General features: G+C 39.7%; 105 protein-coding genes and 1 tRNA gene (2 of these 106 running past the window's edge). 56 read left to right on the top strand and 50 right to left on the bottom strand.

Features of this window, described 5'->3' with window-relative positions; all coding sequences use genetic code 11:
- The 8 genes from JN11_RS18385 to JN11_RS18355 form a co-directional block, all read left to right on the top strand.
- Nucleotides 1–36 carry the end of a SusC/RagA family TonB-linked outer membrane protein gene (locus tag JN11_RS18385; RefSeq protein WP_144914890.1) on the top strand. Its footprint begins 3,096 nt before the window's first position, so 36 of the gene's 3,132 nt are visible here — the last part of the coding sequence; its start codon lies off the left edge, out of view; the stop codon is at nucleotides 34–36.
- A gap of 21 nt (nucleotides 37–57) precedes the next feature.
- On the top strand, nucleotides 58–1,545 hold the full coding sequence (locus JN11_RS18380; protein ID WP_144914889.1) for a RagB/SusD family nutrient uptake outer membrane protein: 1,488 nt from the start codon (nucleotides 58–60) through the stop codon (nucleotides 1,543–1,545).
- A gap of 28 nt (nucleotides 1,546–1,573) precedes the next feature.
- Entirely contained in the window at nucleotides 1,574–1,744 is a 171-nt protein-coding gene (locus JN11_RS24505) for a hypothetical protein (RefSeq protein ID WP_170227791.1), read from the top strand.
- Nucleotides 1,741–1,941, top strand: a complete 201-nt coding sequence (locus JN11_RS18375; RefSeq protein ID WP_144914887.1) for a hypothetical protein — start codon at nucleotides 1,741–1,743, stop codon at nucleotides 1,939–1,941. The genes JN11_RS24505 and JN11_RS18375 overlap by 4 nt, the downstream gene beginning before the upstream one ends.
- Nucleotides 1,925–2,875 carry a sterol desaturase family protein gene (locus tag JN11_RS18370; protein WP_144914885.1) on the top strand — a complete coding sequence of 317 codons (951 nt, stop codon included), beginning with the start codon at nucleotides 1,925–1,927 and terminating at the stop codon, nucleotides 2,873–2,875. Before JN11_RS18375 ends, JN11_RS18370 begins: the two co-directional genes overlap by 17 nt.
- A gap of 4 nt (nucleotides 2,876–2,879) precedes the next feature.
- On the top strand, nucleotides 2,880–4,739 hold the full coding sequence (locus tag JN11_RS18365; protein ID WP_144914920.1) for an arylsulfatase: 1,860 nt from the start codon (nucleotides 2,880–2,882) through the stop codon (nucleotides 4,737–4,739).
- A gap of 9 nt (nucleotides 4,740–4,748) precedes the next feature.
- Complete coding sequence (locus JN11_RS18360; protein WP_144914884.1) at nucleotides 4,749–5,891, top strand: formylglycine-generating enzyme family protein; 1,143 nt, start codon at nucleotides 4,749–4,751, stop codon at nucleotides 5,889–5,891.
- A 219-nt stretch (nucleotides 5,892–6,110) separates the two neighbouring features.
- The gene (locus tag JN11_RS18355; RefSeq protein ID WP_144914882.1) at nucleotides 6,111–7,028 is read left to right on the top strand and encodes a PD40 domain-containing protein; all 918 of its coding nucleotides are present in this window, start codon (nucleotides 6,111–6,113) and stop codon (nucleotides 7,026–7,028) included.
- A gap of 14 nt (nucleotides 7,029–7,042) precedes the next feature.
- Here JN11_RS18355 and JN11_RS18350 read toward each other — a convergent pair whose 3' ends face one another.
- Nucleotides 7,043–11,878 carry an Ig-like domain-containing protein gene (locus JN11_RS18350; RefSeq protein ID WP_144914881.1) on the bottom strand — a complete coding sequence of 1,612 codons (4,836 nt, stop codon included), beginning with the start codon at nucleotides 11,876–11,878 and terminating at the stop codon, nucleotides 7,043–7,045.
- Between the two features lie 488 nt (nucleotides 11,879–12,366).
- On the opposite strand from JN11_RS18350, the gene JN11_RS18345 reads away from it, so the two are divergent.
- Both JN11_RS18345 and JN11_RS18340 read left to right on the top strand, forming a co-directional pair.
- Nucleotides 12,367–12,975, top strand: a complete 609-nt coding sequence (locus JN11_RS18345; protein WP_144914879.1) for an START domain-containing protein — start codon at nucleotides 12,367–12,369, stop codon at nucleotides 12,973–12,975.
- A gap of 181 nt (nucleotides 12,976–13,156) precedes the next feature.
- Nucleotides 13,157–16,291 carry an AsmA family protein gene (locus tag JN11_RS18340; protein WP_144914877.1) on the top strand — a complete coding sequence of 1,045 codons (3,135 nt, stop codon included), beginning with the start codon at nucleotides 13,157–13,159 and terminating at the stop codon, nucleotides 16,289–16,291.
- 21 nt (nucleotides 16,292–16,312) lie between these two features.
- Here the strand turns inward: JN11_RS18340 and JN11_RS18335 are convergent, their stop codons facing one another.
- Nucleotides 16,313–17,236 carry a cobalamin-binding protein gene (locus tag JN11_RS18335; RefSeq protein ID WP_144914876.1) on the bottom strand — a complete coding sequence of 308 codons (924 nt, stop codon included), beginning with the start codon at nucleotides 17,234–17,236 and terminating at the stop codon, nucleotides 16,313–16,315.
- A 108-nt stretch (nucleotides 17,237–17,344) separates the two neighbouring features.
- Between JN11_RS18335 and JN11_RS18330 the strand changes: the two genes are divergently transcribed.
- Nucleotides 17,345–17,968: a LysE family translocator gene (locus tag JN11_RS18330; RefSeq protein ID WP_144914874.1), complete on the top strand. Its 624-nt coding sequence runs from the start codon at nucleotides 17,345–17,347 to the stop codon at nucleotides 17,966–17,968.
- 12 nt (nucleotides 17,969–17,980) lie between these two features.
- Here the strand turns inward: JN11_RS18330 and JN11_RS18325 are convergent, their stop codons facing one another.
- The 6 genes from JN11_RS18325 to mqnB form a co-directional block, all read right to left on the bottom strand.
- On the bottom strand, nucleotides 17,981–18,391 hold the full coding sequence (locus tag JN11_RS18325) for a hypothetical protein (RefSeq protein ID WP_144914873.1): 411 nt from the start codon (nucleotides 18,389–18,391) through the stop codon (nucleotides 17,981–17,983).
- A gap of 9 nt (nucleotides 18,392–18,400) precedes the next feature.
- Nucleotides 18,401–19,462 carry a DUF2157 domain-containing protein gene (locus JN11_RS18320; protein ID WP_144914871.1) on the bottom strand — a complete coding sequence of 354 codons (1,062 nt, stop codon included), beginning with the start codon at nucleotides 19,460–19,462 and terminating at the stop codon, nucleotides 18,401–18,403.
- 131 nt (nucleotides 19,463–19,593) lie between these two features.
- Entirely contained in the window at nucleotides 19,594–20,520 is a 927-nt protein-coding gene (locus JN11_RS18315) for a bifunctional riboflavin kinase/FAD synthetase (RefSeq protein WP_144914870.1), read from the bottom strand.
- Entirely contained in the window at nucleotides 20,517–21,248 is a 732-nt protein-coding gene (truB, locus tag JN11_RS18310) for a tRNA pseudouridine(55) synthase TruB (protein WP_144914868.1), read from the bottom strand. The genes JN11_RS18315 and truB overlap by 4 nt, the downstream gene beginning before the upstream one ends.
- Nucleotides 21,249–21,384: 136 nt before the next feature.
- Nucleotides 21,385–22,248: a menaquinone biosynthesis family protein gene (locus JN11_RS18305; protein WP_144914866.1), complete on the bottom strand. Its 864-nt coding sequence runs from the start codon at nucleotides 22,246–22,248 to the stop codon at nucleotides 21,385–21,387.
- An 83-nt stretch (nucleotides 22,249–22,331) separates the two neighbouring features.
- Nucleotides 22,332–23,051, bottom strand: coding sequence for a futalosine hydrolase (mqnB, locus tag JN11_RS18300; RefSeq protein WP_144914865.1), 720 nt, complete (start codon nucleotides 23,049–23,051; stop codon nucleotides 22,332–22,334).
- Nucleotides 23,052–23,214: 163 nt separating this feature from the next.
- On the opposite strand from mqnB, the gene JN11_RS18295 reads away from it, so the two are divergent.
- From JN11_RS18295 to JN11_RS18280, 4 genes are all read left to right on the top strand, one after another.
- Nucleotides 23,215–23,631 (top strand): 6-pyruvoyl trahydropterin synthase family protein, encoded by a 417-nt coding sequence (locus JN11_RS18295; RefSeq protein WP_144914918.1) that lies wholly within the window; start codon nucleotides 23,215–23,217, stop codon nucleotides 23,629–23,631.
- 9 nt (nucleotides 23,632–23,640) lie between these two features.
- Entirely contained in the window at nucleotides 23,641–24,282 is a 642-nt protein-coding gene (folE, locus tag JN11_RS18290) for a GTP cyclohydrolase I FolE (protein ID WP_144914863.1), read from the top strand.
- Between the two features lie 141 nt (nucleotides 24,283–24,423).
- Nucleotides 24,424–25,305, top strand: coding sequence for an ACP S-malonyltransferase (gene fabD / locus JN11_RS18285; RefSeq protein ID WP_144914862.1), 882 nt, complete (start codon nucleotides 24,424–24,426; stop codon nucleotides 25,303–25,305).
- Nucleotides 25,306–25,377: 72 nt separating this feature from the next.
- Nucleotides 25,378–29,109 carry an ATP-binding protein gene (locus JN11_RS18280; protein ID WP_144914860.1) on the top strand — a complete coding sequence of 1,244 codons (3,732 nt, stop codon included), beginning with the start codon at nucleotides 25,378–25,380 and terminating at the stop codon, nucleotides 29,107–29,109.
- Nucleotides 29,110–29,200: 91 nt separating this feature from the next.
- Here JN11_RS18280 and JN11_RS18275 read toward each other — a convergent pair whose 3' ends face one another.
- On the bottom strand, nucleotides 29,201–30,112 hold the full coding sequence (locus tag JN11_RS18275) for a hypothetical protein (protein WP_144914859.1): 912 nt from the start codon (nucleotides 30,110–30,112) through the stop codon (nucleotides 29,201–29,203).
- 299 nt (nucleotides 30,113–30,411) lie between these two features.
- Between JN11_RS18275 and JN11_RS18270 the strand changes: the two genes are divergently transcribed.
- Nucleotides 30,412–31,965 (top strand): glycoside hydrolase family 10 protein, encoded by a 1,554-nt coding sequence (locus JN11_RS18270; RefSeq protein WP_144914857.1) that lies wholly within the window; start codon nucleotides 30,412–30,414, stop codon nucleotides 31,963–31,965.
- Between the two features lie 2 nt (nucleotides 31,966–31,967).
- On the opposite strand, the gene JN11_RS18265 is transcribed toward JN11_RS18270, so the two are convergent.
- From JN11_RS18265 to JN11_RS18250, 4 genes are all read right to left on the bottom strand, one after another.
- The gene (locus JN11_RS18265) at nucleotides 31,968–32,717 is read right to left on the bottom strand and encodes an SDR family NAD(P)-dependent oxidoreductase (RefSeq protein WP_144914855.1); all 750 of its coding nucleotides are present in this window, start codon (nucleotides 32,715–32,717) and stop codon (nucleotides 31,968–31,970) included.
- Nucleotides 32,718–32,721: 4 nt separating this feature from the next.
- Complete coding sequence (locus JN11_RS18260; RefSeq protein ID WP_144914854.1) at nucleotides 32,722–33,510, bottom strand: DUF1835 domain-containing protein; 789 nt, start codon at nucleotides 33,508–33,510, stop codon at nucleotides 32,722–32,724.
- Between the two features lie 313 nt (nucleotides 33,511–33,823).
- Entirely contained in the window at nucleotides 33,824–35,968 is a 2,145-nt protein-coding gene (locus JN11_RS18255; protein ID WP_144914917.1) for a carboxy terminal-processing peptidase, read from the bottom strand.
- Between the two features lie 225 nt (nucleotides 35,969–36,193).
- Complete coding sequence (locus tag JN11_RS18250; RefSeq protein ID WP_144914852.1) at nucleotides 36,194–36,808, bottom strand: hypothetical protein; 615 nt, start codon at nucleotides 36,806–36,808, stop codon at nucleotides 36,194–36,196.
- A 194-nt stretch (nucleotides 36,809–37,002) separates the two neighbouring features.
- On the opposite strand from JN11_RS18250, the gene JN11_RS18245 reads away from it, so the two are divergent.
- Nucleotides 37,003–38,316 (top strand): amino acid permease, encoded by a 1,314-nt coding sequence (locus JN11_RS18245; protein WP_144914851.1) that lies wholly within the window; start codon nucleotides 37,003–37,005, stop codon nucleotides 38,314–38,316.
- Nucleotides 38,317–38,432: 116 nt separating this feature from the next.
- The gene (locus tag JN11_RS18240; RefSeq protein ID WP_144914849.1) at nucleotides 38,433–38,954 is read left to right on the top strand and encodes a hypothetical protein; all 522 of its coding nucleotides are present in this window, start codon (nucleotides 38,433–38,435) and stop codon (nucleotides 38,952–38,954) included.
- Nucleotides 38,955–38,963: 9 nt separating this feature from the next.
- Here JN11_RS18240 and JN11_RS18235 read toward each other — a convergent pair whose 3' ends face one another.
- Nucleotides 38,964–40,196: an aspartyl protease family protein gene (locus tag JN11_RS18235; protein ID WP_144914847.1), complete on the bottom strand. Its 1,233-nt coding sequence runs from the start codon at nucleotides 40,194–40,196 to the stop codon at nucleotides 38,964–38,966.
- 52 nt (nucleotides 40,197–40,248) lie between these two features.
- Between JN11_RS18235 and JN11_RS18230 the strand changes: the two genes are divergently transcribed.
- Entirely contained in the window at nucleotides 40,249–41,574 is a 1,326-nt protein-coding gene (locus tag JN11_RS18230; protein ID WP_144914846.1) for a D-alanyl-D-alanine carboxypeptidase/D-alanyl-D-alanine-endopeptidase, read from the top strand.
- Here JN11_RS18230 and JN11_RS18225 read toward each other — a convergent pair.
- The 5 genes from JN11_RS18225 to porX all read right to left on the bottom strand — a co-directional run bounded on the left by JN11_RS18225 (nucleotide 41,568) and on the right by porX (nucleotide 46,705).
- On the bottom strand, nucleotides 41,568–42,578 hold the full coding sequence (locus tag JN11_RS18225; RefSeq protein ID WP_144914844.1) for a YihY/virulence factor BrkB family protein: 1,011 nt from the start codon (nucleotides 42,576–42,578) through the stop codon (nucleotides 41,568–41,570). The genes JN11_RS18230 and JN11_RS18225 overlap by 7 nt on opposite strands.
- A gap of 99 nt (nucleotides 42,579–42,677) precedes the next feature.
- The gene (locus JN11_RS18220; RefSeq protein WP_144914843.1) at nucleotides 42,678–43,361 is read right to left on the bottom strand and encodes a M15 family metallopeptidase; all 684 of its coding nucleotides are present in this window, start codon (nucleotides 43,359–43,361) and stop codon (nucleotides 42,678–42,680) included.
- Nucleotide 43,362: 1 nt separating this feature from the next.
- Nucleotides 43,363–44,589 (bottom strand): alanine dehydrogenase, encoded by a 1,227-nt coding sequence (locus JN11_RS18215; protein WP_144914841.1) that lies wholly within the window; start codon nucleotides 44,587–44,589, stop codon nucleotides 43,363–43,365.
- Nucleotides 44,590–44,641: 52 nt separating this feature from the next.
- Nucleotides 44,642–45,058: a tRNA (adenosine(37)-N6)-threonylcarbamoyltransferase complex ATPase subunit type 1 TsaE gene (gene tsaE / locus JN11_RS18210; protein WP_144914839.1), complete on the bottom strand. Its 417-nt coding sequence runs from the start codon at nucleotides 45,056–45,058 to the stop codon at nucleotides 44,642–44,644.
- 93 nt (nucleotides 45,059–45,151) lie between these two features.
- Nucleotides 45,152–46,705, bottom strand: a complete 1,554-nt coding sequence (gene porX / locus JN11_RS18205) for a T9SS response regulator signal transducer PorX (protein ID WP_144914837.1) — start codon at nucleotides 46,703–46,705, stop codon at nucleotides 45,152–45,154.
- A gap of 239 nt (nucleotides 46,706–46,944) precedes the next feature.
- Between porX and JN11_RS18200 the strand changes: the two genes are divergently transcribed.
- The 5 genes from JN11_RS18200 to JN11_RS18180 all read left to right on the top strand — a co-directional run bounded on the left by JN11_RS18200 (nucleotide 46,945) and on the right by JN11_RS18180 (nucleotide 52,427).
- Nucleotides 46,945–48,174: an HD domain-containing protein gene (locus JN11_RS18200; protein WP_144914915.1), complete on the top strand. Its 1,230-nt coding sequence runs from the start codon at nucleotides 46,945–46,947 to the stop codon at nucleotides 48,172–48,174.
- A gap of 139 nt (nucleotides 48,175–48,313) precedes the next feature.
- Nucleotides 48,314–49,348 (top strand): UDP-3-O-(3-hydroxymyristoyl)glucosamine N-acyltransferase, encoded by a 1,035-nt coding sequence (gene lpxD, locus JN11_RS18195; protein WP_144914836.1) that lies wholly within the window; start codon nucleotides 48,314–48,316, stop codon nucleotides 49,346–49,348.
- Nucleotides 49,349–49,439: 91 nt separating this feature from the next.
- On the top strand, nucleotides 49,440–50,849 hold the full coding sequence (locus tag JN11_RS18190) for a bifunctional UDP-3-O-[3-hydroxymyristoyl] N-acetylglucosamine deacetylase/3-hydroxyacyl-ACP dehydratase (RefSeq protein ID WP_144914834.1): 1,410 nt from the start codon (nucleotides 49,440–49,442) through the stop codon (nucleotides 50,847–50,849).
- Nucleotides 50,846–51,631 (top strand): acyl-ACP--UDP-N-acetylglucosamine O-acyltransferase, encoded by a 786-nt coding sequence (lpxA, locus tag JN11_RS18185; protein ID WP_144914832.1) that lies wholly within the window; start codon nucleotides 50,846–50,848, stop codon nucleotides 51,629–51,631. The genes JN11_RS18190 and lpxA overlap by 4 nt, the downstream gene beginning before the upstream one ends.
- A 124-nt stretch (nucleotides 51,632–51,755) precedes the next feature.
- A complete protein-coding gene (locus JN11_RS18180) occupies nucleotides 51,756–52,427 on the top strand; it encodes an ABC transporter ATP-binding protein (RefSeq protein WP_394348831.1) in 672 nt (223 codons plus the stop codon).
- Between the two features lie 47 nt (nucleotides 52,428–52,474).
- Here JN11_RS18180 and JN11_RS18175 read toward each other — a convergent pair whose 3' ends face one another.
- From JN11_RS18175 to JN11_RS18155, 5 genes are all read right to left on the bottom strand, one after another.
- Complete coding sequence (locus tag JN11_RS18175; protein WP_144914830.1) at nucleotides 52,475–53,209, bottom strand: acyl-CoA desaturase; 735 nt, start codon at nucleotides 53,207–53,209, stop codon at nucleotides 52,475–52,477.
- A 141-nt stretch (nucleotides 53,210–53,350) separates the two neighbouring features.
- Nucleotides 53,351–54,379, bottom strand: a complete 1,029-nt coding sequence (locus JN11_RS18170; protein ID WP_144914828.1) for an LLM class flavin-dependent oxidoreductase — start codon at nucleotides 54,377–54,379, stop codon at nucleotides 53,351–53,353.
- Nucleotides 54,380–54,722: 343 nt separating this feature from the next.
- Nucleotides 54,723–54,950 (bottom strand): hypothetical protein, encoded by a 228-nt coding sequence (locus JN11_RS18165; protein ID WP_144914827.1) that lies wholly within the window; start codon nucleotides 54,948–54,950, stop codon nucleotides 54,723–54,725.
- A 61-nt stretch (nucleotides 54,951–55,011) separates the two neighbouring features.
- Nucleotides 55,012–55,473, bottom strand: a complete 462-nt coding sequence (locus JN11_RS18160) for a MaoC family dehydratase (RefSeq protein WP_144914825.1) — start codon at nucleotides 55,471–55,473, stop codon at nucleotides 55,012–55,014.
- Nucleotides 55,474–55,604: 131 nt separating this feature from the next.
- Entirely contained in the window at nucleotides 55,605–57,482 is a 1,878-nt protein-coding gene (locus JN11_RS18155) for a M1 family metallopeptidase (protein WP_144914824.1), read from the bottom strand.
- 109 nt (nucleotides 57,483–57,591) lie between these two features.
- Here JN11_RS18155 and JN11_RS18150 point away from each other — a divergent pair, with 109 nt between their 5' ends.
- The 14 genes from JN11_RS18150 (at nucleotide 57,592) to JN11_RS18085 (ending at nucleotide 72,039) form a co-directional block, all read left to right on the top strand.
- On the top strand, nucleotides 57,592–58,449 hold the full coding sequence (locus tag JN11_RS18150; RefSeq protein WP_144914822.1) for a class I SAM-dependent methyltransferase: 858 nt from the start codon (nucleotides 57,592–57,594) through the stop codon (nucleotides 58,447–58,449).
- Between the two features lie 84 nt (nucleotides 58,450–58,533).
- Nucleotides 58,534–59,085 (top strand): hypothetical protein, encoded by a 552-nt coding sequence (locus JN11_RS18145; RefSeq protein ID WP_144914821.1) that lies wholly within the window; start codon nucleotides 58,534–58,536, stop codon nucleotides 59,083–59,085.
- Between the two features lie 65 nt (nucleotides 59,086–59,150).
- Nucleotides 59,151–60,080 carry a DUF4421 family protein gene (locus tag JN11_RS18140; RefSeq protein ID WP_144914819.1) on the top strand — a complete coding sequence of 310 codons (930 nt, stop codon included), beginning with the start codon at nucleotides 59,151–59,153 and terminating at the stop codon, nucleotides 60,078–60,080.
- Nucleotides 60,081–60,179: 99 nt separating this feature from the next.
- The gene (locus JN11_RS18135) at nucleotides 60,180–61,430 is read left to right on the top strand and encodes an NHL repeat-containing protein (RefSeq protein ID WP_144914912.1); all 1,251 of its coding nucleotides are present in this window, start codon (nucleotides 60,180–60,182) and stop codon (nucleotides 61,428–61,430) included.
- Nucleotides 61,431–61,458: 28 nt separating this feature from the next.
- Nucleotides 61,459–62,613 (top strand): NHL repeat-containing protein, encoded by a 1,155-nt coding sequence (locus tag JN11_RS18130; RefSeq protein ID WP_144914817.1) that lies wholly within the window; start codon nucleotides 61,459–61,461, stop codon nucleotides 62,611–62,613.
- A 363-nt stretch (nucleotides 62,614–62,976) separates the two neighbouring features.
- A complete protein-coding gene (gene rplM, locus JN11_RS18125) occupies nucleotides 62,977–63,414 on the top strand; it encodes a 50S ribosomal protein L13 (RefSeq protein WP_144914816.1) in 438 nt (145 codons plus the stop codon).
- 25 nt (nucleotides 63,415–63,439) lie between these two features.
- Nucleotides 63,440–63,826 carry a 30S ribosomal protein S9 gene (rpsI, locus tag JN11_RS18120; protein ID WP_144914814.1) on the top strand — a complete coding sequence of 129 codons (387 nt, stop codon included), beginning with the start codon at nucleotides 63,440–63,442 and terminating at the stop codon, nucleotides 63,824–63,826.
- 18 nt (nucleotides 63,827–63,844) lie between these two features.
- A complete protein-coding gene (gene rpsB / locus JN11_RS18115; protein WP_144914812.1) occupies nucleotides 63,845–64,708 on the top strand; it encodes a 30S ribosomal protein S2 in 864 nt (287 codons plus the stop codon).
- 165 nt (nucleotides 64,709–64,873) lie between these two features.
- Nucleotides 64,874–65,725 carry a translation elongation factor Ts gene (gene tsf, locus JN11_RS18110; RefSeq protein WP_144914811.1) on the top strand — a complete coding sequence of 284 codons (852 nt, stop codon included), beginning with the start codon at nucleotides 64,874–64,876 and terminating at the stop codon, nucleotides 65,723–65,725.
- A gap of 273 nt (nucleotides 65,726–65,998) precedes the next feature.
- Complete coding sequence (gene nagA / locus JN11_RS18105; protein ID WP_144914809.1) at nucleotides 65,999–67,120, top strand: N-acetylglucosamine-6-phosphate deacetylase; 1,122 nt, start codon at nucleotides 65,999–66,001, stop codon at nucleotides 67,118–67,120.
- Nucleotides 67,121–67,259: 139 nt separating this feature from the next.
- Nucleotides 67,260–67,964 carry a UMP kinase gene (pyrH, locus tag JN11_RS18100; RefSeq protein ID WP_144914808.1) on the top strand — a complete coding sequence of 235 codons (705 nt, stop codon included), beginning with the start codon at nucleotides 67,260–67,262 and terminating at the stop codon, nucleotides 67,962–67,964.
- A gap of 358 nt (nucleotides 67,965–68,322) precedes the next feature.
- Complete coding sequence (locus tag JN11_RS18095; protein WP_144914806.1) at nucleotides 68,323–68,835, top strand: lipocalin family protein; 513 nt, start codon at nucleotides 68,323–68,325, stop codon at nucleotides 68,833–68,835.
- Between the two features lie 152 nt (nucleotides 68,836–68,987).
- The gene (gene frr / locus JN11_RS18090) at nucleotides 68,988–69,551 is read left to right on the top strand and encodes a ribosome recycling factor (protein ID WP_144914805.1); all 564 of its coding nucleotides are present in this window, start codon (nucleotides 68,988–68,990) and stop codon (nucleotides 69,549–69,551) included.
- 733 nt (nucleotides 69,552–70,284) lie between these two features.
- Complete coding sequence (locus JN11_RS18085) at nucleotides 70,285–72,039, top strand: ABC transporter ATP-binding protein (protein WP_144914803.1); 1,755 nt, start codon at nucleotides 70,285–70,287, stop codon at nucleotides 72,037–72,039.
- A gap of 5 nt (nucleotides 72,040–72,044) precedes the next feature.
- Here JN11_RS18085 and JN11_RS18080 read toward each other — a convergent pair whose 3' ends face one another.
- The 4 genes from JN11_RS18080 to JN11_RS18065 are packed head-to-tail and all read right to left on the bottom strand — an operon-like array spanning nucleotide 72,045 to nucleotide 74,650.
- Nucleotides 72,045–72,698 (bottom strand): response regulator transcription factor, encoded by a 654-nt coding sequence (locus tag JN11_RS18080; RefSeq protein ID WP_144914802.1) that lies wholly within the window; start codon nucleotides 72,696–72,698, stop codon nucleotides 72,045–72,047.
- A gap of 43 nt (nucleotides 72,699–72,741) precedes the next feature.
- Nucleotides 72,742–73,500 carry a sensor histidine kinase gene (locus tag JN11_RS18075; protein WP_144914800.1) on the bottom strand — a complete coding sequence of 253 codons (759 nt, stop codon included), beginning with the start codon at nucleotides 73,498–73,500 and terminating at the stop codon, nucleotides 72,742–72,744.
- A complete protein-coding gene (locus JN11_RS18070) occupies nucleotides 73,500–74,120 on the bottom strand; it encodes a hypothetical protein (RefSeq protein WP_144914798.1) in 621 nt (206 codons plus the stop codon). The genes JN11_RS18075 and JN11_RS18070 overlap by 1 nt, the downstream gene beginning before the upstream one ends.
- A gap of 50 nt (nucleotides 74,121–74,170) precedes the next feature.
- Nucleotides 74,171–74,650 (bottom strand): hypothetical protein, encoded by a 480-nt coding sequence (locus JN11_RS18065; protein ID WP_144914796.1) that lies wholly within the window; start codon nucleotides 74,648–74,650, stop codon nucleotides 74,171–74,173.
- A gap of 353 nt (nucleotides 74,651–75,003) precedes the next feature.
- On the opposite strand from JN11_RS18065, the gene JN11_RS18060 reads away from it, so the two are divergent.
- Complete coding sequence (locus JN11_RS18060; protein WP_246139050.1) at nucleotides 75,004–77,562, top strand: family 20 glycosylhydrolase; 2,559 nt, start codon at nucleotides 75,004–75,006, stop codon at nucleotides 77,560–77,562.
- 50 nt (nucleotides 77,563–77,612) lie between these two features.
- Here JN11_RS18060 and JN11_RS18055 read toward each other — a convergent pair whose 3' ends face one another.
- Nucleotides 77,613–79,697: a TonB-dependent receptor gene (locus tag JN11_RS18055; protein ID WP_144914795.1), complete on the bottom strand. Its 2,085-nt coding sequence runs from the start codon at nucleotides 79,695–79,697 to the stop codon at nucleotides 77,613–77,615.
- Nucleotides 79,698–79,842: 145 nt separating this feature from the next.
- Between JN11_RS18055 and JN11_RS18050 the strand changes: the two genes are divergently transcribed.
- The gene (locus JN11_RS18050) at nucleotides 79,843–81,858 is read left to right on the top strand and encodes a gliding motility-associated C-terminal domain-containing protein (protein WP_144914793.1); all 2,016 of its coding nucleotides are present in this window, start codon (nucleotides 79,843–79,845) and stop codon (nucleotides 81,856–81,858) included.
- A gap of 8 nt (nucleotides 81,859–81,866) precedes the next feature.
- On the opposite strand, the gene JN11_RS18045 is transcribed toward JN11_RS18050, so the two are convergent.
- Together JN11_RS18045 and JN11_RS18040 are read right to left on the bottom strand one after the other, a co-directional pair.
- On the bottom strand, nucleotides 81,867–83,135 hold the full coding sequence (locus JN11_RS18045) for an outer membrane beta-barrel protein (protein WP_144914792.1): 1,269 nt from the start codon (nucleotides 83,133–83,135) through the stop codon (nucleotides 81,867–81,869).
- Between the two features lie 75 nt (nucleotides 83,136–83,210).
- On the bottom strand, nucleotides 83,211–84,491 hold the full coding sequence (locus JN11_RS18040) for a porin family protein (RefSeq protein WP_144914790.1): 1,281 nt from the start codon (nucleotides 84,489–84,491) through the stop codon (nucleotides 83,211–83,213).
- Between the two features lie 186 nt (nucleotides 84,492–84,677).
- Here JN11_RS18040 and JN11_RS18035 point away from each other — a divergent pair, with 186 nt between their 5' ends.
- Entirely contained in the window at nucleotides 84,678–85,367 is a 690-nt protein-coding gene (locus JN11_RS18035; protein WP_144914789.1) for a VIT1/CCC1 transporter family protein, read from the top strand.
- A 54-nt stretch (nucleotides 85,368–85,421) separates the two neighbouring features.
- On the opposite strand, the gene JN11_RS18030 is transcribed toward JN11_RS18035, so the two are convergent.
- A complete protein-coding gene (locus tag JN11_RS18030; RefSeq protein WP_144914787.1) occupies nucleotides 85,422–85,943 on the bottom strand; it encodes an NADPH-dependent FMN reductase in 522 nt (173 codons plus the stop codon).
- Between the two features lie 284 nt (nucleotides 85,944–86,227).
- Between JN11_RS18030 and JN11_RS18025 the strand changes: the two genes are divergently transcribed.
- The 5 genes from JN11_RS18025 to lepB all read left to right on the top strand — a co-directional run bounded on the left by JN11_RS18025 (nucleotide 86,228) and on the right by lepB (nucleotide 90,676).
- Nucleotides 86,228–87,031, top strand: a complete 804-nt coding sequence (locus JN11_RS18025) for a ParA family protein (RefSeq protein ID WP_144914786.1) — start codon at nucleotides 86,228–86,230, stop codon at nucleotides 87,029–87,031.
- 8 nt (nucleotides 87,032–87,039) lie between these two features.
- The gene (locus JN11_RS18020) at nucleotides 87,040–87,951 is read left to right on the top strand and encodes a ParB/RepB/Spo0J family partition protein (protein WP_144914784.1); all 912 of its coding nucleotides are present in this window, start codon (nucleotides 87,040–87,042) and stop codon (nucleotides 87,949–87,951) included.
- Between the two features lie 38 nt (nucleotides 87,952–87,989).
- Nucleotides 87,990–88,676, top strand: a complete 687-nt coding sequence (locus JN11_RS18015; RefSeq protein ID WP_144914782.1) for a DUF5683 domain-containing protein — start codon at nucleotides 87,990–87,992, stop codon at nucleotides 88,674–88,676.
- A gap of 71 nt (nucleotides 88,677–88,747) precedes the next feature.
- Nucleotides 88,748–89,506, top strand: coding sequence for a 4-hydroxy-tetrahydrodipicolinate reductase (dapB, locus tag JN11_RS18010; RefSeq protein ID WP_144914781.1), 759 nt, complete (start codon nucleotides 88,748–88,750; stop codon nucleotides 89,504–89,506).
- Nucleotides 89,507–89,533: 27 nt separating this feature from the next.
- Nucleotides 89,534–90,676, top strand: a complete 1,143-nt coding sequence (lepB, locus tag JN11_RS18005) for a signal peptidase I (RefSeq protein WP_144914779.1) — start codon at nucleotides 89,534–89,536, stop codon at nucleotides 90,674–90,676.
- Between the two features lie 15 nt (nucleotides 90,677–90,691).
- Here lepB and JN11_RS18000 read toward each other — a convergent pair whose 3' ends face one another.
- The 8 genes from JN11_RS18000 to rpmB form a co-directional block, all read right to left on the bottom strand.
- The gene (locus tag JN11_RS18000; RefSeq protein WP_144914778.1) at nucleotides 90,692–91,765 is read right to left on the bottom strand and encodes an Ldh family oxidoreductase; all 1,074 of its coding nucleotides are present in this window, start codon (nucleotides 91,763–91,765) and stop codon (nucleotides 90,692–90,694) included.
- Between the two features lie 67 nt (nucleotides 91,766–91,832).
- Nucleotides 91,833–92,366: an RBBP9/YdeN family alpha/beta hydrolase gene (locus JN11_RS17995; RefSeq protein ID WP_144914776.1), complete on the bottom strand. Its 534-nt coding sequence runs from the start codon at nucleotides 92,364–92,366 to the stop codon at nucleotides 91,833–91,835.
- A gap of 21 nt (nucleotides 92,367–92,387) precedes the next feature.
- Nucleotides 92,388–94,004 (bottom strand): bacillithiol biosynthesis cysteine-adding enzyme BshC, encoded by a 1,617-nt coding sequence (gene bshC, locus JN11_RS17990; protein WP_144914774.1) that lies wholly within the window; start codon nucleotides 94,002–94,004, stop codon nucleotides 92,388–92,390.
- Nucleotides 94,005–94,143: 139 nt separating this feature from the next.
- Nucleotides 94,144–95,478 carry a 30S ribosomal protein S12 methylthiotransferase RimO gene (gene rimO / locus JN11_RS17985; RefSeq protein WP_144914773.1) on the bottom strand — a complete coding sequence of 445 codons (1,335 nt, stop codon included), beginning with the start codon at nucleotides 95,476–95,478 and terminating at the stop codon, nucleotides 94,144–94,146.
- 99 nt (nucleotides 95,479–95,577) lie between these two features.
- Nucleotides 95,578–96,543: a signal recognition particle-docking protein FtsY gene (gene ftsY, locus JN11_RS17980; RefSeq protein ID WP_144914771.1), complete on the bottom strand. Its 966-nt coding sequence runs from the start codon at nucleotides 96,541–96,543 to the stop codon at nucleotides 95,578–95,580.
- 206 nt (nucleotides 96,544–96,749) lie between these two features.
- Nucleotides 96,750–96,908, bottom strand: coding sequence for a DUF4295 domain-containing protein (locus JN11_RS17975; protein WP_144914769.1), 159 nt, complete (start codon nucleotides 96,906–96,908; stop codon nucleotides 96,750–96,752).
- Between the two features lie 38 nt (nucleotides 96,909–96,946).
- Nucleotides 96,947–97,129, bottom strand: coding sequence for a 50S ribosomal protein L33 (gene rpmG / locus JN11_RS17970; protein ID WP_022830075.1), 183 nt, complete (start codon nucleotides 97,127–97,129; stop codon nucleotides 96,947–96,949).
- 69 nt (nucleotides 97,130–97,198) lie between these two features.
- The gene (gene rpmB, locus JN11_RS17965) at nucleotides 97,199–97,432 is read right to left on the bottom strand and encodes a 50S ribosomal protein L28 (RefSeq protein ID WP_094572451.1); all 234 of its coding nucleotides are present in this window, start codon (nucleotides 97,430–97,432) and stop codon (nucleotides 97,199–97,201) included.
- A gap of 313 nt (nucleotides 97,433–97,745) precedes the next feature.
- Between rpmB and acs the strand changes: the two genes are divergently transcribed.
- Nucleotides 97,746–99,647: an acetate--CoA ligase gene (gene acs, locus JN11_RS17960; protein WP_144914767.1), complete on the top strand. Its 1,902-nt coding sequence runs from the start codon at nucleotides 97,746–97,748 to the stop codon at nucleotides 99,645–99,647.
- A gap of 161 nt (nucleotides 99,648–99,808) precedes the next feature.
- Entirely contained in the window at nucleotides 99,809–99,994 is a 186-nt protein-coding gene (locus JN11_RS17955) for a CsbD family protein (RefSeq protein ID WP_144914766.1), read from the top strand.
- A gap of 56 nt (nucleotides 99,995–100,050) precedes the next feature.
- On the opposite strand, the gene JN11_RS24500 is transcribed toward JN11_RS17955, so the two are convergent.
- Nucleotides 100,051–100,215 carry a hypothetical protein gene (locus JN11_RS24500; protein WP_170227790.1) on the bottom strand — a complete coding sequence of 55 codons (165 nt, stop codon included), beginning with the start codon at nucleotides 100,213–100,215 and terminating at the stop codon, nucleotides 100,051–100,053.
- 214 nt (nucleotides 100,216–100,429) lie between these two features.
- On the opposite strand from JN11_RS24500, the gene JN11_RS17950 reads away from it, so the two are divergent.
- The 4 genes from JN11_RS17950 (at nucleotide 100,430) to lpxB (ending at nucleotide 103,635) form a co-directional block, all read left to right on the top strand.
- Nucleotides 100,430–101,320 (top strand): hypothetical protein, encoded by an 891-nt coding sequence (locus JN11_RS17950; protein WP_144914764.1) that lies wholly within the window; start codon nucleotides 100,430–100,432, stop codon nucleotides 101,318–101,320.
- 158 nt (nucleotides 101,321–101,478) lie between these two features.
- Nucleotides 101,479–102,252, top strand: coding sequence for a 5'/3'-nucleotidase SurE (gene surE / locus JN11_RS17945; RefSeq protein ID WP_144914763.1), 774 nt, complete (start codon nucleotides 101,479–101,481; stop codon nucleotides 102,250–102,252).
- A gap of 7 nt (nucleotides 102,253–102,259) precedes the next feature.
- Nucleotides 102,260–102,523 (top strand): hypothetical protein, encoded by a 264-nt coding sequence (locus JN11_RS17940; protein WP_144914761.1) that lies wholly within the window; start codon nucleotides 102,260–102,262, stop codon nucleotides 102,521–102,523.
- Nucleotides 102,520–103,635: a lipid-A-disaccharide synthase gene (gene lpxB, locus JN11_RS17935; RefSeq protein ID WP_144914760.1), complete on the top strand. Its 1,116-nt coding sequence runs from the start codon at nucleotides 102,520–102,522 to the stop codon at nucleotides 103,633–103,635. The genes JN11_RS17940 and lpxB overlap by 4 nt, the downstream gene beginning before the upstream one ends.
- 76 nt (nucleotides 103,636–103,711) lie before the next feature.
- Here lpxB and JN11_RS24495 read toward each other — a convergent pair whose 3' ends face one another.
- The 3 genes from JN11_RS24495 to JN11_RS17925 form a co-directional block, all read right to left on the bottom strand.
- The gene (locus JN11_RS24495) at nucleotides 103,712–103,873 is read right to left on the bottom strand and encodes a hypothetical protein (protein WP_170227789.1); all 162 of its coding nucleotides are present in this window, start codon (nucleotides 103,871–103,873) and stop codon (nucleotides 103,712–103,714) included.
- Between the two features lie 21 nt (nucleotides 103,874–103,894).
- Nucleotides 103,895–104,131, bottom strand: a complete 237-nt coding sequence (locus JN11_RS17930; protein ID WP_144914758.1) for a hypothetical protein — start codon at nucleotides 104,129–104,131, stop codon at nucleotides 103,895–103,897.
- A gap of 135 nt (nucleotides 104,132–104,266) precedes the next feature.
- Nucleotides 104,267–105,475 (bottom strand): MFS transporter, encoded by a 1,209-nt coding sequence (locus JN11_RS17925; protein WP_211360825.1) that lies wholly within the window; start codon nucleotides 105,473–105,475, stop codon nucleotides 104,267–104,269.
- A 738-nt stretch (nucleotides 105,476–106,213) separates the two neighbouring features.
- On the opposite strand from JN11_RS17925, the gene JN11_RS17920 reads away from it, so the two are divergent.
- The 3 genes from JN11_RS17920 to JN11_RS17910 all read left to right on the top strand — a co-directional run bounded on the left by JN11_RS17920 (nucleotide 106,214) and on the right by JN11_RS17910 (nucleotide 107,851).
- The gene (locus tag JN11_RS17920) at nucleotides 106,214–106,618 is read left to right on the top strand and encodes a hypothetical protein (protein ID WP_211360824.1); all 405 of its coding nucleotides are present in this window, start codon (nucleotides 106,214–106,216) and stop codon (nucleotides 106,616–106,618) included.
- A gap of 159 nt (nucleotides 106,619–106,777) precedes the next feature.
- Nucleotides 106,778–106,851: transfer RNA gene (locus tag JN11_RS17915), tRNA-Ala, on the top strand.
- A gap of 388 nt (nucleotides 106,852–107,239) precedes the next feature.
- The gene (locus tag JN11_RS17910) at nucleotides 107,240–107,851 is read left to right on the top strand and encodes an MBOAT family O-acyltransferase (protein ID WP_211360823.1); all 612 of its coding nucleotides are present in this window, start codon (nucleotides 107,240–107,242) and stop codon (nucleotides 107,849–107,851) included.
- A gap of 382 nt (nucleotides 107,852–108,233) precedes the next feature.
- On the opposite strand, the gene JN11_RS17905 is transcribed toward JN11_RS17910, so the two are convergent.
- The 5 genes from JN11_RS17905 to JN11_RS17885 form a co-directional block, all read right to left on the bottom strand.
- On the bottom strand, nucleotides 108,234–108,932 hold the full coding sequence (locus JN11_RS17905) for a hypothetical protein (RefSeq protein ID WP_144914757.1): 699 nt from the start codon (nucleotides 108,930–108,932) through the stop codon (nucleotides 108,234–108,236).
- Nucleotides 108,933–109,245: 313 nt separating this feature from the next.
- Nucleotides 109,246–110,388 (bottom strand): acyltransferase family protein, encoded by a 1,143-nt coding sequence (locus tag JN11_RS17900; protein ID WP_144914755.1) that lies wholly within the window; start codon nucleotides 110,386–110,388, stop codon nucleotides 109,246–109,248.
- Between the two features lie 206 nt (nucleotides 110,389–110,594).
- Complete coding sequence (locus tag JN11_RS17895; RefSeq protein ID WP_144914754.1) at nucleotides 110,595–111,125, bottom strand: hypothetical protein; 531 nt, start codon at nucleotides 111,123–111,125, stop codon at nucleotides 110,595–110,597.
- 66 nt (nucleotides 111,126–111,191) lie between these two features.
- Entirely contained in the window at nucleotides 111,192–111,965 is a 774-nt protein-coding gene (locus JN11_RS17890) for a hypothetical protein (protein WP_144914752.1), read from the bottom strand.
- A 211-nt stretch (nucleotides 111,966–112,176) separates the two neighbouring features.
- Nucleotides 112,177–112,632, bottom strand: a complete 456-nt coding sequence (locus JN11_RS17885) for a hypothetical protein (RefSeq protein WP_144914751.1) — start codon at nucleotides 112,630–112,632, stop codon at nucleotides 112,177–112,179.
- A 654-nt stretch (nucleotides 112,633–113,286) separates the two neighbouring features.
- Between JN11_RS17885 and JN11_RS17880 the strand changes: the two genes are divergently transcribed.
- Nucleotides 113,287–115,077, top strand: coding sequence for a DUF4365 domain-containing protein (locus tag JN11_RS17880; protein WP_144914749.1), 1,791 nt, complete (start codon nucleotides 113,287–113,289; stop codon nucleotides 115,075–115,077).
- Nucleotides 115,078–115,290: 213 nt separating this feature from the next.
- Here the strand turns inward: JN11_RS17880 and JN11_RS17875 are convergent, their stop codons facing one another.
- A protein-coding gene (locus JN11_RS17875) for a hypothetical protein (protein ID WP_144914747.1) crosses the window boundary here: on the bottom strand, nucleotides 115,291–115,343 show its 3' end. The gene runs 766 nt beyond the window's last position; 53 of the gene's 819 nt are visible here — the last part of the coding sequence; its start codon lies beyond the right edge, outside the window; it ends in the stop codon at nucleotides 115,291–115,293.

Genomic DNA, 115,343 nt, shown 5'->3' with positions numbered 1-115,343 from the left:
AGAACTTTCCTTGCAGGGCTTAGTGTCACTTTTTAATAACCAATAGATTAAAGCACAATGAAAAAGATAACATCATATAAAATCATCCTATTAACCGGAGTATTGGCAATTGGCACGCTTATTTCCTGCAATAAGCTAACCGAAAACCCCAGCTCGGTAATTGTATCTTCTCAATTTTATAAAACAAGCTCTGATGCCGTTTCAGCAGTAAATGCGGTTTACAGCACATTAAACAGCGATCCGGCAAGTGATTTTCCACTATATGGCAGGCAATTAAATTTATTGGTTGAAAACGCAAGCGATAACCAGATTTACAGCCCCAGTAACACCAACCCGGATGTAAGGGCATTAGGAACAGAAACCTATATTTCATCAAACAGCAGGGTGCAAAAGGTTTGGCAGCAGCTTTACTATGGCATTAACCGGGCTAACATTGCTATTGATAATATTCCGGCAATATCAATGGATACTACATTGAGGGCCAGGTTAGTAAGGGAGTCGAAATTTGTAAGGGCCCTTTTATATTTTAACCTGGTGCGCTTATACGGTGCGGTGCCATTGATATTGCATAACCCCAGCAGTATTGATGTTAATAGCCTTTTGGTTCAGCGTACATCTGTTGATTCTGTTTATGCGCAAATCGTAACCGACCTTAAAAGTGCCACCAGTTTACCTAAGACCTATTCAGGGGTTGATATCGGCCGGGCAAGCGGAGGTGCAGCACATACTTTATTGGCTAAAGTTTATTTAACCCGTCAGGATTGGACCGATGCTATTACCGAACTTAATACGGTAATTAATGGTGGTTATGGTTATAGCCTTTTCCCCAATTACTACGATGCTTTTCAAAAGGCTACCAAAAATGGGGTTGAACATATATTCTCTGTGCAATTTGAAACAAACCTTGGGGCGGCAAACAGTGCACAATATTTAAGCGAATCGTTTACCTCATTCAATACCGGAACATTCCCTATTGATATACCTGCTGATAGCAGCGTTTATAAATTGTTCAGCGCTGCCGATAAACGGAGAGCGGTAACCTTTTATAGCTCTGTTTATAATGCCGCTACAGGCAAAACGGTAGTTTTTAATAATTCTTACGCGCCATACTTTAACAAGTTTGTTGATTACAGCCTTTCGCCATTGAGCATACAGATACAAAGCGGCATTAACTACCCGGTATTGCGCTATGCTGATGTTTTACTAATGTATGCCGAGGCACAAAATGAGCTTAGTGGCGCACCTACCAGTGATGCCTACAATGCCATCAACCAGGTTAGGCAAAGAGCAGGCATCCCCAACTTAACAGCGGGTTTAAGTCAGTCTGATTTCCGCGATTCTGTTTTTTTAGAGCGAAGGAAAGAGTTTATACAGGAGGGGCACCGCTGGTTCGATCTGGTGCGCCAGGGTGGTACCGTGTTGGTTGATGCCTTGCATAAACTACCTGCAAAATCAGCAGCAAGCAGCAAAAATAGTTTATTTCCTATCCCGCTGGTTGAAATCCAGATTGATCCGAAATTGACACAAAACCCTGGATATAATTAATTTTTAAACCATTAAAAATCAAGCATATATGACATTATCAGATGTAACCCTTTTAGGAAAAAAGATACTGGTGGGCATTGTTATCACCATAGTACCTTTTGTCATTATTACAGGAGGTCTTTGGCTTACGCAAAAGCTGTTGACTGACCATCCCACAAAACAACCGATTGTTAAACCTATTAAACCCGAAGCATCATGAAAGTTGAACCTGAAGTTAAAAAGCAGATCACCCGGAACGTGATTTTAAGCCTGTTCCTTTATCTGCTGCCTATTGCGCTTATGTTTCTTACCTTTTTAATCACCGGTGAAAGGCCATGGGAGAAAAAAGCGCCTAAAAAAGAAAATGTAAAATCAGTAAACAATAAAACCAGTTTAAACAATGGAAACAACGATTGAATTCATCAGAAAAATAGTGGATAACCTGAACGGTTTCGGTTTTCCCTTTTTAGTATTTTTTATTGGGGTGCTCGAATTTTCATTTGGGCTTTACAAAAGGAAATGGCCCAAAAACGAGCGCTATGTTGATATTGCCTGCTTTGTTCTGCCACGGCTTGTGGTGCAGCCGGCGGTTGCTTATTATAGTGTAACGCTTTTGCCCCACATATTTCCGGCATTTAAAAATGTATTTAGCTGGGTGCCCTTTATATGGGGATTTGCCATTATAGCTGTTGCAGATGATTTAACGCAGTACTGGTACCACCGCCTGCACCACCAAATTCCATGGTTGTGGCGTTTTCATCGTACACATCACTCGGCATCATACATGGGTATGGCAATGGCCAGCAGGCAGAATGTGATTTATACAATCTTTTTTTCGCAGATATATCTTACTGCGGCATTGGTTTATCTGGGTTTAGGTATCTCGGCTATAGCCGTAAGGGTAATTAAATCAACCATTACCACGCTGGCGCATTCAAGTATTCCATGGGACAAACCTTTTTATAAATATAAAGTACTACATCCTATAGCCTGGGTATTGGAAAGGCTTATTTCAACGCCTGCAACTCACCATGCACACCATGCAGCTACTACTGATGATGGCGTTGGCTATTACAAGGGCAACTTCGGTAACATGTTTTTTTTATGGGATATTATTTTCGGTACAGCGTTAATATCCAGGCAATATCCGAAAGCTTATGGAATATCTCATTATGAAGGCGACCAATGGTATGCACAATTATTGTGGCCCATATTTAAATCAAAAGTTGAAGGAAGTGAACTGGCGCCAAGTGGCCCTATGGTTCGTATTGATATAGATAAAGAACCGCTTTCTGGCGAACAGGCTGAACCCCAACTTGCCTCTTTGCAGCCATCTTATCCAAACAGTTAAAATGATGAAAAAAATTAAAATCAAACACTTATTGGCATTTACGGGTGTGCTGGCTTTCAGTTACGCCCATGCCCAAAACTATACCCAGCAGCAACAACCATTTACGGGTGTTATCGGTAAAACCACTGCTGATTCAAAAGAGGCTTGGACACCTAATATCAAGGCACCTAAAGGTGCACCAAATGTAATTTGGATATTATTGGATGATGTTGGCTTTGGGGCGTCATCAACATTTGGCGGGGTAATCAAAACGCCCAATTTTGATACATTGGCCAACCAGGGCTTAAGGTATACTAATTTTCATACGGCGGGTATTTGCGCGCCAACACGGGCAGCCTTATTAACCGGCCGAAACCATCACTATGTACATGAGGGTGGATTTTCACATACAATTTTATCAGCAGGCTTTCCGGGGTATGATGGCCGGATTCCGTCAGATAAAGGAACTATAGCCGAGATTTTGCGCGAAAGTGGCTATAACACTTTTGCCGTAGGTAAATATGGCTTAACACCCGATGAAGATGCAACCGATGCCGGCCCGTTTGACCGCTGGCCATCCGGAAAAGGCTTTGATCACTTTTTTGGCTTTTTGGGTTCACAAACTGATCAGTACCAACCCGACCTGGTTGAAGATAATGCCCACGTAACACCTGATGGACGTAACCTTAACGAACAAATTACCGATAAGGCTATTAGTTACCTGAGCCGTCAACAGCGGGTAGCACCTGATAAACCTTTCTTCCTTTATTATGCACCTGCGGCAACACATGCACCGCACCAGGTGAGTCATGAATGGAGCGATTTATATAAAGGTAAGTTTGATGAAGGATGGGATGTTTTCAGAAAAAGGGTTTTTGAAAATCAGAAAAAACAGGGCATAATACCTGCTAACGCCGTTTTACCTGATCGTAATCCGAACATTAAAGCCTGGGATGCGCTTTCGCCCGATGAAAAGAAACTGTATGCCCGTTTTATGGAAGTTTACGCTGGGTATTTAACTTATGCCGATGCACAGGTTGGCCGTTTAATTCAATACTTAAAAACCAGTAAACAGCTTGATAACACTTTAATATTTGTGGTTATTGGTGATAATGGCGCAAGTAAAGAAGGATCGCTGAATGGTGATATTGATCGTCAGATTTTTTCAAAAGCAGCTAACGAACAGGAAAATATACAACATAACCTGGACAAAATAGGAGAGATTGGAACCCCTGAAGGCAAGCAAACAAATTATCCTTTAGGTTGGGCACAAGCCGCAAATACGCCGTTTAAATATTGGAAACAGGATGCCAATGCCGAAGGTGGTACCCGTAATCCTTTAATTGTTTATTATCCGAAGGGCATAAAAGATGCCGGGAGCATCCGTACGCAATATGGCCATGTGAATGACCTGTTGCCTACCACGCTTGAATATTTGGGCATTGCTCCGCCAGAATATATCCGAGGTATAAAACAGGACACTTTGCAGGGAACCTCATTAGTGTATTCCTTTAATGATGCTAAGGCAGCTTCACGGCACCGGGTACAGTATTATTATATTTTTGGCTCCAGGTCTATTTATAAAGATGGCTGGAAAGCAGAAGTATACCATCACCCTGATTTTACAGACTATGGCAAATTTAAACCTGGCGTGGATACAGTTAATAACTTTAGCAAAGATGTTTGGGAATTGTATGACCTGAATACCGATTATACTGAACGCATTAACCTGGCGGCGAAATATCCTGAGAAATTAAATGAGTTAAAAGCGCTGTTTGAAGACCAGGCGCAAAAGAATCATCTATATCCGTTTATTGATTGGGAGGATGTACTTAAAGGCCGGATACATCATACAACAGGGCCGGTAAATAACCCAGGTAAATAATAAAGTATTATGATAAGGCAGCTTTCGTTTCTATTCCTATTGCTGATTATTTTTTGCAGCTGTACGCAAAATGCTCAAACAACTGCCGGTATTGTTAAGATACCGGCAGTTGTTTGCGGCGCAAAAAAAGCAATCTGCTGCGAATCCAATATCCCAAAAAGATTTGCAGTGCTTCATACAAACCCGGTCATTGTTCCTGATTTGAAGGTAAATGATGCGCACAAAGGAATGGTATGGATAAAGGCCGGTACATTTATGATGGGTGCAGATAACAAACAAGCATTGGATGACGAATATCCCAAGCATAAAGTTAATGTTAACGGTTTTTGGATGGATACTACGGCGGTTACCAATGCTCAGTTTGCCCGCTTTGTGCACGCCACCGGGTATATTACAACTGCCGAGCGTAAACCCGACTGGAACGAATTGAAAAAACAATTGCCCCCAGGCACTGCCAAGCCCGCCGATAGTTTACTGGTTGCCGCATCATTGGTGTTTGATCCACCCAAAGGCGCGGTTGACCTGAATGATTATACCCAATGGTGGGCCTGGAAAGCAGGCGCAAGCTGGAAACACCCGCATGGGCCGGATAGTAACATTAAAGGGAAAGATAATTACCCTGTGGTGCATATATCATGGTATGATGCAGTAGCTTATTGCAAATGGGCAGGTAAACGGTTGCCAACAGAAGCCGAATGGGAATGGGCAGCTAGGGGTGGTTTACAAAACAAAATTTATCCCTGGGGTAATGAACAGGTTGATGTGGGTAAGCCCAAAGCCAACACATGGCAGGGGCATTTCCCTGATAAAAATACCGTGAAGGACAAATTTTACGGTCTGGCCCCGGTAGCCTCATTTGCACCCAATGGTTATGGTTTGTATGACATGGCTGGCAATGTTTGGGAATGGTGTGCAGATTATTATAACAATACCTACTATCAATCCATAAATAAACCAGGCGGCGTCAGTAACCCAAAGGGCCCGGCAAACAGTTATGATCCGGATGAACCGTATGCCAAAAAAAGGGTCGTGCGTGGAGGTTCATTTTTATGTAATGAAAGTTATTGCACGGGCTACCGTGTAGCACGACGTATGAAAAGCACAGAAGACAGTGGAATGGAACACCTTGGATTCAGGTGTGTGCAGGATTAAGTTTGTAAAAAGCGCCTGGATTATTTGTCCGGGCGCTTTTATTATTTCATAAATCAAATAGCTCAGAAATAAAGATTCTTTAATATTTCTACCTGTCTGTTGTTATCACCGGCCCAGTGATATATATTTTGAACAAACTTGAACTGGATTTGAATTGGCGCGGTATATACAGTTACATTAAGTTTGATGGAGCATTGATTCCACTTAACTTAAAAAAGTATGAGCAGGCCTTTTTATTTATCAATCATTTTTGTGGCTGGTTTTAGTTTCAGTCTCCATGCACAATCTAAATTTTGGAGGAGCAAGGATGCCTATCTGGGCCAGAAGCCACCATCAGATACGCCCCAAATTTTTGCCCGTAATTTGCTAACGCAACGAGATACCTTCCCGCTTGACAGGGTGGCATTTTCTGATGATGGCAAAGAGTTTTATTATCCGAGCAATACCACCTGGTTCAGCAATAAAAATTCAAAAGTAAGATACTTTAAATACGTACATGGCAAATGGAATGGTCCATTTATTTTAAATGCATTTTACTATGCGCCTACTTTTTCAACTGATAATAAAACACTTTATTTTTTAGGCGGCAAGGGCGATGGCAAGCATGCTTTTGTTTGGCAATCAAAACGAACGCAAACAGGTTGGACGGAGCCGGTTGTTTATTTAGAGAAAGATTACGGTTTGTATGATTTTATGCCTACGCTAAGTGGAGTTTGTTATGTGGGAAGCAATGCGCACCAGGGCGATAGAAAAGATTTTAGCACTTATGATATTTGCACACTTACCATGTCGGCAAAAGATACTGTTATTCAGAGTCTTGGTCCGCCGATAAATACGCCCGGCTTTGATGGTGATTTTTACATCGCCAGTGATGAATCTTACATGATTATAAGTGCTAAAGAGACCAAAACATTTGAATGCGAACTGGACATCAGCTTCCGGAAGCCGGATAATACCTGGACGGAACCCGTTAGTCTTGGCCCTTTAATTAATGATGGTGTTGCTCATCGATGGGGTGAATATGTTACGCCTGATGGTAAATATCTTTTTTATTCGAAAGGTACAAGCCCGGCTGATTGCCATATTTACTGGGTCCGGTTTGATACATTGTTTCAGAAATTAAAACCATCTATGTAAATCAACCTGAAATATTACCGGATCAGCGTGATATAGCCTGATAGTATTTGCCCGTTAACTTTGGTGTCAATAACGTAATAGTATACCCCAACAGGTAACCGACCATTGTTGAAGGTTCCATCCCAGGGTTTGTCGTATCCTATGGAGTGATAAACTTTTTGTCCCCACCGGGTAAATATGTCAACCGTTGCATGTTCGTAGGCTTCAAGTCCTACAATGTCCCAGTAATCATTTATTCCGTCAGCATTTGGCGTAAATGTATTGGGGACAACTAATTTGGGCGATACAATGATAGAAACTACATCAGAAGTTACGCATCCTTTGCTATCGGTTACGGTTAAAGTATAGGTGCGGTCAATATCCCCGGTAATTACCGGGTTTTTTATACTGGTATTGCTGATGTCAACATCGGGTATCCACAAATAAGTTACATCGCTTTCGCTCACTACCGGATCTAGTGTAATGGTATACCCTTTTAAAACGTACCTGGTACCCCCGGCATTAACAGTTGGTGGTGGAGAGAAATCCACCTTTAAACTGTTCGTCGCAATAAAACAACTGGAGGCACCTGTTGCCCTTAATGTTAATTCTACCGAACCATTTTTGATATCCTGTGCCGATGGAATATAAATCGCATCAGGTTTAGTATCTGATGGGCTGAAAAACCCGGTTCCGGATGAGCTCCACTGTGCACCTCCGCCAATTAAAAGCTGTCCGGCCAATTGTACCGTATTTGTCTGGGAACAAACCGTTTGATTTGGACCCGCAATTGTGGCGGGTGATGGACCGAATTTTATAGTCATGCTTGACGCGGATGTATTACAATTACCAGTGGATGTTAAGGTAAGCGTAACCGAGCCTGCGGTGGTATCTGCAGGTGATGGAATATATTGCGCATTTAATGCCGTATTTGACGGACTGAAAGTTCCCGTTCCGGCGGTTGACCAAATCCCTGTGGTGTTACCACCTGTGATGACCCCGGCCAATTGCACCGACGGAGTAGTTGCGCATACTAATTGGTCGGGTCCCGCATTGGCAATGGGGGGTAGATCAATAACAACGTTAACGGTACCTGGCTGGCTGGGACAACCGTTTACAGATACCACCACGCTGTAAACTCCTGCATTTGCCTGGGTTATATTGTCGAATGATGGACTTTGTGCTGTTGAATTAAATCCATTAGGGCCCGTCCATTGGTAAGTCGCATCTTGTACAGCATCGGTACTTAAGTTAATGCTGCCATCAATACAAACCGGTGAATTGCTGGTAGCAACCGGAGTAGCCGGAGGTGGGTTTACAATAACGCCGTACTGAAATGGTGTGCCTTCGCAGCCAAAAGCTGTAGGAATAACATTATAAACTACCCTTATAGGCGCATTGGTGGTGTTTATTAGCGTTTCGCTTATAGTGCCTGACGTTTGGTTGGATACAGGTGCGTTACTGATACCGGCTGTAGCATCCCTGCTCCAGGTAAATGTTGCAGATGGGATATTTGACTGAATAGTATAGCTAAAGACAGATCCGCTACATGCGTTTTGCGATACATCACTGCTGATTGCCGCATTTGGATTTACGGTGACCACCAAATTAAATGTTACCCCCGTACAGGTACTGGTTTGTGAGGTAATAACATAAGTAACATCAATCGGAGCATTGGTAGTGTTATACAAGGCTTCTCTTATAGTAGGCGATGTTTGCCCGGATACTGCTGCATTGCTTATGCCATTAACGGCAGCACGGCTCCAGGCAAAGGTAGTCCCCGGCGTGTTGAAGGTAACGGTGTAATTAACCACGCTATAATCACAAATAGTATATGTTGGTGGACTGGTTACCACAGGTATTGGATAAACCGTAACTACATAGTTAAGGGATGGCCCCGGGCAACTGCCATTAAATGCAGTAATAACATAGGTTACATTTATTAAGTGACCGGTGGTATTGATAAGGGTTTCGGTAATAGTGCCCGATGTTTGGCTGGTAACCGCTGCATTACTTATTCCGGCAATAGCAGCGCGGCTCCATAAAAATGTAGCGTTTGGCATACTGGCGGTAATGGTATAGTTTAATGCGTTACCGCTGCAAATATTTTGCGTTGCACCGCTGGTAATATCAGGTACGGGTGTAACCGAAACATTAACCTGAGTGCGCGGGCTTATACAGCCATTGTTGTTTGCCTGTACATAATAAGTTGTGTTAACAGTTAATACCGGGGTTACGTAACTGCTACCGGTAAAAATAAGATTACCGCCGGTGGGGGCATCGTACCATTCATAAACGCCTGTAGATCCGCCTGCTGTTAATGTTGTTGTGCTACCCGAACATGCTATGCTATTTGTTACAACAGGTGCTGTTGGGATAGTATTTACAGTTACGGTAACTGCAGTTCTGTTACTGGCAATACCATTGCTTACTGCTTGTACATAATAAGTAGCAGTGATGTTGAGTGGCGGAGTGGTATAAATAGAACCGGTTGCTAATAACGTACCTCCGGTTGCTGCATTAAACCATTGCAATGTGCCTGTTGTTGCACTTGCTGTTAAAGTGGCACTGCTTCCCGGGCAAACATTTGTTCCTGTTGCTGTAGGTGCATTTAATGAATTATCAAAAGTAATAATCACCTGGCTTGATTTTGGCCCGCATGGACCCGTAGGATCAGCAGATGTTAAGGTGAGCGTAGCAGATGTTTCACCTGGGCCGGGGGTATAGGTGGAAGTCGGGGATGTTGGATTTGAGAAAGATCCGGTACCGCCAGTCCATTGTCCGCTGGTGGTGCCGCCCGTAATGCTGCCCGCTAACTGAACAACAGAACCCGTTAGTACGGTTTGCGCCGCACCTGCACTAACATTTACCCTTTGATAAATAATAACATTAGCTGTAGCAGTGCTTGATGGACAACCTCCGGTTGCCGCAATGGTATTGGTTACAGTATAATTGCCTTGGCTACTTGCAGCCAGATCAATTTGCCCGGTGCTTGTGCTTACAAAAACCAGGCCCGCAGGTGTTGCACTGAAATTGCCACCGCTTGCCCCGGTAACATAATTGGGCAGCGGATTAACATCATCCTGGCAATAGGGGCCGTTATATGAAAACTGGGATAATGCTGCTGCGGCAATAGCAACGGGAGCCGTTGAGACTGTTGAGCAGACATCATTACCGGTAAACTTTATAGTGTATTTTCCCGGTGTACTGGCTGTAATATCGATTTGTCCGGTTGTATTACTTACAAAAACTAACCCTGCAGGGGTTGCGGAAAAAGTTCCGCCTGCCGGATTATTAATAACAGGCGATGGGTTTGCCCCGGCAATACAAAAAGTGCCCGAAGGGTATTGAAACTGCGGCTGGCTTACAGAAGGAACGGTAACCGTTACAGCCGTTCGCGAACTGATGCATTGCCCATTTGTGCTTTGCACATAATAGGTAGTGGTTTTACTTAAAGCCGGTGTATTATAAGATCCTCCTGTTGCAAGTAAAGTCCCCCCTGTGGCGGCGTCATACCACTGAATAGTGCCGGTACCTGAAGCTGTTAAATTGGCTGATGTGCCAGGACAGGTAGAAGTGCCATTAGCTGTTGGCGCTGCAGGTATTGAATTTACGGTTACGCTTACAGCGGTTCTCGGGCTTGTACAGTCATTAGCGGTTGTTTCTACATAATAGGTGACGGTGGCCGTTAATGCCGGGGTTACGAAAACCTGTGATGAGGATAGTAAATTACCCCCGGTGGCTGCATCATACCAGGCATAGCTGCTGCCTGTACCAGTTGCTGTAAGTGTTGCCGGGCCCCCGGAACAAACACTGGTTCCGGAAGCGGTTGGAGCAGGAGTAGGGGCAAGCACTGTAACAGTTACAGCAACCCTTGGGCTGGTACAGCCTGCAAAAGTATTTTCTACATAGTAAGTGGTGGTTGCAGTTAATGGCGGGGTGGTAAAAGTGGCTGTTGTTGCTAAAGGATTCCCCCCGGATGCCGTGCTGTACCACTGGTAAGTACCGCCCTGGGAAACTGCCGTTAACGTAGTAACAGATCCTGAACATATAATGGCCCCAGAAACAGCCGGAGGGGATAGCTGAGGTGTTACATTAACATTTACTGGTGTTCGGGTACTGGTGCATTCGCCATTTGTTGCCTGAACATAATAAGTAGTGGAGTTTTTTAAAACAGGTGTGTTAAAAGTAGGGCCACTCGCTAAAAAATTCCCTCCTGACAGGGCATCAAACCATTGATAAGTGCCTGTTGAGCCGCTTGCTGTTAATGAAGCATTGGTTCCATAACAAATGGTAACATCCTGTGTAGCCGGAGCAGCAGGAATTGCGTTTACGGTTACACTAACCGCTGTCCGTGGACTTTCGCAGCCGTTTGAAGTGTTTTCTACATAATAGGTGGCGCTTGCTGTTAAAGGCGGGGTGGTATAATCAGGACTTGAAATTAATGAGGTACCACCTGTTGGTGTAGTATACCAGTTAAAAATGTCTGATGATCCGCTGGCATGTAAATTGGCGGTTGAACCATAACAAATGGAAACGGCATTAGCAGTTGGTGCTTGCGGAAAGGGTGTTACAATGGCAGTTACCGGCAAAGGGACACTTGTACAGCCACTTAATGATACCACTACATAATAGGTTGTGGTATTGTTTAGTACAGGTGTTGTAAAGGTTTGGCCCGTTCCTACTACGCTTCCTCCACTGGCGGCATTGTACCAGGTATAAGTATCACCGCCATTTGCTGATAAAGTGGCTACATTACCTGCACAAATACCAACCGAAGGCTGAGAAAGCACCACATTAAGCGTACACTGACCATACCCGTTGTATGCAAATATGAATAGAAGAAGGCAGATGAGTAACCGGATCCTCATAAATGTTACGTATATTTTTAGTGCACATTATCATTTATTGTCAAGCAGGAAAGTTTATTGATTTAATGATGTTCTCAAAATAAATCAACAACATTAATTCCGTGAATGCTAAAAGCATACCCAAGCTAAAGAAGGGGTAACACCAATCCGGTTAAATTGTTCGGTAGATAACAGCCGGTAGAAACTGTTTTTTGCGTTAATATCGGTAATTTTAACCAATATAATAAACCATATTAAATATTTTATGTCTGATTTAAGTGAGTATATGTCTGAAACAGCATTTTAATGCTTCAAATTTTATATAGAAACATAAAGGCAACATTAAGTTTAAATTAGTTTAGCATGTTTAACCTGTAAATTAAAAATGAGATAAATTATCATTAAGTAACGTTTGGGAATAATTTAATTTAAGGCCATGCGTTATATGACTTTTTAATGATAAAGAGAAAGGGCCAATTTTCATTTTATTCTGTTTATCATACTATTGCATGAAAAAATTAGTTCTTTTTAGTTTACTGGCATTTTGTCTTTTATCCGCCAGGGCGCAGGATAACTGGGAACTCAAAAGAAATGAAAATGGAATTGAGGTCTATATAAAAAAATCGCCGGTAGGCAACTTAAAAGAGCTAAGGGTTGTTTGCGAGTTGGATGCCACTAAGGAGCAATTGATCAATACCCTGCAAGACATTCCTAATTATAATGATTGGGTTTTTTCGAACAAGAAATCAACCATCTTAAAAACAATAAGTCCCGAAAGGATTATTTATTACACCGAATCGCGCTTACCCTGGCCAATAAAAGACCGCGATCTTATTGTAGAGCTTAATATTAATGATACACCGGATATTTTAAATGTACAAGCTAAAAGTCTTCCGGGTTACTTGCCTAAAAACAACAACTACATTAGAGTACCTTACTCATTGGCAACCTGGAAAGTAACACAATTACCCAACAATAAACTAAAGGTCGATTATACTTTCAGCGTTGACCCCGGAGGCAGTATCCCCGTTTGGCTGGTTAATGCTACTTTAGCTATTGGCCCGTACAATTCATTTGTGAAGCTAAAAGAGCTGCTGAGAATAAAGTATAAAAAATAGCCAGGTATTTAATACCTGCGTCCTGGGCTATTGGCTTGAAAATCAATGCAATTATTTTAAATTTCTGTTAAATTATAACATTTTGTATAAATGTTGTTACTGGTTTCCTTATTTTCGCTACGCCTAATTACTTCTTTTGATAAATTTTTAACAATCCCCTTTTGCCGTTCAATTTCCTCGTATGAGCTCATCAGTCACCCATAAATTATTAAAAGCAGTAAAAATCGCAGCCATTACTACAGCTAGTTTGTTGCTCCTGCTATTTGCTTTGCCCTACCTGTTTCCGCAAACGGTTAGTACTAAAATAAAACAGTGGGCCAATGGTAGCATCAACGGGCAATTACAGTTTTCAGGTACGGGCTTATCGTTCTTTAAACATTTCCCAAGCCTTACACTCACGCTTTACGATCTGTCCTTAAAAGGCAGTGCGCCATTTCAAAATGATACCCTGATAGCGGCCAAAGAGGTTTCATTCGGGATTGATCTCAGCTCAGTTTTTGAAAAGAAGATCACCATTAATAAAATATTTTTAAACCAGGCCTTTATTAATATACAGGCAGATACTGCGGGGCACGTAAATTATAACGTTTATAAACCAAAGTCAGCCTCAACAACGTCTCCTGCCGATACCAGCAGTGCATCGTTAGGTATTAACCAGATTTTAATTGAGAACAGCCGCCTGGTTTATAATGACCGTTCCCTGCCCATGCAATTTATTGCCCGGGGTATTAATTATACAGGCAAGGGCGATTTAAGTAAAGATGTTTTTGACCTGTACACCCATACCGAAATGGCATCGGTTGATTTTTACTATAATAACAATGCTTATGTGTTAGGTAAAAAGGTAAATGCCGATCTGATCACCAAAATCAATACCAAATCGCTGGCTTTTGTTTTTCAAAAAAACGACCTGCTTATTAACCAACTGCCTGTAAAGTTTATTGGCAAGTTTGCGTTTTTGAAAAACGGGTATGATATGGATTTTAAAATAAATTCGAACGAAAGCAGCCTGCATGATATGCTAACCGCTTTGCCCCCGAGTTATTTGAAATGGCTTGAAAAAACAGAGGTGAATGGTATTGGGAATCTGCAATTGGAGCTTGCCGGCAAATATATTGCTGCCGATAGTATTATGCCCGATTTGAATTTAAAGGTGAATGTGCGGAACGGTTATATCAATAACGAAAAATCGCCGGTACCTATCAGTAACCTGTATGTGAATTTTGAAACCAAACTCCCCGGTTTGGATCCTGATAGCTTACAGGTAAATCTCGACTCCTTATATTTTAATATGGGCAAAGATTATTTCAGTTCTATAATACGGGTAAAAGGTGTTAAAAAGCCGGATATCTATGCTAAGGTAAACACTGAAATCGATCTGGAAAAGTGGAATAATGCATTTGGTGTAAAACCGGTTAAGCTAAAAGGACGGTATTCATTACACTTATTGGCCAGTGGAAAATATGCTACCGGGATAAAACGGATTGGTATCAGAAAAGTAGATACCGTTATTACCAGCATCCCGAAATTTAGCCTGAAATCATCCTTTACCAATGGTTATTTTAAATATGCGTCATTACCCGAGGCTTTACAGGATATCAGCTTTAATGTAAATGCAGAATGCCCTGACAATAATTACGAGCATGCTACTTTTGAGATCCAAAACCTGAATGCCAAGGCACTTGATAATTATATTAAAGGAAATTTTAAAATTAGTGCTGCCCCAGGGGACCCTATGGATGCTGCGCTTGATGCCAGATTTAATTTAGCAGATATTAAAAAGTTTTACCCTCTTGATGCAGGATATACAATTTCGGGGATGCTGCTGGCCAATATGCAAATTAAGGGTAAATACGTGCCAGCAAAGCATGTTTTCCCGGTTACTACTGCTAATATCAATTTGAAGAATGGTTCAATTCAAACTAAATATTATCCTCATTCAATTCAAAATATTCAGGTTAATACTCAAATTACTAATAGCAACGGCTCATTAAAAGGATTGAAGGTGGTAATAAAACCAGCATCTTTTGTTTTTGAAGATAAACCGTTTTCAGTAAGTGCTTACCTTAATGATTTTAGTAACCTTCAATACAATATTCAATCACAGGGTACATTGGATGTAGGCAAAATATATCAGGTATTTGCTATAAAAGGATATGGTGTAAAAGGGCTTGTAACTACGCACTTATCCTTAAAAGGAAAGCAGAGTGATGCTATAGCCGGGCGATATGATAAACTAAGCAATTCAGGCTCTATGCAGGTGAACGATATTGCTTTATCATCAGAGCTTTTCCCAAAACCGTTTATTATAAAAAATGGCACATTCAGCTTTAACCAGGATAAAATGCAGTTTGATGCGTTTAAAGCCACTTATGGTAAGTCAACTATTATATTAAACGGTGCGCTGTCAAACGTTATTGGGTATGCTACAAAACCGGGCTCAGTTTTGAATGGCGATTTTAACTTTAGTAGTCCATCTATTATTGCGGACGATTTTATGGCCTTCGCCAATACTTCACCAACTGAAACAGGTAAGGCTGGTCCGGGGCCATCAGGCGTGATCATGGTACCAAAGAACCTTAATTTAAATTTTACAGCTGATGTTAAGAAGATAAAATACAATGGCCTGGAGCTTAAAGATGCTAAAGGACAAATGACCATTAACAACGGCAACATTATTTTAAAGCAAACAGGTTTTACTTTAATTGGAACCCCGGTAAGTATGGATGCCACTTATGCCAGCAGCAGCCCGACAAAGGCAACGTTTGACTATCATATTAACGCGCAAAATTTTGATGTTAAAAAAGCGTATCAGCAAATAAAACTTTTCAGGGATATGGCAACTTCTGCCAAAAATGCGGAAGGCTTAATCTCGTTGGATTATAAGCTTGCGGGAAGACTGAACAGCGATATGAAACCTGTTTATCCTTCATTAACAGGTGGCGGGGTATTATCTGTTGAAAAGGTGAAATTGAAAGGATTTAAATTGTTTAGCGCTGTTGGTAGTAAAACCGACCATAAAGGAATTGACAGCGGCGATGTTTCGAAGGTTAATATAGAAACTACTGTGGCCAATAATATTATCACCATTAAACAAACTAAAATGCGTATGGCTGGGTTTAGGTTAAAGTTTGATGGACAGGTTAGCTTTGATAATGCACTGAATCTTCACTTCAGATTAGGCTTGCCGCCATTAGGTATACTGGGTATCCCAATGACCATTACCGGAACAGAAACCAAACCTATCATCCATTTGGGCCGAGGCAAGCAAGGAGACGAACTGAAAGAAACGGAAGACAATGATCCCGGGCGCTAATTTTTTGATTTAAATATTAACCTACAAGGTGAATTTTATCCAGCCACCACCTTCATAACCAAAGCTAAATTGTTTTGGGTTGATGATTTCGGCCAGTATTTCAATAGAATCAACTATGCGTGGGCCGGGGCGATTAAAATACTGATTGCCATCGGCAATGTAAACGCGGTTGTTTTTTACGGCTTTCAGCTCGCCAAAGCCTGGTAATTGAAGCAGCAGGTCAATTTCTTTAAGGGTACGCTGGATAGGAAATCCACATGGCATCACCACCAAAATATCGGGGTCCTGCAAACGAATGTCAACCCATTCCACATAAGGCGAATGTTTGCCTGTTTCTGTTAACATGGAAATACCACCTGCAATGCTAACCAGATCAGGTACCCAGTTGCCCGAAAGCATTAGCGGTTCCAGCCATTCAATACAGGCAATGGTTGGTTTGTTTTCAATAAACTTTAATTTGTGACGGATAATGTCCACCCGTTCGTGCAAATCCTCCAGCAAAGCATTTCCGGCTTCGGTTACATTTAAGCCATCGGCAACGTTTTTTATATCGTTAAAAATATCATCCAGACTGTTGGGTTGCAGGGAAATAATCCGGGCATCTTTATCCAGGTAGTTTTCCAGTGCTTCTTCCACTTCTGTTAATGATACTGCACAAACTTCACACTGTGCCTGGGTTATCACTACATCAGGGGCCAGTTGTTTAATTACCTCGCGTTTTACCGAGTAAACCGAAAGCGCATCAGCTAGTATTTCTTTTACTTTTACATCAATGGCGGCACTGCTTAAGCCATCCGGAAAGTTGGCTTCAGAGCATACCGGCAATTGTTTTATCGTTTCGGGAAAGTCGCACTCGTGTGAGCGGCCAACAAGGTTTGCTTCAAGACCCAAAGCGTAAACTATCTCAGTTGCAGCCGGTAACAGGGAAATTATTTTAGTTTGCATATTTTTAGCTGTGCAAATGTAATTATTGTTAATAAAGGGTTATGCTATTTATTTTATGAAACAAAAAGAGTTTATGGTGATTAACAGTAAAACCTGTTACTTTGAGGCATGATATTGCTAACTTTTTTCATTGGGATCATTGCTAACTTCGTGGGGTATATTCCCCCGGGGAACATAAACCTTACCCTGGTACAGATCACCATAAACCGTGGCTTTAAGCAAGCCATGATGTTCATCATCTCCTTTTCGTGTGTTGAGTTCTTTTTTACCTATTTTATTATGCATGCCGCCAAATGGCTTTCGGGCGAGGTAAAGTTGGATACTATAATTGACTGGGTGATGGTAGTTTTATTTGGTGTACTGGGCGCTATTACATGGATACACCGTAAAAAAACGCCAGATACTAATTACTCAGACCAGGAAAGTATAAAATATGGCATATTACTTGGTTTTTTAAACCCCATGCAGGTGCCATTCTGGATGATTACCGGTACTTATTTAATTACCCACGAATGGATATTAGACGGCAAACTGGCGCTGGTTATTTTTAGTATTGGAGCGGCTGGTGGCGCATTTTTGGCCCTGTTTCTATATGCCAAATTTGCAAAATACATACAAAGTAAATTTGCATTAAGTAATAAGTTTATCAATACCGGTATAGCAGTGTTGTTTTTTGGATTTGCTGCCTATCATATAGTTAAGCAGATATACCTGGTGTTTTTTAAGCACTAACTGCTAGATAATTTACTTACTTAAAATATATTTGATGTTTCGCACAGTATCTGTCAATGACATTTCTTTTATGGGGATGTTATCGAAAAGGGTCAGTTTATAATTACCATCATTCATGATGTCATTAGTCTGACCGTTTTTATTCTGATGAATAACCAGGGCATCATTATCAATTTTCCATTTAAAATAAAATAATCCGGCGTCAGCGCTTTTGATAAACCCGGTGTAGTTTTTAGAGAATTCTACTTCCGGACAAACATTGCATTTTACTGCTGCTGAGTCATCATTATTTTGAAAATCCACGGTTTCATACATTCGCCATTTGCCGATTACCCTATCAGCAGTTTTTTCATTCGCCACCATATTTTGCTGGCAGGATGCAAAGAATATTAATGGAAGTATACAGATAATAAGGTTTTTCATGGTTAAGAATTATACATTTTGCTGCTGACTGGTGCGCGACTTGAAATTCCAGATCTTTTCGGCTTTGCTCCCTATCAACCAAAATGAGCCGGCCAGAATGGCGAAGAACAGGGTTTTGTTGGTATGCTCCCAAAAATATTCGAAGTATTTGGTATAGATAAAAATCAGGAGGAAGGTAATGCCAAATTCCCTGGCTATTACATCTTTGGTTTTTAAGCCATAAAAAAGGAACAAGGCTGCTACCGCTCCTGCAATTATCCCCCAATAAAATAAACTGATTTGCTTGATGTGCCACCAGGTATCAATACTGCCCAGGTTGCCAAATATGCTTAACAGCCACAAGGACATAAACAGGTAAAGTAAACCTACTACATAGGTAAGCTCCCAAAAGAAATTAAACCATTGTTGTTTTTTTGAAATGTGGCAACTGCTTACCAGCACCAGGCCAAATAGCACAAAACGTAATGGGTAATTCATCCCTAAAAAGTAATAGCTCCAGTGGGTTTGATAACCCGTTTCAGTACCAAACCAGCTACCTAGTGATACCAATGCAAAAAGCCATATAAGGCGCGATTCCATCCGGTAGGCCAAAAAGCCATACACAAAAACAGAGAGCAAAAATAATAGGGAAAAATGGCCCGAACCATTATCAAAAGTTTTACCCAGATAGGCAATGCAACAAGCGGTAAACAATACGCCGGTAAAAATAATGGCCTCATTACTGAAAACTTTTTCAGGGTGTTTCTTTTCCCATAGCCTGCCGAAATAAAACGCCAATGCAGCTACAACGGCCGAAACGGCGCTGATTACAATATCAGGGGTATAATACAGGCTTTCGAGCCATTTAATTACTTTGTTATCAATAATGAGCGATCCAACAGCAATCATCCCGCAAAACAAAGCTATCCAAAATGAATATTTGGCCAGCCGCATCCAGTCGAAACCTTTAACCTCGTATGATTTACGCAGACTTTCGGCAAGGCCGGCATCAATCAGATGGTCTTTTTCCCAATGCGAAATAGCTTTGTTTAAAAAATCACTTTCCTGCTTATCGAGGTTGAGTTTACTCATGAGGATAGCCTATAGTTCATGGTTGATTTTAATAGTTTAACAAAGCTAAACCAAAACTGTTAGTGCAAGATAGCGGATATTGAACAAATTAGCTAATCATTAACAACTTAGGATCTATAAACTATGAGCCATCAAGCCAACAAAGCCGTTATATCAATTTTGTCTTGTGCCAATTGGGCCTTTAACTCATCAAGAGAGGAAAATTTGATATCGCCACGCACAAAGTTCAAAAACTCCATGCTAATACGCTGGTTATAAATTTCACGGTTGAAATCAAAAATATTTACTTCAATGTTTCGGGTTAATCCGTTTACGGTTGGTCTGCTGCCAATATAGGCCATCCCTTTATGAATAATCCCATCAATAGTTACCTTAACTGCAAAAATACCATCGGCAGGAATAAGTTTATACCTTTCTTCAATAACAATATTGGCTGTAGGATAACCAATTTGCCTGCCAATTTGGTCGCCGCGTGTTACTGTGCCGGTAATAAAAAACGGATAACCTAAAAAGGTATTGGCCTGTTCAATATCATTTGCCAAAAGGGCCGTGCGGATCCTTGTTGAACTTACGGCAACTTCGTTAATGTCCTGTTCAGGTATTTCAATTACATCAAATCCGTAAACGGGGCCAAGGCGCAGGAAATCTTCCAGGCCGCCCTGGCGGTCTTTACCAAAACGATGATCGTAACCGATTACTATTTTTTTGGTGCCGATTTTATTTACCAGTATATCCTTGATGTATTCTTCGGCAGTTTGATTGGAAAAATCGCGCGAAAATGGTGTAATAATCAGGTGATCGACTCCTAATTTCTCCAACAGTTCGGCCTTTTCATTAATGGTGTTGATCAGTTTGATGCTTTCATCTTCAGGGTGTAAAATCATCCGTGGATGCGGGAAAAAAGTAAGCAAAACCGTTTCGCCGCCGGTGCTTTCTGCAAGGTCTTTAATATTGGCTATTATTTTACGGTGCCCCTGGTGTACCCCGTCAAAAGTACCAATGGTAACAACTGCATTGTCTAATCTTTCAAAATCATCAATGTGATGGTAGATTTTCATTTTTCAGTAATCGGTGAAATCTCTTTAATCGTTTTTAAATCTCTGATGATATTTACCAGCTCCATCACTTCCCAGGCATCATCAACTTTATAATCACCGCTACGGGTACGTCTTAATTTGGAAAGATAAGCGCCGTTATTCAGTGCTTTCCCAAAATCATTCACTAATGAACGGATATAAGTGCCTTTGCTGCATACTACCCTGAAATTAATTTCAGGAAGTGCTATATTGGTTATTTCGAACTCGGTTATGGTTACATTTCGTAAACGCAGTTCAACCTCTTCGCCGCGACGGGCCTTTTCGTACAGGCGCTCCCCATCAATTTTGATGGCCGAATGGGCTGGCGGATATTGCTGTATATCACCAATAAATTGTTTACAGGCTGCTTTTATATCGTGTTCCGTAATATGGCTGATATCGAATTTTTGATCGGCTTCGGTTTCCATATCGTAAGAGGGCGTGGTTTCGCCCAATACCATGGTGCCGGTGTATTCTTTTTCCTGTGCCTGAAAGGTATCGATCTGTTTAGTCATTTTACCGGTGCAGATAATGAGCAGACCGGAAGCCAGCGGATCAAGCGTGCCGGCATGACCTACCTTTAGTTTTAAAGGTTTAAAAGCATTGCGGATTTTGCCCACCACATCAAAGCTGGTCCAGTTATAAGGTTTGTTAACCAATAATAACTGTCCTTCGGTAAAGTCCTCTATTTTAGTAAATGGGTTATTCAATATGTTGTTTTTTTCAGAAACCTTGCAAATAAGGTGCAAAGGTAGCTGTCTGAATATGATTTTTAAGCTTTTAGGATTAAAAGATGTTTTTGAGTCTTTTTTAAAAGATTAAAGCACCAATTACTGCTGATATTATTTACACAGCCACATCACCTGTCAGAAAAATATCCTCTGTAATTTGTGGGATAATGCTTTTTTCGAGTGCGGTATCAAACATTAGCTTGATAGCTTTTTTACCTTCTGCACCTAAATCAACAGAGTATTTATTAACGTAAAGATCAATGTGCTTATACATTACCTCTTCGCTCATTTCCTGGGCATGGGCGCGAATAAAATCCAAACCTGATTTTGGATTTTCAAAAGCAAATTCAACTGAACGGCGCAGTACACGATTAATTTTATGCTGAACATCCAAAGGTAAATTACGATTAGCCACAATACCACCCAGCGGAATAGCGCAGCCGGTTTCCTTTTCCCAATAGTCGCCTAAATCAATAATCTTTTTTAAGCCTTTATCCTGGTAAGTAAAACGATTTTCGTGGATAATTAAACCGATATCAACGCGGCCCTCTAAAACGGCATTTTCAATATCTGAAAAAACAAGTTCAACTTTATTGTTTGCGTTTGGAAATGCCAGTCCCAGCAAAAAATTGGCTGTAGTGTATCTCCCTGGAATCCCAATTTTAGGGTTAGATACGGCCGATTTTAAAAAAGCGTGAAGTTTCTCCGGATCGTCCTTGCAGATTAGCATTGGGCCAACACCAAAGCCCAAGGCGCTGCCCGCGTCAAGCAAAACGTATTTATCGGCAACATAGGCAAAGGCATGATAGCTTAGTTTTGAAATATCCAGCTCGCCTCGCATTGCCTTTTGATTCAGCGTTTCTACATCGTCATAAAATACTTCAAACTCCAGGCCTTCCGTATCAATTTTATGATGGATAAGTGCATCAAAAATAAAGGTATCATTTGGGCAAGGCGAAAAACCGAGGGATAGTTTCATAGTTTCAGTTTGTTAAGTTGACTGAGTTAAATTGGGATGATGAAATCGAAAAGAGCATAATATCCCCAAATCAATTTACCCTATTAAGCGTACAGCTTTAAAAACTCAATGGCAAATGTATTCAGATTTTTTATGGCTAACCCTATCTTCCAGCTATCGCGATTGCGTTTTTCTACATAATTTGACACTGCCCTGATTTGCAGGCAGGGTACATTCATTTCCTGGCATACATAAAAAAAGGCAGCACCTTCCATACTTTCCAATTGTGGGTTTAACCTTGCAGCCACTTTTGCTATGGAAGCTTCATTGCCATGTACCGTATTTACTGTAATTGCCCGGGCTTTTTTCAAATTAAATGTATTAAAAAGATTATACAGGTTTGAAATTTCTGTAGTGGGATAAAAAGTGCCTTTGCCAAAACCCAATTCTTCGATGGGTAAAAATTGGTTGTCGTCTTCTGCCCCCAGTTCAGAAAAAGTATCTTCTGTAATCTCCAATACCTCACCCAAAGCAATCTCCCGGTCAAAACTACCGGCAATACCCAGGTTAATCACCAGGTCGTACGTATTTGCTGCCAGATGCTTTCCTAATGCAAATGCCGTAGCCACCATGCCTACACCCGTAGTGAGAACCGAAATTTCGGATATCGAATGTTCAATTTCGGATTTAATAGTTAGTACATCTTTTTCTGATAGGAGCTCTTTCAAATTAACATTGCCCCAAAAATCCGAAATCGAAATTCCGAATTCCGATATCAAAGGAGAAACTTCGGCCTCTGTAGCCGCTACCACCAATATTTTCATTAGCGTAAATTGTTTTTAAGGCAATTTAACTATCATGAGCCTGTCTATTTATTCCGGCTTGTAAGCGGCTGCTCATGATGGTTTTATATTGCAATTTTTTGACAGCTAAGATAAAACATGTTGCCTGTTTTTGTTTTGTATATTTGCACCATTATTTGTTATGATGATATACATTACGCGCAGAGAACATTTTAACGCAGCACACCGGATGTACCGTGAAGAGTGGAGCGAAGAGAAGAATGCTGAGGTTTTTGGCAAATGTGCCAATCCAAACTGGCATGGGCACAATTACAACCTTTTTGTAACAGTAAAAGGCGAAATAACACATGCAACCGGTTATTTGATTGATTTAAAAGATTTAAAAGTTATTATTAACGACTATGTTATTGAAAAACTTGACCATAAAAACATCAATAAAGATGTTCCTTTTATGGCAGGAAAAATGGCATCGACAGAATTGCTTTGTATTGAAATTTTTAACCAGCTGAAAGCACCTATTGAAGCACATGAAGGTGTGTTTTTACATTCAGTAAAATTACACGAAACCGAAAATAATTCGGCAGAGTATTTTGGCGATTAAACCTGAAAAATGATTAACGAAAACCATGTTACCGACCCGGATGATGATGACATTGAAGGGTATACGAAAATTGATCGATATAACGAGAGCCTTATAAGTAACTTATCGGCCCATTATAAAGATGTTTTGGGCCTTATAGGTGAAAATCCTGAACGTGAAGGTTTACTAAAAACACCCGAAAGAATATCAAAAGCATTATTGTATTTAACCCAGGGATATGAGCTTGATGCGAAGAGCATTTTAACTTCGGCCATGTTTAAGGAAGATTACAGCCAGATGGTGCTGGTTAAAGATATTGAGGTTTATTCCATGTGCGAGCACCATATGCTGCCATTTTTTGGCAAAGCACATGTAGCCTATATTCCTAACGGGCATGTGGTTGGTTTAAGCAAGATACCACGTGTGGTAGATGTTTTTGCGCGCCGCTTACAAGTACAGGAACGGCTTACCAATGAAATACGCGATTGTATACAAGATACGTTGAACCCTATGGGAGTTGGTGTTGTTATTGAATGCCGCCATCTGTGTATGAGTATGCGCGGGGTGCAGAAACAAAATTCAGTTACCACCACTTCGGCCTTTACTGGTGGGTTTTTATCAGAAAAAACACGTACGGAATTTTTAAACTTGATATCGGCCCGGCTGAGCTAAAATTGGTGAGTAGTTGATTGAGTGAATGGTTGATTAAGTTAAGAATAGTAAAAGTTAATTTTATAAATCAAGTTAATACATAAATTTGCGTCAACAACAACTCACTTAATTAACATTATAAACTAATTTAACTAATTCATATTGAAAGCATACATTTTTCCGGGACAAGGTGCCCAATTTGTAGGTATGGGTAAAGACTTGTACGATCAATCGGAACAGGCCCGTACTTTATTTGAGCAGGCTAATGACATACTTGGTTTCCGTATTACTGATATTATGTTTGAAGGTACTGTTGAAGACCTTAAACAAACCAATGTTACCCAGCCGGCTATTTTTTTACATTCAGTTATTTTAGCTGCTGTTTTAGGTGATGATTTTAAGCCAAAAATGGTTGCGGGTCACTCTCTTGGAGAGTTTTCTGCTTTAGTTGCCGCTAAGGCGCTATCTTTTGAGGACGGTTTGCGTTTAGTAGCGGCCCGCGCCAATGCCATGCAAAAGGCTTGTGAAATACAACCATCAACCATGGCGGCAATATTGGGGCTTGATGATTTTACAGTTGAAGATATTTGCCACAGAATAAGCGATATTGTAGTTGCTGCTAATTATAATTGCCCGGGCCAGTTGGTAATTTCAGGTACTATTGCCGGAGTTGACAAGGCTTGCGAAGAATTAACCGCAGCAGGTGCAAAAAGAGCATTAAAATTGAATGTTGGAGGTGCATTTCATTCGCCACTGATGGAAGTTGCAAGAGTTGAGCTGGCGCATGCCATTGAACATACCGAAATTAAAGCACCTGTTTGCCCTATTTATCAAAATATTGATGCCAAACCTTATACAGACCCGGCACACATCAAACATAATTTAATAGCCCAGCTTACTGGCCCTGTAAGGTGGACCCAAACCGTTAAACATATGTTGGAAGACGGAGCCACGTCATTTACAGAAGTAGGCCCCGGAAATGTGCTGCAAGGCCTGGTTAAAAAGGTTGACAGGCATATACCAACAGAAAGCGCCGTTATATAATAATTTTAAAAGCCATCTGTTTAATTAAGATGGCTTTTTTTTTGTTTAAATTGCACTTTCTTAAATAACCACTTGGCTGCATCCGGAAAAATACGTGTACTACTGGTTTTATTATGTGCCAGTTTGTTTGTTACAGCTGTAATTGTTCAAAAAACATATACACCTGTAAATAATCTTGAGCAAACAGCTAAAACGCTGGAAAACAACCTCCATAAAAAAGAGCATTATGTTGATGCTTTTTTAGATGATCCAATCAGGCTTAATGAATTGCGAGAGTTGCCAACCCACCCTCAACTGGCACTTAATTACATTAAATACTTTACTACTAATAACAGTATTTGGTTTATCACCTTAAAAAACAATCAGCTGAGTTTTTGGAGCGGAGTAAAAGTAATCCCCGACCACCCTGAATTTATAAAAAATGGATATTCATTTTTAAAACTGGCGAACGGATATTACGATGTTGTAAAAAAAACAAACAGAAATTTTTCTGTTATTTTTTTTATCCCGGTAAAGCCAAATTATGCCTTCCAAAATCAATATCTGCAAAACACATTTGCAAATGATCTGATAAAAGATAACAATATTGAAATTGCCGATTTTACAGATAAAAATATCTATGAAATACACAGCATAAACAACAGCTATCTGTTTTCTGTGAAAGCAAAACCCGATTTGGTAAATCACACGTTTTTTTACTACGAATTAACCATTTGGCTATTAGCTCTTTTGTGCGCATGCGTTTTAATGGGGAATGTTTGCAATTATATAGCCTCAAAGGGTTACCTGGCGTTTGCATTAATTTTTCTGGCTACGTTTATAATTGTATTAAGGTATATCAACCTGCATTATAACTTGCCCAATTTTACGTACAGGCTCGAAATTTTTAACCCGGCAATTTATGGTTCAAGTTATACCTATCCTTCTTTAGGCGATTTTTGCATTAACATTTTGTTTATTACCTGGTTTGTGGTTTTTCTGTACAAGCAGCGCCGCAGGTTTCTGAAAAAAATTCCGGGTAAGGTAGTTTCCTACTTCATATTAGTAGTTGGTATTGCAAGTCTTATTTTTATTTCTGCCTCTTTTTTAAACCTGTTTTATGGTTTGGTTATCAATTCGAAAATTAGTTTTGATGTAAGTAATGTGCTTAACCTTTCACTCTTTAGTTTGATTGGCGTACTTATGCTTTGCTTTAGTTTTCTGGTCTTTTATTTACTAAATGAAATCTTTTTAACCATTGCCATTAAACTACCCGTGCCTAACTCGCATAAAATTTTGTTGTTTGTATTAGGAATAATTATAGCCAGCTTAATTACTGTTTACCATCACGTTTCTTCGTTGTTTTATTTGCTTTTGGCTCTAATAGCATTTATACGGGCTTATGCTTACAGATATAGAGATGGTTATCTGAACTCCACAGCTTTTGGGCTTATTATTTTAATATGTGCATTTATATCTTCCATTAAGCTCAGCCATTTTGAAGATGTTAAGGAAAAAGAAATAAGAAAGGCCTATATACAAAAGCTTGAAGTTCCTGATGATGCCAATGCCGATGATATTTTTAAAAAAATTGAACAACAAGTAGTAACCGATACCTCAATAATTCATTATTTTAAAGATAGCCTTTATAATGCCGACTATGTAAAAACACGCTTACAGAAATTATATTTTAATGGCTATTTGTCCAAATATGAATTTAATGTACATGAGTTTAATAGTGAGGATAAGCCTCTCTCGGCTGATAAAAATTATGATCTGAACGACTTTAAAGATGAGGTGCTTTATAGTTCGTACAAAGTTTCAAACTACTTCTACCGTGAAAATCAATCCTTTGGATTCTTAAATTACTTTGCCATTATTCCCATATACCAAAACAAAAAAAACCTGGGTACCATAGTAGTGGAGTTAAAAACAAAGCCCCTACAGTCATTTGCTTCATTTCCCGGATTATTGATTGACGGGCAGGTAAATATTGAAAATGAATTTAAGGGTTATTCTTACGCATTTTACATTGATAATAAGTTATTAAGCCAAAGCGGAAGTTATGTTTATGATTTAACTAATCGTGATTTGCAGGGCAAGTTAAAGAAGTATGTTTTTGTAAATACAAGTAACGATAAGGAAGAGTGGTATCTGCGCTTCATTACCTATAGCCATTTAATTTATAAGCCCAGTGAACGTAATTTAATAGTTGTTAGTAAAGAAGAGAATGAATTGTTTTTTGGAATTACCTCTATCACTTTCTTTTTTGTGATATTCCTGGTATTTGGTGTTTTTATTTTAACTGCAAGATGGCTTTGGTTAAGGATAAAAATATTGAAAGTAAAAAATGATAGTATGATATGGAGCTTTAAACTTAATCTGGAACGTGTACTGTATAAAACCAGGATCCAGTTTTCAATGGTTTTTGCTGTTGTAGCAACATTGATAATAGTTGGTTTCATAACATTTTTCTCCATAAGTGCCCAATACCAGGATCAGCAGGATAAGACAATCAGGGAAAAGATTAGCCGGATTGTACGTGCATTTGAAGGGGGGCAGGTTAACAAGTACCTGACCAATAATAATGAAGAAAGCCAGGTTCAGTTTGATGAATTTGCAAATATCTACCTGGCCGACCTTACCTTATTTGATTTAAATGGTACCATGATGATAAGCACTCAGCCTAAAATTTATGAATTTGGGCTATTGGCCCGGCGCATGAATGGCAGGGCTTATATTGCTTTAAATAAGCTTCAAAAATCGGAATATGTAAATAATGAGATTATTGGAAAGCTGAATTATAAGGCAGCATATTTACCGGTACGGAATTCGAAAAATGAAACCATCGCATACCTGGAATTACCCTATTTTTCTAACGAGACGGATTATAAAGAACGCATTGGGGCCTTGCTTAACGTAATGATAAATGTTTATGCTTTGGTGTTTATAGCCATTGGCTTATTTGCTGTAGTTATAGCAAGGCAAATAACGGCCCCATTAAACTTCATACAACAAAGTTTAAGCAGAACTATTTACGGTAAAAAGAATGAACCGATTAAGTGGGATCGTAATGATGAGATTGGTGCATTGGTAAAAGAGTATAACCAAATGATAGCTGCGCTTGAAAACAGTGCCCAAAGGCTTGCCCAGTCAGAGCGGGAGAGTGCGTGGCGGGAAATGGCCAAGCAGGTTGCTCACGAAATTAAAAATCCGCTTACCCCACTAAAATTGGGTTTACAATTACTTGATAAATCATGGAAAGATAAAGATCCTAAATTTGATCAGAAGTTTGAGCGTTTTAGTAAATCATTTGTTGAGCAAATTGAAAGTCTTTCGTCTATTGCATCAGAGTTTTCGGCGTTTGCGAAAATGCCCGACACTCGGATAGAACCACTTAATGTTTTTGACGTGTTAACCCAGGCAGTGACCATTTTTAAACAAATGGATAATGTTAAAATTGTTTACTTGCCACCATCAACGCCTTTTATGATCAACGCTGACCGTGATCAATTATTAAGGTGTTTTAATAATCTGCTTAAAAATGCTATTGAGGCTTCTCCTGCAAGCAGGGTGGGTGTAATAGAAGTTAACTACCTCATAACAAGCAAAAATATTTTACTTACCATACATGACAATGGTAACGGGATACCGGAAGAGCTGCGGGAGAAAATTTTTGAACCCAATTTTACCACAAAAAGCTCAGGAACCGGCCTTGGATTAGCCTTTGTAAAAAACTCTATCGAAAATGCTGGCGGCAAGGTTTGGTTCGAAACGGTGGTTAATGAAGGCACCACATTCTATTTGAGCTTGCCTTTGGTGTAAGCATTTCCATTTATCTTGCTGTTAAGACATAAAAAAAGCGTCATTCTATTTTTTGATAGAATGACGCTTTAAAGGGCTATTACTAATATTTTTATTTTAACACAAAGGTGGTTTTGCCCATAGTATAACCATCAGCATAAAGCAATACGGTATATGAGCCTTTTTGAAAAGGAGCAGGGTTAACCCATTCAATGGTGTAACCACTGCCATCATTTTTAAAGTCGATAGATGTTTTATAAGTGTCTTGTAGATCTTGTCCGTCAGAGCTAAAGTTAGCTGAATCTGTGCCGGTAATCAGGTTGCCGGTTGGATCAATAATGCGCACATAAATATCATGCATTCCTTGTTGTGCAATATCATTACTTGCAACAGTGAAATTGATTTTTATCTTTTTAGCAGGGCCTGCACGTTTTACATCCACCTCTTTGCCACTGCTTTTTACTTTGTAAGCAACAACATCGGCAGTAGCTATTTTTATAGCCGACCCAACTTTAACCTTGGTTCCCAAATCCTCATTTTGTTTTTGGAGGGTGGTGGCTTTTTCATTTACGGTAGCGAGATTTGTTTTTAAGGTATCTCTTTCGGTGGTGAGATCAGCGTTTTGTTTTTTCAGTTCCTCAATATCTGCTGTGTATTTGGTTACAAAGTACCTCAACTGTTTTACATCTTCCTGAGCTTTGGACAGTTCGGCAACGGTAAGTTTACCTTTAGCCAGTTCGCCGCGTAACACTTTTATTTTAGCTTTTAACGAATCGTTTTTAGCCATTAACTCAGCCGACATTTTGGTTTTTCCAACATTTACCTGTTCAATTTGAGCTTCCAAACTGTCAAGTTCAGTTTGTAATCTGGTTTTTTCATCGTTCTGATAGACGATTCTTGTATCCGATTTGTTTTTTTGAAGGTACAAGTAAACATCAGTAGCAAGCAATGCCAATACAACCACTATCAGAAAGTAAATGACGTTAGAGTTTTTTTTGGGTGTTTGCCCTGTTTGGTTTTCCATAGTAATTAAGTTTTAGTTTATTATAGTTAGTGTGCCCCGATTATAACTAATAAATTTCACAATTGGTTTGTTTTTAAGTGCATAATTTTAATTATTTATCAGTTATAACGTTTAAATATATTAAAAAGTTAAAAATATCAAACAGATTTAATCAATGGAAGTCTAAACATTTAATCAGGAGAGATGTTAAAATAACAGCAATAACATATAAAACACAAAATAAGGGTAATTATTATATCAGATACTAAAACAGCTAACTTTTGAGTTTCATATCTTTGGGGCGATTAAATTTTTTATTGATGTACATCTACAGGCTATTAACTCTTCTAAGTATAATTTTCTTTATAACCACAAAAGCAATAGCCCAGCCTGCTAATACCCCGGTAACCGAAAAGCAAGATCCTAAACGTGAGTTTAGAGGGGTTTGGATAGCCACAGTTGAAAATATAGACTGGCCCAGTACTCAGCACTTAAGTTCCGACCAGCAAAAAGCCGAATTAATTAGTCAGTTAGATGCGCATGAGCAAACGGGCATTAATGCCATAATGTTCCAGATAAGGCCGGCGGCCGATGCTTTTTATGCCAAAAGCCGCGAGCCATGGTCAAAATGGCTTAACGGTAAACAGGGAAGGGGGCCAATGCCTGTATACGACCCACTTGAATTTGCTATAAAAGAAGCACATAAAAGAGGGATGGAGCTGCATGCCTGGTTTAATCCTTACCGTGCCACCAACGATGGTAATTTTGCAGCTTTAAGCCCTGAACATATTACCCGTATAAAGCCTGAATGGTTTTTTATTTATGGTGGCATCAAACTTTTTAATCCGGGTATACCAGAAGTACGTGATTATATTGTTAGGGTAATTTTGGATGTAGTTGATAATTACGATATAGATGGCGTACATATGGATGATTATTTTTATCCATATCAGATTGATGGGCAGCATATTGATGATGCACAAACCTTTAAAACCTACGGTGGGGATTACACAGATATAAGAGACTGGCGCCGCCATAATGTTGATACGCTTATAAAAATGCTTAGCGACAGCATTCACAAACATAAGCCGCGTGTTAAATTCGGGATAAGTCCATTTGGGATATGGGCCAATCAATACCAAAATCCAGAGGGTTCGGACACCCATGGTGGCTCATCTTATTATGAATTATTTGCCGATTCAAGAAAGTGGGTAAAAGAAGGCTGGGTTGATTATATTAACCCGCAACTATATTGGCCAATTGATAACAATTCGGCCGCGTTTAATAAATTACTGGATTGGTGGAGCGATAACACGTATAACAGGCATTTGTATATTGGCATGGCCGCATACCGCATTAATGAACATCACAAAAATAAATTTAAAGATCCGGGGCAAATGCCTGCACAAATCAGATATCTGCGTAATAACCCAAGAGTTGAAGGGAGTGTTTATTTTAGCTCCAAATCATTATTAAATAACCCTCTGGGCTTTACCGATTCCCTTACCAATAATTATTATAATAGCCTGGCCCTGCCACCGGTTATGTTATGGTTAGATTCTATACCGCCTAATGCGCCCCGTAATTTTGTGGCTGTGCAGGGAAAAACCGGGGTAGATTTAAAATGGGAAACCCCATTGCTGGCGCGTGATAAAGAACCTGTTTACGGGTATGTAATCTATCGTTTTGAGGGGAACCAAACGGTGGATCTTACAGATCCACAATTTATGCTCCATATTCAATATAACGATACATCTGCTTTTACCGATACTACAGCCGAAAAAGGTAAAACCTATTTATATGTAGTTACCGCTATTGACCGCTTAAAGAACGAAAGTGAACCATCGCCAACAATTGCAGCAACATTAAAGTAAAATTAGCTGTTCATTATTGCACCGCAGTTGATATCAAGCGTTTGCCCGGTTATGGAGCCCTGGCTTAAAAGATAAGCTACCAACCCGGCAATTTCTTCCGGTTGGCTCATGCGCCTTAGTGGCACGCTTTGCATGGCAATATCATAAAACTCATCCTTGGTAATGCCTATTCCATCAGCAATACCCTGCAATCCTTCCTGCGACATTTCGGTATCTACCCAACCCGGGCATATGGCATTCACCAATATTTTTTGTGAGGCATACTGTACCGCCCATGAACGCATTAGACCCAGTAAGCCTGCTTTTGAAGCACAATAAGCAGAGTAATTGGCAACGCCCAATCGTGCCAGTACAGAGGAGATGATAAGTATATGTTTTTCGCCCTCTACCTTTTGCAGGTGTGGTAGAAAGGTATTTACAAAATTATAGGTGCCAGTTAAATTGGTTTCTATAATATTATGCCAGCGGTCATTTTCGCTCCAGTAATTTTCGCCGCCAATGCCTGAGTTGGCTACCAGGCCATCAATAGCAACATCACGTAATTGGTAGGCAACAGCACTTAAGCTCAGCTTATCGGTAATGTCGGCAGTGAATACAGCATGGTCGCCGGGGGCAAGGCTATTTAACGTTTGTTTTAGTTTGGCAGCGTTGCGACCCAATAAAATACAGTTATGCCCGTTTTTGCTGAGCTGCTGAGCTATTGCCCGGCCTATACCGCTGCCCGCTCCGCTGATAAGATATGTTTTAGCCATGGCCTTACAGATTGATCAATGATTTACTTTTGAGCCTACTAAGATAAATATCAATTTCCATATCGCCCATGCCATAAATTTTTTCGCTTGCCCAAAAGGCCTGATAAATTTGTGGCCTGGTTTTATAGTCATAATTATAAATATCCAGTAACTTTTGTTCAATATAATTGAGGCCGTTTGAATTTATCTGCAGCCGTTGCAGTTGTGCTTCCAATGCTGGTTTTAACAGGTGCAAGCTTCCCCAAAAGCCTGTTTTAGCCAAATAGGTTTTCAATTTTTCAACATCGCGGCTAACGTATATGGCCCATGCTTCGGCAGCTAAAATGAAATCGAAACCGCTTAACTGAACCCTGATATTATCATACAAATACTCCAGTTCTTCACCGTTTAATTCGCCCATACCCCTAAAGTTTTCCTTGCCGGGATAATCTGCAGGGCAAATGAGGTAGATATTTGGTGATGACAGATCTGTACGTTGTTTAAGATAGGTCATTACCCCAAGTAAATTGGCCTGGCAATGCAGATCAAACTCAAACCAAAGATTGATTTCATCATAAGGCTCATCCAATAGGGCAAGCTGGCCCAATACTTTTTGTTGATAGTTTTCGGGTATATCCGTAAACGCACCCGCTATCCATTCTGACCGGTTTCGCCAGAAACTGGCGGACATTATGTTTTCTTCCAGTGGCCCTTCTGATAATACTTCGCGCCAAACCATTATATCGCCATCGAGGCCGGTATCTTCAAAACTGTTTGCGGTAGCGTCGCCGTTAAGGATGTGGAGGATATTCATAAAATTAAGTTATACAAAATAGTTAATGCCTTTTAAATAAAAACGTTTAATTTTTTATGATGATGTTATTTAACATGAATAATACAATTACTCTCCCAATAAAGCTTTCAGGCTTTCAATGGTATCTGCCTCTTCCTTAGGTTTAATCATGCCGCCAGCGCAATATGCGGGGAAAATGCAGGGCAATGCCTTTGTCAGTAAATTCAAGCAGTGGTTTTCTGGCCATGGTACATGAATAACTTATATAACACAAATAGGTTTTAAACAACAAATCCCGGCTTAACCGGGATTTGTTGTTTATACTGTTGAGCCATTAGTTAGCCGGCACTATTGTGCTGGTATACTTAGCATCCAAACTTATATAGTCGGTTAGTATCTGGCCCGCTTCTTTTTTAAGGAAGTCCAGATCTTCGTTTCTTGGTTTTGCTTCTCCTTTTTTCAAGGCAGGTAAACCCATTGCTACCCGGCGCTCGTTTTCATCTTCAAACGATCTTTTATCATCAGCATCACGTTGTTGTTTTAGCTTTTGCTCATTAAGAGTGATACTCTTTTCATCTTCGTGCTTTTTGAACTCAGCAATATCCTGCAATAAATATTTATAGCTGGCACTGTTTTCCATACGCTGATCATGCAGTTTCCTTAACTGAGGTACAACTTGTGTAAAGTCGCCCACTTTGGTATAGTTGCTTTTAGCAATTACATCAAAAGGCATGGCCGATGGTTCAGTATCTTCACCATATTTATCCAAAGGAATAATAGAGGGGAACTGAATATCAGGTGTTACGCCTTTATGCTGAGTTGAATTTCCTGTTATTCTGTAAAATTTGGCTATGGTTAAGTTTAACTGCCCGAAAACACTCTGGCTACCAGTGTTTACCGGTTTTGTAGTGGTTTTTTTAGTTAATGCTGAAATGCGTTCAATTACAGATGGACTGATCACCCTATCCAGATCGATAGCATTTTGAACAGATCCTTTACCATAGGTTTGTGTACCGATAATTAAGCCGCGGCCATAATCTTGTATCGCTCCTGAAAAAATTTCAGTAGCTGATGCGCTGAAACGGTCAACCAGAATGGCAAGCGGGCCGGTATAAGCTATTGAAGGATCTTCGTCTTTATCAACCTCAACCTGGTTATCAGAATTTCTCACTTGTACAACAGGACCGGTTTTAATGAACAGACCTGTAAGATCAACTGCTTCCAATAAAGAACCGCCACCATTTTGGCGCATATCCATCACTATACCATCAACACCTTTTTGTTTTAGCGAATCAATAATCAGCTTAACATCATGTGTGGTGCTTTTGTAATTTGGATTGCCTGATTTGTAATCGTTAAAATCGATATAGAAAGCAGGTACCGAGATGATTCCGATTTTTAAAGATTTGCCATTGCTTTCGTAAGTACGGATTTCGCTTTTTGCTGATTCATCTTTTAAAATAATCTTTTCGCGTACCATTTCAACTATTTTAGGCTTGCTGCTAACGCTGGTACCTTTAGGTAAAATTTCTAAACGTACAGTGGTTCCTTTTGCGCCGCGTATTAAGGCTATGGCATTTTCAATGCGCCAGCCCACAACGTTCTGGAATGCACCGTCTTTACCCTGGGCTACAGCAACAATGCGGTCATCAATATTTATCTGGTGACTTTTATCAGCAGGGCCGCCACTCATAACCGAACGGATGGTAATAAATTCATTTGAAGTAGATAAACCGGCACCAATACCTTCCAGCTGACGTGACATTTCGATATTGAAATTGGCCGCATTTGCCGGATTAAAATAATTGGTGTGTGGATCTATAGCTTCGGTAAACGCATCCATAAAGATTTGGAAAACATCCTGATTGTTCAGTTTATTAGCCTGGGTTAATAGGCTTTCGTAGCGTTTCTTTAATGTTTCCTTGTTTTTAGTCATATCTGGGTTGGCTAATTTCAAGTTTAACAAATCGTATTTTACACGCATTCTCCAAAGGTTATCCATTTCACTTTGTGAGGCTACCCATGGCTGGTTATCGCGGTCATATACAAAAGTTTCGTTCTTGCTATAATCAAAGTTATCATCAATATGCGCTATTGAATATTGAATATGTTCCAGGTATCTTTTCTGGTAAACGTTGAAAATATAAAATACGTCGGCAAGATTTCCTTCCTTCACATCATTATCCAATACAGTTTTGTATTTATCGAAATCCTGTACGTCAGAAGCTAACAAATAATTATGACTTTCATCCAGCGATTTGATATAACGGTTATAAACCACCTGCGAAATAGAATCATTCAGTTCAACTTTTTTGTAATTATAGTTGGAGATAAATTGGGCAACGGTTTTAGCAACAATACTCTGCTGCTCATCGGGCTGAATGTCATTTGATCCGGCCACTTTTATGTGTTTTGGCGGCGCTGCTTTGCACGCAAGTGCGGCACCTAGCACCAACACTAAATATAACTTTTTAAACATATCCTTTACAGTATTTAAGTCGGGGTTTTTAACCATCAATCCTTGTGCCTAATTTTTAATTTGCTAATGTAAATAAAAAGAGACAGTGATAAACCGTCTCTTTATTACGAATAACAATAATACAATTAATGTTTTATTTGTTTTATAAAACGCGACGCATTTTACGTTATTGTTACAAAGTTAATTATAACGACTTGTGTGCTAATACACAGGTGTTTAAATTTGTTAACCGGCCTTTGGTGTACCCTGTGGTTCTTCGGCGTAGCGTACATCTACTTTTGGCGTTTGCTTAAGATATAATATTTTTTTGTCAATAGCCGCTTCCTCCTCTTTAAAATCTCTTAAGCAAGCAAGGTCATGTGCTTCTGTTAAATCCTGTAGTGCCTGTACATAGTCGCCTAAACCGGCTTTTATGGTAGCCAGGTCAATCAGGTTGGCAATGGTGTGTTTATCGTCGTTTTGACTGCGGGAGATAAGATTGCTTTGTAAGAGGTACCATTTAGCTTCAGCATACCTGTTTTGTTTAATATATAACCGGGCCAGATCGCTAAAATTGTAGCTTGCATCAGCATACACTCTGAAACGCATATTATGTTGGGCCGTTTTCATTACTATGGATTCCTGTGCCAGGTAGCTGTATTCGGTACTTGCCAGTGCTTGTGTTATAATAGCCGGAGCGGGGTGTAAAGTTGCCACAGGCAACAGGGCCGCTGAATGGTTTGCCATTGGTTCAATAGCTTCCGGTCGCTCATGTTTTTTTAATAATTTATCAACGCGGTACCATTGGGCTGAAGCAGAAAAACAAAAGGTACTCAACAAAATAATCAGAAAAATTCTCATTAAATATTTTCGGGGGTTATTACAATATGCGAAAGTAGTAATATTTGATTCAAAAAATGCTATTGTAAAAAGGTTGTGTACTTAAAAGCAGGCAATTAACTAATAAAATCAAGTCGGCAGGTTATTGTTATTAATTTAAACGAAAATATTATGAAAAATCAATATCTTGTAACTGTAAAACCTCACAATTAAAAATGGCCGGAAAGGCGGGAAATAATAAAATCGGACTGTGGCCTGCCACCTCACTGGTTGTAGGAAATATGATTGGTGCCGGCATTTTTTTGGTGCCGGCAGCGATGGCCTCCTTTGGAAGTATTGGCTTATTGGGATGGGTATTTGCGGCTATTGGTACTTTTTTTATAGCAAGGGTATATGGCAACTTAAGTATGTTATTACCTCACAGTAATGGAGGCCCTTACGCTTATACACGCCATGGCTTTGGTGATTTTGCAGGATTTTTAGTGGCCTGGGGCTACTGGCTGTCAACGGTTTGTACTTTGGCCGCAATTGCTATATCTTTTGTAAGTGCGCTGAGCACCTTTTTCCCAATACTGGCCACTAATGCTGTTGCTGCTGTGATCACCGGGATGAGTGCCGTATGGCTGGTAACCTGGATTAATAACCGGGGTATTAAAACATCAGGCAGTGTACAATTGATTACTACTATTTCAAAGTTATTACCCTTGCTGGTAATTTCATTTGGTGGATTGTTTTTTATCAGGATGCAGAATTTTCATCCGTTTAACAGCACCGGCGGTTCGGTAGCTGATGCCATATCTTCATCGGCAGCTATTACCATGTTCTCTTTTTTGGGGATTGAGTGTGCTACTATCCCTGCCGATAGTGTTATTAATCCGGGTAAAACCATATCCAGGGCAACTATGTTGGGTTTGTTAGTTACAACGGTGATTTATATAATGGGCAGTGTGAGCATTATGGGTATTATCCCCGCAAAAATACTGCAACATTCTGTTACACCTTACGCTGATGCAGCCGTAATCATGTTTGGTAGTAATGCCAGATATTGGGCAAGTGCAGGAGTAGCTATTGCTGCCTTTGGCGCTTTAAACGGATGGACCCTGGTACAGGGCCAGATGCCCCTTGCCGTAGCGTATGACAAACTGTTCCCATCCATATTTGGCAGGCTAAACAAAAGAGGTGCTCCGTATTTTGCATTCATTATCAGCGCCGTTTTTGTTTCACTTTTTATGGTGATGAATTATACCCAAGGGCTGGTTGAGCAATTTAAATTCTTATTACTATTAACCACGTTAACTACGCTTGTACCTTACCTTTTTTCGGCAGGGGCATATATTATTATCCGGATACAGGAAAAACAAAAATATAACACCGGCTGGTTAACGGCAATTTTAGTTGGTACATTTGCTTTTGTATATTCGCTATGGGCCATTGGAGGTTCGGGGCGAGATACCGTTTACTGGGGCTTTTTGCTTTTAATGGCCGGAATACCCTTTTATGTTTGGGGCCTTTATAAAAAGGCGGTTTGATAAATTATTGAGAAGTATCCTTTTACTTATAAATAGGCTGAGAAGGTTGCCATTGTTACAAGCAGGTAACATGAGCCGGTTTATATTTAAGCATTGTTTAAAATTAAAAAATACATATGAATCCTAATCCTATGAAAAATGTTTTAGCCATCATCCTTTTATTATTATCATCATTACTGGTAAAAGCACAGGATAGAAAACCACAAGCCCAACCCGACAGCATGATTAAAATTATGCCCATAGAAGGCAGGCGACACGATGAGTATGTTTACACTATTGGCGGAAAAGTGCAAACAAGAGAGGACGTTATGATCAGGTTAATGGCCTATGCGCCATCGGCAATCGAAATAAATAAAACCAAAATCAATCATACCTGGACCTATATTACTGCTGGTGGAGTTGTTTTATCATCTATTGGAGCAGCAATTGAGTTTGGTAACAATAACAAATATGCCACCGAAACAATGGGTACGATTAACGGGATACCTACCCCTATTTACCAAAAGCACAGTTTGACCAGCGCTTACGTTTTTACCGGATTGGCAACCGGATTTTTAATAGCCAATATTATCAATTTTACCAGGGCAGCTAAACATAGCCGTAAAGCATTAAAAGTATACAATCAGCGATTTGAGTAATAATGCTTATTAGATTCTGCGTTTTAACGTGAGGATAACACCATCCAGCTTTTTGTCATGAAAAATTTGAAGCAATAAACTACGGTCGCTTTGTGATTTAAAGATGGTGTCGATTTGTTCGAGGGTCATTTGGCTTACCGGTTTAAAATTGATGGATATAATCTCATCATCTTTTTCCAGACCAACCGCATCTGCGGCTGAACCTGGTTCTACACGGCTTATAATAATATGATTCAGATCATCCCCAGTTGAGTAATATTCTAGCCCGCTCATGTCATGCTCAAAGGGGTCATTATAGCCAACTCCTGGTTTCAGGTAAATAACGCTATCCGGATAGTCTAGTATTACTTGAAACCTCTTTAGTATTCCCATACCCAGGTTGCCATCCCTTTTTATTTGCTGACCCTTTCCATCATCAGAAGGAAAAGAAGTAATCACATTTTTAATTTTAAACTTCCCGATATCAACCTCACTAATCCTGCTCAAAAAGCCATCAATAGGGCCGGTTAACCCGATACCCAAATTTGCAGCTATAAACTTTTCAGGAAGGCCATGATTTTTTATAACATTTTCGAGCGATATAGGATGACCTGCTCCCAGATCGAGCACCAGTTTATCATTCGTTTTTGTACCATTTGGAAAAATGACTTTTGCATTTACATAAGGCTTTCTATCTTCAATACTTATGGGTATTTTGACCCCTTTTCTAAAAACCTTAATATTTTTTGGATGCGAAACCGTTAATGTACTATCGGCAAAATTAATTTTAACAGCCAGATTACTAAAAAACTCATAACCCAATAAGCCATGGATATGCATGCCTGCATAATTAGAGAGGCCAAAATGATCTTTTTTTAGTATAGCAGCACCAATGTCATAACTTTTAAGGCCGCTTATACCAATTTTTAAAGCAGAAGTAATGTAAGCTTCATAATCATCACCCTCACCCAATCCGCCAATTTTTAAAGTGCGTTTATTCTGAATATCGATTGAATCCACTAATTTGGGATCGGTAATCAGCATAAGGCCAACCCCGGTATCTAAAATAAAATTAAAAGGGCCCTTATCATTTATATTTAGTTGAATAATTATCATGTCCCTTACCATTTTAAAGGGAATGGTTACGTGTTTACTGTTTCCTGTTATATCAAAGTATTGTGCCTTGGCCATTAAGCCGCTGCACATTAAAATAAACAGAACAATTACACGCAGGTGCTTTACCGTAAAAAATAGCCTGCTCAACTAATGTTTATATTTGGTTACTAAATATACAGTTTAAGTATCATAAATATTAATGAAACGTAAAGTATTTGTAATTACCATGCTAATAAGCAGCCTGTTGATGCATACAGACTATTCCATAGCCGGCAGGATAAAAAGGAGAAAAGTAAAAAAGTTATTTAAGCATTCGCAGCTATTGAACAGCCATTTTACAGGTTTTGCCTTATATGATCTGGATAACAAAAAGATGGTATATGCGCAAAATGAAGACAAATACTTTACACCTGCATCAAACACCAAACTGTTTACTTATTATACCTGTTTAAAAATGCTGGGTGATTCAATTCCCGCATTAAAATATGTGATACACGGCGATTCTCTTATTTTTTGGGGTACCGGAGATCCTTCTTTTTTGCATAGTGATTTGAAGGGCATTAAAGCATTTAATTTTTTGAAGAATAGTCACAAAAAGCTATTCTTTGCTGCCGGGAATTATACGGGTGATATATATGGCGATGGCTGGGCCTGGAACGATTACAATGATTACTATCAGGCCGAAATTAATGAATTACCCGTTGAAGATAACGTTGCCCTGCTTTATGCTGATAAGAATGATTCGCTGCAAATACAACCTGCCGGCTTAAAGAAATACTTAAGGTTAGATAGTACTTATCATCCACATAGTTTCAGGGTACGGCGGGATTTTGTGAGCAATTTGTTTATTTACCCCGTAATGCCGCTGCCTAAAAAATACAGGCAGGAAATACCCTGGAAAACCAGTGCTGATTTAACCGTTTCGCTTTTGCAGGATACTTTAAAAGATACGGTGAGGCTGATAACTATGCCGCTTACTGCTGATGCACAAACATTGTATGATGAAAAAGCAGATACGGTTTATAAACACATGCTGCAACCCAGCGATAACTTTATTGCGGAGCAACTTTTACTGGTTTGCTCATCAACCAGGTTTAAAACACTTAATGCTGATTCGGTGATCAGTTATTCAAAAGCACATTTTTTAAATGATCTGCCGGATGCACCACAATGGGTTGATGGTTCGGGCCTATCGAGGCAAAACTTATTTACGCCGCGGAGTATTATTACCCTTTTGTGCAAAATTTTGGATGAAGTAAAAAGTGATAGTCTTGTGCACAGTTTGATGCCGACCGGCGGCATTGTCGGCACTATTAAAAAAGCATATAAAACAGACAATGGGCAGCCATTTATCTGGGCAAAAACAGGATCGCTGAATAACAATTACAACCAGAGCGGGTATTTTATAACCCGTAAAGGCAAGCGTTTTGCTTTTTCATTTATGAACAATAATTTTATACAGGCAGATAGCCAGGTGCGTGATGAAATGGTAAAGCTAATTACCTTTTTGCATGATAACTATTGATTTGAAATTGATTTTGAATGTGGAGATTTAACATTCTCCTTTTTTAGCGTACCGCTGATTTTTGGATTTTGCGTAGGTAACTGGCTTACTACTTTTTCAACTTCGGTTTGTTGAACAGATACGGCATACTCGGCAGGTTCAATTTTGCAGCCTGTTGCTTCGGCATATACCTGGGTAAACTCGGCACCTATGTATAGAATGGCCGCGGTATAGTAAATCCATACCAGTATAACCAATATGGAACCTGCTGCGCCATAAGCTGACGTTTTTGCTGTATATTGAACATACAGGTTAATAGCATACTGGCCCAGCATAAACAATATTGCTGTAAAAAAAGCGCCACTGCGGACTTCTTTCCACTTGATTTTTACATCGGGCAAAAATTTAAAGATAATACTGAAAAGCACAGAGATAACAATAAAGGTTATACCCAGATTAATGCCTTTTATAATTAAGGTAGTAATAGTGTGCATAAAATGCTCAACCCAAGTGCCCAGCGCGCTTATTAAAAGATTTACTAATAATGAAGCCAGTAGCAAAAAGCCCAGACTTATAATCAGCGAAAAAGAAAGGAACCGGTTTTGGATCAGCTTTAACCAGCCTTTTTTAGGTTTGGCTTTAACCTGCCATATAATGTTTAATGAGTCCTGTATTTCAATAAAAATACTGCTGGCACCCAGTAATAAGGTGATGATGCCAATTACTACCGCTGTTGTTGATTTACCAGAAAGCTGTAAGTGTTTTAATGCATCCTGTATTTGCTGTGCAGCTTCGGCCCCAATATAATGGCCCATTTCGAGATATAGTTTATCTGTTGCTACTCCCTGACTAAAAAACAGGTTGATTAGGGATATAACCAGAATTAACAGTGGAGCCATGGAGAAAATGGTATAGTATGCCAGTGAAGCACTCAATTTTAGTCCATTGTCATCAATAAAGCCCATAAAGGTAGCTACCAGTATGTTCCAGATATTTTTGAGATATTTTTTGCTAAAAAACTTCATGCCGGTTTTGAAATTGCCACAATTAGATATACAGCTTTGTTCATTGCTATAAAAAGACTTATTAGCAAAAAATGTTTGCAGAGAATTTTAAACGGATGATTATTGAATTTCGGAAAAAGGGATATCAAGGAGTGGATAGCTTGCCCAGCCGTTAAAATCATAGTGCCACCATTCGGTAGCTATTACTCTAAAACCGTGTGCTGCCATAACACTTTTTAATAACTCGCGGTTGGCTATTTCTTGTTTGGGTAAATCAGCATAGTTAGCACCGGCCTTTTTGCTGAAACTATCAAAACCGGTTGGCATATCCAATTCTTTGCCTGTTTTAAGGTCAATTAAACTCATGTCAATAGCGCAGCCCCGGTTATGTTTTGACCCTTTGCGCGGATCGGCCACAAAATTGGTATCGGGGGTTTCTTCATAAAACTTTACGGTAACGGCATAGGGGCGGTAAGCATCATATATCTTAATACCCAGGCCACGGGTTTTTAAATCTTCCTCCACATCCTTCAAAGCCATTACCACCGGCAGCCTTGCAAATGCCCTGGCTTGCTTGTACATTTTGCGGTGCATAAAGTTATCGGAAGTGGCATACCTGATATCAAGCACTATGCCGGGTATGTATTTGTTAATTTCAACCAGGCGGATATTAGGATTGGCCTTAATTTGCTCCGTATAGCTTTTTAGTGCCATTACTTTTGAACTATCAATGTATTTATAATGCTGGGCCGATGCAGCACAGCAAATAAAACCTGATAAAAACAGAACAATAATATATTTCATATTAACGGTGCGAAACGATAAGCAGGTCGAGATCTTTGCAGGGGATAGAAAATCTTTCGCCCATATGTTTATTGGTTAGCTGGCCATGGTAAACGTAAACAGCATCCCGGATACCCGATTTTTGCCATATCACATTTTTAAGACCACCATGCTCGCCGATATCCAACAATATAGGGGTGAAAATATTAGTTAAAGCATAGGTAGCAGTACGTGCCACGCGCGATGCAATATTGGGCACGCAATAGTGGATCACATCATATTTGCGGAAAACAGGATGTGTATGATTGGTGATTTCGGATGTTTCGAAACAGCCGCCCTGATCAATGCTGACATCAATAATTACCGAATTCGGTTTCATGCGGCTCACGGTTGCTTCTGATACGATGCAGGGGCTTCGACCATCTTCTGCACGCATTGCGCCGATTGCTACATCGCAGGTGGTAATTGCTTTTTCCAATACGATGGGTTGTACTACTGAAGTAAATACCCGAGCGCCAATGTTATTTTGCAGGCGGCGTAATTTATAAATAGAAGGGTCAAAGACCTTTACCTCGGCGCCTAATGATATGGCAGTACGTGCGGCATATTCACCAACTGTGCCAGCTCCTAAAATTACAATTTCGGTTGGGGGAACACCTGTTATGCCGCCAAGCATTAAGCCCTTGCCATCAAATATGTTGCTCAGGTATTCGCCGGCTATGAGTATGGAGGTTGCACCAACAATTTCGCTCATTGCCCTTACTACACTTAATGATCCACCTTCATCCCGTAAATGTTCAAAGCATAGGGCGGTTATTTTTTTGTTGAGCATGGCATGCAGGCATTCGGCCTTTAAGGTTGATACCTGCAGCGCTGAAATAAGGATTTGCCCGGGTTTCATCATCTCAATTTCGGCCATTGTTGGCGGCGCTATTTTGATAATGATGTCGGCCTCGTAAACCCTTTTGGTATCATAAACTATTTGCGCCCCTTGTTCGCTGTAATCTTTATCCTTAAAGTTTGCAGCTTGCCCGGCGTTGCTTTCCAGCATTACATCGTGCCCGTTGTTGATGAGCAATGCAACAGATAGAGGCGTTAACGGAACCCTGTTTTCCTGGAAAGATACTTCTTTCGGAATGCCTATATAAAGTTTGTCTTTTTTATTTTTAACCTCCAGCATGGATTCCTGGGGTTGCATTAAGGCTTGTTTAGCTATATCCGAAAATCCACTGTATTTGCCTGAACTCATTGTATATTACTTTCTGGTTGATGAAGATAATAAAAAACGTGATATGTTAAAATTAAATCTTTTCAATAAGTATCTGCCGCGAGTGATTGCCGGTAACTTGTATCTCAATTTTTACATAATGATCCGGCAGCAGGTTAGGGATTTTTTCGGGCCATTCAATAAAGCAGTAGGCATCGGCATAAAAATATTCTTCATACCCCATATCCAATGCTTCTGATTCATTTTTAAGGCGATAGAAATCAAAATGAAAAATTCTGTTCTTTGAGCCAATGTATTCATTCACTATGGAAAAGGTAGGGCTCGTTACCGGCTCGGCAGTACCTAAATATTCGCACAAGGATTTGATAAGGGTAGTTTTACCCGCCCCCATATCTCCGTAAAAAAGAAAAATACGGGAGTTTGCCGAATATGATATGATTTCGGCTGCTACTGCAGGAAGTTCAGCGGTGGATGTTACGTTTAGAAGCATGAATTTAAACAGACCTAAGTTAACCGCCACGTCATTGCAAGATACGAAGCAATGACGTGAGGCTTTGAATGTTCAAATTTAAAAAATATCCTATTACTTAGGCCCGTAAACCGCAATAGGGATCAGCATTTCTTCTAACGAGATACCGCCATGTTGGAAAGTTTCATTATAAAAATTCACAAAGTGATTGTAGTTGTTAGGGTAAACAAAGTAACTATCCTCCTTGGCAAATACAAAGCTTGAGCTTACATGTAGTTTTGGCAGCATAGCATCATGCGGGTTGCGGATATGGAATACCTCTTTAGCATTAAAATTAAGGTTTTTACCTTGTTTGTAACGCAGGTTGGTATTGGTATTTCTATCGCCCACAATTTTGCTTGGGTTTTTAACGCGGATGGTTCCGTGATCGGTAGTGATAATTACCCGTACTTGTTTTTGAGCCAAAAACTTAAGCAGGTCAAATAAAGGAGAGTGCTCAAACCATGATAGTGTTAGTGAACGGTAAGCTGCATCATCACTTGCAAGCTCACGGATCATTTGCATATCGGTACGGGCATGTGAAAGCATGTCAACAAAGTTATAAACCACCACATTCAAGTCGTTGGTCATGAGGTTGCTTACCGAATCATTAAGCGCACGACCCTCATCAATGTTTAATATTTTGTTATAGGAATGTTTGATATCGCGACGCAATACCCTTTTTATCTGATCTGCAATAAACTCACCTTCAAATAGGTTTTTGCCGCCTTCGTCCTCATCATTCTGCCACATTTGCGGGTAGCGTTTTTCCATATCCAAAGGCATCAGTCCGGAGAATATAGCGTTACGGGCATATTGGGTGGCTGTAGGTAAAATACTGTAGTAGGCATCTTCCTCTTCCAGCCTGAAATATTCCGTAATAATCGGATTAATGATCCGGAACTGGTCATACCTTAAATTATCAATCAAAATAAAGAATACAGGCCCTTTGCCATCCAGTTTCGGGAAAACTTTCTTTTTAAATAATTGCGGTGAAATAGTTGGCCCGGTTTCCGGATTTTTAATCCAGTCGACGTAGTTCCTTTCAACAAACTTGCAAAACTGTGTATTTGCTTCGGCTTTTTGCAGGGTTAATATTTCGTGCATCCCGGCATCTTCCAGTTGCTCCAGCTCAAGCTCCCAGTAAATGAGTTTTTTATAAACATCTACCCATTCACTAAAGCTCAGATAATCATTCAGGGTCATGCCCAGGTTGCGGAAATCCTGCTGGTAAGCCATGGTGGTTTTTTCGGTTACCAGACGTTTATTTTCAGTAAGCTTTTTAATGGTAAGCTGTATCTGTTTTGGGTTTACCGGTTTTATGAGGTAATCATCAATTTTTGAGCCTATAGCATCTTCCATTAAATATTCCTCTTCGTTTTTAGTAATTAAAACAATAGGAACATCATTATTAATATTCTTTATTTGCGATAGTGTTTCCAGCCCGGTTAAGCCCGGCATGTTTTCATCTAAAAAAACAAGGTCGAAGTGGTTGTTTTTAAAAGCATCAACCGCATCGTTTCCGTTGGTTACGGTAGTTAGTTTATAGCCTTTTTCGGTAAGGAAAAGTATATGCGGTTTTAGAAGGTCAATTTCATCATCGGCCCATAATATGGTTGTATCTTGCATGATCTGTGTTTTATTAGTGTATTTGTATGAACCGGGATTAAATTTTACCGGGTTATAGATTAAATGTTATAAGCAAATAAATGATTAACCCTGCAGGGAAGTAAATCCTGGCTCAGACAATGATATAAACCTCAAAGCACGGGTTTTGTTGTTGATTAATAAAGCGATTAACATAAATTAACAAATATACTACATCTGTATTACCTTTATTTAACATTTTTGTGCAGATTATACCGCCATTGAATAAAAAGAAAATAATAAACGATCCGGTTTACGGCTTTATCAGTATCCCAACGGAGTTGATATTTGACCTTATTGAGCACCGGTATTTTCAGCGTTTAAGATATATTAAACAGCTGGGGATGACGCACCTGGTATATCCCGGAGCGTTGCATACGCGGTTCCACCATGCTTTGGGAGCCATGTATTTGATGGGGATGGCCATTGAAACATTACGCAATAAGGGGCACCAGATAAGCCATGAAGAAGAAGAGGCTGTTATTGTAGCGATATTACTGCATGATGTTGGGCATGGGCCATTTTCACATGCGCTGGAAGAAACCATAGTGGAGGGGATATCACACGAGGATATTTCGTCGATGCTGATGGAGCGGTTAAATGAACAGTTTGATGGCAAATTAACTATGGCCATTGATATTTTTAATGGTACGTATAAACGGGAGTTTTTGCATCAACTGGTATCCAGCCAACTGGATATGGACCGGATGGATTATTTGAACCGTGATAGTTTTTTTACAGGGGTTTCGGAAGGGGTAATCAGCTCTGACCGCATCATCAAAATGCTGAATGTAAAGGATGATCATATCGTAGTGGAAGAAAAAGGCATTTATTCTGTCGAAAAGTTTTTGATTGCCCGCCGCTTAATGTACTGGCAGGTGTATCTGCATAAAACAGTTATAGCTGCCGAGCAGTTATTGGTCAAAGCACTTAAGCGCAGCAGGGAACTCGCCTTAGCCGGTGAACCTATTTTTACAACACCTGCACTGAGCCATTTTTTGAAGAAGCCTATTAGCAGGGATGCCTTTATGAAGGAAGACCACCACCTGGAGGCTTTTGCCAGTTTAGATGATACCGATATTATGGCCGCTGTTAAAGTTTGGGCCAACCATGATGATTTTGTGTTAAACAAATTATGCCGCGACCTCGTACAACGCAATCTTTACAAGGTTGATATAACCAACGAGGCCCCGGATAAACAATTTATTGCAGATTTGACGAATAAAGCGATGGAGGAGTATGGGATTACAGAACATGAAGCTTCTTATTTTGTGTTTGATGACACCATACGTAACAAGGCCTACAAATCAGGAGATGGTAATATTGGTATTTTAATGAAAAATGGCACCATAAAGGATATTACTGCTGCCAGTGATAATTCAAACCTGGAGGCATTAGCCAAAACCGTAAAGAAATATATACTTTGTTATAAAAAAGAGTTGATTAATTGATTAAGTTAGATTAGGGTTTATGGCATCAGAGAGAAGATAGTTTTTATGCTTTTTGAACCCGGTCGAACGTGTAGTTAGTCAAACTTAATCAACCAATTAATAATTTTGCTGCTTTAATTTTAACATTTAAATTTGCCCGATGCAATTTACTGCGCACGAATTAGGTTTGATGCTTAACGGAACCATAGAAGGTGATCCGGAAGTGTCAGTAAATCAACTGGCTAAGATTGAGGAAGCCAGGCCTGGAAGCTTATCTTTTTTAGCTAACCCCAAATACGAACAATACTTATATACAACAGAAGCCTCGGTTATTATTGTTAATAAAGACCAGGTACTGACTGAGCCGGTAAAAAGCACATTGCTACGGGTTGACAATGCCTATAGTGCCATTACTATTCTGCTTGAAAAGTATAACACTATTAAACTTAATAAAACCGGTATTGAACAGCCCAGCTTTATTCATGCATCTGCAAAGGTGGGTGAAAATGCTTATGTTGGTGCATTTGCTTACATTGGAGCCAATGTAGTAGTGGGTAATAACTGCAAAATTTACCCGCAAACATATATTGCCGATGATGTGGTTATTGGCGATAATGTTACTTTATATCCGGGAGTTAAGGTTTATTTTGATTGCCGCATAGGCAGTAATGTAATTATACACTCAGGAACTGTAATAGGAGGCGATGGCTTTGGCTTTGCTCCGTTACCTGACGGCACTTACAGTAAAATAAGCCAGATTGGTAATGTTATTATAGAAGATGATGTGGAAATTGGCGCTAATACTACGGTAGACAGGGCAACCATGGGATCAACCATCATCCGCAAAGGAGTAAAGTTGGATAACCTGATACAGATAGCCCACAATGTTGAAATAAGTTCTAATACGGTGGTTGCTGCCCAAACAGGTATATCAGGCAGTACCAAGGTTGGCGAAAATTGCATTATTGGTGGCCAGGTTGGTATTGTGGGCCATATCACTATTGCAAAAGGTACACAGATACAAGCACAATCCGGCATAAGCAGGTCATTAATTGTTGAAGGAAAAAAATGGGCCGGTTCGCCGGCGGTATCCTATACGGATAACCTTCGGTCGCAGGTGGTTGTAAACCGATTGCCCGAACTGGAAAAGAAAATAAACGAACTTGAAAAAATAATTGCCGAATTGCGAAAGTAGGCCATTAGTATATTGGATCATCAGCTTTATTGGTGCATGCCAATAATAACTGATGTAAAAATGAACTAGTGAAAAAATGGATTATGCTACAATGAACGTAAAACAAAAAACAATAAAAGGGCCAGTTTCTGTTTCGGGTACCGGTTTGCATACCGGCGAACGTGTAACTATGACCTTTCATCCGGCTCCTGAAAACCATGGCTATAAATTCAGAAGGGTTGATATTGAAGGCTCTCCGGTAATTGATGCCGATGTTGACAATGTTACCGATACTTCACGTGGTACCACCATTAGCCAAAATGGGGCCAGCGTAAGTACCATTGAGCATGTTTTGGCCGCATTAGTTGGTTTGGAGCTGGATAACGTGATGATAGATCTTGACGGGCCAGAAACACCGATAATGGACGGCAGTTCTATTTTGTTTGTTGAAGCGATTAAGGAAATGGGACTTGTGGAGCAGGAAGCTGACCGCGAGTATTATCACATTCCATATAACATTCATTACTCAGAGCCCGACCGTAAGGTTGAAATGGTTGCCATGCCATTGGACGATTACCGTTTTACCTGTATGGTTGATTATAATTCACAGGTATTGGGTAGCCAGCATGCCAGTATTTCTACTATATCTGAATTTATTAAGGAGATTGCTTCCTGCCGTACTTTTTGCTTTTTGCATGAGCTGGAAATGTTATTAAAACATGACCTGATAAAAGGCGGTGATTTAAATAACGCCATTGTTGTTGTTGATAAGGATGTTGATGAAGAAGAGTTGCAGCATTTGGCTAAAATATTTAACCGTAAAGACATTAAAGTAGCCCCGCAGGGTATTTTAAACAATATTGAACTGCGCCACCAGAATGAACCGGCACGTCACAAACTGCTGGATATGATTGGAGATTTGGCATTGGTTGGTGTTCCGTTACGCGGACATATTATGGCTGCAAGGCCAGGGCATGCTGCCAATGTGGCCTTCGCTAAAAAGATAAAGGCCCTTATAAAAAAAGAAAGAAGCCGTAAACACATAAAAGTTTATGACCCTAATGCTAAACCGGTATATGATACCGTTCAGATCATGAACATTTTGCCGCACCGCCAGCCGTTTTTATTGGTTGATAAGGTTTTGGAATTAACCAAAAACCATGTGGTGGGCTTAAAGAATGTGACCATGAACGAAGAGCTTTTTAAGGGACATTTTCCGGGGATGCCTTTGTTTCCGGGAGTGTTGCAGATAGAGGCGATGGCACAAACAGGTGGTATACTGGTATTGAATACGGTGCCCGATCCTGAAAATTATATTACCTTGTTCCTTAAAATAGAAAATGCGCGTTTTAAAGCCCCGGTTGTTCCGGGTGATACGCTGATTTTCCATTGTAACCTGATTGCCCCTATCAGACGCGGTATTGCACAGATGAAAGGCATTGGCATGGTTGGAGATAAAATTGTTGTAGAAGCCGAACTGATGGCTCAAATTGTAAAAAAACAAAATACTGAAGAAGCATGATCCAGCCATTAGCATACATACACCCACAGGCTAAAATAGCCGACAATGTGGTAATTGAACCATTTGTTACCATACATAAAGATGTAGAGGTTGGCGAAGGAACCTGGATAGGTTCAAACAGTACCATAATGGATGGTGCACGTATAGGTAAAAACTGCCGTATTTTTCCAGGTGCTGTAATTTCTGCTCCACCACAGGATTTGAAATACCGTGGAGAACAAAGTACTGTATCTGTTGGCGATAACACCATTATCCGCGAATGCGTTACCTTAAACCGCGGTACCGCTTTAGATAAAAATACAACTACTATTGGCAGCAACTGCCTGCTGATGGCCTATGTACACGTTGCACACGATTGTGTAATTGGCGACAATGTAATTATAGCCAACTCTGTACAGCTTGCCGGGCACATAAATGTTTATGATTATGCTTTTATCGGTGGTACATCTGCCGTTCACCAGTTTGTTGAAATTGGTGCACATAGTATGATATCTGGTGGTTCACTGGTGCGTAAAGATGTTCCTCCTTTTACAAAGGCCGGTCGGGAGCCATTATCATACATTGGTATAAACTCAGTTGGTTTACGTAGAAGAGGTTTCACTGCTGCAACCATTAACGAGATACAGGAAATTTACCGCATTATATTCCTTAAAAAATATAACATCACCAAGGCCCTTGATATTATTGAAGCAGAGTTTAACCCAACTATTGAACGCGATGAGATCATCAACTTTGTTCAAAACTCGCAGCGTGGTATCATGAAGGGATTTGGAAACTCGTAAGTTTTTTGTCCATGGTCGATAGTCCATGGACCATGGTAAAAGAAACATAGGGATGGGTTTAAAACCCATCCCTATGGAAAACATCTCGGGACAATCCCGTTTTGAAAATCAATAAATAAGATCTATGGTCCATGGTCCATGGTCTATTGACTCCACAAAAATGACCATTACCCTCGAAAATATTGGCAGGCGTTTTAATCGTGAATGGATCTTCAGGGGGGTGAACCATACCTTTACCAGTGGAAAAATTTATGCCATATTGGGGCCAAATGGCTCGGGTAAATCAACCTTATTGCAGGTTTTAAACGGGAGTTTAGGGCCATCTGTTGGCAAAATAGCCTACTCTTTTAATGGCAAGCCTGTTGATGCTGAAAATGTTTATCAACACCTTAGCCTTGCAGCCCCTTATCTTGAACTAATTGAAGAGTTTACTTTAAATGAGATGATTGATTTTCATTTCAAATTTAAAGCTTATAAACCCGGGATAGATAAGGATATGATTATTGATTTGCTTGCCTTACCTGGCAGTAAAAATAAAATGATCAGGTACTTCTCATCTGGGATGAAGCAGCGGCTTAAACTGGCGCTGGCCTTTTGCGCAGACACACCTATGTTAATGCTGGATGAACCGACTTCTAATTTGGATAGCCAGGGAGTTGACTGGTATTTAAACCTGGTACAAAAATTTGCTCAAAACCGCCTAACTATCATTTGCTCCAACCAGGAACATGAATATAATTTTAGCGACGAGCAATTAAATATTGTGGATTATAAAAAGGATAGCTCAAAAGCATAAAGCTGAAAGTGAAGACATCTTCAAACTTTCAGCTTTATAATAGTATCTTATAAATACGCTTCGCGCAGCTTTATCAGCCGTATAAAGTGCATAAATTTCATCACAGGATAAACCGGATCAAACTCAAACCATTTAGCTGCAAAGTTGGCGTTGTTAGGACGTTTGTGATGATTATTCTGGAATAATTCGCCCAGCATAAAAAAGTCAAACGGAGTAGTGTTTTTTGATTTGTCGTTATTGTCAAAATTAGCATAGCCATATTTATGACCGCACCAGTTTACAATAGCGCCATGTATAGGGCCCATCATAAAATGAATTGGCAATAACAAAAACATCCACCAATGAGTAGCAAAAGCCACATAAAAAGCTACATACAGCAGGCCAAATATTACACGGGAAATAAATGTTGATCCCCAGTAATCCAACAGGCGCCACTCGGGGTAATTGCCTTTAAATTGAGCTTCTGGCTCTTTTAAGCGTTTTTCGTAAAGTTTGTAACTTAAGGCTGTGCGCCACATCATTTGAAATACATCTCTGAAAAAATATGGAGAATGCGGGTCTTTTTCGGTGTCGCTGTACGCATGATGTTCACGGTGCATAATAGCATAGGCACGCGGATTTAAAAATGATGATCCCTGGCAAATAAAAGTTAAGAGGTGAAAAACACGTTCGTTAAACTTATTGGTGCTGAACATTTTATGAGATGCGTATCTGTGCAGATAAAATGTTTGAAAGAACAATGAGAGGAACCAGTGGGCAAGAAAGAAAATTAGAATGATCACTTGGGTAATAATATAAATAGATAATAAACTGCTTATAATCTGCGTCAAAGATACAATTAAAATAATTGGGCAGGTGAAAAACAAAAAAGAGACTATAGTATTTAAACGATAGTCTCTTTGCGATATTGCAGGGCCTAACAATTAGATAGTTACCGGAGCCTGATTTAAAAACTGTTCTGCCAAAAGCTTATAGGAGGTTAACCGGTCGTCAAAATCTTCGGTTATGGTAACACAAATAATTTCATCAACCTTGTAGTCTTCGGCCAGTTTGGTTAGTTTTTGTTTCATTTGTGCAGGTGTTCCGGTAATTACGCGTTTGCGGTTGTGCAATATTCTGCCTTGTTCCGCTTCTGAATAAGCCACGTCTTTAATGTCGTCATAATTAACCGGTGTAAGGCCGCCGCCTTTTTCAAACTGATTAAAACGATAATCCATCAAAGCCTGATGTTGGCGGATTTTCTCTTCATCTTCCGAACAAAAAACAAAAATGGCCACGTTCGCTTTTTCCTCACGCAATTCTTCTGAAGGCTGGAAACGCTCGCGATAGGCGGCAACTGCTTCTGGTCCGCCAAGGGGATTAATAAAGTGAGCAAAAGATAAGCCCATACCAAAGTGAGCCGCAAAAATGCCGCTTTCGCCGCTGGAGCTCAACAGCCACATGGCCGGCACGGTTTGTACCTGCGGGATAGCGCGGATTTTAGCCATAGGCGTACCCGGTTCGCCACGGTCATGAAAAAAGTTATTCAGGTCATAGAGCTGTTCAATAAAATCCTGCTGGCGGAACTGGTTGGATGGATTAAGCATGGAGGCCGTTAGACGATCAGTTCCTGGTGCCCGGCCCATCCCTAAATCAATACGGCCAGGGAACAGAGCTTCCAGCATGCGGAAGTTTTCGGCAACTTTTAGTGCACTGTGGTTGGGCATCATTATCCCGCCCGAGCCTATGCGGATATTTTTGGTTTGTCCGGCCAGATGCGCAATCAGTACTTCGGGAGTGGAGCCGGCCAAACTGCCGGTGTTATGATGTTCAGATACCCAAAAACGGTTATAACCTAGTTGATCGGTATATTTTGCAAGTGCTATAGTTTCTTTAACGGCCTGTTCGGCAGTTACGCCTTTGCGTATTGGTGATTGGTCCAATACGCTGAGGCGGATGTTGTTTGTGTCCATACGATAGTAAAAACACAAAAGTACAGTAAGGGTTGTGGATGGATTGTAAAGTTTTACAAGCGTTATAAAATGGGCTCCTGTCGGTTATCCCAAAAGAACAGAACCGCGATATACGTACTATGAACCTCGTAAAACATAGAAGTTTGTTTTGTGATAAAAGCCTGACGCACATTTGAAGTGTAAGAAGCTTTAAATAAATAGGGTTGTAGGGTTATTGTATTTAAAGTCCTGTTTGCTTGGGATACAAATTTTGCAGCAGAGGAGGTACCCCATTTATGTTCAATCTGAATCAGCGTATTATCAAAAGTTTCCTTAGCTTCATCAGTCCACAAAATCGGTAAACTCATAGATACTTGTCGTACTTTTTCATGACTTCATCATGCGGTGTAAGCAAACCCTCGCTCACTTGTTTTTTTGCCCGGGCAATACCCTTCTTTACATGATCAGGTAACTCATTCCAGAAATCTTTATCCAGATTTTCAAAAACGTCCTTAATCTGTTGAAGAACAGCTTCATCATTGGTGTCAAGCAGACGTTTTACAAGTTCAATTTTTTCGGACTGAATATTCATCTAAACAAATTTACTCTTATATCACCAGGAAAACAAATGAATAGCAGGACTCCAAATTTAGTTAATCTAAAAAGTGGTATAAGAAAACTACCTCGCCGGTATAAGCTGGTTTCTTCTCATTCTCAATCTCCATGGTAACGCCGATGGTGGCTTTGGTAACGCCGCGCAGGTTAACAATATTAACCAGTTTGGCATGCAGGCGTACCCGGCTATTAACCACAACCGCCTGGGCAAAACGGATATTCTCGATACCGTAATTGATCTGCATCTTCAGGTTTTGCACATCAGCTATCTGGTGCCAGAAATAGGGGAGCAGGGATACCGTTAAATATCCATGAGCAATGGTTGCTTTAAACGGGCTCTCGGTTTTAACTCTTTCTTCGTCAGTATGAATCCACTGGTGATCAATAGTAGCTTCGGCAAATTGGTTAATTTGTTGCTGGGTAATGGTGTGCCAGCCGGAAATGCCTATTTCTTTACCTAATAAAGCTTCAAATTCGGTATAATTTCTGATGATAACCATGGGTAACTATGTCTTTGTATAATTAAGGATTGTAAATTTTATGTAAAAGTAACAATGTTAAACAATTTGAATAAAAAAAGACATACGAAGTTTTCAGGCTTAGTACGTCTTTTAAATTTTTATTTTATTTGTTATTTAGCTGTCCAGCTATTGTTGCTCACATCTGCATCCATAAATATGCCGCCATCAATCACTACCGACTTAATGGTTTTATTATTTTTCAGGCCGATAGTAGCTTGTTTTTGATTGGTTTCCCAAATAGCAGGGCTTTGGTGAATGATACCGGTAGTGCCATCGGCATAAGTTAATTTGAGATTAAACGGAACTGCGAAGCCACCTATATTATCAATAACAATTTTGTAACCCATTCCAATTTTAGTTACATTTTGTATACCTAAATCAATATAGTTATTGGTGAAGAACCAGTTATAAAAGAACCAATTGAGGTTTCTGCCCGAGCCGCTGTTGATGGAGTTAAAATAATCCCATGGGATGGGGTGTTTGCCGTTCCAATTATCCATATAACTGTGCAGCGCTTTTTTAAACAGCTCATCACCCAGCAGGTCTTTTAAAGCAAGGTAACTTAATGACGCTTTGCCATAGGCATTGTGTGCATAGCCGCCCTTTAATTCGCTGGTGGGGGTAATAATTGGCAGATCTTCACTTTCTGAAGGATCATTTATCCAGCCTGCTACCCTGAATCTTTTATAGTTTTCTTCGGCCTGTTGTTTGCCCACTTCCTGTTGGTTAATAAAGTATTCAAAAGTGGTTGCCCAGCCTTCGTCCATGTAGCCATAGCGTGTTTCGTTAATGCCCATGTAAAATGGGAAATAAGTATGCGCCATTTCATGGTCTTGAAGTAATTCGGCATCTGCAATATCCGGATCATGCGAATCATTTACCATCATCGGGAACTCCATATCGGCAAAGCCCTGAAAGGCGGTCATTTTAGGGAAAGGGTAGGGTACACCCGGCCAGCTGTGCGAAAACCAGTTTAGGGCAAATGCCCCGAACTTAACCGCCTGGTGAAAATCGGCAGCATTATCATTATAGGCGGCCTGCATACTTGCGCGACGGTGTGTAGCGTCATCAACAATGGTGCTGGCACCATCCCAGTTATAATGGTTGCTTATACCCAGGCATACGTCGCTGATGTTATCGGCCTTCCAGACCCAGGTGTTGCTTGGGTTTTGGGTGGTGATATTATTTTTTGCCACATCGGCCGGGGTAACAATATGGATAACCGAATCGGAGGTCATGGATTTATTTAGCCTGTCGATGTACTCCTGTTGTAAAACCTGTGCAGGGTTTTGAAGCGTGCCGGTAGTCCAAACAATAAAATTTGGGGGTACGGTAACGCTAAGGGTATAATCATTAAAATCGTTATAAAACTCCTGGCGATCGTTAAACTCCAGTTTATCCCAGCCATTATAATCGTCATAAACAGCAACGCGGGGATAAAAATAACCGATGTAGAAAGTGTTGGAATCAATTACCCCTTCGCGACCCGCGCCGGTAGCCAGTTCATAATGCCAGGAAATGCTCAATTTTACAGAATCATGAGGCAATACCGGTGCTGATAAAGGCAGATCCTGGTTGGTGGAGCTGGCTGCAGCGTTATCCCATTGTTTTTGTGTTCCGTTTGCTGCGATGTAGTCAACCTGCATACCGGGGGTGATATAATCCGGCGTAGTGCCCCTGAAACGGGTAGCGCCCGTACGGTGGATATTCATGATGAGCTTAATGTTTAACGTTTTAAGAGTATCAGGACTGTTGTTAAAGTAGGTGATTTGCTCAACACCTTTTATAATACGGCTGGGTGGTGTAACAGTAAGCGATATATTATAACGGCCATGGTTTTGCCAGTAGTTTTTACCGGGTTTGCCATCTGTTGATCGGGTTTGATTTTTATAGGCTTTTTTAACATCGCGGGGGATGTAAAGGCTTTGCGCATTGACCTGCACTAAAAACAGGCACAGCAATGCCGCGATATAAATTGATTTTAACATTTGATTTTTTATGAGAGTGTTAAGCGCTAAAGATAGGAAGAAGAATTAAAATGGAATGAAGGTGGGATTTTGGAGTATTAAGCAGGCGCGATCATCAGCTGTTTCTTAAATGTATAGGAATGACTATCTTACAAAAGATATAGTAGTATTTGTAATGGGAAAAGATGCATTTAAATTCTCGGGTGAGGCGGCTTTAAATTATGATCGCTACCTGGGACCGCTTATGTTTGAACCTTATGCTGTTGACCTCGTATCGCGGATAGGCAACACGGATGTAAAATCTGTACTGGAAATTGCCTGTGGTACCGGCAGGCTAACACGCCATCTTCGCGATCGTTTTGGTACCAACGTTAAACTAACAGCAACTGATTTTAATACTGATATGATGGCCGTTGCTGAAAGTAAAATAAATGATGGCTCTGTAATATTCGGGATAGAGGACGCGCAGCATCTTTCTTTTGCAGATAATACCTTTGATTTGGTAGTTTGCCAGTTTGGGTTGATGTTTTTGCAGGATAAGAAAAAAGGATTAAGCGAAGCGCTACGAGTATTAAAACCCAGCGGTACATTTATTTTTAATACCTGGGACAAAACAGAAAACACGCCTTTGCTTAAACTGATCTTTAATGATATTATTCTACCTTATTTTAAGGATGAGGATACTTCCAGATTCCTGGTGCCATTTTCTCTCTTTGATGATAAGGTGCTAAAAAGCTGGATGGAAGAAACAGGGTTTAACGACGTAGAAGCTAATCGGGTTTTATTAAAAACATCAGCACCATCATCAAAAGAAATCATCAATGGGTTTTTCCTGAAACACTCCCTTGGCGCCGCTGTAATGGCTAAAAATCCGGCTGATTTTGATAAGACTGCCGAAGCAATGGAACAACAAATTATAAAACAATTTGGTGAAGTTAATATAGAACTGGAGTTTGCTGCCCTTTTGTTTTCCGGAAAGAAAGGCTGATACCTGTGGACAGCCCTGTTGACGAATAAATGAAATAAAGCATTATTTTAGCCGTAGATATTTATTAAAAACCCTAACCGTATTATGGACAGAACGCTGAAAGTTTATACCAAAACCGATCATCTTTTTGCAGAGTTTACTTTTCTGTATGAATACAATAATCAGGCTAAAGCAAAATATACTCAATATCGCAGGCTTTATAATGATGACGAGGAAGATGAAAACAAATCCGTATACCCTTTAATGGAAATGGATGCCTATTTAGATTATCGTCAATTTGATTCTATAGACCAAATCAAAGCTTACGATAAAGAAGTAGTAAAAAATCATCTGGGCCGCGATATGACCGATCCTCGCGGATATAATTATGTATACAGCGCTGAGCCGGTGCTACTGCGGTATATTGCGGCCAATCATATTGGTTTTATCGGCATGGTGAATATAATGTTTAGCTTTATTGATAATATCAAAGAAGTGAAGTTTTTATCGGGCATTAATCCGCGCTTTGATGCGGAACTGACATCCAATAGTTTGGAAACAAATATCAATTGTATATTAAAGATACAGGTTTATACTGACAGGGATATTACTACCATACATCCTGGTGATTTAAAAAGGTTGCCGCCGTGGTACTAGGGTGAACTTATTGGCATGATAACAACAAAGGCGAAGCGAAGATTATAAGTTTCTAAAAGAAAAAGATGAAAATCAGACTCTTTGTTTTTTTATTTGGCCTTTTTATGGCGTTTACTTCTTCTGCCCAGTCGGTAGTTGACACCGGTTATGTGGCAACCTACGAACAGAAAATGAGTGTAACCACATTTGTTTTAAATAGTTCCATTCAAGTACGGGAAAACCATAATAATTATATACCTAATTATCCACTGGATGCAGGTGTGGGGTTTTCATTAAAAAACACAGTAATTGATGCAATTTATGCTTTTAGTATTGTACCACTAAAGAGTAAGGCATTTGGAAAAACCGAGGTGATGGATTTTCAGATACATCATTATAGCAGATATTTCCTTTTAGATCTTTTTTGGCAAAATTACAAAGGCTTTTACCTGGGAAGCAAAGACGTAACCTTATATCCGGAGATGGCTGTACAGCAGATTGGTGGCGAGGGAACGTACGTTTTTAATGGCGACAAATTTTCGGCTAAAGCAGCTTTCGATCAAAGTGAAAAACAACTGAAATCTGCTGGTAGCTTTTTGTTGGGCGGAGGGATGTATTTGTATAAAGTAGGAATGGGAAGTAACTTGTTAGTGAACGGTAATCAACAAGCGGATAATTTTCAGTTAGGCGCTAATGCGGGGTATGGCTATTCAAAGGTTATTAATAATCACTGGCTTTTGTCTGGTACGGCAACTGTGGGCGCCAATTTGGGTAATGAACCGGAATTGCTGAAAGATGGAGAAGTGAGAGTTTTTCCGACTGCTTTTGCCCGCGGAGCAGCTGTGTACAATAAAGCCGACTGGGCCGTTTCTTTCTCATTCCTGATTCATACTAAATCGATCAATTCTTTACAAGATAATACTATTAACATCACTACTATAGATATGCAGCTTTCATATGTTAAACATTTTGACCGTTTTTTCAAAAAGCAAAAAGCGCAGGTGAAGGATAATTAGTAAAAACCGGATTGACATACCAACAATGACCCCAACAAACTAATGTACGGGAGAATGATTAACCGGAGGATAAACCAGCTAAAGCATTAGCTGATTTTTATGGTATTTTTTATTTGGTTTTTGGATAAGGCATTTAGTATATTTACTATAGGTTATAATTTAACCAATGGTAAACCTATGAAAGCCGCCTTAAACCAATTTGCAGTAATTACAATAGCAAGCGCTTCATGTATTTGTTTTCTTGCTAACTGTTCAAAAAAACATGATGTTGTTCCGATTCCTGCTGAAACCAATACGGCCATTGTGAGCACGTTTGCGGGTAACAATAAAGCCGGATGGACGAATGGATTAGGTACAGCTGCTTCTTTTTGGGGGCCCACTGGAACGGCGGTTGATCAATCATCAGGCAATATTTATGTTACAGAGCCTAGCCTCAGACAGATAAGAAAGATCACCCCGGATGGACTGGTGAGTTTGTTTGCTGGACAAGTTGTTAATAACATAGCTGATTTTCCTGGCATAGGCTCTTCAATTGATGGCACAGGTACTGCTGCATCTTTTGATGATCCCACTTCAATTACGGTAGATGGGTCAGGGACCATTTACGTTTTAGATGATTTAGATTCTTATTTACGGAAAATAACTCCCGGTGGAGTGGTAACTACAATTGTAGTAAAAGATGCTACCACTAATCTTCCTTTCGATCTCACTTCATGGTTTATAGGTATTATTACGGCAGATGTACAAGGCAATATTTATGCAGCTGTGGAGGAGCAGGCTCCAACGTACACCAAACAGATGATATATAAAATAACGCCTGACGGTTTAGCCAGTTTTATAGCAGGTGATAAACCTGGGTTCAATAATGGGAACGGATCAGCTGCTTCTTTTAATGGGATACTTGGCATGGTTGCAGATGCTTCAGGCAATTTGTATGTTACCGACTATGGTAATCACCAAATAAGGAAGATAAGTTCCAATGGAGAGGTAAGCACATTTGTGGGTAATGTTAATGAAGGTTACAAAGATGGAACAGGAACTGCAGCTTATTTTAATGGGCTAAATGGAATTACCATTGATAATGCCGGCAACTTATATGTAACTGATGAAGGAGCTGACCGGATTAGGAAAATAACCCCGGCAGGTGTAGTAACCACTGTAGCCGGCACAGGCTCTAATGGTTTAACAACTGGCCCCGCAAACAGAGAAATAGGCGTTGGTAATGTAATTAACGGCCCTGGTAGTATGGCAACCTTTTATCAGCCTGAGGGTATTGCGGCAGATGCCAGCGGTAATTTATACATCGCTGATTTTGGTAATGTGCAAATACGGAAGGTCGCTTTCAAATAAGAAATGAACATAATTTAACCTAAAGCAAATGAAAACTTCCTTAAAGCAATTGATTGTTGCAGTAGTAGCAAGCTCTTTTTGTGTTTGTTTTCTTACTAACTGTTCAAAAAAACATGATAATCCAGTGCCATCGCAAACTATCACAGCCGTTGTAAGCACTTTTGCGGGTAATGGCACACAGGGATGGGCAACTGGATCTGGCAGCATTGCTTCATTTTGGAACCCGGCAGGGATAGTTTTTGATGCCACATCAGGCAATCTGTTTGTTAGCGACTTTGGCCTAAGGCAGGTTAGGAAAATTACTCCGGATGGATCAGTAAGTATTTTTGCCGGGATTATAATTAATAGTAATAATGACATTTATAGAGGGGGCGCTCTGGTTGATGGTACCGGCACCTCTGCCGCTTTTGATAGTCCAACTTCAATTGCGATTGATGGATCAGGAAATAGTTATGTTTTGGACGGTAACCGCTATCTGCGAAAAATAACTCCGGGAGGAGTTGTTAGTACTATAATGGTAACGGTTGTTAATAGCAGTACCCCCATTGATTATAATAACTGGCAGATACGGGACATTACAGCAGATGCCTCAGGCAATGTTTATGCCGATGCTATCCTGGTGGCTCCAACTGATATAATAGATGCGCAAGAGCTTATATATAAAATAACAGCTGATGGGTCGGCGAGTTTTATTGCCGGCGGTAAAATAGGTTTTAGTAATGGTAATGGAGCCGCAGCTCTTTTTAATGGCGTAGTTGGTATGGTTGCAGATGCTTCAGGTAACCTATATGTAACTGATTATGGCAATCGTGAAATTAGAAAAATAACCCCTAATGGTGATGTAACTACATTTGCCGGAAATATTAATGCAGGCTATCCGGGAGGAACAGAATATACCGACGGACAAGGTACAGCGGCTTCTTTTAATCAGCCATACGGTATTACCATAGATAAAAAGGGGAACCTTTTTGTAACCGATGTAGTGGAAGAGCGGGTGCGAAAAATAACCTCCACAGGCCTGGTTACAACTATTGCCGGCACAGGAGCTTATAGCTTAATCAACGGGCCGGGAAACCAGGCAACCTTTAACGACCCAATAGGTATTGCGGTAGATAGCAATGACAACCTGTACGTGCTTGATTATAATAATTACGTAATACGTAAGATTGTTATAAGTAATTGACGGTGATAGCCCAACAAGGGCGAAATCTGTTATTATGTAAAACACTTGCGTTAGTGATAGCAGTGGATACCGGCGCGCGCCCAAAGCCTGCAGGCGTATGAACGGATAGCACGGCCCTCAGTTCTATCGCGGTGGGAACGTCCTTATTTTTAGTTGAGCGTTTTATTATTTTAAATAAACAAAACCACAATTTAATCTGCTCAATTCACCCCATTCACCCTATTCAGCTATGCCCGCATAATCAATTGAACTACAGGAATCAAAAAAGCTAAAAACCATTTGACAGTTAAATAAATAACTGTATCTTTGCAGTCCCGAAAATGCGGGGTATAGTAAACGTTTAATTAAATTAATTTAAAGCAAGTGAATACGTTAAGTTACAAAACTGTCTCAGCCAACAAAAAAACCGTCAACAAACAATGGGTTGTTATTGACGCACAGGGCGAGATTTTGGGGCGCTTGTCTACGAAGATCGCAATGATCATCCGTGGAAAAACCAAGCCTGATTTTACCCCAAACGTAGACTGCGGCGATAACGTGATCGTTATTAATGCAGACAAGGTAAAACTGACCGGAAACAAATTCAGCGACAAACGCTATGTTTCTTACACTGGTTATCCAGGTGGTCAGCGTTTCATTTCTCCTAAGGAGTTAATGGCAAAGCATCCAACCCGCGTAATTGAAAAAGCGGTACGTGGTATGTTACCTAAAAGTCGTTTGGGCAAAGCATTGTTTGGCAATTTGCATGTATATGCAGGCGCTGAGCATCCTCATGCAGCACAAAACCCTACAACCATTTAACTTTCAAATTTAAAGGAGAAAAGAAATGCCAACAACTAACACTTCGGGCAGAAGAAAAACAGCAGTTGCACGCATCTATTTAACAGATGGCAACGGAGCAATTATCGTAAACGGTAAAGATTACAAAGAATACTTCCCTACCTTACCATTACAGTACATCGTTACTCAATCAACTGAGGTTTCTGGTTCAACCGGAAAATTTGATGTTAAAGTAAATGTTGCAGGTGGTGGTGTAAAAGGACAGGCTGAGGCCGTTCGTTTAGCTATCGCGAAAGCAATTGTTGAACTCGATGCTGAAAAGAAACCAGCTCTGCGCGCTAAAGGTATCATGACACGTGACGACCGTATGGTTGAGCGTAAAAAACCAGGACGCAAGAAAGCACGTAAGAGATTCCAATTCAGTAAACGTTAATCAAAGGAGGACAACAAAATGGCAAGAACAACATATCAGGACTTACTGGATGCAGGTGTACACTTTGGTCACCTTACCCGCAAATGGGATCCGAAAATGTCACAATACATTTTCATGGAGCGTAACGGTATCCACATTATCGATTTAAATAAAACCTTAACTAAGGTTGAAGAAGCTGCTGCAGCTATAAAACAAATTGTAAAATCAGGTCGTAAAGTATTATTCGTAGCTACAAAGAAACAAGCGAAAGATATTGTTGCTGATTATGCAAAAACAGTAAACATGCCTTTCATCACCGAAAGATGGTTAGGTGGTATGTTAACCAACTTTGCTACTGTTCGTAAGTCAATCAAAAAGATGTCAAACATCGATAAATTGACTAAAGACGGTACTTACAGCAACCTTTCTAAAAAAGAAAGACTGATGATTCAGCGTGAGCGTATCAAATTAGAAACTTTATTAGGTGGTATTTCGGATCTTAACCGTTTACCGGCTGCATTGTTCCTGATTGACGTTAAAAAAGAACACATCGCTGTATCAGAAGCATTAAAGTTGAACATCCCTACATTTGCTATGGTTGATACCAACTCTGATCCTTCAAACATCGATTTCCCTATCCCTGCAAATGATGATGCTACCAAATCAATTTCATTGATTACCGGTATTATTATCCAGGCTATAGTTGAAGGTTTGGACGAACGCAAACGTGAGAAAGAAGACGAAGCTGAAAAAGAAGCAGCAGTGGCTAAAGCGAAAGCTGACGCTCCTGAAGTAACTGACCGTTCAGCAAACGAAGGTGGCAAAAGAAACCGTAAAGTAGCTGTTGAGGCTGACGCTGCGGTTGAAGATACTACCCCAACTGCCGAAAGCACAGAAGAGTAATAAATAGTATGGTAAGGGTTGTGTGTTGCATGCTATAGTTTTATAACATCAATATACAACCCTTAACTATAATATAACAATAAACGGTTGTGAGTTGTAGCCGGGCCATTTAATTTTGCTTTGGTTTACAAAACGTAACTTTCATCCATAAAAAAATAAAAAACAATGTCTACAGTACAAATATCTGCAGCCGACGTAAACAAACTGCGCCAGCAAACTGGTGCCGGTATGATGGATTGCAAAAAAGCATTAACCGAAACTAATGGTGACTTTGAAGCAGCCATAGATTTTTTAAGAAAAAAAGGTGCTAAAGTAGCAGCAAGCCGCCAGGACAGAGAATCAAACGAAGGTGTGGTTATTGCTCGTGCAAGCGCTGATGGCAAACGTGGTGTAATTATTGAATTAAACTGCGAAACTGACTTTGTGGCTAAAAACGCTGAGTTTGTTGCTTTTGCTAACCAGATTGCTAACGAAGCGGTTGAGAAAAACCCTGCTTCATTAGAAGCATTAAACGAATTAACCCTTGACGTTGATGCTACTACTGCTAAAATTGGTGATTTGATCATCGACAAAACAGGTAAAATCGGCGAAAAAATTGGTGTTTCTAAATATGTATCTGTTGAAGGCGAGAAAGTTATTGCTTACATCCACGGTAACTTCCGTTTAGGTGTATTGGTAGCTTTAAACTCAAACCCTGCTGGTGCTGATGAAGCGGGTAAAGACGTAGCAATGCAAATTGCTGCTATGAGCCCGATTGCAATTGATAAAGACGGTGTTGACGCTACTACTATTGAGCGCGAACTGGAGATTGCTAAAGATGTGATCCGTGCAGAAGGTAAACCAGAAGAAATGGTTGAAAAAATTGCTGCCGGTAAATTGAATAAATTTTACAAAGACAGCACCCTGTTAAATCAGGAGTTTGTTAAGGACTCATCTAAGAACGTTGCACAGTTCCTTGAATCTGTTGAAAAAGGCTTAACCGTTACCGCCTTTAAGCGGGTGGCTTTAGGAGCTTAAATATTTAATCCCCCCCGGTTTATACCGGGGGGGATTTTTTTTGCAATATTGTTTTTCCCAACCCTCTTTGCCGCTTGCGGCAGAGAGGGTGAACGAGCGAAGCAACGTTCGGGTGAGTCAACTCCGCGGGCGGCATTAACGTAAATGCATTAGTGGTGTCGACTCATCCCGACGACGCTACGCTGGTCGACCTTCTCTCCGCTTCGCGCAAAGAAGGCAAGCGTGCGACAGGCATTTTTTATTACAATCGGTTATTTAGTATACTTAGCTATTATGATCACAGCACTTCACAACCTGCAGTTAATTTCTGATGGACAAATTACCAGCGGAAAAGTTGTTTTAATTACCGGCGATACCATTATTGCGATCAGCGATGAAAGCGCTATTCCGGATGATGTAAAAAAGATTGATTTGAAAGGCGCCTACGTGGCTCCGGGATTAATTGATCTGCAGATTTATGGCAGCGGAGGCAAACTATTTGCCGGAACGCCCGAAGTGGATGCGCTGGAACGTATGGAAAACGATTTGCTGAGCCAGGGAACCATTGGCTTTTTTGCCACCATCGGCACCAATACCAACGCGATTGTTGAAGAAGGCATTGAATCGGCCAAAATTTACCGGGAACGCTGCAAAGGAAATTTCTGGGGATTACACCTGGAAGGTCCGTATCTGAATGCACTAAAAAAAGGCGCACATCCGGCTAATTTAATTAAAAAAGCTACCCTTGCCGAGGTTAAAGGCTGGGTTGAAAAAGGTGATGGAGTGATAAAAATGATCACCATAGCGCCGGAGCTGCAGGATCAGGAAGTGATTGATTATCTGCATGCTCAGGATATCATCATATCATCGGGCCATAGCAATGCCACCTATGCCGAGGGCAAGGCATTTTTAAATAAGCCAATCCCGGCGGTAACGCATTTATTTAATGCCATGCCGCAAATGCATCACCGTGAACCGGGATACATTCCTGCTATATTTGAAGAAAAACCTTACGTAAGTATTGTGAATGATGGCATCCACGTTGACTTTGCCATGGTACGTTTGGCCAAGCGCGAACTGGGCGATAAACTTTTTTTAATTACCGATGCGGTTACGGCTGCAACGGTTGGAACCTACCAGCACCAGTTTACCGGCGACCGCTACGTAATGCCTGATGGAACTTTATCAGGCTCGTGCCTTACCATGCTGAAAGCGGTAGAGAATTGCGTAAAGCAGGTAGGCATTGAACTGGCCGAAGCTATTAATATGGCCTCATTATACCCGGCACAGCTGGCTAAAATGACTAAAAAAGGTAAGGTGGCTGCAGGTTATGATGCTGATTTGATTGTATTTAGCGCTGATTTTGAAGTGCAGGGCACGGTGTTTAAAGGTGATTATTTAACAAAGGCGAGATAAAATTTTAACAGTAATTTTATTTCCATATTTTTGACAAACTTTCTCATTTGATGAAGCACGAATTATCATTCACCATAAAACGTACTGATAAACAATATTTTAAGCTTCATTTACCTCTATTTAATACAATTTACACTACATGAAATACAAAAGGATCCTACTAAAACTTAGTGGCGAATCGCTTATGGGCGATAAACAATATGGAATTGACAACAGCCAGGTACTGCAGTATGCCCAGGATATAAAGGGTGTATACGATGCCGGTGTGGAGATTGCCATTGTTGTTGGAGGAGGAAATATTTTTAGAGGATTAAGTGCCGAAAAATCGGGCATGGAACGTGCGCAGGCCGATTACATGGGAATGCTGGCTACCGTAATTAACTGTATGGCGCTACAAAATGCACTGGAAAGCATTGGGGTTGAAACCCGTTTGCAATCGGCCATTAAAATGGAGCAAATTTGCGAGCCTTACATTCGCCGCAGGGCTATGCACCATTTGGAAGTGGGCAAAATTGTAATTTTTGGCGCCGGTACCGGTAACCCTTATTTTACAACTGATACTGCCGCTTCATTACGTGCCATTGAAATAAAGGCCGATGTGGTATTGAAAGGAACCCGCGTCGATGGTATTTATACTGCTGACCCGGAGAAAGACCCATCAGCTACCCGTTATGATGAGATCTCTTTTCAGGAGGTTTATGACAAAGGACTAAATGTAATGGACATGACCGCTATTACCCTTTGCCAGGAAAATAAACTGCCTATTATTGTTTTTGATATGAACAAAGCAGGCAATTTTATGAAAATTGCCAATGGCGAACATGTTGGAACTTTGGTGAAGTAAGTCTACACTAGAAAGGCAATACTATTATTTAACAATAAATTTTCCCAACCCTCTTTTTTGCTTGCAAAAGAGAGGGCGGTCGAGCGAAGCAATGACCGGGTGAGTCGACTCTGCGGGCGATATTAACGTAAATGCACTCGCGGTGTTGACTCATCCCGACGTTCTCCGCCTAAAGGCGGATGGTCGACCATCTCTCCGCTTCGCGTAAAGAAGGTGTTAGCCGGAATCGACAATTACACTGAAATATTTAAGGGGTAAGCCATACATGGTTTGCTCCTTAATTTTTTTACGCTTTTTAGGAATGTTTTAAACCGTTTTACCCGATATTTACGTAGGTGTGACAATAAAGGGTGATGTCATGAAAGCTTTAAGCATTTTCTTTTTATGGGGCCTGTGTGCTTTTTGGGGTATAATACCTAACAAAACAGTTGATAAAGTTGATTTGAAACGGTTTGGTGGTACCTGGTATTCGCTGTCATCCATCCCCACCATGTTTGACAAGGGCAGTCGCGAAACCACCACCCATTATACCTGGGATAAGGGCGGTTATTACACCGTTGTGACTACCTGTAAAGAAGGTAAAATCCATTCGATAAAGTCAAAGATTTTTCCTGATAAGGATAACCCTGGTAATGGGCAAATGAAGGCGCAATTTATATGGCCTATAAAGATTGATTATTGGGTGATAGACCTGGCACCCGATTACTCGTGGGCGGTAGTTGGCCACCCGGATTACCGGTTTTTGTTTATCATGAGTCGCAAGCCTTTTATGGAGAAGAAAACCTATGATGAAATTGTTGCCCATTGTAAAGCGATGGGTTATCCGGTAGAGAAGCTGGTTTTGCAACAGTTCGCGAATGAGTTGCAGTAAAACGATGTCTGGGTGCAACATAGACTGAGATGTTCACGGTGTTCATTTTTGAACGCTTGCAGATCCTTTCTAATAACCTTGTTTTGAAGCGTTGGGATTTAGTTGATGTAAATTGAAGCTTTTTGTTATTTTTGTGCCAAATTCTGATAAAGATGAGCGAACTCATTAAAAAACAAGTTGCTGATGCTAAAATTTCAATGGATAAAGCCATTGAACATTGCGATAGTGAATTACAAAAAATTCGCGCCGGAAAAGCAAACCCTGCCATGCTGGATGATATTGTGGTTGAATATTACGGAACCCCAACTCCGCTAAGCCAGGTAGGTAGCGTTAATACGCCTGATGCGCGTACCATTGTGGTACAACCATGGGAAAAATCATTATTGCCGCTGATTGAAAAAGCTATAAAAGAGGCAAATCTGGGCATTAACCCTCAAAATGACGGGGTGATTATCCGCATCAACGTACCACCGCTAACTGAAGAGCGTCGTCGTGATTTAGTGAAAAAAGCGAAAGGTGAGGCTGAAACCGGAAAGATTGCTATCCGCAACATCCGCAAAGATGCGAATGAGAAAATCAGAAAGCTGAAAACAGAAGGTGTATCAGAAGATGAAATGAAAACCGGCGAAGGTGAAATCCAAAAACTTACCGATGCTTATATCATTAAAGTTGATGTGCTTTCAGAAGCTAAAGAAAAAGATATCATGACGGTTTAATAATCGTTTAAAAATTATATTTAAAAGCCTTCGGTGTTATTTCACTGAGGGCTTTTTCGTTTTGAATAGGCTTTGTCGTTTATACAAACATCGTCCCGCTCATGGCCGCGGGAGCCTAGTTACTTTTGTCGCCACAAAAGTAACCAAAAAGGCTTTCGGCAGAAAGGCTTCTTTGCCGCACGGGGCCTTTGCCCTGCAAATCGGACAAAACCACGGGCTGCAATCTTTTTTGCCGGGTTACCTTTTCCGATAGCAGGCCTTTTATGCAAAAAATTTGCTATGCCCTCGCCAGCACTTAAGCCCACCGTCGTTTTGTCCGATTTCGGCCGAAGCTGATCTGCTGAGAAAAAAGAGAAAAATGCATGTTAATTAATAAATGGAAAGCTTTGACATATACAATGCAAACGGGCGCGAAGGCCTGTCAGAAAAGCGGGCCAGGAGTATGGCCTGTGCGGGTGAAGCTTTTTTCTGACTTGATGTTATTCACTTATTATTTGTTTTTATTGGTGTTCATTATCTTGCTACGCTACGGTCTTGGTTACTTTTTCATCTAAGGAAAAAGTAACTAGGCCCTCCATGCGGCCATGAGCGGGACGGTGTCTGTATGAATCCTAAAACTCATTCTGTACCCCACAAAACATAAGCTAAAATACGTCAAATGTCAAATTAAAGGGAATGAGCTTTTTAGCCATTCCGTTTTTTTATTTTTGCAAACTATTGAATTTAAAAACTAATGAACATACTCCTATCATATCTTAAAAAACATCGTTGGGTTGTAATACTTGCGTTGCTCATGGCGGCCATTAATATTGGCTTTTCATTAATGGACCCATATATATCCGGACGTATATTTGATGGTTTTATAGAAAATCGGGATAAACTTGCAGAACACGAATACTTATTCGGAGTTTTAAAATGGGTTGGTTGCGCTGTTGGTGTTGCTATGGTATCACGTATAGCAAAAAACTTCCAGGATTACTTTACCAACATAGTAACCCAAAAAACAGGTGCCGAAATGTATGCCGACGGACTTAAGCATTCTTTAGAACTACCTTATCAGGTTTTTGAAGATCAGCGTAGCGGCGAAACACTAGGTATTTTACAAAAGGTGCGTCTTGATTCCGAAGCATTTATAACAGCATTTATAAGCATTTTATTTGTTAGTTTAATCGGAATGACATTTGTAATTGTTTATTCGCTTTCACTAAGCTATAAAGTAACTCTTGTATATGTTGGTGCTATCCCTGTTATCATGTTTGTGAGTCTGTCTTTAAGCCGCAGAATAAAAAAAATACAAAGAACGATATTGTCAGAGACCACTGCCTTAGCAGGTTCAACAACAGAATCTTTAAGAAATATTGAGCTGGTTAAAAGTTTGGGATTAGTTAAACAGGAAATAGAAAGATTAAACAACACCACTTATAAGATACTTGGCCTTGAGCTAAAAAAAGTAAAGTATGTACGCAGTATGAGTTTTGTACAAGGCACTACTGTAAACTTTGTACGAAGCACAATGGTTGTAGTATTACTGTTCCTTATATTTGAGAAAACTATATCGCCAGGACAGTATCTAAGCCTACTTTTTTATTCCTTCTTTTTATTTAACCCATTACAAGAATTGGGTAATGTTATGGTTTCGTGGCGTGAAGCTGAAGTATCAATGGAAAACTTCAAAAACATAATTACTACACCGATTGATCCAAAACCTGAAAAACCCGTATTGCTGGAAAAAGTACAAACCCTCACTTTTGATAACGTAAGCTTTAAGCATTTAACCGCTAACAGAAACGCGTTGAATAATATCAGCTTTGAAACCAACAGCGGCGAAACCATTGCATTTGTTGGTCCATCGGGTTCGGGCAAAACTACACTGGTAAAATTGCTGGTTGGCCTTTATCAGCCATTGGAGGGTGATATATTATACAACAACACGCTGAGCAAAGAAATTGACCTGGATCAGTTACGTGAGAAAATTGGTTTTGTAACCCAGGATACCCAACTGTTTTCGGGAACGATTAGAGAAAACCTGCAATTCGTTCGTCCGGGTGCAACGGATGAAGAGTGTATGGATGTTTTGCAACGTGCGGCCTGCCAAACGCTCATGTCGCGTGCAGACAAGGGCCTGGGCACCGTAATAGGTGAGGGTGGTGTAAAAGTATCAGGCGGAGAAAAACAACGCCTATCCATTGCGCGTGCGCTTTTACGCAGACCAGATATTTTAGTATTTGATGAAGCTACCTCGTCACTGGATTCTATTACAGAAGAAGAAATTACTGAGACCATTCGCAGTGTTTCGGAGCAGGATAATCATATCACCATACTGATAGCCCACCGCCTGTCGACCATTATGCATGCCGATAATATTTATGTGCTGGAAAAAGGCAATATTGTTGAATCGGGAAAACACTTTGATTTGTTAACGCAGAAAGGCTTGTACTACGCGATGTGGAGACAACAAATTGGCGAGAAGGTAACTGTGGACGCGTAAAAAAATCATACATTAATAATTCCGGTTTTTACAGCAAAAATAACCAAACCTACCAGGTTTTTAGAGCGGGTTTTTTCAAAAAGGCGTGCGCGGTAGCCTTCAACGGTGCGTACGCTTAAACAAATTTTATCGGCAATTTCCTGGTTGGAGTATTCCTGGCAAACTAGTTTTAATACCTCTATTTCGCGTTCATTAAAATCAACCAGCGAAATGGCGGATGTGCCATGCAGGTTGTTTCCTGCCAGTTGTTTAATGAGTGTTACGGAAAGATGCTCATTAAAGTAATAATCCTTTTCGTAAACGGTTGATATCGCTTCAATGATCTCTTCCGGTTCGGCATTTTTAAGTAAATAGCCCGATGCACCGGCTTTCATCATGTCAACAATATACTTGTCTTCGTTAAACATAGAAAGCGCCAGCACTTTAATGTTTTTATATTGCTGCTTTACAACTGCAGTGGTTTGAATGCCATCCATTTCGGGCATTTTAATATCCATCAAAATAACATCGGGAATTGTTGAAACCAGCATGCCTAAAAGCTGCCTGCCGTTTGATGCTTCTAATACCAGATCAAAATCAACGCAATCCTCCAATGTGGCCTTTAATCCATTCCTGAAGATCTTGTGGTCGTCAGCAATAGCTAATTTGATTTTTTTCATAGCAAGTAATTCAAAAAGGCAATAAATATAGATAAAACTCCGGTTAAGTCATCAAAACTCTAATTATAGTCATGGTGCCATTTTGCGGTTTTGTATAAATATTGATTTCGCCGTTAATCAATTGTACACGGCTTTGCAAATTCTTTAAGCCAAACCCATGTTTTACATGGTTGATATTAAATCCTTTACCATTGTCTTTAAATTCCATTACCAGGTACCCGCCATCATTGGTAAGAGTTAAATGAATAATAGTTGCCCCGGAATGTTTAATAGCATTACTAAACAATTCCTGGGCAATACGATAAAAAGCCAGCTCAATGCCCGGGGCGAAGCGAATGCTATCGACCCTTTTTTTAAGCTCTACTTTTACATTTGTAACCTGTTCAATTTTAACGCAAAGTCCTTCAAGTGCTTCCAGTAATCCGTAATCTGTGAGTACCGGCGGTAAAACGTTTTGAATAATGTTACGTATTTCAACAATACACTCATCGGCAAGCTTGCGGGTTTCGGCCAATAGGGGTTGGCTGCTTTCAGTAACACAATTTTTATCCAGCCGGTGAAGATTAAGTTTTATAGCTGATAAAACCTGACCAACACTGTCGTGCAAATCTTCGGCTAAACGCTTACGTTCGCTTTCCTGCGCGTCAAAAACGGCTTTTAATAAATCAGATTGCTTGTCATCATTCAGCTTGCGCAAGTCTGTCTGGTTCTTTATCATTTTCCGTTGATAGATGATTACGAAAAAGAATAAAAAAACAATGAGTATTACCATTACCAGCGTACCGGTAACTAATACTGGCATTAAGTCTTCTGAGGTTTGCAAAGCAGCGCAACTGAATATAAAACGTTAGCAATAATATTTGTTATATCATGTATTAGCCAAAGGTCGCCTCCATGATGGCTAACGATCCTTTCAAAAAGCATAAACAAGAATATATTTATTCCGAAATAAAACAGCACACCCGAATTAAACCAAAACATTGCCTGTTTTTCGATGTGGGTAAATTCGGTGCCATTTAAAAGCTGGTAAAAAAATAAAAGCGATAAAATATTGAAGACCACACTTAATGAAGTGTAGGATACAGTTGGGAAAGACATTAAATTGCTTCCATCCAATGCATTATATCCAATTGCAATAAGAGCTAATATACTTAAAATTACAGTTATCTTTTTTAATATTGGTATCTGATAGGAATTATAATAAATCCACCCAAAAAAGGCGACATAGATTACCATAAAAAGATGTATAAAAGGAGAGTTGTTTTTTACACCTAGTATGGGCGTAATAAACAATAAAAAGTCGAAAAAAGTAGATACAATAAAAAATATTGCAATAACTTTTAAAACCCTGTCCAAATATTTGTAATTGTAAAATGCCGCTATAACAGGCAAAAGGCCTGAAAATAGGGATAGATAATTCATTATATTGGCTAACGACATGTTATATTCTCTTTCTAAAATCTGTCAGATATTTATGGACAGTTTGCTGAACCCGGGCAAGGCGTGGCAACCTGGGCAACTATGCCATATTTCTTTTCTGGTGCAACAGGCGTAGCTTCTTTTAATTCAGTTCGTGCTAATGATTGGTGTTTATGCGCTTTACCCTCTTTGCTATGAGTAGGGATAATATCTTTACCTTCTTTGGTGGTTCCAACAATAATAACGTGTTTCTCGCCTTCAACGTTGCCTATCACTTTTGAAAAAAAGTTGCCTACAGATACCATTGAGCGTTTAAAACCAGATAGTGGTTTATCATGTGCATGATAAATGCGCAGGCCTACACAATCTTCCTGATCCAATATTTTTTGTAATATATCTTTTCCGAAAAAGTGAGATATCAGTTCTCCAGGGTGTTTATGTCTGTAATTCTGCGTCCAGGCCGCAGATAGGTCCATATCAAATTCTTCGCCTTCTTTACCGGTTAAATGTGCCGGGTTTGGTTTTGTTTCCATTGTCTCAAGTATTAGGTTCCAAAAAATAGTTTTGATAAAACTAACGTTAATTAACAAATAATTCAAAATACTATTCGGGCTAAAAGTAGTTATTCTGCACTTTTTAGATTTATAATATATTTATAATCAATTAATTATAAATATTAGTGCAGGTGTGCCCCCTTAAACTTTACGTAGTTTTACGCAATAAAATCAGTAGTACTACGGGGTAATAGGTATAGCTGTTTTGAACAGTTTAAAAAGATTTTGCTGTAAATAGATCTGAAAACTTTTTAAAATATTTTAAAAAGATATGAAATTTTCATAAAAAGTTTATATTTACTTTTCAATTATAACCTGATCCATTTAAAGCCATGCGTTATTACCTTATTGTTATTTTAATGGCAGTAGCTTTTGTAAAAGTTGCTGCAAAAACTATGGAAGAGCCTCAGTTTAATGCTCATGATCTGAGCATAGTTTGGGAGCCTGTTCAAAATGATTACAAAAACCATCAGCAATCATTAAACGCCATTACTATTACCAATAATGGTAAAAAGACTTTCCCTGCTTCAGGCTGGAAAATGTATTTTAACTCGGCCCGTTTAATTGTTCCGGCTACGGTAAGCGGCAATGCTAAAATTGATTTTGTAAATGGCGATCTTTTCAGTCTTACGCCAACCAGTACTTTTACCGAAATAAAACCCGGCCAGTCTGTACGTGTAGAGTTTATTGACGACGAGCCTGTGGTAAATATAACCGATGGACCCGAAGGTTTTTATGTAGTTTGGGATAATCAGCCCGACAAAGGATACAATACAGGAATGTTTACGCTGAAACCATTTAAACCTAATTACGCAGGTTTGGTAACCCCGGCTATTATTTATGATCAGAATAAAAATATTCAGGATGTTCCGGAAACCCAATTAACTAAAGTATTTCCTACCCCGGTGAGTTATAAAGAGACCGGCGGCGTTTTCAATTTAAATAAGGATGTAGCAGTTATTTTTTCGCCTGAAGACAAGTTTGCAAAAGAACTGGAGCTTTTAAAAAGCACTATTGAACCATTAATAGGCAGCAAATTTAAAACTGATCTTAAAGGCGGATCCGTCAAGATGATCAATATTTTATATGATGGCCGTCTTGATTCAGAAGCATACCGGCTTACGGTTAATCCGGGTAACATTACCATTCTGGCATCAACAGGTGCAGGCGCTTTTTATGGCATCCAATCTCTTAAAACTTTAATCCCTGCATCGGCATGGGCACATCCGCAAAAAGAAATTGAAATTACGTGTGTTGATGTTAAAGATGCTCCCCGCTTTCCATACCGTGCTTTTATGATTGATGTTGGCCGTAACTTTCAGCCTAAAAGCGAAATACTAAAAGTGCTTGATGTAATGGCACTGTACAAGTTGAATGTATTTCATATGCACTTAACTGATGATGAGGGCTGGCGCATAGAAATCCCATCATTACCAGAATTAACCGATGTTGGTGCCAAACGCGGCCATACTTTAGATGCTAAGCATAACCTGCCGCCTTCACATGGTTCGGGTGGCGAAATTGAAAACAAAACAGGAACCGGCTTTTATACCCGGGCCGATTTTATAGAGATATTAAAATATGCTGATAAACTGCACATACAGGTAGTGCCGGAAATTGAATCGCCGGGCCACGCTCGTTCTGCTATTAAAGCCATGAACGCGCGTTATAATCGTTTAATGGCCGAAGGGAAAAAAGAAGATGCAGAACGTTATTTGCTGTATGATCCGAACGATCAATCGCAATACAGCTCAAACCAGTATTGGACAGATAACATTATGGATGTTTCCCTTCCATCAACCTATAACTTTGTTGAAACGGTAATTAATGATGTGGTTGGCATGTATAAAGATGCTAACGTGCCATTAAAAACCATCAACTTTGGTGGCGACGAAGTGCCTGCACATGTTTGGGAAAAATCACCTGCTTACCTTGCCCTTAAAGCAACGCATCCCGAAATAAAAAATACCGGCGATCTTTGGTATTACTTCTACGGTCGTGTTAACCAACTGGTAAAAGCGAAAGGATTATATCTTTCAGGATGGGAAGAAATGACCTTGCGTAAAACAGCGTTAGACGGACAACCATTTTACGTTCCGAACCCTGATTTTATGCCCGAACATTTACAAGCCGAAGTTTGGAACAACTCCCTTGGCGATGGCAATGAAGATTTGGCTTACAAACTAGCCAATGCAGGTTATAAAACAGTGCTTACCTGTGTAACCAATCTTTACTTTGACATGGCTCACTATAAATCATTCGATGAGCCGGGATATTATTGGGGGGCTTTTGTAGATATTGATAAACCGTTTTCATTTATCCCTTTTGATTATTTTAAAAATTCAACAGTTGATAGAAACGGACTGCCTATTAACCGAAATATTTTTATTGGTAAGCAACGCCTTACTGATTATGGCAAAACCAATATTTATGGTTTGCAAAGTGCTGTTTGGGGCGAAAATATTAAAAGCACCCAGCGTTTAGAGTACATGCTGCTGCCACGCTTACTGGGTTTTGCTGAACGTGCATGGAGCCAGGACCCTGATTGGGCCACAGAAAAGAATACCGCTAAAAGCGACTCACTTTATCAAATTGCCTGGGTGAAATTTTTAAATGTTGTAGGTAAAAGAGAATTGCCGCGCTTAAGCTATTATGCTGACGGCTACAATTACCGTGTTCCAAAACCAGGTGTGGTATTGCAGGATGGCAAATATTTGGCTAATGAACAGTTTCCCGGTTTAACCATCCGTTATACTACCGATGGTAAAGATCCGGATGCAAAAAGTAAAATTTATAACGATGCTGTTACAATTACCTCAAACGGGGTTAAGTTCCGTGCATTTGATAATAAAGGCCGCGGCAGTAACGTTTCAGAACCAGTTACTCCTTAAATACCAAGCAATAGGGGCGTTATGAGGGCGCTCCTATTGCTTATCAAATTTTAAAATACCACATTAAATCCGATATAATAATTGCGTAAAGGTGCTGCGTTATAGTAGCGGTTGCCAACAGCATTTAAATCATCACCGAGGCTGTATTTTTCATTTAGCAGGTTATCGGCCCCGGCATAAATTTCAAAATTACTTTTAGCACTGATGTTATGTTGCCAGCCGGCTTTTGCCTGTAGCAAATTGTAATGCGGTGCAAAAGCGGTATTGTTATCATTCAAGGGGATGCGTGCGGTATAATTATGTTCAATAAACAGGTATAAGTTTTGCGGAAACTTAATTTGAAAACTGCTTACTATAACCTGCTCTGGCACGCCGGTAAGTTGGTTGCCTGCGTAACTTCCTGCAGCATCATGATAATCACTGCTGAAGGTAAACCTGTCCAGCGTTAACGATTCATTAAATTGCAAACCCCGAATAAAAGATGAACTGTTTTGCCTGATGAGCCAATCAGTAAAATATAATTCCAGTCCGGGTTGATTAGTGTTGCCTGCATTAATATAATATTCTGTTTCATCCGCATTAAAGCGCGGCACAATGGCATTTTTAAGATGATAATAAAAAACAGATGCATCTAAAAACATCGTTTCATCATCATTTCGCAAGCGGAAGCCGGTTTCATAGTTCCAGCCATCTTCGGGCGTTAAATTTGTATTGATTTGATGATCGGTTGGCCGAATTTCGGCTGTGGTAGGAGTGGAGTATCCACGGCTTACTGAGGCCCGCCATATAAAATCATTAGTAAGCTGGTAGGATAAGGCAATTCTCGGCATCAATTGCGGCGTAAAGCTACGGTTGGTATAAGTGCCCTCATCATTAGGATAAACATTTCTGAATTCATAATCATAAAAATTCAAGCTCAAAGCAGCTTCCACATGCAGTTTTTTATAAATATCGGCCACATATCGCGTAAAGAAAAAGTGTTGGTTGGTATTGATCTTATCCAATGTTTGGGCTGTGTCTCTTATGCCCGAATCATTGCCATAATTGTTAATATCCGAGTTGGTTTGTTGCCATTCGATCCCCAGGTTTACCTTTGATTTGTAGTTTACCTGCTTGCTTGCTATCCATTCAAAATAACTACGAAAGCCAAAAGTAGTTTCATAGCGGTTTTCATAATCGGTAATAAATGGATTGGTAAAATCAACATAAGTGCCAAAAATGGAAGTAACGTTTCGCAGCCTGTCGTTAAAATGATATTCATTAACGGCACCACCCATGGTCATTTTTTGATAGATACCGGCCTTTTGTTCAATTGCTCCCGGAATGGTTGGAGTAGCTGGCCTTGCGGCTTGCGGATCAGCCTCGTATTGGGCTAAAGTTAATCCTCCCGGTGTTTCGTAACTCAGATCTGAATAAAAGGCCAGTACCCTGAATTCTTCTTTCGGATTAAATGTCCATCGGTTTATGGCTTGCAAGTAATTACGCTGCATGTAACTGTTTTGCCGGTAGCCACCATAACTTTCATAAGCCTGGTTTAAGTTCAGCGTATAAATGCCCGAGTGCTCCTGTAGCGCGGTGTTTTCATGAATCAACCCGTAAGAACCACTGTTTAGTCCGGCTGAAATATAATTGCTATCAGCCTTATGGGTAACCGGACTTATCAAAACTACTCCGCCCGAGTTGGCACCAAACAAACTGCCATCCGGCCCTTTCAATACCTCCATATTGTGGATACTATTAAAATCGATGGCGTTTAAATAGGTATTGCCGCCTGCATCAGTAAGGGGAATATCATCGTAATAAATTTTTACATCCCGTATCCCGAAGGGAGACCGTAGTAAACTTCCCCTTATGGATAGGCGGTAACTACCCGGTGAACGTTCTTCGGCTCGTACCCCCGGTACACTGTTTAACGAAGAAACGAATGAGCTGCTGGGCTGTAAATCCAACTGTTTTTGATTAATTACACTCACGGAGGCAGGTACACTTAAAACAGGCTGATTTGAAAGATAGGCTTTTACCATTACGGTATCCAGCACTTTCACACTGTCTTTTTTAGGCGTAAGCGTATTTTGGGCTTTAAGTCCGATTAGAAAACCAAATAGAAGAAACAGAGATAAGTATATTTTTACCATAGACCAGATCACAAAATCAGTTTAAAATTAGTTCTTTAATTTGAAAATGATCTTGAAGAATATATTGTAATACACAAAATACATTTATGATTGTGGGTTAACAGATTTCTTTGCTAACTACTCAATTGTAACATTCTTTAATAATATGCTATTCATCAGCCAAATAAATTATTTTTGGAAGGTTACTGTATTTGATACCCTTACCCAATTAATGCGACCAATTATATTTAAGCTTCTTTTACCGGCATTTTTTATTGTATTTGCTTTTAATGTGCGTGCGCAAAGCTGTACCGGTAGTTTAGGCGATCCGGTAATTAATCAGGATTTTGGATCAGGGGCAAACCCCGGCGCTCCACTTGCAGCGGGTATCACTACCATGACCTATACTTCATCCAACTGCCCTGATGATGGTTATTATACTATAGCTAATAGTCTTACCGGGAATGGAAACTGCCATCCGGATACCTGGCAAAACGTTACCAGCGATCATACAGGTAATCAAAATGGCTATATGATGATTGTTAATGCATCTGATCAGCCAAGTGTCTTCTTTACGCAAACTGCCAATGGCCTTTGCCCAAATACAACTTATGAATTTTCATCATATGTACTTAATTTAATTACTCTTGAAGCCAGCGGACCCGGCGTTAGCGAACCTAATATTGTATTTACCATTCAAACCACCGATGGCCAGATTTTAGCAACCTATACTACAGGAACAATAGCCTCAACTCCACAGGGAAAGCCTCAATGGAATCAGTATGGGGTTTTCTTTACCACCCCGGCAAATGTAACCGATGTTGTGGTTAAAATGACCAATCTGGCTCCCGGGGGCAATGGCAACGATTTAATTTTGGATGATATAACCTTCAGAGCCTGCGGTCCGGTAATTACCACTGGTTTTGGATCAAGTACAGGGCAAAGTGCCTTGAGTTTGTGTGCGGGAAGCAATGCACAATATACCATAAACGCCAATGTGATAACAAATGGCAGCCCTGACTACCAATGGCAAGCCAGTACCAATAATGGAGCCTGGATTGACATTGCAAATGAAACTACAGCCCAGTTAAATATTTCTTTTACAAATGCTGTTGCAGGCTTATATCAATATAGGCTGGGTGTTTCAAATGGTTCCGATATTTCATCGGTTCAATGCAGGGTGTATTCGCCCCCGGTAAGCGTTACGGTAAATCCCTTGCCGGTTGTGCCTGCTATTGCTCCGCAAACCGTTTGCGAAGGATATACCTTAACACTGTCGGCGTCGGGAGGAGCAAGTTATTTGTGGTCCGGTCCTAATCTGGCCCCCACATCACAAAACCCATTGGTTATTAATAATGTTACCGCGGCAAATGAAGGTGCATATACAGTGCAGGTTACATCTGCTCAAAATTGCTCAATAACTGTACAGGCAACTGTAAATGTGATACCTAAAGTTACAGCAGTAGTAAGCGGTAGTGTTAATGTGTGTGCAGGTACGCCAACACAATTAAATGCCAGCGGCGGCCTTTTTTACAAATGGACGCCTTCAACAGGGCTTGATCATGACGATATCGCTAACCCAATTGCTACTCCATCCCAGACAACTACCTACACTGTTGATGTAAGTAATGGTACGTGTGATGATAATACCCAATCAATAACCGTAAATGTGATGCAGGATCCGGTTGCCGATGCAGGGGGTAACAAAGTAATATTTGAAGGGCAGTCGGTTAAATTAGATGGATCTATTGCAGGGGATAACGTCACTAGTTTTTACTGGGCACCTACAACCGGTCTTAGTGATCCTAATTCGCTTACACCAATGGCTATGCCCGATGATAACATTACTTACACTTTAACCGCTATATCGCAAAGCTGCGGCACATCATCAAGTAGTGCATTTATTAGGGTTTATAAAAAAATAACTATTCCTAATACTTTTTCACCCAATAACGACGGGAGAAATGATTACTGGGATATTGATGCCCTGGTAACTTACCCTAACTGCGCTGTGATGGTTTATGATCGTTACGGGCAACCGGTTTACCAAAGCATAGGGTATCCAAAACCCTGGGATGGCACACTCAATGGTTCGCCACTTCCCCAGGGTACTTATTATTATATTATCGACTTAAAAAACAATACACCCAAACTGGCTGGTTGGGTGCTTGTGGTACGATGATGATTTTTTTACTTTCCGAATAAATAGTTAATGCCAAATTGGTAAGAGGTGACGGCTCCCGAAAAGGAGTTGTAATTGGTTAGCGAAGAAGCTGGAATATAATGGAAGTTTACTTCTATTTTTTTGCTGAAAGATACTCCTGCGCTTAACGGGAAGGATGCCCAAAAGCCACTTAATTCTGGATATTTGTTATTATAAATTGCGGGTTCAAATGTGCCTGGAAAAGTAGTTACTGTTTGATAATGGTTATACGCTGAAAGATTTACACTTACGCCTGCGCCAATAAATACCTTAACTGATTCTTTATTATAAAGATTTAATATAATCTGTGGAGTTAGAGAATTATTATACTGTGTGAAATTGAATGTATTATTTGATGGAACAAACCCTGAATTATCATTGCTGGATATTTTATACTTATTCATTTGGAACGAATACTCTAAACGAATAAAAAATCGCTGAACATTTTTGTTCGCGAAAAAGTCTAAACCGGCAGTAATTTTAGGTGAGATGCTATTTGACGAGGTGCTATTTGGAAAGGGATTACCAGTGCCATCAAACTTTAACTGATTAACTGCCGCGCCAACGCCAACAAACCAACGTGTGCCTCCGAGGCTTGGTTGTGAAAACTTGAGGGATGATGGTCCGTTTATGTCCTCTGCAATTTTAATCAAATCAGCTTCTTTGTAATCGGCGATAAACACTTCGCGAATAATTTTATCTGTACTATTAGTGTTGAGCTTTCTGACTAAATTGCCTAACTGCAAACGGTAAGTTGTAACGTATTGAATGCCGCTATTTTCCTCATTCATGTAAGCATGGTAACCTAACTCTACCGGCTGGGTGGCTCCTGCTTCCAAATAATAAAAATGGTCCTTAATTTTATCAGTATAACTAAATACGGTTAAGTATTTTCCGGTGGTGCAAATTCTTAAAAAAACGGTATCAGCAATGGTAGTAGTATCCAGTTGCTGTTTAACTTTTTCAATATCGATCAGGTCCTGACTTACAGATACCGTGTAGCTTCGGTAATTTTCATATCCACTTACCGCAAAGGCGCTGCTGTTTTTCACGCTAAACGTTTTGGTATCGCCTGATTCCAAATTGGCTTTAAAAGTAATTTTGGTAGGGTTTTGATCCCATTGCTTGTAATTAATATACCCACGTACGGTATCACCCTGTGTGGTTACTACATAACCGGGTTTGTAATTACTTTGAGCTAATGAGAATAAAGGAAGTGCAAAAAAGAAGAGAAATAATCTGTTAAAAAAGTGCATAATTATTCAATAGTTGTTAAATTTAAATATCGGGTCGGTGATTTATTTCGTTTTTTGTTAACGGAGATCAAAAGATTATTTAAATAAATAATTGATCCCAACCCGCTCCTGGGTGTTGTTTAGTTGAAAATAGCCACCACTAGTTAAGGGGACTGAACTCACATAATCAGCAAAAATCCCCCAATTTTTTGAAAACTGAATACCGGCTTTTATCACAAAGGATGTTTCAGTATTTCTAAAATAATATGGATCGTTACTTGCTGTACCATCAAAATTATCGTTCGGATTTTGAGGGCCGAAAACCGCGTTCGAATAATTATTGTATCCAATCAAAATGCCGGCTCCGGCATAAAACTTAAAATTTTCACCATTATAGAAATTGTAAATAATTTCAGGAGCGAAAGCTATAATTAAGTCATTAAATGACGCTTTTACACCTATATATGGCGAAACTTTATTTTCATATAATGAACTGTAGGATGCTGTACCAATAGTTACCTCTGCACGTAATTGCAATTTGCCGGTATTTGCATTGGGTAAAATGGCTATCCCAAAACCGGCTGTTGGTCCGAAAGAAGTGTTTGATTTTCCGCCAGCCAGCGCAAAAGATGAGGTACTGCCGGGCGATATATTAGACACATTAATCCCCGCGTTTACAAAAAGCTTAACGCCAGAATTAACTTTGTGATTCTTTTTGTAATTTGACGCTGAGATTTTGTTGATCTTGCTTACAATCTTTAAAATAAACCAATCCGAGTAACCTTCGGCTTGAAAAATCTTTTCCAATTCGCTGTCCATTGCATCGTATTTATTAGCCAATGCAAACAATTGTTTCAGGTAAGTATTTTCAGTGACTATACCTCCGGCTGAATTTTGGGCGTTAGCATCAACATATAGGCGGTATTCTAATTCAAGAGGTTTGTAACCAGGAGCTTCTCCAATATAAAAACGGCTTTTAATACGGTCGGTATAACTGAATAGTTCGAGGTTTTTGCCTTTTTGTAATATTTTTAGAAAAACGGATGCAATTTTAAAGCTCGTATCCCGTGAAGACGGATTGACGGCGTTTGTGCCGTCGGTACTTATTTTTCCAGCGTAGGTTTGATAAGCGTCGATGTCATCTATGTTAAAATAAACAATATCTACAGGGGTAAAAGATTGGGGCTTTGTTGCATTGAGCGTGATTTTAAAATTAATAGAATTAGGGTTTGAGTTCCATTCTCTGTAGTCTATAAAGCCATGGAGGGTATCGCCTTTAAGTGTAATCACATAGCCGGGTTTATAATTACTTTGCGCTAAAGAAAATAGGGGCATTATTAATAAAAAGGCAAGTAGTGCCTTTGTTAAGCATTTCATGATAATAGTTTAATTTAGATTGTTAGGTTAATTGGTTTGATTATAGATGTTTTCTACTAAATTGGTCAATTGTGCGTACATTAAGTTGAACAGCTAATATAAACTAATTATTTAGTAACCAATTCAGACTAATGATAAATTGTCTTTTTGTTAAAATACTATGCTTTATTAGGGGTATTTTTAGCCATGCATCACGAACAACACTTAAAAAGCTCTGATACTATTCGGGATATAGTTATCGGCATGTCTGATGGATTAACCGTGCCTTTTGCGCTGGCCGCAGGCTTAAGCGGGGCGGTAGCCAAATCGGGCATAGTAGTTACTGCAGGCATAGCAGAAATTGTTGCCGGTTCAATAGCTATGGGCCTTGGCGGCTTCCTGGCCGGCCGTACAGAAGCAGACCATTATGATGCTGAGCTGAAGCGCGAATATGATGAAATTGAACGCGTACCCGAACAGGAAAAGATGGAGGTAAAAGAAGTTTTTGCTGATTTCGGATTATCGCCCGCTTTGCAGGATCAAATTGCCAATGAAATGGCAAAAGACAAAGATAAATGGGTTGATTTTATGATGCGTTATGAACTGGGACTTGAAAAGCCTGAAGCAAACCGGGCTACTCAAAGTGCCGTTACTATTGGTATATCCTACATTATAGGCGGCATTATACCGCTTTCACCCTATTTTTTTGTTGACAATTCGCAGCACGCACTGTACTATTCGTGTGCTATAACTATGGTGTGTCTGTTTATATTTGGCTATTTTAAAAGCAAAGTAACCGGTCAGCCCGCAGTATCAGGTGCATTAAAGGTTTTACTGATAGGTGCCCTGGCCGCTGCTGCCGCATTTATTATGGCTAAATTGATTAACGGAGCATAGGACGCGAGTTTTGCATAGATCCTTCAACTAAATCTATGTAATTGGGGTGTCCAATTAAAAGGCGATAAACTTATCTATTTGCTCATTGGTAAATTGCAGGGTATCTTCTTTAAAAAAATCACCTTCTTCATTAAACTCCTTATTGATGGATGCAATATGTAATTTTAACGACATCACATTTAAATGCAGATAATGGCATACCCCGGTAAAATGATCAATACCACGGATGTTTCCATATTTGCCTGATGATATGCCGGTGAGGGCTGCTTTTTTCTCGTAAAAGCTTTCCGGAAAACTGCAGGCATCAATAAACACTTTTAAGACACCCGGAAAGCTGCCATTATATTCAGGAATAATAAACAGAAATTTGGTTGTTTGGGTAATGATTTGTTGTATCGGCTCAAATTCTGCACTTCTTTTACCGTACAGATCACTTTCAATTAAATTGGCGGGTAGTTGTGCAAGAGATAGCAGCCCGGCATCAATGCCTTTTTCTTTCAGCTGTTTTTGATAGTATTTGGCTACTTTAAGTGTTGAACTGCCGGGTCTGTTGGTAGCTGAAATGATGGTTACCATGTAATTTTTGTCAAGTTATTGAACAGATTATTTCCTTTAAACAGGAAGATAAATAGAAGGGGCAAAGTAAATCATTAATTCAATAATTCTATAATGTGGTAGTTCAGAAAAAATAAAAACTAACATTTTCGTTCCACTTTTGTTTGTAAGTAGGCAAAAGCTGTGGATTTTGGAATTATATTAAATGCTTATCTTTATCGCGGAACACTTTGCGAAATAGGAAATCAACATTTCGGTATTTCGTTTTGCTAAAAACCCTTTTATAAATTTTTTTAACAGATAAAATGAGTAAAATAATTGCGTTGGCCAATCAAAAAGGTGGTGTTGGTAAAACTACTTCATCAATAAATCTGGCTGCAAGTTTAGCCGTATTAGAGTATAAAACACTATTAGTTGATGCCGATCCACAGGCGAATTCAACGTCGGGTATTGGGTTTGATCCACGAAGCATCAAGAACAGTATCTACGAATGTATCATTAATCAGATTGACCCCCGCGAGGCTATCCAGAAAACGGATACCCCTAATCTTGATCTGTTACCGGCACACATCGACCTGGTAGGTGCTGAAATCGAAATGATCAATATGAACGACAGGGAGTATAAAATGAAAGCCGTCCTTAATGCAATTAAAGAGGATTATGATTTCATTATTATTGACTGTTCACCATCATTAGGTTTAATTACCATTAACGCCTTAACCGCTGCCGATTCTGTAATTATCCCTGTTCAATGTGAGTATTTCGCATTGGAAGGTTTGGGCAAGCTGTTAAATACCATTAAAATTGTTCAATCAAGATTGAACACTAACCTAGAGGTTGAAGGTATCCTGTTAACCATGTACGATGTAAGGTTGCGTTTGTCAAACCAGGTGGTTGAAGAGGTACGTACACACTTCGAAGAAATGGTTTTTGATACCATTATCCAAAGAAATACCCGCTTAAGTGAGGCCCCAAGCTTTGGTGTATCTGTAATTATGCATGATGCTACCAGCAAGGGAGCTATTAACTATTTGAATCTTGCACGTGAAATTCTGCGCAAAAATGGTTTAGTTCTTTCAGACGCAGCAGAAAAAATAGCAACAGTATAATATAACAAATGAGTACAGAGAAAAGAAACGCGTTGGGAAGAGGATTAAGCGCATTGCTGAATGATTCTGAAAATGTACAGTCAAACAACAACAAAAAAACAACTGCTTCAGAAAGCCCGGAAGTAAATGATCTGGGCTCTGTAAATGAAATAAAATTAGCTGAAATTGAAGTTAACCCTTTTCAGCCTCGTACCGAATTTGACCAGGATGCTTTAAAAGAATTGTCAGAATCTATAAAGCTACAGGGGCTTATTCAGCCTATTACCGTTAGACGCCTAAACGCACATAGCTATCAGCTGATATCAGGCGAACGTCGTTTCCGGGCATCAAAACTGGCCGGATTAACACAAATCCCTGCATATATCCGTACGGCTAATGACCAGCAAATGCTGGAAATGGCCCTTATTGAAAATATTCAGCGCGAAAACCTGAATGCCATTGAGGTAGCATTAAGTTTTCAGCGAATGATTGATGAATGCAGCCTGAAACAGGAAGAACTGGGCGAAAGGGTAAGTAAAAACCGATCCACGGTAACCAACTATTTACGTTTATTAAAATTGCCCCCTGCTATACAGGCATCTATTCGTGACGGGCAGTTAAGCATGGGTCATGCAAAGGCTTTAATTACCATTGAAGACCCTACCAAACAAATATATATCCATCAACATATCATTCAGGAAGGTTTATCCGTTCGTAAAACTGAAGAACTTGTTCGTGATATGCAAAAGCCCCAGGTAAAAAAAGAGGGTAAGCAGCCAGAATCGGTATCTTTCCAGCTTCAAAAAATACAGGACGATCTTGCATCCAAGTTTAGTTCAAGAGTTAAACTGAAGCTGGCCGGACAAGGTAAGGGTACTATTGAGATCCCCTTCTTATCAGAAGATGATCTTAGCCGTATTCTTGAAATTATGGATTGGTGAAAACACAACCCCTAAAAAACGGGGCTTTAAATTGAAAAATGTATAAATATTTGTTAGTGGTTTGTTTGTGTATGGCATGTGTATTTACTGCCAGGGCGCAACAACCTGATACTACTTCTGCTAAGTTAAAAACAAGTAAAGATTCTTTGGTCTCCACCAAAAAGGATACAGATGTGGTAAGGTCTTTTAAATCCAAAAAACAAAAAGAAAGGGCATATCACCCAGATAGCACCCATAGTCCGCACACGGCAGTTATTCGCTCGCTTATTGTTCCGGGTTTGGGTCAGATTTATAATCACCAGTGGTGGAAGGTTCCTGTTATTTACACCGGGATAGGGCTTTTGGGCTGGGCCGTTGTATTTAACAATACCTATTATAATGAATTTTTGGCCCTATCAAAGTACAGGGAACACGGTGTTACGCCGGGGCCTAAAGATCCATATTATAACGAATATAATCTCTATATTAATCAGCCTGACCAGGCACTTTATGATGCTACTGACGCCTATCGCCGTAACCGCGATTTAAGCATTTTAGGTATTTTAGCTGCCTGGGGTATTAATGCTGTTGATGCTTACATTGATGCCAAGTTTATGCATAGCTATAGCGTTGACAATAACCTTAGTATGAAAATTATTCCCAGTTTGCTTAATCAGCCCGTTTATGCGCTTAATAGCAGCAGTTCTTATGTTATGGGATTAAAAATTACCTTTACACTCAGATAAATTATTATTCAATTAAAACTGTTAATCTTTTTAATTTAGAGGTACAGTTTATAAACCTATACACATTTCTGATGAAGATAGCATTATTGGGATACGGTAAAATGGGCAAGATCATTGAAAAAATCGCCATTGACCGTAAGCACGAAATAGTACTGAAAATTGACCGGGAAAATCAACATGAGCTAACAACAGAAAATCTACAAAAAGCTGATGTTGCCATTGAATTCAGCACGCCTGGAACTGCTTTAAGCAATATGGAGTTATGTATTATGGCAGGCACACCTGTTGTGGTTGGTACTACCGGCTGGCATGGCAATATCGAGGCTGTAAAAGAGCTATGCGAACAAAATAGCGGTTCGTTAATTCATGCCACTAACTTTAGCGTTGGGGTAAATATATTTTTCCATGTTAATAAAGTATTGGCAAAGTTGATGAATAACTACCCATACTATGATGTACAGGTAGAAGAAATTCACCATACCCAAAAGCTGGATTCGCCGAGCGGTACTGCTATTACCATTGCTGAAGGTATTATTGAAAATATTGATACAAAAAAAAGTTGGGCCAACGTATTAACAACAGGAAGCGATGAAGCCAGCAATGATAATGTAGAAGACAGTAGCGAGGTATTAATAGAATCGTTCCGTATTGAGAATGTACCGGGTACACATACGGTAATTTATGATTCTGAAGTTGATTCTATCGAGTTTAAACATACTGCCCATAACCGTAATGGTTTTGCCCTTGGTGCGGTGCTGGCTGCCGAATGGATCCAAAACAAAAAAGGTTTTTATTCCGTTCAGGATATGTTTGATTTTAGCATAAAATAATAGATTATTATTCCCAATATTGTAAACATGAACTGGAAATTCTGGAATAAAAAAAATAAACCCGCTAAAAAGAAAAAAAGCGCCACCCGCGAATGGGTTGACGCAATTGTTTTTGCTGTAATTGCTGCAACGCTTATCCGTACATTTTTTATAGAGGCTTACGTTATCCCTACACCATCAATGGAAAGATCGCTGCTTGTTGGCGATTTTTTGTTTGTAAGTAAGGTTAACTATGGCGCGCGCACACCCATGACGCCTATTGCGTTCCCGTTTGCACACCATACCATGCCATTGATTAATACCAAAGCCTACTGGGACGGTATTGAGCTGCCTTACTACCGCCTACCTGGTTTAAGTGATGTGAAAAAAGGAGACGTAGTAGTTTTTAACTACCCAATGGATGCAGATGCGCCATTATCGCGCCCTGTAGACAAACGCGAAAATTTTATTAAACGCTGCCAGGGTACTCCGGGTGATACCCTGAGCCTGGTGAATGCCCAGGTTTATGTGAATGGTAAAGCTGCACCGAACCCTCCGGGCGAACAAATAGAATATAACTATACCACTACCGGTATAGAAGTAAACCCACAAATTTGGAAAGATCTGAACATTTCTTTTTATGATTCGGTAGGTAAGCCAAGTGTGCCAACTATGACGGTTGCTTCGGCCAGTATTTTTAAAGGATATTCGAACATAAAATCATTTGCACCTGCTATAGCTGTAAAAGACATCCCGGATCAATTAAATCCTGTTTTTCCGTTAAAATATAACCCAGAGCACGTTACCTTAGGCAAAATGCCCAATTATAAATGGAACGTAGATAATTTTGGTCCTATTATTATCCCTAAAAAGGGTTGGACCGTAAAACTGGATAGTTTAACCTTCCCGATTTATGAGCGTTGTATTGAAGTTTATGAACACAACAAAGTGGAAGTGAATGGAACTGATATTTTGATAAACGGTGTAAAAACCAACAGTTATACCTTTAAAATGAATTATTACTGGATGATGGGGGATAACCGTCATGATTCAGAAGATTCACGCTACTGGGGTTTTGTGCCCGAAGATCATATTGTTGGAAAAGCCCTATTCATCTGGATGAGCTGGGATGATAATGAATCGTTTTTCAGTAAAATCCGTTGGAGCAGATTATTCAGAGGAATCCATTAAGGTTTCGGATTCGAATTAAAGTCGCTTAATTCCAAATTTATCGGCCAGACCATTTAAGTCATTTACAACGGCGTCCACCAGTGGGATGCCGTTTTGCTTTCTGTCCAGTTGAGCTTCCAGCTCCGGCTCGCCGGGGATAATAACTTTTTGATCCGGATGAACGGTAGAGGCTGATTTAAAACGCGATACCCAATTATCCATATGGGCCTTAAACTCATCAACCGGGCGAAATCCATCAACCCGCATAGCACCTACAAAATGGCCTATCCCCAGGCCAACCGGGTTAGCCGGAGGATCTAAAAACGCCACAAACGGCGGTACCCAGGGGCCATAATTAGCACCTGATAATACTGCCGAAAGGATATCAACCGTTGCACTCAAGCCAAATCCTTTATGACTGCCATGATCACGATCGCTGCCAAGCGGTAATAAAGATCCGCCTGATTTTAAGGCATGAGGATCGGTAGTGTAATTGCCTGCTGCATCCTGTATCCACCCTTCCGGAACTTGTTTGCCTAAACGTTGTGCTATTTCCAATTTGCCATTAGCTGCTGCTGATGTGGCCATATCAACCACCACCGGCGGGTATTTCCCTGCCGGGAAAGCATAACAGATTGGGTTGGTGCCTAATAAACGTTCATTAGAAAAAGTTGGCGCCACCAGCGGACTGGCATTGGTCATGGCATAGCCAATCATATCTTTCTCAACTGCCATCAGTGTATGATAGCCAGCAATACCAAAGTGATTAGAGTTCCGCACCGACACCCAGCCCGAACCATATTTTTCAGCCTTTTTAATGGCTAATTGCATAGCAAAAGGAGCAACCACCAAACCAAGCCCCGCGTCGCCATCTACAGTGGCCGTAGTAGGCGTTTCATGAACGATGGTGATATTGGGTATAGCATTTATCCGTTTGTTTTCCCAGAGGCGTACATAGCCTATCAGACGGGCTACACCGTGTGAGTCAATTCCTCTGAGATCCGACAATAATAAAACATCGGCAGCCAGTTCAGCATGTTCATTACTGCAACCCATGGCTAGGAAAATATTCTGGGTAAATGTACGTAGGGAAGATTCGGAGATAAGCATCTGCAAATATAATAAGCTTAGGGTGAGATAAAACTTACAGGTTTTTAAAACCTTGTAAGTTTTATCATTAGTCCAGTTGCTTCAAAATTCCTAATCCCTCTGCCCATTCACCAAAACCTGATGCTAAATTGATGTGCCCTGCATCGCCAATGTTAACCAATTCGCTACCCCAGGCGCTAGCAAATAATTGGGCACGTTCAAAGGTTACGTAAAAGTCATTAGTACTGACCACTGTGATGGTGGGAAACGGCAACTTATTTAGAGATACCGGTGTAAATCCGGTAGTTCCCGGAGGATAGCTTTCAGCTTCGGTATCGCTCGGGGCAACTAATAAAGCTCCTTTTATTTTGACATTATATTTTTTTGCCCAATAGGCTATGGTAGTGCAAGCCAGGCTGTGACCAACCAGGATTATATCGGCGGCGTTGTGTTTTTTAACTTCGCTTTGGATGTTCTCAATCCAGTCATCACAAACTGGGGCATCCCAGTCGGCCTGCTCAACCCGGATAAAATTAAACTGCTTTTCCCAAATGGATTGCCAGTGCTGTGGCCCTGAATTGCCCAGGCCGGGGATAATGAGGATGGTGGATTTAAAAGTCATGATCGTAAAAAATGGTTTATGCTACTCTGTCAGCACCGTAAACTTAAAATCCAGGGGCTCAAAGTTGCGGATCAGCTCATCAATAAAATACTGGCCCCATTTAACGTAAAACAGACCGAAGTTTTCGGTACGTTCCTGTAAACTGTCTTTTGGGAAGATGTCACCTTTAATATGTTCAACTTGTTCTAAACGGGTATGATAATTTATTTTTTCGGCCTTTACCAGTTTTTTCTCCAGGTTGTCTATAGCATGTTTAAGCCTGGCCTGTACGGCATCGGTAGAAGGAACCAGCGTACTATCAATTTTATGTGCACGCAGTTTTATTTTTTCAAACACACTCGATAGTTCGCGCCACTCTTCCGTTAAGCTTAGGGTGTGTTTGCTGTGTTTTTTTACCCAATTGTTTTTAATATCGTCGGTGCTTTTAAACAGATCAGTTGGTTCAAGTTCCATCCGGGCAATTTTGGATGCTGTTTCTTTTCCAATCAGCAGCCCTGAATTTCTAAGGATCAGGATAGGGAAATCTACCTTATAAAAATCAAAATTTGATTTGAGCTCCAACCAGTAAACCACCTCGGCACCACCGCCAACATAGGCTATGTTAGGCAAAATACATTCCTGGTAAAGCGGGCGCATCACCACATTCGGACTAAACCTTTCTGGATATTGTTTAATTTCCTGCTTTAATTCAGCTTCCGAAAATCTGATCTCACTGTTTAATACCTGATAGCTGCCATTTTCAAATACAATACGCTCACGCAAACCATCCAGCAGGTAAAAGAAATTGATTTCGCGAGGGTTCACCTGTATATGAACGCCTAATTGATGCAGTTGCTCATTGGTAGCACTGATATTTTGAAAGCTGTTTTGCTCAATAATATCGCGTTCAATAATTTGTGCAAACTGGTGTTTAAACTTGTGATCGTCTGCATCTATAATTACTAATCCGTATTGGCCAAACAAGGCATTCACCAAATAACGGGTTGCATCAGCCAGTTTATCAAATTTGGTATAGGCTGTTTCTATTATTGTGGCAAGTTCATCTGCATGGCCGTTTATCCCTAATGCACCTTTATACTGGTTTATAGCCTGGCGCATAGTTTCTGGATTAATGCGCCCCGTGGCGCCATAAGCTTCATACCACCAATGCACTTTTTTACCGCCAATATTGGTGTAGTTAATTTCGGCAAAGTCGTGATCTTCAGAAGCCATCCAATATACCGGAACAAAATTTTTATCAGGGAATTTCTCTTTTAGCTGGCGCGATAGTTTAATGGCCGTTACAATTTTGTAAATAAAATACAAAGGCCCGGCAAATATATTGAGTTGATGACCGGTTGTAATGGTATAGGTATTTTCCTTCGATAAAAGATCAATGTTTTTCCATACCAACGGCCATTTTTCAGAACCATAAAAGCGCTGATCTTCTTTATTATCAAGGCCATATTGTAAATCCAAAACACTAGCTAGTACTTCGCGGTTGGCAATTACTTTTTTATTTTTCAATAAAGCAGCAAAGCCTTGCATATCGGGCCGGTGACTATAAAATGAACGCAGTTCCGGAATGTTGTCCAGATAATCGGATATAGTTTGGGAAAAGTATCCCGTGTCTTTGTAGTCTATACAGGCTGAGTCCATTGTTGATTTCAGATTTCGGATGCTCGATTTTGGATTCAAAAACCCAATTTCAAAACAAACTTATAAGCATACTTTAAATGCTAAGGTCGAATTTAGATTTTTAAATTTCTAAAATGGAAATCAAGTAAACAAAAACTGTTTATTTTACAATATGTCCATAAAGATCAAAGTCTTCCGCGGTGTCAATCTTTACGTTTACAAAGCTGCCAATGGTTGCATAATCAATGCTTGCATCAATTAAAACTTCGTTATCCACCTCTGGCGAGTCGTATTCGGTACGGCCAACAAAGTAATCACCATCTTTTTTATCCACCAAAACTTTATAGGTATGGCCAATTTTTTCTTGGTTTTTATCAAAACTGATACCTTGCTGAATTTCCATGATAGCATCAGCGCGCTCCTGTTTTACTTCTTCAGGTACATCATCAACCAATGAATGAGCATGTGTTTTTTCTTCGTGCGAGTAGGTAAAGCAGCCCAAACGGTCAAATTTGGTTTCTTCAACCCATTGCATCATTTCTTCAAAATCCTGCTGTGTTTCACCCGGATAGCCGGTGATCAGCGTAGTACGCATAGCAATGCCAGGAACTTTATCGCGGATTTCATTTACTACATCAATGGTTTTTTGTTTAGTGATACCACGACGCATAGATTTCAACATATTGTCGCTGATGTGTTGAAGTGGCATATCCATGTATTTGCAGATATTGTCGCGCTCATTCATCACATCCAGAATCTCCATTGGGAAGCCTGAAGGATAAGCATATTGCAGCCTGATCCACTCCACGCCGTTAACATCAGACAGGCGGCGAAGCAATTCGTCCAAATTACGTTTGCCATACAGGTCCAATCCGTAATAGGTTAAATCCTGGGCAATTAGTATCAGTTCTTTGGTGCCGTTTTTCACCAGGTTTTGAGCATCCTTTACCAGCTGATCAATCGGCTGACTCAAGTGCTTGCCACGCATCAGCGGGATAGCACAGAAAGAGCAGGGGCGGTTACAACCCTCGGCAATTTTAAAATAGGCAAAATGGGAAGGAGTGGTCAGCAAACGTTCGCCAATCAGCTCGTGCTTATAATCCGCACCTACTGATTTCAGCAGGTTTTGCAGATCGTTAGTGCCAAAATAAGCATCAACATTGGTGATCTCTGCTTCCAGCTCGGGTTTGTAGCGCTCAGAAAGACAGCCGGTAACAATTACTTTGCCTACCTTGCCCTGATCTTTCAGCTCGCTGTATTGCAAAATAGTATCTATTGATTCCTGCTTGGCATTATCTATGAAACCGCAGGTATTAATTACAATAATATCATCTTTGCCCACTTTTTCAGCCTCATGCACCACATCAAAATGGTTGCCTTTCAGCTGACCCATCAGGATCTCAGAATCGTAAATATTTTTGCTGCAGCCTAAAGTCACCACATTTACACGTGGTTTAACTGTTTTTGCAGGCTCGTTGATTGATTTTGTCCTCATCACTTATCGGGCGTTAGCCCCCTCTAAATCTCCCCCGGTAGGGGAGACTTTAATTTCGTTTATCTTCTGCCCTCCCTACCGGGGAGGGTTGGGTGGGGCTTATTGTTTAAATAAACTATCAACAAAGGCTTGTCTGTCAAATAACTGCAGATCATTCACGCCTTCGCCAACACCAATATATTTTACGGGGATTTTAAACTGATCGGATATACCTATCACCACACCACCTTTTGCAGTACCGTCAAGTTTGGTTAATGCCAGGGCATTAACATCAGTAGCTTCGGTAAACTGTTTGCATTGCTCAATGGCATTTTGCCCGGTGGACGCATCCAGCACCAATAAAATTTCATGTGGCGCGCCCGGAACTACCTTTTGCATCACATTTTTTATCTTGGTTAACTCGTTCATCAGGCCCACCTTGTTATGTAAACGACCGGCGGTATCAATAATCACCACATCATCCCCATTGGCTACTGCTGAACGTAAAGTATCAAAAGCAACAGATGCGGGGTCTGATCCCATGGCCTGTGCTACTACTTTTACGCCAATGCGTTCGCCCCAAAGCTGTATTTGGGCTACAGCAGCTGCACGGAAGGTATCGGCTGCGCCTAAAACTACTTTATTGCCTGCTTCTTTAAGCTTGTTAGCCAGTTTGCCAATGGTGGTTGTTTTACCAACACCATTAACACCCACTACCATAATTACATATGGTTTGTGGCTGCCGTATTCAAAGTTTACAAAATCGTTGCTGTTGTTTTCGGCAAGCAGTTGCTGTATTTCATCCTTCAGCAGCTTGTTCAGCTCGGAGGTATTTACATATTTATCCTGAGCTACCCGGGCCTGTATACGGTCAATGATCTTTAAGGTAGTTTTAACACCAACGTCTGATGTTACCAAAACCTCTTCCAATTCATCCAGCACATCATCATCAACGGTTGATTTGCCGGCAATTACTTTGGTGATCTTTGAAAAAAAGTTATCCTTGGTTTTTTCTAAACCGGTATCCAGCGCCTCCTGTTCTTGTGGCGTGCTTTCCTTTTTTTTGAAAAAATCGAATAATCCCATGTTTTTCTATGTGCAAATTTCAGATGTGCAAATGTGCGGATTTTAAGTGTTCAGATTATAAGCAAACAGACATAATTAAAGTTTCATTTTATAGCTACTTTAAAATCATTTGCATATCTGCACATTCACATATCAATATTATATCAACAAAAAAAGCCTTCTCGTAAAAACAAGATGGCTTCTGTATTTTGATCAAAAATTACCGGTTATTTTCCGGCAATTGCGTCCTTAACGTTATCGTTAGGCACAATTTGTTCTTTAAATGAATAAGCGCCTGTTACAGGTGACTTGATCATTGTAATAACTTTTGAATATTCTTTTCCTTTACCTGCTACTTTCAGGGTTGCAACTACTTTCTTTGCCATGTTGTTTTAAATTATGGTTATTAATTAAATAATAACGATTACTTAATTTCTTTGTGAACTGTCACTTTTCTCAATACCGGGTTGAATTTTTTTAATTCTAACCTTTCAGTTGTATTTTTTTTGTTCTTGGTAGTAATGTAGCGAGACATACCAGGCATGCCGCTTGTTTTATGCTCGGTGCATTCTAAAATTACCTGAACTCTGTTGCCTTTCTTAGCCATTTTCTTTTATTTTTAGAAGTGATTATTAATGCAGGCAAGTATCACTACTGACCCATCACTACTCATCTATTAAATGTATCCTTTTTTAACAAATTTATTGATACAAGCAGTTATACCGTTTTTGCTGATAGTTTTAACAGCAGAAGTAGATACCTTTAAGGTAATCCATTTATCTTCTTCAGGAATATAAAACTTCTTAAGTTTTAAGTTTGGATGAAATCTGCGTTTGGTTTTAACGTTTGAGTTAGAAACGTTGTTACCAACTAAAGATCCTTTTCCTGTTAGATCACAAATTCTTGACATGACAAATCTTTTTAATTATCCCTTTTTGTAAAGAGTTTGCAAATATCAGGATTTAATGTGAAATAGGCAACAGTGTTTTGAAAATATTTTAAAAAAGATTTATCCAGCTTGAAAACATAAAATATTGCAGATCAATTTGCGGGCTTCCATTTAATTAATGGATGCTTTAACATAGAATTGTACAATCAATAAAGTTAAATTTTAAAAAGAAGTGCATTCTTTTTAAAATTTGCTAAAATGTTTTTTTGTTATAATCAATTATTCAGGAAAGTTGTAATTTACGCCACCAATTAGGATATCGATGAAAACCCCGATGAAAATTAGCTCATTTGAAGAATACCACCAGGTATATAAACACAGCGTTGAACAGCCCGAACAATTTTGGGAAGGTATAGCCAATAATTTTTTGTGGCGAAAAAAATGGGACAAAACACTGGAGTGGAATTTTACAGAACCAAAAATAAAATGGTTTCAGGGAGCGAAGTTGAATATTACCGAGAATTGCCTCGACCGTCACCTGGAAACTTTGGGTGATAAGCCTGCTATTATATGGGAGCCTAATGACCCTTCAGAAGATCACCGTGTATTAACCTATAGGCAGCTATATGAAAAGGTTTGTCAGTTTGCCCATGTGCTTAAAAACAATGGGGCGAAAAAAGGCGACCGTATTTGTATTTATATGCCTATGGTGCCTGAACTGGCTATTGCTGTGCTGGCTTGTGCCAGGATAGGAGCTATCCATTCGGTTGTTTTTGGTGGATTTTCGGCACAATCAATTGCCGACAGGATAAAAGATGCCGAATGTAATATTGTAATTACTGCCGATGGCGGGTATCGTGGTAACAAAGAAATTCCGCTGAAAAGCATTATTGATGATGCGCTGGTACAATGCCCGTCTATTAAAAGATGTATTGTGCTTACCCGTAGCCGTACTCCGATATCAATGATAAAGGGGCGTGATGTTTGGTGGGAAGATGAAATTAAAAAGGTAGAAACACAAGGAAATAACACCTACGAGGCTGAGGAAATGGGTGCCGAGGATATGTTATTTATATTATATACCTCTGGCTCAACCGGTAAACCAAAAGGGGTGGTGCACACTTGCGGTGGCTATATGGTTTATACCGGCTATACCTTTGCAAATGCATTTCAGTACAACCAGGGTGAGGTTTATTTTTGTACTGCCGATATCGGCTGGATAACCGGTCACTCGTATATTGCTTACGGTCCGCTTACTCAGGGAGCTACTTCGGTATTGTTTGAAGGTGTGCCAACCTGGCCATCACCGGCCCGTTTATGGGATATCGTTGAAAAATATAAAGTAAACATTCTTTACACTGCACCAACTGCCATCCGGTCGTTAATGAGCTTTGGTGATGATTTATTAAAAGGCAAAGATTTTAGCTCGCTTAAAAAATTAGGTTCGGTAGGTGAGCCTATAAATGAAGAAGCATGGCACTGGTTTGATGAAAAAATTGGCCAGGGTAATTGCCCTATTGTGGATACCTGGTGGCAAACCGAAACCGGTGGTTTCATGATATCTCCCATAGCTGGTGTTACGCCAACTAAACCCGGATATGCCACTTTGCCACTGCCGGGTATTCAACCCATATTGGTTGATGAAAATGGTAAAGAGATTGAAGGTAATGGTGTGAGTGGTAACTTATGTATTAAATTCCCATGGCCGGGCATGCTCCGCACTACCTATGGCGATCATGAGCGCTGCCGTACCACTTATTTTGCTACCTACCACGATTTATATTTTACCGGCGATGGTTGCTTACGCGATGATGATGGCTATTACCGCATTACCGGCCGTGTTGATGACGTGCTAAACGTATCCGGCCACCGTATTGGAACTGCAGAGGTAGAGAATGCCATTAATATGCACAGCAGTGTAGTGGAGTCAGCAGTAGTAGGTTATCCGCATGATATTAAGGGACAAGGGGTATATGCTTACGTTGTTTGCCCTAATCAGCATGGCGACGAAGAACTTGCCCGTAAAGATATAATGATGACCGTATCGCGCATTATTGGAGCCATTGCCCGTCCGGATAAAATTCAGTTTGTATCTGGCTTACCAAAAACACGTTCAGGAAAAATTATGCGCCGCATATTGCGCAAGATAGCCGAAGGCGATACCGCTAATTTAGGCGATACCTCAACACTGCTTGATCCGGCTGTTGTGGAGGAAATAAAAGCAGGCGCGTTGTAAAGGCAGCAGCACAGAACCAAGAGTCAAGATTCAAGAAACAAAAGTCAAGAGCAGATTTGTTTGCTGCTTTCCTTGATTCCTGGCTCTTGTTTCTTGAATCTTTCCAAAAACCAAAATGATGCCCCTGATGTTATCTAAATACATCTTAAATAAAAAACATCATGGATAAATTACAATTAAAAGGCGGCTGGAACGAGGTTAAGGGTAAAATAAAACAAGCCTATGGCGACCTTACCGACGATGACCTGATTTACGAAGAAGGCAAAGACGATGAGACACTGGGAAAACTTCAGCAAAAGACCGGCAAATCCCGTAGTGAATTAGTGAAGTGGATTAACAGCTTATAAAAATTATAAACCGCGAAGCTTAATTTAATGCTTTAATAAAACGGTTCTTAAAAACTCTACCAACGGGCAATTTTATATTGCCCGTTATTTTTACCCCTTGTTTGTTTTATGATGCTACCTCCCTTATAGCTATAAGGATTTTCCCTTACGTACATCATATCCACCATAAAATCATAATCGCACACCGCTTGCGGTCCTTTCATTTCAACCGCCAGGAGCATTGATTGAAATAGTTGTATGCTGTTAATCCTATAGCTATTGGGCTGTTCGAACCTATATGTAGACTTTTAACGTAATAGGATACTTATGATACAAACTTATGCCAGCGTATTTTATGCAGGAGAGGTCATTAAAGGGAATCAATAGCTCAAAGAATTAAAGCAGCTAATCAATAAAATTCAAACCAACACTTAAAAATAACCAACTCTTAGTTTTATGAAAACAAGCCTTAAATTTTTCCGTACTGCTACCCTAATGGCAGCTATGGTATTAGTGACAATTTCGTGTAAAAAGAATAGCAGCAGTACTAGCTCGCAAACTGCCGATGAAAATACAACCATTAGTTTAGCCGCCTCTTCTACCAGCGCAGAAAGTATGTATGATGATGCTTTTGATGTGGTAACAGAAAGCAGCGAGCAAAGCGGAGTGAGCACAAATTCAGTAGCTGGTAAAACTGTAAATGCAATTGGAGCTACTAATTATAGCTTTGTTAATGTTGCTTGTGCAACAGTTACCCTGGCACCCGCAACAGTAGGTGTTTTCCCAAAAACCTTGACGATTGATTATGGCACCGCCGGATGTACCTCAAATAATGGCGTAACCCGCAAGGGTTCTCTGTCGGTTACTTTAACCGGCCCGATGCGCACTCCGGGCACTGTAGTTACAGTTGTTTATAATAACTACTCTGTAAATGGGTATGTTTTGGCTGGTACTTATTCATTAACATCAGTACTGGCTTCGGGTGGTGGTATAAATTATACCATTACCATTACTAATGGCAATATCACCTTACCTGCCGGTGGGGTTTATACTTACAGCGGAACAGAAACTTATACCCAGGTAGCCGGTATTGGCACAAGCACCGTTACGGACGATTCTTATGATATCACCGGTAATTTTATTTACAGCGGTAATGGTACAAGCATTAGCGGTATTATAGTTACACCATTGGTTAGGTCTGCAGATTGCGCGAACATTACATCAGGCACTATTGATTTTACCTATAAGAACATTAGCGGCGTACTTGATTTCGGACAAGGCACCTGCGATAACGTGGCAACGGTTAAGGTTGGCCTTACTACAAAAACGATAACATTGCCACGATAAAAAAGGATTCAACTCACAGCCGGGCAATCTGTCCGGCTGTGAATTAAAATCGGCATAAAAAAGGATCGGTTGCAGCAGGGGCGTTAAAAAAGATAACCTGAAATGGTATTGATTTTTCATTGATAAGCATAAATTAAATATAAGTAATTTTGCTGCCAATGAAAAACACCAAACCCACCATATTAGTAGTAAATGACGATGGCATTACCGCACCGGGGATAAAAGCTTTAATGGATACCATGGCCGAAATAGGCAGAGTGGTAGTGGTTGCACCCGATAGTCCGCAGTCTGGCATGGGGCACGCCATTACTATTGGCAAACCATTGCGTTTGGATAAGGTTGATATTTACGAAGGCATAGAAATGTATCGCTGCAGCGGCACCCCGGTTGATTGCGTGAAGCTGGCCGTGAACAAAATATTTAAAGGTCAAAAGCCCGATCTGTGTGTTTCAGGCATCAATCATGGTTTAAATAATTCTATTAATATATTGTATTCAGGTACCATGTCGGCTGCGGTTGAAGGTGCTATTGAGGGGATCCCGTCTATCGGTTTTTCGCTGGATGATTATACTTTACAGGCTGATTTTAGTCATTGCCTAAAATTTGTAAAAGAAATAGCGCTGCAGGTTTTGGCAAATGGATTGCCAACAGCTACTTTGCTTAACGTAAACTTCCCTGCAACGCATCATATAAAAGGTATAAAGATATGCCGCCAGGCCAATGCCAAATGGGCCGAGGAATTTGATGAACGCATGGATCCGCATAAGCGCCCTTATTACTGGTTAACAGGTGTGTTTCAGTTAAACGATGGCGGCGAAGATACAGATGTGTGGGCCCTGGAGCATGATTATGCATCAGTTGTGCCGGTTCAGTTTGATATGACGGCCCATCATGCGATACCTGCATTGCATGGATGGAAATTCAATGTATAATCAAGCTATGCTGAACAAAAATAACATGCCATTTGGCGTACTGATTGGTTTAATATTCCCGGTAATGGCTTTTGTGGCGGCTTACCTGTTAAAGTATAATGTGGATTTGATTAACCGCCCGGCGCTACCCTATTTTATTGCCATTGCTTTAAACCTGGTATTGATCCGTATCGGCTCAAAAAGAGGATCAGACCAAACGGTAAAAGGAATAATGCTGGCTACCTTTGTTTGTATGATATTGGTTTTCTTTAAAATCCACCCTTTGAGATGAAATATTACTTGGTAGCCGGTGAAGCATCAGGCGATTTGCATGGAGCTAATTTAATGAAGGCCCTTAAAGAACGTGATGCGCAGGCCGAATTTCGTTTTTTTGGTGGCGACCTTATGCTGGCTGAAGGTGGTTCCCTGGTTAAGCATTTTGCCGATATGGCCTATATGGGTTTTTTTGAGGTAGCAACCAATTTGAATGCTATTTTAAAAAATATGAAATTTTGCAAGGAAGACATTGCCGCCTGGCAACCGGATGTTTTGATACTGATTGACTTCCCAGGGTTCAATTTAAAAATAGCCGATTTTGCCAAAAAGCAGGGCTTATTGGTTTGTTATTACATATCGCCAAAAGTTTGGGCCTGGAACCAGAAAAGGGTACTGAAAATAAAAAAGATCGTTGATCACCTGTTCTGCATCCTGCCATTTGAGGTAGATTTTTACAAGGAATGGGGCATGAAGGTTGATTATGTGGGCAATCCGCTGCTGGATGCTGTTGCAGCCTTTAAGCCTGATGAAGCATTTTTTGAGCATCACCACTTATCACCCTCAAAAAAAATAATAGCCCTGTTGCCGGGTAGCCGTAAACAGGAAATTTTACGTTTGCTGCCACCAATGCTTAGCGTAACTGAAAAATTTTCCGATTATCAGTTTGTAATTGCCGGTGCGCCATCGTTCAAAAAAGAATATTATGATCAGTTTTTAGACGAAAAAAAAATCCCTGTAGTATTTAATGCCACCTACGATTTGCTGACACATGCAGAGGCTGCCATCGTAACGTCAGGCACAGCTACCTTAGAAACCGCTTTGTTCCATGTGCCGCAGGTAGTGGTTTATAAGGGTCACCCGGTATCTATCACCATTGCCCGCATGGTTATTAAAATAAGGTTTATATCGCTGGTTAACCTGATTATGGATAGCCTGGTAGTTAAAGAATTGATACAGCAGGATAGCTCGGCCGAAAATATATCAGCAGAACTGGAAAACCTGCTTCATAATAAAGCCTACCGGCAACAAATGCTCCATAATTATGACTTGCTTGATGAAAAGATGGGTAAACCCGGCGCATCAGCCAAAACTGCCGAACTGATTATAAAATATACCCAAAAAAGATAGAGCCCTGCAATTGCAAAGCTCTATCTTTTTCATAGGTGGTGTAAAGAAATTTATAGGTAGATGTATATATTGATGGTCAGGCTACAGACAAAGTAGGTTGCATGTTGGCCTCTCTCTTGCGTTTTAAGAATGGATTTCTATTCAAAAATTCGCTTAAATCATTCGCTAAAATAGCTCTTAGTTCGTTGTCAAAACGTACTACTAGTTTGCTTACTGCTGGTTTATTGTAGGTTTTCATAGATGCGTTTTTATTTTAATTTTATTTATCTTTTTTATCGGTAGTGTCTTCGTCTTCAGTTAAATTATCTTTTCTGCGTTTGGCTTCTTTGTACTGACGTAATAATTGTTCCTTATCACGCTCATCTGTGCTCAAGGCAGGGTTCACAGGGTTTTCCCATTCTTTCTCTTCACTTTCGTTATGCTTCTTGGTGTTGGGTGCCATTTGTATCGCATTTGCTGAAGTATGTTCCAATTCGATGCCAAAATATTTATCCACTATTAAATGGTCATATTTATATACGATTTTGCTGACATACAGATGTTATTATCCATATAAAATTATTTTACCGCTAATAATTTAAGCAGAAAGAGCATTTTGTGAAGTGTATAATAATGTATACAATATGATACATTATGCTGCTATTGCAGGCTTATCTTCGGCTTTGGGGTGATTTATAAAATGGATAGCCAATGTTATAATGGATATAACCATCCCGGTGATGCATACACCGGTCCACTGATAGTTCTTCCAAAGCAGGGTGGCAGCAAACGTACCGACAGAACCGCCGATGAAGTATGTAACCATATAAATGGTATTGATACGGTTACGGGCCTCAGGCTTTAAAGCAAAAATAATGGACTGGTTGGAGATGTGGGTAGCTTGTACGCCCATATCTAAAACTATAACCCCGATTATTAAACCTGCAATACTGTGTGCCGAGAAAATGAATATAACAAAAGAGACCAGGATAAGCAGTAAAGTATAGCCCGATAATTTATAAGCATCCATTTTATCACTTAGGCGCCCCATTAATCCGGCGGCTATAGCGCCAAAAGCACCAACCAGCCCAAATTCGCCGGCAACATCGCTGCCCATATTGAAATTTTGTTTTAGTACAAACACAATGGTTGTCCAGAAAGCGCTGAAGCAGGCAAAACACAAAGCGCCGCGCAGTGCAGCTGTCCTTAACTTAGGTTCCTGCTTCACCAGATCAATAAGCGATACCATTAGTTTTTTATAGTTGCCTTTATAGTCGGGCTCAACTTCGGGCAAAAGCAAACTGATCATCAGCCACATTAATAGCATAATACCTGCGGCAATGTAATAAACAGCTCTCCATCCCAAATATTCACCAATAAAACCACTAAAAGTACGGGACAGTAATATGCCTATTAACAAGCCTCCCTGTATAACGCCCAGCTTTTTACCCCGTTCATGTGGTTTTGCCAGGTGAGCAGCCATGGGTATTAACAACTGCGGAATCATGGATGATGCACCTAAACAAAAACTAGCCAGTATTAACAAGTTGATGCTTTGAGCAGTTGCGGTAATTAAAAGCGATAAAAAGATGAATGCAAATACGATAATCATTAAACGCTTACGCTTAACCATGTCAGCAAGCGGCACAATAAAAAGCATCCCGGTGGCATAGCCCAACTGTGTAAGTACCGATACCTGCCCAACTTTAGCCTTGCTTACATGAAAGGTAGCGGCAATATCTTCCAATAGGGGTTGGTTATAATATAAGTTGGCTACTACCAGCGCGGTGGCAACCGTCATTATCCACAAAGTTAAGGTAGTTAGTTCAGGATGTTTCTTAACAGATGGTGCATTAGTCATAATACCTTATAAAATTGATAAGCAAAATTGTAAAAGCATTTTTATAAAGATGTTTTATTTAAGTAATTTTTATACTAATTATTCACTTAGTGAGTTTATGTATGCTGAAAACGTTATTGTTTTGACTGCGTTCTTTATCATTATTAATTTGAAAATCGGGCCCGTTGTGTTATGGACGAAAATGGAATTTAAATTAATGGTCATGTTTTTATTAAAAAAGGGTTAATTTTTTTTAATAATCTGAGTTTTTGACTCTTTTATTTAAAAATAATGGTTGATAAATTAACATTGGCTTCAAAAAATGATTACATGTGCAGTTTTGAGTCGTTTTTTTGCTTTTGTAAACCATCGATTTTTAGTTGAATAATAAAATGTGCTAAAAATAATTGATGAAAACATTGGATTTTTACTTCAAATACGCATTTTGGCAAGAGAAAATAATTTTTTTTAAAAAATTGTTATATTTTTAATAAAATGTTTGTATTTTTGAGAAGTAAACGGGAGTATAAAGGTTTTTTACAAAAATATTACAAAAAAACCTTAGGAGTATTGAAACTTAGTGTTAACTTTACACCGTTAAAACATTAAAAAAGTCTTCTCATAATTTAGGTTTATAATTGGTTAGTAAAGGCCCCTGCCCATCAGGGGCTTTACTTATTTTAGAGGTTTTCATATTCTTTGCATTAAATTACTACTTTGGCAATTAATAACATTGAACAAGCTACACCTTGATTATTTATGCTACAAATAAACACCAAGCTTATTATGACTTTAAGTGCCATTACCCTGGCTGCAATAGGAATAGCTCTTATATTTTGCCCAATTGAGCTGGCAGCGTTAATAGGTTTAGGCTCATCGGTTAATTTTCAGCTTATTTTACAATTGCTAGGTGCATTATATTTTGGATTTGCTATGCTTAACTGGATGGCTAAAGGAAGCATTATAGGCGGGATATATGCTAAACCCGTTTCAATGGCCAACTTTACACATTATTTTATCGGTGCACTGGCCTTAATTAAAGTGCTGATAAGGAATCATAACATGCCATACTATTTATGGATTGCTGCAGGTATTTATTCAATTTTTGCCCTGTGTTTCTGGCTCATATTTTCACGTCATCCTACAGCGGAGGTAAAGGCCTAGCATTTTTCAGGACTTAGAAAATAAAATTACACAAAATCGGAGTTTGCTATTCTGTATCTTTTTGCTACTTTTGCCCTCCGCAAAAGGGGGATTAGCTCAGCTGACTAGAGCGTCCCGATGGAAATCGGGAGGGTCATCAGCTGACGAAAATAAATAAACGGGGGATTAGCTCAGCTGGCTAGAGCGCTTGCATGGCATGCAAGAGGTCATCGGTTCGACTCCGATATTCTCCACGCATCACTTGTCAGGCTTTTAGATTTGGTTCTAAAAGCCTGATTTTTTTATGGATACAACATAGCTGCAGCACTTTTATTCATTTTATGCCACCTTTTTGCTGCAAATTTCGTTAAACATACTCATTGTAGTTTTTTTAATCCGATCAAATACTCTACCTGCATTAAGGAAACTAAAAATATTTTCGAGTGATCATTAATTAGTCGATTATAAATGTCAGCCTGAACTAAAGGATAGTTATGTGTCAAAAAAGGCGGATTTTATTAAAATTGTGAATTAATGAGGCAATCATATTGTTTGTTATCGAAACTATTTTCTAAGACAGCAAAAATTAAATGAGTTAATATTGTATTATAAATAACAACCCAACTCCGAGCTCTATATACAATGCTTTTTAATTCAATTAATTTTTTTATTTTTCTTCCCATAGTTTTTCTTCTCTATTGGTTTGTTGCGAATAAGAATTTAAAAATCCAGAACTCACTATTACTGGCTTCCAGCTATTTTTTCTATGCTTGCTGGAACTGGCATTTTTTATTTCTACTTGTTTTTTCTACAGGTTTAGATTACTACACCGGTTTGAAGGTAAGTGCGGCTGAGAACAAAAACGTTAAAAAGTTTTGGTTTTGGCTCAGTATAATTGTTAATCTCGGCTTTCTTGGCGTTTTTAAATATTACAACTTTTTTGCCACCTCATTTGCAGAAACCCTGGCCCAAATTGGTTTTAAAGTTAATCCATATACTCTAAAGGTGATTTTACCTGTTGGTATTTCGTTTTATACATTTCATGGCCTTTCTTATGTTATAGATATCTATAAAAAACGCATCCAGCCAGAAAAAAACTTTATAACCTATTCTTTATTTGTAAGTTTCTTTCCCCTTTTGGTAGCAGGGCCAATAGAACGCGCTACACATTTATTACCTCAAATTAAGAAAAATAGAGTTTTTAACTATGATCAAGCAATTGATGGATTGAGGCAAATATTATGGGGGCTATAATTATTGTTTATTTATTGAGCAAAGAATCACTAAATAATAATTATATTATTCGGAAGCTTTCTTACATTGGGCGTTACTCATATCCAATTTATGTAATTGGTTTTCCAATAGAGTTATTTCCTAAAATTGCAGCGTTGGTTCATACCAACAATTTAACGGTATGTTTAGGGGTACTTATTGTTTTCTTGCCAGGTATAATTTTCAGCAAGATTGTGGAGGTTCCGTTTATAAAAATGCGCGATAAATATTTCCCAAGCAGAAGTAAGTCTTTAATATAATAAGTTTGTTTCTACTTGCCGTGCTACGTTTACTGCCTAATACAGAAATTGTTTCACCACTAAAACGAGTTGCGATTTAATGATGAAACAATTCGGTAGGGTTATTACGATTTAAAGGACTGAACCAATTGCTGGGTGCAGTTTTTCATAAATTCTTCCAATTGATTTACTTCAACAGTTTCCTTTAACTCTATTGCTTTAGTATGTTTGTTATAGGTCCAGTCGGTTAATGGGCAGCCATTTATACAAGGCGTATAATTGTATTTGTAGTTGCCTGCAATCTCATTGTTTTTTACCATTATCAATCTAAATTCAATAGACGCACCTACTCTTTTATAATTGACAGGAGTTATACTGGAACCGTCAGGGCCGCTACCATTGTTTTTTAACGTAATTTGATTGGTTGAATACCCAACCGCCGTGTTGATGTTTACCACTTCTAAAATAAGATCGGTATTGGTTTCTTCTCCCAGCTTACTGTAGTCGGCTGATTTTGATTTATCCACTATTTCATTAAACAGTCCGCGGTCACGCACGTTAAAACCTTCTTTTAAAAGTTCCTTCTCAATGGCATTATAAAGCACATCGTTATTTGTATTAGTCATCGTATTGCTGGTAGCCTTGTCATTTGAATTTGGCACACGCAGCACTATTTTCGGGCTTTTATTATTTTGCAAATATTCCTTTAAATCGTTGTTTGCAAAAACATCATCGTTCAGCTTTTGATACTTGATCAAACTGGTGTATGAGCCGCAAGAAGTTAGGATTACAAAAACTGTAATAACCAAGTAAATCTTTTTCATAATATTAAAATTTAATTAATAAAGATAAAGGTGACTTCCTCTCTCGGGATAGCCATCAACAATTGGTGTAGTACTGTTTTCAGAGGTAGTTGAACACTTTCGACGTCGATAGTTGTTCGGTTTGATATTGGTTTACTAATCAAACTTATACATTAAGTATGATAATAACTAATTATTATATTTATTTCATGTTAGATATAATACTGGAGGCGTTAAAGGGATATTACAGAAAAAAAACGATGTCTTGAAGTCCCTGACTGGTGGAGGTTTGTAGCCTGGTCAGCCGGATAGAAATACACTTTTTATATGCTTATTATTTCTTTTCAGTTGATGGCCTCACTTTTCCTAAACCGAAAATAAATCTTAAAAAAGAATTGTTTTTTATAAGAAAGTGATAGCATAAAATCACAACCGAAAAGCTGGATAAACCGATCAGCACATATTTTACGCCCACCGGCAGGTTCCACTGCACAATGAAATAGCCTATTAAAATAATAACCGGCTGATGAAGTATATAAAACGGAAGTACCGCTTCGTTGCAATATTTCAACTTGTTATTGGTAAAGTTTAACCGGTACTGGCTAAAGCCAAGGATGGTAAACATCCAGGAGTAACATACCGCCGCCCGCAGCAAAATTTTCAGCAAGTAGTATGCCGAACCAAATTCAAACATAATATGATGGAGAAAAAGATACATATTGATTGATGTAAGGATAAGAGCCGCCGTTAAATACCCATACCTGTAGGTGAGCCACAAGGCCCGGATGCGCGGCATGGAAAAAGCATAAAATCCCGAAATAAATAAAACCAGGTGTTCTACCATGCTCCAGCCGCCCCACATCCGGCCGCCCACAAGGCCATCCACCGGCAGCAGACATCCGGGTAATGCCAGCAAAATGATCAATCCAACCAGGTAAAACAGCGATGGGTTAGCGTTGATATACTTCAACGAATATTTCTTAATCAGCAGAAATAAAGGAAGAGCAAGCAAAGAAAACACAAAAAGCAATAAAAGATACCACAGGTGCAAGCCCATCCAGGCGAAATTGCCGCCAAGGCCATACCAGCCTGAAAAATAATGGGGCAGGAAATCAATAAATGAACCCCCGAACTGATGATGTGTTAACCTTTCCAGGTAAACCTGGTGAGGGGATAGTATAAAAATACCGAACACTAAAGGAACAAGTATCCTTTTAACCCGGTCGGTAATAAATTTGGCAGCTGTTTTTGACTGTAAAGCGTACCAGGTGCCTGCGCCCGAAATAAAAAAGAAGATAGGCATTATCCATTCTGCCAGAAAAAAGGTAGCTGTATTGGTAGTGGCTGATAAAACCGAGTTTTTGATGTGCCAGTCGTCATAATCGAAAAAGCGGGCACAATGAAATAAAAACACCAGCAAGATGGTGATGACACGGATCCAGTCCAGATAGTATTGTCTTTGTGTTTGTTGTATCATTTGCGTTTTTTTCTTCAAAACAAATGCAAATAGCTTACCCGGTAAAAAACATTTGACCAATGGCTTTTTTTCTTTGACGACGGGATGATAGGAGGGGGCTCCGCTTTCAAAAAGCGCTTACATTTATTTGTGGGCGTTTTTTTGTTTTGAGTGTTGGAGCTCGAAATTTTATAAAGTAAAGGGAGGGATGCTTGACTGGGCGTGGCTTACATCGAAATCGAAAGCATCGTAAGCCCGAACCAAGTGCCCATATAAATTACGAATATTACAAAATCTGCAAATGTTAATTTTTTATTTTCAAATAAATCAGGTCCACCCCCTTTTGCAGGTGCGACAAATTCCCGGTGCTGAATCTTTAAGCTTACATATCTTAGAAACTGGAAAAGCAGTAAGAGTACAATTGTGTTTAACAGTCCTATAGTAGGGTTCCCATGGTATATTTCAATCGTAGGGCTCCCTCTAAAAAACAAAAAGAGTAGTATGTGTACAACGCCGAAGCCAAGCCAGAGTAGGTATGATGTAAAGTTGCGCAACGATGTATATAGTCCAAAATACATACCTAATTGAGATAGTACTATATACATTATTATTGTAGTCAGTTTAGTTTCGGGTTTGGCAAAAACAAGGGTCAGCGTAACGCCTACCGTTACGATAGCGTATAACAACATGCAAACTGTTTCCCAAGGTTTTAGGCTTTCATAGTAAATAAATGGCTTTTTATTTGCTGCCTTACTCATTGTGATACTCAAAATTTTATAAAGTAAAGTAAAAGATGCTTGATGCGATTCATGGTTGTAAAAATATTAATAAGGCAATAACCAGTATTCTTTTTCGGCATTCAAATCATATTCGCATACACCAGCTCTCATGCCTGCATAAACAATATTATTTTTAATGATAAGGGAATTGGTATTAAGGGCGGCATACCACCATATACCTTTGTTTATTAAAGTTGAAGTTTTAGCGTTGTTATCTACTTTTAATAAACTTTTGGAAGTAATAATAATGAAGTTATTATGATCATCTATTGCCACTGCTTCCGGAGCTGTTGATAACTTTAAATAATCCTTTACCATCCACACATTGTTTGATTTATAAATTTTTATAATGCTTCCCTCAGACATGTTCAAGTGTGCAAGCCCTTCAATAGCGTATAATTTGCCATCTTTATTAATAAATTGTACAATCTCATGATCAGAAATTTTATAATACTTCTTACCATCTTTTGAAACCCAGTATAAAGCACCGCCCCATTCCCCTCTATAAAAGCCAACCAAATATCCATCGTCTACTTTCATAATAGAAGGTCTACCTAAAAAAACACTTCTATCTGCTTTTTTTACTTTCACTTTAAAAGGTAATTGAATGGGGGGGGATCCTTTTTCATCAACTACATAAGCCGAGTCATTTTTCTTATAGACATGCCATTCATTTGGTGAAAAATTATATTTTTTAATGGTATCCGGATTAGTAGGAATAGGATATTTATACCAGTTAACAATCAATTTTTTATCGGATTGCTTTAAACAGTTCTGAAGGGTAAGTAATGTAAATATGATAAGCAGGTTAAGTTTCATAAATGAGTTAGGCGGCTATGATTGTGTTCAGAATAGGTAAATATAAAATTATAAAGCCTAAATAGGAATGACACAAAAGCGAATTGGTTTGTTATTTGTTAAGCTGGAAACTTAATGCATTTTAGGTCTAAGTTGAAAGCTTAGACCAGTAAAGCGAAAGACGCTTGACTGTGTGCTGAGCCTCACCTTCATTAAATATTACTGTGTCGGCTTATTTTGAATTAATATAAATCGTATCTAAAGGCTCTTTAACCTGAATCTCTATTTTTTTTAGAAGAGAGTTTTTGAATATCCCCTTTTGAATTTTTAGATTTCGATACTTATCAATTGAGTCAGGATTAAAAACATAAATATAGGCTTTTACCGAATCTGGCTGTCCGAAAAGGCCGCCGTACCCTGTAGCCATGGTTTCAGTTAATTTGGGCTGAATGTAATACCCCATATAAATCCTGTCGTTATATAGCAAACTGTCGTTCATGTCCTTAAACCAGTTTGCTGCAATTATATCATGATTCATATTGTTTTTCATATAGCCAATAGGAACTTTCCTTATATCGCAACAAGAGAAAAAGAGAGTAACTATTACTGCTATACATATATTTCTAACAGTTTTTTTATTCCCCTCTGGCGCGATGCGGCGCGAAACTGGGTTTTTAAATATTTTCAAGGATTTATAAATGTTAAAACAATAAGTATAAAAAGCAAAGAAGCGGGAAAAAATGTAAGAAATAATTTGAACGGCCTTTTCATAATAACAACATCCCCGGGATATTTATAGGTAATTAGCCTCTTTATTGAATAGAATAATCCTATTGCATACATTGCTGTAGCTAATAATATGATTTGATTCTCGGTTCCTCGTATGATTGGACCTTCTACTGTATATCTATAGATGAGCCATCTTATACCAAAAGGAAAAACACCTATTAAAGTAACTATGCCTACTAACAAACCGTTTTTTGGGTGATATATTAACAGCCCTGAAGCAATAGAAAATAATATAGCTGATGATATTAGCGCCATATATGTTATCACAGCATCTCCATCATTGAACGCTCTAAACACCCATATAGCGTAGCTTTCAAAAAGCATATAGAATCCGAATACAAAGTAAAAAACATATAGCTTTATCATAATGATTAGGTTTTACCTTAATCCCTCAAATAGATTAAGGTAACCCATCGTTCAAAGCTTAGTGCATTTTAGGTCTATAAACGTTGCCAAGTTATCACAGTGCATTATTGCGATAATTTTAAAAATTCTTTTATATACTGTGCCAGAAAGACGCTTGACTTGGCAGACAAATAGTTAAATTTAAAAGATGAACCCGACCCAAACTTTGCCGAAATCCAGCCGTCAAGAAACCCTGGAAACCATTTCCTGGAACCAGTTGGCGTTATTATTTGATCCCTCTCTTTTTGAACTACGCCCGGAAAATCAGCGAGACAAGGGTATAGACATCATTGGCGAGATTAAGCAGAACGGTGTGTACACCAATTTTCGTTTTGCTGTGCAATTGAAGTCCACAGAGTCGGCAAAAAAACAACGGGATGGCTCGATTTCCTATCCCGTTAAGATCAGTAATCTCAATTATCTGTTAAATTTTGGCTTGCCTGGTTTTTATATCTTGTACCACTATCCTGCGAACCAATTTTATATCGCCTCCTTAGCTGAAGTGTATCGTAGCCTTATGGCAAAACATCGTCCTGGTCAGTTACCGAAAACCTACAAGGTTAAGTTCACTCAAGTATTAGATCAAATCCAGATCGATGGCATATATAAAGAAACTTTTGAGAATGGTACGCTGCTGAAAAAACTGAGTACACATATCAGAGCTCAAACCGGAAATGATAAAACCGTAACAGGTTTTGTCATTGATGAACTCCAGGATGTTTACAGCGTAGAACAAAACATTGCATTCATCGATCAGGTTGGATTTGAACTACTGAATCGGCAGTTGTTTTCTCAGATCGTTGAGGTCGAGCAGCGTACCCATCCCAGGAGTAAAGCCTCGCCAACGTTCAATATGATCTGTGGTGTGGCTTATTATCATCAGGCCAATCTGTTCAAAGCGGTTGAATTGTTGAAACTGGCTTATAGTGAAATTGCTAGTCTACATTCAGAGGACAGGAGTATGCTGTCCTATATTTTCGTTCACGCAAAATATTTGCTGGGGCTGTTGAGCGAACCGGAGTTTCGGAAAAAAACGGCGGAGATCGTTGCCAACGAAAATGTGAGTACCTTTCTGCAATTGGAGAACCTTTACAACCAGTTTATCAGAAACAAGGAACCTGAGCAGGGGACGCGAATTAAAAAGTATTATGAAGAAGCAATGCAGATCATTGATAAACGCCCGGAATTTCATGATATAAGGGTGATCGCCCACGCTAAAATCTTGAACTTCGAAGGCATTCTGCTGTTACATGAACTTGCTAAAAACTCGCTACTAACGATGGGTAGAAAGGCGGATGCTTATTGTGATCTACTTAGAGCGGATTGGTTGAATTTTGACAATCAGTTTCTAAGCCAGCTGCAAGAACTTTACGAGTTTGCGTTAAAGCACCAGAACTTTTTGGCACTGAGCAACCTGATGATGGAAAAAATAGAATGGGAATTTGCCAAGGTATACCATTTTCATGCATTCAGTAATTGGAATAGAAAAAAGCTGATTGTCGATCAAGAAGTGGCGCCGGATGACCGAGATATATTGCTCAACCTATTAAGCAACCTTGATAAGGTCACCGAAACCTATGACCGACTTCAGCATCGTGAAAATCAATTTAACTGTCTCTGTAGCAAGTATAAGATCCTTGATTTTTTAGGCAATAAAGAAGATATGGCTGATTGTGTGGAAGCAATGAAAGGATTGATCGCCACTTACGATATGAATGCCTTGCGTAAACGATTCGAGAAAATGTTGAAAGGTGATATGAAACACCGGGCATTTATGGCTGATCTCGCTGAACGGAGAGCTGCAGTTGAGCTTGCGGCAAAAAATAGCGGCATCTACGAGTATTTATACCATGATATTACCGTGGAAATGATCAAAGTCTTAGGCAATGAACCCAAGTGGTCACTGAATGAGCTGTTCCCGCTCAGCTATCCTGATTAGATGCGAGTACGCAGCGACGACGAGTGGGTCGGGTAATCATGATCTATTTACTTAAAGCAAAATGGTATAGGAATTTTTTTGGAATTTAAATTTTGCTTTGAGTAGGGAGACTCAAAATTTTATAAAGTCAAGCGAAAGACGCTTGACTGGGCGGGGGCACAGGAAAGCTTAAAAAGATGGAAAATAATCTTAAAATATTAATTAGCCGGGTCGTCATAAAGCAGCATATTCGACTATTTGGTGAATAAAGTTAAAAGCACTGTTGC

Origin of the sequence: Mucilaginibacter frigoritolerans (assembly GCF_007830615.1) — a bacterium.
Classification (GTDB): Bacteria; Bacteroidota; Bacteroidia; order Sphingobacteriales; family Sphingobacteriaceae; genus Mucilaginibacter; species Mucilaginibacter frigoritolerans.
This window is presented reverse-complemented; position numbering and strand designations above follow the sequence as displayed.

Bases quoted from the DNA above. Each gene is read 5' to 3' on its own strand.
- JN11_RS18035 (WP_144914789.1), top strand. From the start codon at position 84,678: ATGCATCACGAACAACACTTAAAAAGCTCTGATACTATTCGGGATATA.
- JN11_RS18080 (WP_144914802.1), bottom strand. From the start codon at position 72,698: ATGAAAAAAATCAAATTAGCTATTGCTGACGACCACAAGATCTTCAGG.
- JN11_RS17910 (WP_211360823.1), top strand. From the start codon at position 107,240: ATGCTTTTTAATTCAATTAATTTTTTTATTTTTCTTCCCATAGTTTTT.
- JN11_RS18355 (WP_144914882.1), top strand. From the start codon at position 6,111: ATGAGCAGGCCTTTTTATTTATCAATCATTTTTGTGGCTGGTTTTAGT.
- mqnB (WP_144914865.1), bottom strand. From the start codon at position 23,051: ATGAAAATATTGGTGGTAGCGGCTACAGAGGCCGAAGTTTCTCCTTTG.
- JN11_RS18330 (WP_144914874.1), top strand. From the start codon at position 17,345: ATGATATTGCTAACTTTTTTCATTGGGATCATTGCTAACTTCGTGGGG.
- JN11_RS18140 (WP_144914819.1), top strand. From the start codon at position 59,151: ATGAAAATCAGACTCTTTGTTTTTTTATTTGGCCTTTTTATGGCGTTT.
- JN11_RS18275 (WP_144914859.1), bottom strand. From the start codon at position 30,112: ATGGAAAACCAAACAGGGCAAACACCCAAAAAAAACTCTAACGTCATT.
- JN11_RS18245 (WP_144914851.1), top strand. From the start codon at position 37,003: ATGGCCGGAAAGGCGGGAAATAATAAAATCGGACTGTGGCCTGCCACC.
- JN11_RS18370 (WP_144914885.1), top strand. From the start codon at position 1,925: ATGGAAACAACGATTGAATTCATCAGAAAAATAGTGGATAACCTGAAC.
- rpmG (WP_022830075.1), bottom strand. From the start codon at position 97,129: ATGGCTAAGAAAGGCAACAGAGTTCAGGTAATTTTAGAATGCACCGAG.
- folE (WP_144914863.1), top strand. From the start codon at position 23,641: ATGATTAACGAAAACCATGTTACCGACCCGGATGATGATGACATTGAA.
- JN11_RS17950 (WP_144914764.1), top strand. From the start codon at position 100,430: ATGAAAACAAGCCTTAAATTTTTCCGTACTGCTACCCTAATGGCAGCT.
- JN11_RS18240 (WP_144914849.1), top strand. From the start codon at position 38,433: ATGAATCCTAATCCTATGAAAAATGTTTTAGCCATCATCCTTTTATTA.
- rimO (WP_144914773.1), bottom strand. From the start codon at position 95,478: ATGAGGACAAAATCAATCAACGAGCCTGCAAAAACAGTTAAACCACGT.
- JN11_RS18250 (WP_144914852.1), bottom strand. From the start codon at position 36,808: ATGAGAATTTTTCTGATTATTTTGTTGAGTACCTTTTGTTTTTCTGCT.
- rpmB (WP_094572451.1), bottom strand. From the start codon at position 97,432: ATGTCAAGAATTTGTGATCTAACAGGAAAAGGATCTTTAGTTGGTAAC.
- JN11_RS18145 (WP_144914821.1), top strand. From the start codon at position 58,534: ATGGACAGAACGCTGAAAGTTTATACCAAAACCGATCATCTTTTTGCA.
- JN11_RS18230 (WP_144914846.1), top strand. From the start codon at position 40,249: ATGAAACGTAAAGTATTTGTAATTACCATGCTAATAAGCAGCCTGTTG.
- lpxA (WP_144914832.1), top strand. From the start codon at position 50,846: ATGATCCAGCCATTAGCATACATACACCCACAGGCTAAAATAGCCGAC.
- JN11_RS18075 (WP_144914800.1), bottom strand. From the start codon at position 73,500: ATGCCAGTATTAGTTACCGGTACGCTGGTAATGGTAATACTCATTGTT.
- lpxB (WP_144914760.1), top strand. From the start codon at position 102,520: ATGAAATATTACTTGGTAGCCGGTGAAGCATCAGGCGATTTGCATGGA.
- frr (WP_144914805.1), top strand. From the start codon at position 68,988: ATGAGCGAACTCATTAAAAAACAAGTTGCTGATGCTAAAATTTCAATG.
- JN11_RS17940 (WP_144914761.1), top strand. From the start codon at position 102,260: ATGCTGAACAAAAATAACATGCCATTTGGCGTACTGATTGGTTTAATA.
- JN11_RS18335 (WP_144914876.1), bottom strand. From the start codon at position 17,236: ATGCAAACTAAAATAATTTCCCTGTTACCGGCTGCAACTGAGATAGTT.
- surE (WP_144914763.1), top strand. From the start codon at position 101,479: ATGAAAAACACCAAACCCACCATATTAGTAGTAAATGACGATGGCATT.
- JN11_RS18295 (WP_144914918.1), top strand. From the start codon at position 23,215: ATGATATACATTACGCGCAGAGAACATTTTAACGCAGCACACCGGATG.
- lepB (WP_144914779.1), top strand. From the start codon at position 89,534: ATGAACTGGAAATTCTGGAATAAAAAAAATAAACCCGCTAAAAAGAAA.
- JN11_RS18345 (WP_144914879.1), top strand. From the start codon at position 12,367: ATGAAAAAATTAGTTCTTTTTAGTTTACTGGCATTTTGTCTTTTATCC.
- JN11_RS18270 (WP_144914857.1), top strand. From the start codon at position 30,412: ATGTACATCTACAGGCTATTAACTCTTCTAAGTATAATTTTCTTTATA.
- JN11_RS17995 (WP_144914776.1), bottom strand. From the start codon at position 92,366: ATGACTTTTAAATCCACCATCCTCATTATCCCCGGCCTGGGCAATTCA.
- tsaE (WP_144914839.1), bottom strand. From the start codon at position 45,058: ATGCTTCTAAACGTAACATCCACCGCTGAACTTCCTGCAGTAGCAGCC.
- JN11_RS17880 (WP_144914749.1), top strand. From the start codon at position 113,287: ATGAACCCGACCCAAACTTTGCCGAAATCCAGCCGTCAAGAAACCCTG.
- pyrH (WP_144914808.1), top strand. From the start codon at position 67,260: ATGAAATACAAAAGGATCCTACTAAAACTTAGTGGCGAATCGCTTATG.
- JN11_RS17925 (WP_211360825.1), bottom strand. From the start codon at position 105,475: ATGACTAATGCACCATCTGTTAAGAAACATCCTGAACTAACTACCTTA.
- JN11_RS18150 (WP_144914822.1), top strand. From the start codon at position 57,592: ATGTATAGGAATGACTATCTTACAAAAGATATAGTAGTATTTGTAATG.
- JN11_RS18340 (WP_144914877.1), top strand. From the start codon at position 13,157: ATGAGCTCATCAGTCACCCATAAATTATTAAAAGCAGTAAAAATCGCA.
- JN11_RS17895 (WP_144914754.1), bottom strand. From the start codon at position 111,125: ATGAGTAAGGCAGCAAATAAAAAGCCATTTATTTACTATGAAAGCCTA.
- JN11_RS18065 (WP_144914796.1), bottom strand. From the start codon at position 74,650: ATGGAAACAAAACCAAACCCGGCACATTTAACCGGTAAAGAAGGCGAA.
- JN11_RS18165 (WP_144914827.1), bottom strand. From the start codon at position 54,950: ATGAATATTCAGTCCGAAAAAATTGAACTTGTAAAACGTCTGCTTGAC.
- JN11_RS18225 (WP_144914844.1), bottom strand. From the start codon at position 42,578: ATGAAGTTTTTTAGCAAAAAATATCTCAAAAATATCTGGAACATACTG.
- lpxD (WP_144914836.1), top strand. From the start codon at position 48,314: ATGCAATTTACTGCGCACGAATTAGGTTTGATGCTTAACGGAACCATA.
- JN11_RS18305 (WP_144914866.1), bottom strand. From the start codon at position 22,248: ATGAAACTATCCCTCGGTTTTTCGCCTTGCCCAAATGATACCTTTATT.
- JN11_RS18215 (WP_144914841.1), bottom strand. From the start codon at position 44,589: ATGAGTTCAGGCAAATACAGTGGATTTTCGGATATAGCTAAACAAGCC.
- JN11_RS18085 (WP_144914803.1), top strand. From the start codon at position 70,285: ATGAACATACTCCTATCATATCTTAAAAAACATCGTTGGGTTGTAATA.
- ftsY (WP_144914771.1), bottom strand. From the start codon at position 96,543: ATGGGATTATTCGATTTTTTCAAAAAAAAGGAAAGCACGCCACAAGAA.
- bshC (WP_144914774.1), bottom strand. From the start codon at position 94,004: ATGGACTCAGCCTGTATAGACTACAAAGACACGGGATACTTTTCCCAA.
- JN11_RS24500 (WP_170227790.1), bottom strand. From the start codon at position 100,215: ATGCTCCTGGCGGTTGAAATGAAAGGACCGCAAGCGGTGTGCGATTAT.
- JN11_RS17905 (WP_144914757.1), bottom strand. From the start codon at position 108,932: ATGAAAAAGATTTACTTGGTTATTACAGTTTTTGTAATCCTAACTTCT.
- JN11_RS18055 (WP_144914795.1), bottom strand. From the start codon at position 79,697: ATGGTAAAAATATACTTATCTCTGTTTCTTCTATTTGGTTTTCTAATC.
- dapB (WP_144914781.1), top strand. From the start codon at position 88,748: ATGAAGATAGCATTATTGGGATACGGTAAAATGGGCAAGATCATTGAA.
- JN11_RS18180 (WP_394348831.1), top strand. From the start codon at position 51,756: ATGGTCCATGGTCCATGGTCTATTGACTCCACAAAAATGACCATTACC.
- nagA (WP_144914809.1), top strand. From the start codon at position 65,999: ATGATCACAGCACTTCACAACCTGCAGTTAATTTCTGATGGACAAATT.
- JN11_RS18320 (WP_144914871.1), bottom strand. From the start codon at position 19,462: ATGAGTAAACTCAACCTCGATAAGCAGGAAAGTGATTTTTTAAACAAA.
- porX (WP_144914837.1), bottom strand. From the start codon at position 46,705: ATGCAAGATACAACCATATTATGGGCCGATGATGAAATTGACCTTCTA.
- JN11_RS18260 (WP_144914854.1), bottom strand. From the start codon at position 33,510: ATGAATATCCTCCACATCCTTAACGGCGACGCTACCGCAAACAGTTTT.
- JN11_RS18360 (WP_144914884.1), top strand. From the start codon at position 4,749: ATGATAAGGCAGCTTTCGTTTCTATTCCTATTGCTGATTATTTTTTGC.
- JN11_RS18135 (WP_144914912.1), top strand. From the start codon at position 60,180: ATGGTATTTTTTATTTGGTTTTTGGATAAGGCATTTAGTATATTTACT.
- JN11_RS18160 (WP_144914825.1), bottom strand. From the start codon at position 55,473: ATGGTTATCATCAGAAATTATACCGAATTTGAAGCTTTATTAGGTAAA.
- JN11_RS18060 (WP_246139050.1), top strand. From the start codon at position 75,004: ATGCGTTATTACCTTATTGTTATTTTAATGGCAGTAGCTTTTGTAAAA.
- rpsI (WP_144914814.1), top strand. From the start codon at position 63,440: ATGCCAACAACTAACACTTCGGGCAGAAGAAAAACAGCAGTTGCACGC.
- JN11_RS18255 (WP_144914917.1), bottom strand. From the start codon at position 35,968: ATGTTTAAAAAGTTATATTTAGTGTTGGTGCTAGGTGCCGCACTTGCG.
- JN11_RS18015 (WP_144914782.1), top strand. From the start codon at position 87,990: ATGTATAAATATTTGTTAGTGGTTTGTTTGTGTATGGCATGTGTATTT.
- JN11_RS24495 (WP_170227789.1), bottom strand. From the start codon at position 103,873: ATGAAAACCTACAATAAACCAGCAGTAAGCAAACTAGTAGTACGTTTT.
- JN11_RS18040 (WP_144914790.1), bottom strand. From the start codon at position 84,491: ATGAAATGCTTAACAAAGGCACTACTTGCCTTTTTATTAATAATGCCC.
- JN11_RS18025 (WP_144914786.1), top strand. From the start codon at position 86,228: ATGAGTAAAATAATTGCGTTGGCCAATCAAAAAGGTGGTGTTGGTAAA.
- JN11_RS18380 (WP_144914889.1), top strand. From the start codon at position 58: ATGAAAAAGATAACATCATATAAAATCATCCTATTAACCGGAGTATTG.
- JN11_RS18045 (WP_144914792.1), bottom strand. From the start codon at position 83,135: ATGCACTTTTTTAACAGATTATTTCTCTTCTTTTTTGCACTTCCTTTA.
- JN11_RS18030 (WP_144914787.1), bottom strand. From the start codon at position 85,943: ATGGTAACCATCATTTCAGCTACCAACAGACCCGGCAGTTCAACACTT.
- JN11_RS17890 (WP_144914752.1), bottom strand. From the start codon at position 111,965: ATGAAACTTAACCTGCTTATCATATTTACATTACTTACCCTTCAGAAC.
- JN11_RS17920 (WP_211360824.1), top strand. From the start codon at position 106,214: ATGCTACAAATAAACACCAAGCTTATTATGACTTTAAGTGCCATTACC.
- JN11_RS18220 (WP_144914843.1), bottom strand. From the start codon at position 43,361: ATGAAATATATTATTGTTCTGTTTTTATCAGGTTTTATTTGCTGTGCT.
- JN11_RS18020 (WP_144914784.1), top strand. From the start codon at position 87,040: ATGAGTACAGAGAAAAGAAACGCGTTGGGAAGAGGATTAAGCGCATTG.
- JN11_RS18265 (WP_144914855.1), bottom strand. From the start codon at position 32,717: ATGGCTAAAACATATCTTATCAGCGGAGCGGGCAGCGGTATAGGCCGG.
- JN11_RS18170 (WP_144914828.1), bottom strand. From the start codon at position 54,379: ATGGACACAAACAACATCCGCCTCAGCGTATTGGACCAATCACCAATA.
- rpsB (WP_144914812.1), top strand. From the start codon at position 63,845: ATGGCAAGAACAACATATCAGGACTTACTGGATGCAGGTGTACACTTT.
- JN11_RS18190 (WP_144914834.1), top strand. From the start codon at position 49,440: ATGAACGTAAAACAAAAAACAATAAAAGGGCCAGTTTCTGTTTCGGGT.
- JN11_RS18325 (WP_144914873.1), bottom strand. From the start codon at position 18,391: ATGAAAAACCTTATTATCTGTATACTTCCATTAATATTCTTTGCATCC.
- JN11_RS18350 (WP_144914881.1), bottom strand. From the start codon at position 11,878: ATGAGGATCCGGTTACTCATCTGCCTTCTTCTATTCATATTTGCATAC.
- JN11_RS18130 (WP_144914817.1), top strand. From the start codon at position 61,459: ATGAAAACTTCCTTAAAGCAATTGATTGTTGCAGTAGTAGCAAGCTCT.
- JN11_RS18000 (WP_144914778.1), bottom strand. From the start codon at position 91,765: ATGCTTATCTCCGAATCTTCCCTACGTACATTTACCCAGAATATTTTC.
- JN11_RS18095 (WP_144914806.1), top strand. From the start codon at position 68,323: ATGAAAGCTTTAAGCATTTTCTTTTTATGGGGCCTGTGTGCTTTTTGG.
- JN11_RS18050 (WP_144914793.1), top strand. From the start codon at position 79,843: ATGCTATTCATCAGCCAAATAAATTATTTTTGGAAGGTTACTGTATTT.
- JN11_RS18155 (WP_144914824.1), bottom strand. From the start codon at position 57,482: ATGTTAAAATCAATTTATATCGCGGCATTGCTGTGCCTGTTTTTAGTG.
- tsf (WP_144914811.1), top strand. From the start codon at position 64,874: ATGTCTACAGTACAAATATCTGCAGCCGACGTAAACAAACTGCGCCAG.
- JN11_RS18365 (WP_144914920.1), top strand. From the start codon at position 2,880: ATGAAAAAAATTAAAATCAAACACTTATTGGCATTTACGGGTGTGCTG.
- JN11_RS18375 (WP_144914887.1), top strand. From the start codon at position 1,741: ATGAAAGTTGAACCTGAAGTTAAAAAGCAGATCACCCGGAACGTGATT.
- JN11_RS18070 (WP_144914798.1), bottom strand. From the start codon at position 74,120: ATGAATTATCTATCCCTATTTTCAGGCCTTTTGCCTGTTATAGCGGCA.
- JN11_RS17975 (WP_144914769.1), bottom strand. From the start codon at position 96,908: ATGGCAAAGAAAGTAGTTGCAACCCTGAAAGTAGCAGGTAAAGGAAAA.
- JN11_RS18315 (WP_144914870.1), bottom strand. From the start codon at position 20,520: ATGAAAATCTACCATCACATTGATGATTTTGAAAGATTAGACAATGCA.
- JN11_RS24505 (WP_170227791.1), top strand. From the start codon at position 1,574: ATGACATTATCAGATGTAACCCTTTTAGGAAAAAAGATACTGGTGGGC.
- JN11_RS17955 (WP_144914766.1), top strand. From the start codon at position 99,809: ATGGATAAATTACAATTAAAAGGCGGCTGGAACGAGGTTAAGGGTAAA.
- JN11_RS17900 (WP_144914755.1), bottom strand. From the start codon at position 110,388: ATGATACAACAAACACAAAGACAATACTATCTGGACTGGATCCGTGTC.
- acs (WP_144914767.1), top strand. From the start codon at position 97,746: ATGAAAATTAGCTCATTTGAAGAATACCACCAGGTATATAAACACAGC.